Origin of the sequence: Cupriavidus pauculus, from assembly GCF_008693385.1 — a bacterium.
GTDB classification, from domain to species: Bacteria; Pseudomonadota; Gammaproteobacteria; order Burkholderiales; family Burkholderiaceae; genus Cupriavidus; species Cupriavidus pauculus_D.
On record NZ_CP044065.1, the window covers coordinates 1,082,245 to 1,196,804 of the forward strand.

The 114,560-nt window shown below is 66.6% G+C and carries 98 protein-coding genes, 2 pseudogenes and 1 riboswitch (2 of these 101 only partly in view); of the genes and pseudogenes, 57 read left to right on the forward strand and 43 right to left on the reverse strand.

Translation table 11 applies throughout. The features are described from left to right. The 3 genes from FOB72_RS04985 to FOB72_RS04995 form a co-directional block, all read right to left on the reverse strand. Window positions 1–853 carry the 5' portion of a TRAP transporter large permease gene (locus FOB72_RS04985; protein ID WP_109580896.1) on the reverse strand. 458 nt of this gene lie to the left of the window's left edge, so only the first 853 of its 1,311 coding nucleotides appear in the window; its start codon is at window positions 851–853; its stop codon lies off the left edge, out of view. Next, window positions 853–1,404, reverse strand: coding sequence for a TRAP transporter small permease subunit (locus tag FOB72_RS04990; RefSeq protein WP_150371521.1), 552 nt, complete (start codon window positions 1,402–1,404; stop codon window positions 853–855). The genes FOB72_RS04985 and FOB72_RS04990 overlap by 1 nt, the downstream gene beginning before the upstream one ends. Before the next feature lie 142 nt (window positions 1,405–1,546). Further along, complete coding sequence (locus FOB72_RS04995) at window positions 1,547–2,500, reverse strand: TRAP transporter substrate-binding protein (protein ID WP_411859824.1); 954 nt, start codon at window positions 2,498–2,500, stop codon at window positions 1,547–1,549. A gap of 255 nt (window positions 2,501–2,755) precedes the next feature. Between FOB72_RS04995 and FOB72_RS05000 the strand changes: the two genes are divergently transcribed. The 5 genes from FOB72_RS05000 to FOB72_RS05020 all read left to right on the forward strand — a co-directional run bounded on the left by FOB72_RS05000 (window position 2,756) and on the right by FOB72_RS05020 (window position 9,828). Next, window positions 2,756–3,343 (forward strand): winged helix DNA-binding protein, encoded by a 588-nt coding sequence (locus FOB72_RS05000; protein WP_150371523.1) that lies wholly within the window; start codon window positions 2,756–2,758, stop codon window positions 3,341–3,343. 197 nt (window positions 3,344–3,540) lie between these two features. Next, a complete protein-coding gene (gene purL / locus FOB72_RS05005) occupies window positions 3,541–7,599 on the forward strand; it encodes a phosphoribosylformylglycinamidine synthase (RefSeq protein WP_150371524.1) in 4,059 nt (1,352 codons plus the stop codon). 171 nt (window positions 7,600–7,770) lie between these two features. Then, a complete protein-coding gene (locus FOB72_RS05010; RefSeq protein ID WP_223851416.1) occupies window positions 7,771–8,880 on the forward strand; it encodes a dipeptidase in 1,110 nt (369 codons plus the stop codon). Window positions 8,881–8,914: 34 nt separating this feature from the next. Further along, on the forward strand, window positions 8,915–9,319 hold the full coding sequence (locus FOB72_RS05015; protein ID WP_150371526.1) for a GFA family protein: 405 nt from the start codon (window positions 8,915–8,917) through the stop codon (window positions 9,317–9,319). Window positions 9,320–9,321: 2 nt separating this feature from the next. Beyond that, a complete protein-coding gene (locus FOB72_RS05020; protein WP_150371527.1) occupies window positions 9,322–9,828 on the forward strand; it encodes a GNAT family N-acetyltransferase in 507 nt (168 codons plus the stop codon). Between the two features lie 34 nt (window positions 9,829–9,862). Here FOB72_RS05020 and FOB72_RS05025 read toward each other — a convergent pair whose 3' ends face one another. Further along, window positions 9,863–10,201: a DUF4148 domain-containing protein gene (locus tag FOB72_RS05025; protein WP_150371528.1), complete on the reverse strand. Its 339-nt coding sequence runs from the start codon at window positions 10,199–10,201 to the stop codon at window positions 9,863–9,865. A 305-nt stretch (window positions 10,202–10,506) separates the two neighbouring features. On the opposite strand from FOB72_RS05025, the gene FOB72_RS05030 reads away from it, so the two are divergent. Continuing rightward, window positions 10,507–12,036, forward strand: a complete 1,530-nt coding sequence (locus tag FOB72_RS05030) for a hypothetical protein (RefSeq protein WP_150371529.1) — start codon at window positions 10,507–10,509, stop codon at window positions 12,034–12,036. Between the two features lie 68 nt (window positions 12,037–12,104). Here FOB72_RS05030 and FOB72_RS05035 read toward each other — a convergent pair whose 3' ends face one another. Beyond that, window positions 12,105–13,214, reverse strand: a complete 1,110-nt coding sequence (locus FOB72_RS05035; RefSeq protein WP_150371530.1) for an NADH:flavin oxidoreductase/NADH oxidase — start codon at window positions 13,212–13,214, stop codon at window positions 12,105–12,107. A gap of 95 nt (window positions 13,215–13,309) precedes the next feature. Here FOB72_RS05035 and FOB72_RS05040 point away from each other — a divergent pair, with 95 nt between their 5' ends. Both FOB72_RS05040 and FOB72_RS05045 read left to right on the forward strand, forming a co-directional pair. Further along, complete coding sequence (locus tag FOB72_RS05040; protein ID WP_150371531.1) at window positions 13,310–14,185, forward strand: LysR family transcriptional regulator; 876 nt, start codon at window positions 13,310–13,312, stop codon at window positions 14,183–14,185. Between the two features lie 7 nt (window positions 14,186–14,192). Continuing rightward, window positions 14,193–15,140: an alpha/beta fold hydrolase gene (locus FOB72_RS05045; RefSeq protein WP_150371532.1), complete on the forward strand. Its 948-nt coding sequence runs from the start codon at window positions 14,193–14,195 to the stop codon at window positions 15,138–15,140. Here FOB72_RS05045 and pqqE read toward each other — a convergent pair. From pqqE to FOB72_RS05115, 14 genes are all read right to left on the reverse strand, one after another. Beyond that, complete coding sequence (pqqE, locus tag FOB72_RS05050) at window positions 15,137–16,300, reverse strand: pyrroloquinoline quinone biosynthesis protein PqqE (RefSeq protein WP_223851417.1); 1,164 nt, start codon at window positions 16,298–16,300, stop codon at window positions 15,137–15,139. The two genes, FOB72_RS05045 and pqqE, sit on opposite strands and share 4 nt — an antisense overlap. Continuing rightward, a complete protein-coding gene (gene pqqD, locus FOB72_RS05055; protein WP_223851418.1) occupies window positions 16,293–16,553 on the reverse strand; it encodes a pyrroloquinoline quinone biosynthesis peptide chaperone PqqD in 261 nt (86 codons plus the stop codon). Before pqqD ends, pqqE begins: the two co-directional genes overlap by 8 nt. Before the next feature lie 11 nt (window positions 16,554–16,564). Next, window positions 16,565–17,206, reverse strand: a complete 642-nt coding sequence (gene pqqC / locus FOB72_RS05060) for a pyrroloquinoline-quinone synthase PqqC (RefSeq protein WP_263364773.1) — start codon at window positions 17,204–17,206, stop codon at window positions 16,565–16,567. A gap of 56 nt (window positions 17,207–17,262) precedes the next feature. Then, window positions 17,263–18,180: a pyrroloquinoline quinone biosynthesis protein PqqB gene (gene pqqB / locus FOB72_RS05065; RefSeq protein ID WP_150371535.1), complete on the reverse strand. Its 918-nt coding sequence runs from the start codon at window positions 18,178–18,180 to the stop codon at window positions 17,263–17,265. 98 nt (window positions 18,181–18,278) lie between these two features. Further along, a complete protein-coding gene (gene pqqA, locus FOB72_RS05070; RefSeq protein ID WP_109582639.1) occupies window positions 18,279–18,353 on the reverse strand; it encodes a pyrroloquinoline quinone precursor peptide PqqA in 75 nt (24 codons plus the stop codon). Window positions 18,354–18,450: 97 nt separating this feature from the next. Further along, complete coding sequence (locus tag FOB72_RS05075) at window positions 18,451–19,152, reverse strand: GntR family transcriptional regulator (protein WP_223851419.1); 702 nt, start codon at window positions 19,150–19,152, stop codon at window positions 18,451–18,453. A gap of 95 nt (window positions 19,153–19,247) precedes the next feature. Next, entirely contained in the window at window positions 19,248–19,982 is a 735-nt protein-coding gene (locus tag FOB72_RS05080; RefSeq protein WP_150371536.1) for an aspartate/glutamate racemase family protein, read from the reverse strand. A 30-nt stretch (window positions 19,983–20,012) separates the two neighbouring features. Further along, complete coding sequence (locus FOB72_RS05085) at window positions 20,013–21,506, reverse strand: NCS1 family nucleobase:cation symporter-1 (RefSeq protein ID WP_223851420.1); 1,494 nt, start codon at window positions 21,504–21,506, stop codon at window positions 20,013–20,015. Window positions 21,507–21,697: 191 nt separating this feature from the next. Next, window positions 21,698–22,033, reverse strand: a complete 336-nt coding sequence (locus tag FOB72_RS05090) for a hypothetical protein (protein ID WP_191002194.1) — start codon at window positions 22,031–22,033, stop codon at window positions 21,698–21,700. A gap of 170 nt (window positions 22,034–22,203) precedes the next feature. Continuing rightward, complete coding sequence (locus FOB72_RS05095) at window positions 22,204–22,998, reverse strand: peptidylprolyl isomerase (protein ID WP_109580918.1); 795 nt, start codon at window positions 22,996–22,998, stop codon at window positions 22,204–22,206. A gap of 6 nt (window positions 22,999–23,004) precedes the next feature. After that, entirely contained in the window at window positions 23,005–23,283 is a 279-nt protein-coding gene (locus FOB72_RS05100) for a BolA family protein (protein ID WP_150371537.1), read from the reverse strand. Continuing rightward, window positions 23,283–23,849 carry a septation protein A gene (locus tag FOB72_RS05105; protein WP_150371538.1) on the reverse strand — a complete coding sequence of 189 codons (567 nt, stop codon included), beginning with the start codon at window positions 23,847–23,849 and terminating at the stop codon, window positions 23,283–23,285. The genes FOB72_RS05100 and FOB72_RS05105 overlap by 1 nt, the downstream gene beginning before the upstream one ends. After that, window positions 23,846–24,262: a peptide-methionine (R)-S-oxide reductase MsrB gene (gene msrB / locus FOB72_RS05110; RefSeq protein WP_150371539.1), complete on the reverse strand. Its 417-nt coding sequence runs from the start codon at window positions 24,260–24,262 to the stop codon at window positions 23,846–23,848. Before msrB ends, FOB72_RS05105 begins: the two co-directional genes overlap by 4 nt. Window positions 24,263–24,406: 144 nt before the next feature. Further along, entirely contained in the window at window positions 24,407–25,921 is a 1,515-nt protein-coding gene (locus tag FOB72_RS05115; RefSeq protein WP_223851421.1) for a protein adenylyltransferase SelO, read from the reverse strand. 225 nt (window positions 25,922–26,146) lie between these two features. On the opposite strand from FOB72_RS05115, the gene FOB72_RS05120 reads away from it, so the two are divergent. The 6 genes from FOB72_RS05120 to FOB72_RS05145 are packed head-to-tail and all read left to right on the forward strand — an operon-like array spanning window position 26,147 to window position 32,793. Then, a complete protein-coding gene (locus FOB72_RS05120; RefSeq protein WP_150371541.1) occupies window positions 26,147–27,772 on the forward strand; it encodes a 3-(methylthio)propionyl-CoA ligase in 1,626 nt (541 codons plus the stop codon). A 34-nt stretch (window positions 27,773–27,806) separates the two neighbouring features. Beyond that, window positions 27,807–29,054, forward strand: a complete 1,248-nt coding sequence (locus FOB72_RS05125) for a branched-chain amino acid ABC transporter substrate-binding protein (RefSeq protein ID WP_150371542.1) — start codon at window positions 27,807–27,809, stop codon at window positions 29,052–29,054. 18 nt (window positions 29,055–29,072) lie between these two features. Beyond that, complete coding sequence (locus FOB72_RS05130; RefSeq protein ID WP_150371543.1) at window positions 29,073–30,020, forward strand: branched-chain amino acid ABC transporter permease; 948 nt, start codon at window positions 29,073–29,075, stop codon at window positions 30,018–30,020. 3 nt (window positions 30,021–30,023) lie between these two features. After that, window positions 30,024–31,307, forward strand: a complete 1,284-nt coding sequence (locus FOB72_RS05135) for a branched-chain amino acid ABC transporter permease (RefSeq protein WP_150371544.1) — start codon at window positions 30,024–30,026, stop codon at window positions 31,305–31,307. Then, window positions 31,304–32,080 carry an ABC transporter ATP-binding protein gene (locus tag FOB72_RS05140; protein ID WP_150371545.1) on the forward strand — a complete coding sequence of 259 codons (777 nt, stop codon included), beginning with the start codon at window positions 31,304–31,306 and terminating at the stop codon, window positions 32,078–32,080. Before FOB72_RS05135 ends, FOB72_RS05140 begins: the two co-directional genes overlap by 4 nt. Continuing rightward, the gene (locus FOB72_RS05145) at window positions 32,080–32,793 is read left to right on the forward strand and encodes an ABC transporter ATP-binding protein (protein WP_150371546.1); all 714 of its coding nucleotides are present in this window, start codon (window positions 32,080–32,082) and stop codon (window positions 32,791–32,793) included. Before FOB72_RS05140 ends, FOB72_RS05145 begins: the two co-directional genes overlap by 1 nt. 30 nt (window positions 32,794–32,823) lie before the next feature. Here the strand turns inward: FOB72_RS05145 and FOB72_RS05150 are convergent, their stop codons facing one another. Both FOB72_RS05150 and FOB72_RS05155 read right to left on the reverse strand, forming a co-directional pair. Continuing rightward, window positions 32,824–33,351 (reverse strand): nucleoside deaminase, encoded by a 528-nt coding sequence (locus FOB72_RS05150; RefSeq protein ID WP_150371547.1) that lies wholly within the window; start codon window positions 33,349–33,351, stop codon window positions 32,824–32,826. Continuing rightward, on the reverse strand, window positions 33,332–34,696 hold the full coding sequence (locus FOB72_RS05155; RefSeq protein WP_150371548.1) for a nucleobase:cation symporter-2 family protein: 1,365 nt from the start codon (window positions 34,694–34,696) through the stop codon (window positions 33,332–33,334). The genes FOB72_RS05150 and FOB72_RS05155 overlap by 20 nt, the downstream gene beginning before the upstream one ends. Window positions 34,697–34,760: 64 nt before the next feature. Here FOB72_RS05155 and FOB72_RS05160 point away from each other — a divergent pair, with 64 nt between their 5' ends. Continuing rightward, window positions 34,761–35,807, forward strand: coding sequence for a LysR family transcriptional regulator (locus FOB72_RS05160; RefSeq protein WP_223851422.1), 1,047 nt, complete (start codon window positions 34,761–34,763; stop codon window positions 35,805–35,807). Here FOB72_RS05160 and FOB72_RS05165 read toward each other — a convergent pair. Next, window positions 35,797–36,708: a LysR family transcriptional regulator gene (locus tag FOB72_RS05165; protein WP_150371549.1), complete on the reverse strand. Its 912-nt coding sequence runs from the start codon at window positions 36,706–36,708 to the stop codon at window positions 35,797–35,799. The genes FOB72_RS05160 and FOB72_RS05165 overlap by 11 nt on opposite strands. 107 nt (window positions 36,709–36,815) lie before the next feature. Here FOB72_RS05165 and FOB72_RS05170 point away from each other — a divergent pair, with 107 nt between their 5' ends. Then, entirely contained in the window at window positions 36,816–37,688 is an 873-nt protein-coding gene (locus FOB72_RS05170) for an SDR family oxidoreductase (RefSeq protein ID WP_150371550.1), read from the forward strand. Between the two features lie 26 nt (window positions 37,689–37,714). Here FOB72_RS05170 and FOB72_RS05175 read toward each other — a convergent pair whose 3' ends face one another. After that, window positions 37,715–38,677 carry a LysR family transcriptional regulator gene (locus FOB72_RS05175; protein WP_150371551.1) on the reverse strand — a complete coding sequence of 321 codons (963 nt, stop codon included), beginning with the start codon at window positions 38,675–38,677 and terminating at the stop codon, window positions 37,715–37,717. 161 nt (window positions 38,678–38,838) lie between these two features. Here FOB72_RS05175 and FOB72_RS05180 point away from each other — a divergent pair, with 161 nt between their 5' ends. From FOB72_RS05180 to FOB72_RS05190, 3 genes are all read left to right on the forward strand, one after another. Next, window positions 38,839–40,158, forward strand: coding sequence for an MFS transporter (locus FOB72_RS05180; RefSeq protein WP_150371552.1), 1,320 nt, complete (start codon window positions 38,839–38,841; stop codon window positions 40,156–40,158). Window positions 40,159–40,183: 25 nt separating this feature from the next. Beyond that, on the forward strand, window positions 40,184–41,680 hold the full coding sequence (locus FOB72_RS05185) for a M81 family metallopeptidase (protein ID WP_150371553.1): 1,497 nt from the start codon (window positions 40,184–40,186) through the stop codon (window positions 41,678–41,680). A gap of 102 nt (window positions 41,681–41,782) precedes the next feature. Beyond that, window positions 41,783–42,838: an aldo/keto reductase gene (locus FOB72_RS05190; protein ID WP_150371554.1), complete on the forward strand. Its 1,056-nt coding sequence runs from the start codon at window positions 41,783–41,785 to the stop codon at window positions 42,836–42,838. A 9-nt stretch (window positions 42,839–42,847) separates the two neighbouring features. Here the strand turns inward: FOB72_RS05190 and FOB72_RS05195 are convergent, their stop codons facing one another. The 3 genes from FOB72_RS05195 to FOB72_RS05205 all read right to left on the reverse strand — a co-directional run bounded on the left by FOB72_RS05195 (window position 42,848) and on the right by FOB72_RS05205 (window position 46,756). Further along, the gene (locus FOB72_RS05195) at window positions 42,848–43,729 is read right to left on the reverse strand and encodes a LysR family transcriptional regulator (protein ID WP_150371555.1); all 882 of its coding nucleotides are present in this window, start codon (window positions 43,727–43,729) and stop codon (window positions 42,848–42,850) included. A 138-nt stretch (window positions 43,730–43,867) separates the two neighbouring features. Then, window positions 43,868–45,844, reverse strand: a complete 1,977-nt coding sequence (locus FOB72_RS05200) for a phosphatase PAP2 family protein (protein ID WP_223851423.1) — start codon at window positions 45,842–45,844, stop codon at window positions 43,868–43,870. A 177-nt stretch (window positions 45,845–46,021) separates the two neighbouring features. Then, window positions 46,022–46,756: a GntR family transcriptional regulator gene (locus FOB72_RS05205; RefSeq protein WP_150371556.1), complete on the reverse strand. Its 735-nt coding sequence runs from the start codon at window positions 46,754–46,756 to the stop codon at window positions 46,022–46,024. A 76-nt stretch (window positions 46,757–46,832) separates the two neighbouring features. Between FOB72_RS05205 and FOB72_RS05210 the strand changes: the two genes are divergently transcribed. The 6 genes from FOB72_RS05210 (at window position 46,833) to FOB72_RS05235 (ending at window position 55,575) form a co-directional block, all read left to right on the forward strand. Beyond that, window positions 46,833–47,570: an enoyl-CoA hydratase/isomerase family protein gene (locus FOB72_RS05210; RefSeq protein WP_150371557.1), complete on the forward strand. Its 738-nt coding sequence runs from the start codon at window positions 46,833–46,835 to the stop codon at window positions 47,568–47,570. 11 nt (window positions 47,571–47,581) lie between these two features. Continuing rightward, window positions 47,582–49,093 (forward strand): aldehyde dehydrogenase, encoded by a 1,512-nt coding sequence (locus FOB72_RS05215; protein WP_150371558.1) that lies wholly within the window; start codon window positions 47,582–47,584, stop codon window positions 49,091–49,093. A 121-nt stretch (window positions 49,094–49,214) separates the two neighbouring features. Beyond that, window positions 49,215–50,630, forward strand: a complete 1,416-nt coding sequence (locus FOB72_RS05220; RefSeq protein ID WP_150371559.1) for an efflux transporter outer membrane subunit — start codon at window positions 49,215–49,217, stop codon at window positions 50,628–50,630. Beyond that, window positions 50,627–51,760, forward strand: a complete 1,134-nt coding sequence (locus FOB72_RS05225; protein WP_150371560.1) for an efflux RND transporter periplasmic adaptor subunit — start codon at window positions 50,627–50,629, stop codon at window positions 51,758–51,760. Before FOB72_RS05220 ends, FOB72_RS05225 begins: the two co-directional genes overlap by 4 nt. 9 nt (window positions 51,761–51,769) lie before the next feature. Beyond that, window positions 51,770–54,964 (forward strand): efflux RND transporter permease subunit, encoded by a 3,195-nt coding sequence (locus FOB72_RS05230; RefSeq protein ID WP_150371561.1) that lies wholly within the window; start codon window positions 51,770–51,772, stop codon window positions 54,962–54,964. Beyond that, window positions 54,961–55,575 (forward strand): YceI family protein, encoded by a 615-nt coding sequence (locus FOB72_RS05235; RefSeq protein WP_223851424.1) that lies wholly within the window; start codon window positions 54,961–54,963, stop codon window positions 55,573–55,575. Before FOB72_RS05230 ends, FOB72_RS05235 begins: the two co-directional genes overlap by 4 nt. A gap of 16 nt (window positions 55,576–55,591) precedes the next feature. On the opposite strand, the gene FOB72_RS05240 is transcribed toward FOB72_RS05235, so the two are convergent. Continuing rightward, window positions 55,592–57,070, reverse strand: a complete 1,479-nt coding sequence (locus tag FOB72_RS05240) for an amino acid permease (protein WP_150371562.1) — start codon at window positions 57,068–57,070, stop codon at window positions 55,592–55,594. Window positions 57,071–57,503: 433 nt separating this feature from the next. On the opposite strand from FOB72_RS05240, the gene FOB72_RS05245 reads away from it, so the two are divergent. Genes FOB72_RS05245 through FOB72_RS05285 form a run of 9 tightly spaced genes read left to right on the forward strand, consistent with a single transcriptional unit; the run spans window position 57,504 to window position 67,615 of the window. Continuing rightward, a complete protein-coding gene (locus FOB72_RS05245; RefSeq protein ID WP_150371563.1) occupies window positions 57,504–59,585 on the forward strand; it encodes a 3-hydroxyacyl-CoA dehydrogenase NAD-binding domain-containing protein in 2,082 nt (693 codons plus the stop codon). A 29-nt stretch (window positions 59,586–59,614) separates the two neighbouring features. Next, the gene (pncA, locus tag FOB72_RS05250; protein ID WP_150371564.1) at window positions 59,615–60,256 is read left to right on the forward strand and encodes a bifunctional nicotinamidase/pyrazinamidase; all 642 of its coding nucleotides are present in this window, start codon (window positions 59,615–59,617) and stop codon (window positions 60,254–60,256) included. A gap of 37 nt (window positions 60,257–60,293) precedes the next feature. Continuing rightward, window positions 60,294–61,472, forward strand: a complete 1,179-nt coding sequence (locus FOB72_RS05255; RefSeq protein WP_150371565.1) for an acetyl-CoA C-acyltransferase — start codon at window positions 60,294–60,296, stop codon at window positions 61,470–61,472. 31 nt (window positions 61,473–61,503) lie between these two features. Beyond that, window positions 61,504–63,354: an acyl-CoA dehydrogenase gene (locus FOB72_RS05260; protein WP_150371566.1), complete on the forward strand. Its 1,851-nt coding sequence runs from the start codon at window positions 61,504–61,506 to the stop codon at window positions 63,352–63,354. A gap of 31 nt (window positions 63,355–63,385) precedes the next feature. Then, window positions 63,386–64,168: an SDR family oxidoreductase gene (locus FOB72_RS05265; protein ID WP_150371567.1), complete on the forward strand. Its 783-nt coding sequence runs from the start codon at window positions 63,386–63,388 to the stop codon at window positions 64,166–64,168. Window positions 64,169–64,223: 55 nt separating this feature from the next. After that, entirely contained in the window at window positions 64,224–64,667 is a 444-nt protein-coding gene (locus FOB72_RS05270) for a PaaI family thioesterase (protein ID WP_150371568.1), read from the forward strand. A gap of 48 nt (window positions 64,668–64,715) precedes the next feature. Continuing rightward, window positions 64,716–65,732: an NADP-dependent oxidoreductase gene (locus tag FOB72_RS05275; RefSeq protein WP_150371569.1), complete on the forward strand. Its 1,017-nt coding sequence runs from the start codon at window positions 64,716–64,718 to the stop codon at window positions 65,730–65,732. 14 nt (window positions 65,733–65,746) lie between these two features. Continuing rightward, window positions 65,747–66,649 (forward strand): SDR family oxidoreductase, encoded by a 903-nt coding sequence (locus tag FOB72_RS05280; RefSeq protein WP_150371570.1) that lies wholly within the window; start codon window positions 65,747–65,749, stop codon window positions 66,647–66,649. Window positions 66,650–66,682: 33 nt separating this feature from the next. Beyond that, window positions 66,683–67,615 (forward strand): alpha/beta fold hydrolase, encoded by a 933-nt coding sequence (locus FOB72_RS05285; protein ID WP_150371571.1) that lies wholly within the window; start codon window positions 66,683–66,685, stop codon window positions 67,613–67,615. An 8-nt stretch (window positions 67,616–67,623) separates the two neighbouring features. Here FOB72_RS05285 and FOB72_RS05290 read toward each other — a convergent pair whose 3' ends face one another. After that, entirely contained in the window at window positions 67,624–68,145 is a 522-nt protein-coding gene (locus FOB72_RS05290; protein ID WP_150371572.1) for an O-acetyl-ADP-ribose deacetylase, read from the reverse strand. 156 nt (window positions 68,146–68,301) lie between these two features. Between FOB72_RS05290 and FOB72_RS05295 the strand changes: the two genes are divergently transcribed. The 4 genes from FOB72_RS05295 (at window position 68,302) to FOB72_RS05310 (ending at window position 72,349) form a co-directional block, all read left to right on the forward strand. Beyond that, window positions 68,302–69,309, forward strand: coding sequence for an alpha/beta hydrolase (locus FOB72_RS05295; protein ID WP_150371573.1), 1,008 nt, complete (start codon window positions 68,302–68,304; stop codon window positions 69,307–69,309). An 85-nt stretch (window positions 69,310–69,394) separates the two neighbouring features. Then, the gene (locus FOB72_RS05300) at window positions 69,395–70,378 is read left to right on the forward strand and encodes a tripartite tricarboxylate transporter substrate-binding protein (RefSeq protein WP_150371574.1); all 984 of its coding nucleotides are present in this window, start codon (window positions 69,395–69,397) and stop codon (window positions 70,376–70,378) included. Window positions 70,379–70,389: 11 nt separating this feature from the next. Beyond that, window positions 70,390–70,827, forward strand: a complete 438-nt coding sequence (locus FOB72_RS05305; RefSeq protein ID WP_150371575.1) for a YbgC/FadM family acyl-CoA thioesterase — start codon at window positions 70,390–70,392, stop codon at window positions 70,825–70,827. A gap of 169 nt (window positions 70,828–70,996) precedes the next feature. After that, a complete protein-coding gene (locus FOB72_RS05310; RefSeq protein ID WP_150371576.1) occupies window positions 70,997–72,349 on the forward strand; it encodes an epoxide hydrolase family protein in 1,353 nt (450 codons plus the stop codon). Between the two features lie 11 nt (window positions 72,350–72,360). Here the strand turns inward: FOB72_RS05310 and FOB72_RS05315 are convergent, their stop codons facing one another. The 4 genes and pseudogenes from FOB72_RS05315 to FOB72_RS05330 form a co-directional block, all read right to left on the reverse strand. Next, entirely contained in the window at window positions 72,361–76,797 is a 4,437-nt protein-coding gene (locus FOB72_RS05315; RefSeq protein ID WP_150371577.1) for a DEAD/DEAH box helicase, read from the reverse strand. Between the two features lie 53 nt (window positions 76,798–76,850). Next, window positions 76,851–77,066 (reverse strand): annotated as a pseudogene (locus FOB72_RS05320) (IclR family transcriptional regulator); the annotation flags it as partial. A gap of 83 nt (window positions 77,067–77,149) precedes the next feature. Further along, complete coding sequence (locus tag FOB72_RS05325; RefSeq protein ID WP_150371578.1) at window positions 77,150–78,055, reverse strand: amidohydrolase family protein; 906 nt, start codon at window positions 78,053–78,055, stop codon at window positions 77,150–77,152. Window positions 78,056–78,076: 21 nt separating this feature from the next. Beyond that, window positions 78,077–79,330, reverse strand: coding sequence for an MFS transporter (locus FOB72_RS05330; RefSeq protein ID WP_150371579.1), 1,254 nt, complete (start codon window positions 79,328–79,330; stop codon window positions 78,077–78,079). 168 nt (window positions 79,331–79,498) lie between these two features. On the opposite strand from FOB72_RS05330, the gene FOB72_RS05335 reads away from it, so the two are divergent. Further along, entirely contained in the window at window positions 79,499–80,398 is a 900-nt protein-coding gene (locus FOB72_RS05335; RefSeq protein ID WP_150371580.1) for a LysR family transcriptional regulator, read from the forward strand. A 3-nt stretch (window positions 80,399–80,401) separates the two neighbouring features. Here FOB72_RS05335 and otnI read toward each other — a convergent pair whose 3' ends face one another. Then, complete coding sequence (gene otnI / locus FOB72_RS05340; protein WP_150371581.1) at window positions 80,402–81,190, reverse strand: 2-oxo-tetronate isomerase; 789 nt, start codon at window positions 81,188–81,190, stop codon at window positions 80,402–80,404. Between the two features lie 79 nt (window positions 81,191–81,269). On the opposite strand from otnI, the gene FOB72_RS05345 reads away from it, so the two are divergent. Next, window positions 81,270–81,695, forward strand: coding sequence for a GNAT family N-acetyltransferase (locus tag FOB72_RS05345; protein WP_150371582.1), 426 nt, complete (start codon window positions 81,270–81,272; stop codon window positions 81,693–81,695). A gap of 15 nt (window positions 81,696–81,710) precedes the next feature. Here the strand turns inward: FOB72_RS05345 and FOB72_RS05350 are convergent, their stop codons facing one another. The 3 genes from FOB72_RS05350 to FOB72_RS05360 are packed head-to-tail and all read right to left on the reverse strand — an operon-like array spanning window position 81,711 to window position 83,925. After that, window positions 81,711–82,583, reverse strand: coding sequence for an NRDE family protein (locus FOB72_RS05350; RefSeq protein WP_150371583.1), 873 nt, complete (start codon window positions 82,581–82,583; stop codon window positions 81,711–81,713). Between the two features lie 21 nt (window positions 82,584–82,604). After that, a complete protein-coding gene (locus tag FOB72_RS05355) occupies window positions 82,605–82,895 on the reverse strand; it encodes a DUF4936 family protein (protein ID WP_150371584.1) in 291 nt (96 codons plus the stop codon). Window positions 82,896–82,920: 25 nt separating this feature from the next. Beyond that, complete coding sequence (locus tag FOB72_RS05360; protein ID WP_150371585.1) at window positions 82,921–83,925, reverse strand: YgfZ/GcvT domain-containing protein; 1,005 nt, start codon at window positions 83,923–83,925, stop codon at window positions 82,921–82,923. A gap of 233 nt (window positions 83,926–84,158) precedes the next feature. Here FOB72_RS05360 and mltG point away from each other — a divergent pair, with 233 nt between their 5' ends. The 7 genes from mltG to FOB72_RS05395 all read left to right on the forward strand — a co-directional run bounded on the left by mltG (window position 84,159) and on the right by FOB72_RS05395 (window position 89,469). Further along, complete coding sequence (gene mltG / locus FOB72_RS05365) at window positions 84,159–85,154, forward strand: endolytic transglycosylase MltG (RefSeq protein ID WP_150371586.1); 996 nt, start codon at window positions 84,159–84,161, stop codon at window positions 85,152–85,154. Window positions 85,155–85,161: 7 nt separating this feature from the next. Continuing rightward, window positions 85,162–85,803: a dTMP kinase gene (gene tmk / locus FOB72_RS05370; protein ID WP_150371587.1), complete on the forward strand. Its 642-nt coding sequence runs from the start codon at window positions 85,162–85,164 to the stop codon at window positions 85,801–85,803. Window positions 85,804–85,889: 86 nt separating this feature from the next. Then, complete coding sequence (locus FOB72_RS05375; protein ID WP_150371588.1) at window positions 85,890–86,909, forward strand: DNA polymerase III subunit delta'; 1,020 nt, start codon at window positions 85,890–85,892, stop codon at window positions 86,907–86,909. 52 nt (window positions 86,910–86,961) lie between these two features. Further along, window positions 86,962–87,393 (forward strand): PilZ domain-containing protein, encoded by a 432-nt coding sequence (locus FOB72_RS05380; RefSeq protein WP_150371589.1) that lies wholly within the window; start codon window positions 86,962–86,964, stop codon window positions 87,391–87,393. A 49-nt stretch (window positions 87,394–87,442) separates the two neighbouring features. Further along, complete coding sequence (locus tag FOB72_RS05385) at window positions 87,443–87,961, forward strand: GNAT family N-acetyltransferase (RefSeq protein ID WP_150371590.1); 519 nt, start codon at window positions 87,443–87,445, stop codon at window positions 87,959–87,961. A gap of 10 nt (window positions 87,962–87,971) precedes the next feature. Then, complete coding sequence (locus FOB72_RS05390) at window positions 87,972–88,766, forward strand: TatD family hydrolase (protein WP_150371591.1); 795 nt, start codon at window positions 87,972–87,974, stop codon at window positions 88,764–88,766. Further along, window positions 88,759–89,469, forward strand: a complete 711-nt coding sequence (locus tag FOB72_RS05395; protein WP_150371592.1) for an ankyrin repeat domain-containing protein — start codon at window positions 88,759–88,761, stop codon at window positions 89,467–89,469. Before FOB72_RS05390 ends, FOB72_RS05395 begins: the two co-directional genes overlap by 8 nt. A gap of 9 nt (window positions 89,470–89,478) precedes the next feature. On the opposite strand, the gene egtB is transcribed toward FOB72_RS05395, so the two are convergent. Together egtB and FOB72_RS05405 are read right to left on the reverse strand one after the other, a co-directional pair. After that, window positions 89,479–90,792, reverse strand: coding sequence for an ergothioneine biosynthesis protein EgtB (egtB, locus tag FOB72_RS05400; protein ID WP_150371593.1), 1,314 nt, complete (start codon window positions 90,790–90,792; stop codon window positions 89,479–89,481). Between the two features lie 155 nt (window positions 90,793–90,947). Then, the gene (locus FOB72_RS05405; RefSeq protein WP_150373754.1) at window positions 90,948–91,568 is read right to left on the reverse strand and encodes an FMN-dependent NADH-azoreductase; all 621 of its coding nucleotides are present in this window, start codon (window positions 91,566–91,568) and stop codon (window positions 90,948–90,950) included. Between the two features lie 133 nt (window positions 91,569–91,701). On the opposite strand from FOB72_RS05405, the gene FOB72_RS05410 reads away from it, so the two are divergent. The 3 genes from FOB72_RS05410 (at window position 91,702) to FOB72_RS05420 (ending at window position 93,858) form a co-directional block, all read left to right on the forward strand. Then, window positions 91,702–92,688: a LysR substrate-binding domain-containing protein gene (locus FOB72_RS05410; protein ID WP_150371594.1), complete on the forward strand. Its 987-nt coding sequence runs from the start codon at window positions 91,702–91,704 to the stop codon at window positions 92,686–92,688. A 149-nt stretch (window positions 92,689–92,837) separates the two neighbouring features. Beyond that, window positions 92,838–93,251, forward strand: coding sequence for a DoxX family protein (locus tag FOB72_RS05415; RefSeq protein ID WP_150371595.1), 414 nt, complete (start codon window positions 92,838–92,840; stop codon window positions 93,249–93,251). 37 nt (window positions 93,252–93,288) lie between these two features. Continuing rightward, complete coding sequence (locus tag FOB72_RS05420; protein ID WP_150371596.1) at window positions 93,289–93,858, forward strand: DUF4136 domain-containing protein; 570 nt, start codon at window positions 93,289–93,291, stop codon at window positions 93,856–93,858. A 6-nt stretch (window positions 93,859–93,864) separates the two neighbouring features. Here the strand turns inward: FOB72_RS05420 and FOB72_RS05425 are convergent, their stop codons facing one another. Beyond that, on the reverse strand, window positions 93,865–95,112 hold the full coding sequence (locus FOB72_RS05425; protein WP_150371597.1) for an EAL domain-containing protein: 1,248 nt from the start codon (window positions 95,110–95,112) through the stop codon (window positions 93,865–93,867). A 4,413-nt stretch (window positions 95,113–99,525) separates the two neighbouring features. Between FOB72_RS05425 and FOB72_RS32925 the strand changes: the two are divergent. The 4 genes and pseudogenes from FOB72_RS32925 to FOB72_RS05445 all read left to right on the forward strand — a co-directional run. Next, window positions 99,526–101,031: pseudogene (locus FOB72_RS32925) on the forward strand (DNA translocase FtsK); the annotation flags it as partial. 40 nt (window positions 101,032–101,071) lie between these two features. After that, window positions 101,072–102,562 carry a glycine betaine ABC transporter substrate-binding protein gene (locus FOB72_RS05435; RefSeq protein ID WP_411859825.1) on the forward strand — a complete coding sequence of 497 codons (1,491 nt, stop codon included), beginning with the start codon at window positions 101,072–101,074 and terminating at the stop codon, window positions 102,560–102,562. A gap of 132 nt (window positions 102,563–102,694) precedes the next feature. Next, complete coding sequence (locus FOB72_RS05440; protein WP_150371600.1) at window positions 102,695–104,017, forward strand: cytochrome c; 1,323 nt, start codon at window positions 102,695–102,697, stop codon at window positions 104,015–104,017. A 44-nt stretch (window positions 104,018–104,061) separates the two neighbouring features. After that, window positions 104,062–105,930: an NAD(P)-binding protein gene (locus tag FOB72_RS05445; RefSeq protein ID WP_150371601.1), complete on the forward strand. Its 1,869-nt coding sequence runs from the start codon at window positions 104,062–104,064 to the stop codon at window positions 105,928–105,930. 4 nt (window positions 105,931–105,934) lie between these two features. Here FOB72_RS05445 and FOB72_RS05450 read toward each other — a convergent pair whose 3' ends face one another. From FOB72_RS05450 to FOB72_RS05465, 4 genes are all read right to left on the reverse strand, one after another. After that, window positions 105,935–107,407: a PepSY-associated TM helix domain-containing protein gene (locus FOB72_RS05450; protein WP_150371602.1), complete on the reverse strand. Its 1,473-nt coding sequence runs from the start codon at window positions 107,405–107,407 to the stop codon at window positions 105,935–105,937. Window positions 107,408–107,410: 3 nt separating this feature from the next. Continuing rightward, window positions 107,411–109,579 (reverse strand): TonB-dependent receptor, encoded by a 2,169-nt coding sequence (locus tag FOB72_RS05455; protein WP_191002195.1) that lies wholly within the window; start codon window positions 109,577–109,579, stop codon window positions 107,411–107,413. An 85-nt stretch (window positions 109,580–109,664) separates the two neighbouring features. After that, a riboswitch (cobalamin riboswitch) is annotated at window positions 109,665–109,933 on the reverse strand. A gap of 119 nt (window positions 109,934–110,052) precedes the next feature. Continuing rightward, a complete protein-coding gene (locus FOB72_RS05460) occupies window positions 110,053–110,496 on the reverse strand; it encodes a MarR family winged helix-turn-helix transcriptional regulator (protein WP_150371604.1) in 444 nt (147 codons plus the stop codon). Between the two features lie 397 nt (window positions 110,497–110,893). Beyond that, complete coding sequence (locus FOB72_RS05465) at window positions 110,894–111,436, reverse strand: carboxymuconolactone decarboxylase family protein (RefSeq protein WP_191002196.1); 543 nt, start codon at window positions 111,434–111,436, stop codon at window positions 110,894–110,896. Between the two features lie 143 nt (window positions 111,437–111,579). Here FOB72_RS05465 and FOB72_RS05470 point away from each other — a divergent pair, with 143 nt between their 5' ends. From FOB72_RS05470 to FOB72_RS05480, 3 genes are all read left to right on the forward strand, one after another. Beyond that, window positions 111,580–112,554 (forward strand): AraC family transcriptional regulator, encoded by a 975-nt coding sequence (locus FOB72_RS05470; protein ID WP_150371606.1) that lies wholly within the window; start codon window positions 111,580–111,582, stop codon window positions 112,552–112,554. 125 nt (window positions 112,555–112,679) lie between these two features. Further along, entirely contained in the window at window positions 112,680–113,612 is a 933-nt protein-coding gene (locus tag FOB72_RS05475; protein ID WP_150371607.1) for a Ku protein, read from the forward strand. Window positions 113,613–113,690: 78 nt separating this feature from the next. Next, window positions 113,691–114,560: the 5' portion of a tetratricopeptide repeat protein gene (locus FOB72_RS05480; protein WP_150371608.1), read on the forward strand. Its footprint extends 3 nt past the window's final position; 870 of the gene's 873 nt are visible here — the first part of the coding sequence; it begins with the start codon at window positions 113,691–113,693; the stop codon falls past the right edge of the window.

Below are 114,560 nucleotides of genomic sequence, written 5' to 3' on the forward strand. Positions count from 1 at the left end.
TGATCATCGCGGTCAGGCGCGTGGCGGACATCAGGCTGTCCCAGAACGCCCGGCGTGTCAGCGAGCCGCCGGCCCAGGCGAGCGCGAGCGACGCCACGACGCCGTACGCGGCCGCCTCGGTGGCCGTGGAGTAACCGGCGATCATGATCCACGTGATGAACGCGATCAGTACGATGCAGGGCAGCAGCTGGCGGATGGAGGCGAATCGCGCGCGCCAGCCGAACGTCTCGGCCGGTGGGGTCTTGCTCGGATTGAGCAGCGCCCATACGACGATATAGCCCGAGAACAGCAGCATCAGCAGCAGACCGGGCAGAAAGCCCGCGAGGAACACGCGGATGATCGATACGTCGGCGGAGACCGCGTAGACGACCATCGTGATCGACGGCGGAATCAGGATGCCGAGCGTGCCCGCGGTGGACAGCGAGCCGAGCGTGATGCGCTCGTCGTAGCCGCGCCGCGTGAGTTCGGGCAGCGCGGACTTGGCGATGGTCGCGCAGGTGGCGGCCGACGAGCCCGAGACCGAGCCGAAGATGCCGCAGCCGAGGATGTTCACGTGCATGAGCCGGCCGGGCAGCCAGTTGAGCCACGGCGAGAGGCCGTTGAACATCTGCTCCGACAGCTTGGTGCGGAACAGGATCTCGCCCATCCAGACGAAGAGGGGAAGAGACGCGAGGGTGTACGACGCGCTGGACGACCACCACGAGTTGGCGAGATTGATCAGCGCTTCGTGGTCGGAGAAGATGACCAGGCCGATCCACGAGGTGACCGCGATGGCGACGGGAATCCACGCGCCGAGCGCGAGGAACACGATCATCACCACGAGCAGGACGAGGGCAACGAGTACGGTGCTCATCAGATCGTCTCCCCGAAATCGCCGGCGGCGAGCTTCGCTTCCTGTGCCAGCTGGTAGCGCGGCTTCTGGCGGCGCACCACGCGCTGCCATTCGTCGGCCACCGCGAGCAGGAAGCCCGCGCAGCCAATGACCGCGAAGCTCTGCGGAATCCAGAGCGGAATCACGATCTGCCCCTGCGACACGTCGCCGATGTCCCAGCTTTGCCATGCGAACGTGCCGAGCGCATAGGTGGCATAGGCCGCGAACACGAGGCATACGGTCAGCGAGACGAGTTCCAGCAGCCACCGGCGGCGCGGGCCCACGGCCTCGAGCAGCATTTCCACGCGCACGATGCCGCCGTGCTGGAACGTCTGGCCGAGCACGAGGAACGCGGAGGCCGCGCACAGCCAGGCGACGATATCGTCGCCACCGCGGAACGCGATGGTGGTTTCACGCGAGAGCGACATCATGATCATCACGATGCAGACGCCGAGGATACAGAGCGCGCCGAGGACGGCGCAGTAATCGAGCAGCCGGTCCAGCCAGCGCTTGGGAGGGACGGGGACTTCCATGATGGGCAGGGCGTGAGGTTACGTGTCGGGGTGGCGCGAGGCGGCGCAGGGCGCGGGCGCGGCGTGACCTGCCGATGGCCGGGGCCATCGGCAGACAGAACACGTGCCTGGTGCGCGTGGTGCGGTTTGGCGAGTGGGCCGGTTACTTGCGGTAGGCTTCGAGAATGGCCTTGCCGTCGTCGCCGGCACTCTTCGCCCATTCATCGACCATGGTCTGGCCGACCTTCTGCATATCGCCCTTGAGCTGCGACGACGGCGGCTGCACGGTCATGCCGTTCTTCGACAGCACCGCGAGATATTCGCGCGTCTTCTGCTCGGAGACCTGCCAGCCGCGCTTCTCGGCGTCGGCCACGGCCTTCTCCAGCGCCTGCTGCGTGGGCTTGTCGAGCGCGGCGTAGGCCTTCTTGCTGACCACGAGCATGTTCTTGGGCAGCCAGGCGTCCACGGTGTAGAAGTACTTCACGCTCTCCCACACCTTGGTATCGACCCCGGTGGCGCCCGAGGACATGAACGAGTTGACGGTGCCCGTGGCCAGTGCTTGCGCGAGGTCGGCGGCCTGGATCGTGACCGGCTGCGCGCCGACGAGCTCGGCGATCTTCGAGGTGGCCGGGTTGTACGCCCGCCATTTGAGGCCCTTCATGTCGGCCGCGGAGCTCAGCGTCTTGTTCGCGTAGATGCCCTGCGGCGGCCATGCCACCGCGTACAGCAGCTTCATCCCCTGGCGATCGAGAATCTTCTCGGTCACGGGGCGCGAGGCCTGCCACAGCTTGTACGCGTCGCTGTAGCTCGTGGCGAGGAACGGCACGGCATCCACGCCGAACACGGGGTTTTCGTTCGCGAGCGTCGACATCAGGATCTCGCCCATCTGGACCTGCCCGGTCTGCACGCCGCGCTTGATCTCGTTGGCCTTCAGCAGGGAGCCATTGGGATGCAGCTGGATCTTGAGCTTGCCGCCCGTGGCCTGCGCCACGTCATCGGCGAGCTTCTGCAGGTTCTCGGTGTGGAGGTTGTTCACCGGATAGCCGGTGGGGAGGTCCCATTTGGTGTCCGCCCATGCCGCCGGCGCACTCCCGAGGCCAGCCATCAGGCCTGCCATGACTGCCCACGTGTTGACTCCCTTGACTCGCATCTCGATCTCTCCTGGTGTTGCATGCGCGTTGGCGCGCGGGTTTGACTACCGGGGCGCGCCGCTGGCTCGGCGGGCGCGCGATGAGCGAAAACGGATTTTTTGATGCAAGGGTCATGCCCAGAGTGGTGTTCATGCTGAGAATTTGCCAATAAACTGTCAAGCCATTATTGGCTCGATGCGCTTCGGGCTTTCACCTATCGCCACGGACAGGAGACTTTATCTATGGCACGCAAGCCTGCGACCACCCCGCCTGAACCGCCCGAGGAGACTGGCGCGGCGTCGCCCCGCACGTCGCTGTCCCGCGCGGCGGGCATGAACATCGTGTCGTCGTCGCACCTGGTGTCGGTTCGCAGCCCGGAGCTGTCCGAGTTCGAGTTCGGGCTCAACACGGCCTACAACGCCTATAGCCGCTGGGTGGTGCGCTGCATGGGCGCGGCCGGGGTGCGGGACCTGACGTTCCTCGATGTGCTGGTCCTGCACCATGTGAACCACCGCGGGCGGGCGAAGCGGCTGGCCGATATCTGCTTCGTGCTCAATGTCGAGGACACCCATCTGGTGACCTATGCGCTCAAGAAGCTCACGGGGCTGGGGCTGGTTTCCGGCGAGCGCGTCGGCAAGGAAGCGACCTACGCCACGACGCAGGCCGGTAGCGATGCCTGTGCGCGGTATCGCGAGATCCGCGAGCAATGCCTGACGAGCAATTTCACCGAGGGCAGCGACGAGAACGTGGAGATCGGCGAACTTGCGCGGCTGTTGCGGGTGCTGACGGGACTTTACGAGCAGGCGGCGCGGTCGGCGACCTCGCTTTGATGTGATGGATGGGGCGCAAGGGGCACCCGAACGGTGCGTCCGGGCGGCCCGGCCCGTTTTGTCCGTTCCCGTCGGATTGCGCAATGCAATAAGCGGTCCCGGGCAAGGTACAATAGCGGTTTTCCGCCAGCCGGCATCCCATCCAGCGGTGCCGGCGGCCGCAGCCCCCTACCTCCTGCCTCCCGACCGCAACGATCATGGCGCATTTCTCGTGCTTCCCCGGCCCATTGGCGCTTTCCGCCTTCCGCCAGCAACGCCTCCTCACCGCCCTCAAGCAGATCGACGCCGATATCGAATCGGTGCACGGCCAGTTCCTGCACTTCGTTGATGCCAATGCACCGCTCTCGGCCGACGACGAATCCCGGATCGCCGCGCTGCTGACCTATGGTGCACCGTTCGCCGAGCAGACCGAAGGCGACCGCTTCGTGGTGATTCCGCGTTTCGGCACGATTTCGCCGTGGGCGAGCAAGGCGACCGATATCGCCCATAACTGCGGCCTGACGCATGTGCACCGCATCGAGCGCGGGATCGAGATCACCGTGATCTGCAAGAAGGGCCTGCTGCGCGGCCGCAAGACGCTGGACGCCGATACGCGCGCCGCCGTCGCCGCGCATCTGTTCGACCGCATGACGGAGACCGTCGTGGCCACCCGCGCCGATGCCGCGGGCCTGTTCCAGGAACTGCCGGCCAAGCCGCTGCAGTTCATCGATATCGCCGCGGGCCGCAGCGCGCTCGTGGCCGCCAACACGGCCATGGGCCTGGCGCTGTCGGAAGACGAGATCGACTATCTGCTGGACGCGTACGCGAAGCTCGGCCGCAATCCGACCGACGTGGAACTGATGATGTTCGCGCAGGCCAACAGCGAGCACTGCCGCCACAAGATCTTCAACGCGACGTGGACCATCGACGGCGTGAGCCAGGACAAGTCGCTGTTCGCGATGATCCGCAATACGCACCAGCTGAACCCGCAGGGTTCGATCGTCGCGTATTCGGACAATTCGGCCGTGATGGAAGGGGCCGTGGCCGAGCGCTGGTACCCGCGCGGGGACGACCAGCGTTATGGCCGTCACGAGGCGCTGACCCATACGCTGATGAAGGTGGAGACGCACAACCACCCGACCGCGATTTCCCCGTTCCCGGGCGCCTCCACGGGCGCCGGCGGCGAGATTCGCGATGAAGGCGCAACGGGCCGCGGCGCGAAGCCGAAGGCCGGCCTGACGGGCTTCACGGTGTCCAACCTGATGCTGCCGGAAGCCGTGGAATCGTGGGAGAACGCGCGCGACGCCGCGCAGCCGGTCGCCCATCGCAACCCCGACGACAAGCCTGGCGTGACCGGCAAGCCGGACCGCATCGCGTCCGCGCTGCAGATCATGATCGAAGGCCCGCTCGGCGGCGCGGCGTTCAACAACGAATTCGGCCGCGCGAACCTCGGCGGCTACTTCCGCGTGTACGAACAGAACGTGGGCGGCACCGTGCGCGGCTATCACAAGCCGATCATGATCGCCGGCGGTATCGGCAATATCGACGCCAACCACACGCACAAGAACGATCTGCCGGCCGGCACGCTGCTGATCCAGCTGGGCGGCCCGGGCATGCGCATCGGCATGGGCGGCAGCGCCGCGAGCTCGATGGCGACCGGCACCAATACGGCCGATCTGGACTTCGATTCGGTGCAGCGTGGCAACCCCGAGATGGAGCGCCGCGCGCAGGAAGTCATCAACGCGTGCTGGCAGCTTGGCGATGCGAACCCGATCCTGTCGATCCACGACGTGGGCGCGGGCGGCCTGTCGAATGCGTTCCCCGAAGTCGTGGACGGTGCGAACCGTGGCGCGCGCTTCGACCTGCGCCAGATCCACCTCGAGGAATCGGGGATGTCGCCGGCGGAGATCTGGTGCAACGAATCGCAGGAACGCTATGTGCTGGCGATTGCGCCGGACAGCTTCCCGCGGTTCCAGGCGATGTGCGAACGCGAGCGTGCCTCGTTCGCGGTGGTCGGCGTGGCCACCGAGGAACAGCAGCTGCAGGTCGTCGATGCGGCGGTCGATGCCTCGCTGAAGGAACACTTCCCGGTGAACATGCCGATGGATGTGCTGCTCGGCAAGCCGCCGCGCATGCATCGCGACGTCAAGCGCGTGGCGCGCGAACTGCCGGCCGTGGACGTGACCGGTATCTCGCTCGAACAGGCCGTCCATGACGTGCTGCGTCATCCGACCGTGGCGAGCAAGTCGTTCCTGATCACGATCGGCGACCGGACCGTGGGCGGCATGAACGCGCGCGACCAGATGGTCGGCCCGTGGCAGGTGCCCGTGGCCGACGTGGCCGTGACCACGCTCGACTACAAGGGCCTGGCCGGCGAGGCGATGACGATGGGCGAGCGCACGCCGCTGGCCGTGATCGACGCGCCCGCATCGGGCCGCATGGCGATTGGCGAGGCGCTGACGAACCTCGCGGCCGCGCCCGTGATCGATCTCGGCAAGGTCAAGCTGTCGGCCAACTGGATGGCGGCCTGCGGCGTGGAAGGCGAAGACGCCAAGCTGTACGACACCGTGCATGCGGTGGGCATGGAACTGTGCCCGGCGCTCGGTATCAGCATTCCGGTGGGCAAGGACTCGTTGTCGATGCGCACCAAGTGGTCGGACGAGGAAGGCGGCAAGACCGTCGCCAAGGAAGTGGTCGCACCGGTATCGCTGATCATCTCCGCGTTCGCGGCGGTCGATAACGTCAATCGCACGCTGACGCCGCAACTGCGTACGGATCTGGGCGACACGGTGCTGATCGCGATCGACCTCGGCCGCGGCAAGAACCGTCTGGGTGGCTCGATCCTCGCGCAGGTGACGCAGCAGGTGGGCGACACGGTGCCCGACGTCGATAACGCCGACGATCTCAAGAACTTCTTCAACGTGATTCAGCGCCTGAACCGCGAGGACAAGCTGCTGGCCTATCACGATCGTTCGGATGGTGGCTTTATGGCCGCCGTGGCCGAAATGGCCTTCGCGGGCCACTGCGGCGTGTCGCTGAACGTGGACATGATCGCGCTCGATCCGACGCAGGAACAGGACTATGGCGACGCCAAGAACTGGACCCAGCAGATCGCGGAACGCCGGAACGAGCAGACGCTGCGCGCGCTGTTCTCGGAAGAACTCGGCGCCGTGATCCAGGTTCGTGCCGAAGATCGCGACGCGGTGTTCGGCGTGCTGCGCGAGTCGAACCTCTCGGCCTGCAGCCATGTGCTGGGCAAGCCCAACACGAGCGACCAGATCGAGATCTATCGCGATGCGAAGAAGGTCTATGGCGCCGCGCGTGGCGAGCTGCAGCGCAACTGGTCGGAAGTGAGCTGGCGTATCGCGCGTCTGCGCGACAACCCGGCCTGCGCCGATAGCGAATACGATCGCGTGCTCGACGCGGCGGACCCTGGCATCAGCCCCGTGCTGACGTTCGATCCCGCCGCCGATATTGCTGCGCCGTTCGTGGCCACCGGCAAGCGTCCGCGTGTGGCGATCCTGCGCGAGCAGGGCGTGAACTCGCAGATCGAAATGGCCTACAGCATGGATCGCGCGGGCTTCGATGCGCACGACGTGCATATGAGCGACCTGATCGCGGGCCGTGCGAACCTGGCCGATTTCACGGGCTTTGTGGCGTGCGGCGGCTTCAGCTACGGCGACGTGCTGGGCGCGGGCGAGGGCTGGGCCAAGACGATCCTGTTCAACGCACAGATGGCCGAGCAGTTCGCGGCGTTCTTCAACCGTCAGGACACGTTTGCGCTGGGCGTGTGCAATGGCTGCCAGATGCTGAGCAACCTTGCGCCGATCATTCCGGGCGCGAACGCCTGGCCGAAGTTCACGCGCAACCAGTCGGAACAGTACGAAGCGCGCTTTGTGACCGTGCAGGTGGAGCAGTCGCCGTCGATCTTCTTCGCGGGCATGGAAGGCAGCCGCATCCCGATCGTGGTCGCGCACGGCGAAGGCTTCGCGGACTTCTCGCAGCAGGGCGACATCGGTGCCGCGAAGGTTGCGCTGCGATTCGTGGACAATGCGGGCAATGTCACGCAGACGTACCCGCTGAACCCGAACGGCTCGCCGCAGGGCATCACGTCGGTCACGACCGTCGATGGCCGCTTTACGGCCCTGATGCCGCACCCGGAACGCGTGTTCCGCGCGGCGACGATGAGCTGGGCGCCCGATGCATGGAAGGCGATTCCCGACGGTGGGAGCCCGTGGATGCGGATGTTCCGCAATGCGCGGAAGTGGGTGGGGTGATACCTGCTGTGCCGTGTTGAAAAAAGCCCGCCGGCTCTGTGCCTGGCGGGCTTTTTTTTGATCGTGAAGAACGGGCAGAATAGTGGCCTGCGGCGGTCCAACAATTCCGAAAGCGATATGACATCTGCGCGCTCGCAAGCAAGGTCCCCCACAGGCGGTGACACCGTGGCCATGTCCGCGTTCAGGCCGCGCAGGCGCGCGTTTCTGGCGCTCGGGGCCGCGCTGGGCGTGGTGGCCTGCACGCCGGGGCGTTCCGGTGGTGGGGCCGAGGGTGACGCGCCTCCATGGCGTGCGTCGCCCGGTGCCGTGACCATCGATATGCATAGCCATGCGGGGCGCGTCACGCTGTCGCGCGATCCGGCGACGGGGTTGCATCGTCCGTTCACGTCGCTGCGCGGGCCGATGGTCGAGGGTGGGATGAACGTGATCTGCCTCGCCATCGTGGCGGATACGGCCGCTACGCGTGTGTCCGCGGATCGGCGCAGGTTCGAAGCCTGGCGCAAGCCCGAGCCGGGCGAGCTTTATCGGCTGTCGCAGCTGTCGTTCGAGCGCGCGAAGGCGCTTTGCGCGCAGGAAGGGTTGAGCATCGTCACCGATGCGGGCGCGCTGCGGTCGGGTGGGGATGGGCCGCGCGTGATCGTCACGGCCGAGGGCGCGGATTTTCTCGAAGGGCAGGTGGATCGCGTCGATGAAGCGTTTGAACTGCACAAGCTGCGGCAATTGCAGCTGACGCACTATCGCGTGAACGAGCTCGGCGATATCCAGACGGAGGCGCCGGCGCAGGGCGGGCTCACCGATTTCGGCGCCGATGTCGTGCGGCGCTGCAATGCGCTGGGCATCGTCGTCGATGTCGCGCATGGTACGTACGACCTGGTGAAGCGCGCGGCGTCCGTCTCGACGAAGCCGCTCGTGCTGTCGCATACCGCGCTGGTGACGCGCCCCTCCGCACGCGGCCGCTCGATCTCCGCCGACCATGCGCGCGCGATCGCGGAGACGGGCGGCGTCATCGGCGTCTGGCCAAGCGCGGGCTCGTTCCACGATCTGCGGGAGATGGCGCATGGGTTCCGGCGCATGGCGGATGTGGTGGGCGTCGCGCACGTCGGGCTCGGGACGGACATGCTCGGCTTTATCTCGCCACCGGTGTTCACGAGCTATGCGCAGCTGCCGCTGTTGGGGAGTGCGTTGCTGGCGGAGGGGTTCTCTCAGGCGGAGACGGAGCAGGTGTTGGGGGGGAATTACCGAAGGGTGTTCGAGGCTTCGGTGGCGAACAGGGCTGGGTAGGTGTCAGCCTTTGCTTTTCAAGGCGTTCATGACCATGAAAAAACCAATCCTTGCCGGTGGGTGTCTTTGCGGTGCGATTCGATACGCCGTGGAGGACGACTTCGCCTACGCGTTGAACTGCCACTGTTCGAATTGCCGCCGCGCCACGGGCTCCGCGTTCAAGCCGTTTGCGGGGATTGCGCGAGACAAGTTGCGGATCACGCAGGGGGAGGGCGATGTGTCGATCTTTGGCGATACACAGTCGGCGCACGACGTGCGTTGCAGGATCTGCGGCAGTCTGATGTTCTCGGTAGTGCGGGATGGCGCATATGTGCACGTCACGCTGGGGACGCTTGCCGATGCGCCGAGCATTCGGCCGGCCGCGCATATCTTTGTGGGATCGAAGGCGCCGTGGTACACGATTACGGATGCGCTGCCACAGCATGACGAGTTCGGTTGACCATGCGTGTGCGCAAGTTTCGCGTCGGCGATGAGGCGGCGCTATTCCGGGTGTTCTTCTCCGCGATCCATCGGATCGCGAGTCGGGACTATGACGCGGCGCAGATCGCGGCGTGGGCGCCTGCGGATCTGGATCCTGGCGTCTGGGAGGCGCGGATCAGGACTATCGATCCGTTCGTGATCGAGGCAGATGGCGTGCTTGTCGCCTACGCGGATCTGCAGCCGAACGGGTATATCGATCATTTCTTTGTCGCGGGCGACTACGCGCGCAAAGGGGCGGGGCGTTTGCTCATGGAGACGATTCATGACCATGCCGGACGACAACGCCTGCCGTGGCTGACTTCGGACGTGAGCCGTACCGCGCAACCGTTTTTTGCACACTTCGGGTTCGAAGTGGTGGAACAGCGATTGCCGGTAGTCCGGGGTGTCGTGGTGCCAAACGCGTCGATGCGGAAGATGCTTCCGGCGTTCGCCACCGCGGTCACGCACGCCGCGCGCAATACGACCTAACCGCGCGCGGCGTGGGTGATGGCGCTGCCCTGCATCAGGCGCCGTCCGTGTAGACGCTGCGCGAATCGTCGATGCGATAGTGCTGGTGCGACGTATTCGCGGCGACGAGCTTGACGCTCGGCGTCAGCGACGGGGTGGTGGCGGTCGCGACCTGATCCTGCGCATTGATCTTGGCTTCGGCACGCTGGATGGCGGCCGGGTACGTGTAGTTGTCACCACGGAACGGCGTGAAGCCGGCCTTTTCCACACGGACCAGATCCGCGCGGACTTCGGCGCGGGTGACCGGGCCATTCTGATCGACGGTCTGGGCGAACGAGAGGGCCGGGACGGCCAGGGTGCAGGCGACGAGCAGGGTGCGTGCAAGGGTTTTCATGATAGGTACCTCCTGGGTTGGTTTGCCTTGTTGGCGGAAGTCATCGTGCGATGAACTTGTACCCAGTATTGGCGCCAGGCACTGACCCGAGACTGACCGAATCATTACAAGATTGTCAGCGTCTGAGAATGAAGTGGGGTGTTGGTGCTGCACGACAGAGTTTGCAAGCCACCCCACGACCCCCCTTCAGGTTGGATGCCGTCCGCGCATGGCTTTGATAGGCTGGCACGCTTCCGCGCGATGCGCATCCAGATATCGAACAGTCCAATATGAATGGGTCAGCCGTGAAAGTGTCTCGGTCCATCGTGCTGGCTACGCTGGCCCTCCTGATCTGGATCGCCTCGTTGGTCGCCATTGGCATGACTTTCCATAACGGCTTTCGCTTGCATGGATACAAAATTCTGGCGATTGGCTGGCAAGGTCCGCTTCAGGGTGCCTTTGCGTGGTTTGCGAACCCGCTATTCCTGTTTTCGATGCTGTGGCTTTATGTCAGGGAGCGCGCCTGGGTCGCGGTGATCGGATCGTTGCTGGCGTTTGCGGTCGCGCTCGATACCTTTCGGTTCGACGCGCTCCGGCTGAATGCCAACGCGAACGAGACTTCGGTCTATGGCTTCGGGCTCGGCGCGGTCCTGTGGTTTGTCGCAATGGCGGTAGCGATCGTCGCGGCGGGCACCTATCTGAAGGAAGAGCGCATTCGGCGTCGGCAAACCGCGTGGACCGCGGACGGCCTGCGTTGTCTGGGCGTTGCGCTGGCGGTCATCGTTGCGATGACGTCGCTAAGGCTCTATCTGCTCGATCGCCGGCATCCGAATGACGCCGAGCGCGAATACCTGAAGGATGTCGTGTTTCGCATGGGGCAGGTCTGTACCGCCGAGCCAGAGGGCATTGCCGAGCCGCTGCGGGCGTTGCAGGGACCATTGGAAGTCGTCGTCGGCCTGTCTTCCGGACTCGGGCACGGATGGGCCGACACTCTGCTGAAATGGGGTGCGCCGGCGATTCGCGTCGAGGGTCGCGATTATTGGGCGGAAACGCGGGACGGAGAGCGCGTCGTCGTCTCGGTTCCCAGCGAGGGGCGTGGCGATAGCGGCGCCACCTTGCTCGTCGAAGGCAGGCACAAGGACGGCAGGGCGGGCTACCAGTTGACCCTGCGCGAGGGCCATGCGGGCCGCGTGATCTTCAGCCGCGCGTGGCGGCAGGAAACGTCCAATGGCCGGTTTTGTCCGGCCTTCGATCCGTACGGCGTGCGCGGCGGACAGCCTCGCCAGTTGGTGCAAACGGCCCTCGGATTACCCGATAAGGCTCCGGCGCCGATCCTGCCCCGCGTGGCGCTCGTGCGGCCAGTCCATCGCGCCGTCGTCGTACCACAGGGGGAGGGGCCGTTGCCGGGCAATGCAGACCCGGAGGCGCCGGACACGGGCACAAAGACCGATCGTACAGCCGTGCGCAATTGCCCCACCGACATCCGATGGGCGAACCGCGGCGACAATGACGGCAGCCTGCTCCGGCTTGGCGAGGATGCGGCGCTGAGAATCGGCAATGCGGTGTATTTCACGGCCGAGCAAGGAGGCTGGATCGAGGCGATCTGCGAGAACCGGCGTCTCTACATGTTCAAGGCCATGGCTGGCTCGGGCAAGCTCGAAATCTGGCTCACCGAGCGCGGCCTGCAGGACTTCAGACGCCTGCGGCAAGTGAACATGTGGGCCGAGCACCCGGCTTTCACAGGAGATGGCTGGAAGATCCTCGATCTGCGCGACGACGGTCGCGAGCTGACACTGGTGCTCTACAGCTATCGCACGAAATCGCGCTATATCGTTCGGACGGCGGTCACCGAGTAGGTGGCGCTTCGCCACACAACCGCCGGCCGGATGCGCGGGGCCCGGCCGGGATCGTGTTCAGGCAGGCTTTACGCCGACTGCACGCGATAGCGTTCCAGCCAGTGCGCGTACGGCGCGGGCAGGACCCACGACGGGCGTTCCACGCCGAGCTTCATGGCGGTCTGGTACGGCCAGTGCGGGTTCGACAGCATGGCGCGGCCGACCATCACGAGGTCCATCTGGCCTTGTTCGACCACGCGGTTGGCGATCTCGGGGTCGTCGATGCCCCACGACGAGGCGACCGGGATGCCGGCCTCGCGGTGGACGCGTTCGGCGATCGGGGCCAGGAACGCGGGGCCCCACGGGATTTGCGCGTCGGGCGTGGAAAAGCCCACGCTGACGTTCAGCATATCGAGGCCGCCCTCGCGCATCGCGCGGACCAGTTCGATCGATTCCTTGAGCGTCTGCTCGTCGTTGCCGTCGTACTCGATGACACCGAAGCGCGCGGTCAGCGGCAGGTTCTGCGGCCAGACTTCGCGAACGGCGGCCAGCGTTTCCAGCAGGAAACGGCCGCGGCCGATGGCGTCGTTGCCATAGCCGTCCGTGCGCGCGTTGCCATGCACGGAGAAGAAGCTCTGCGCCAGATAGCCGTGCGCGAAATGCAGCTCGAGCCATTGAAAACCGGCATCGCGCGCGCGAATCGCGGCGGCGACGAAATCGGCCTTCACGCGGGCGATATCGTCCTCGGTCATCGCTTCCGGCACCTTCGGCAGATGCGCGCCGAATGCCTTGGCCGACGGGCCGATGATCTTCCACCCGCGCGCATCGGCTTCGGCGATATGGTCGTCGCCTTCCCACGGGCGATTCGCGCTCGCCTTGCGGCCCGCGTGCGCGATCTGGATACCCGGCACCGCGCCGCCAGCCTGGATGGCCTCGGCAATCCGCTTCATGCCCACTGCCTGCTCGTCGTTCCACAGACCCGTGCATCCCGGCGTGATACGGCCTTCGGGCGAGACCGCCGTGGCCTCGACGATAACGAGGCCCGCGCCGCCGCGCGCCAGCCCCGCGTAGTGCGACAGGTGCCAGTCGTTGGTGAAACCATCGACGGCGCTGTACTGGCACATCGGGGGGACCGCAATACGATTGCGGAGCGTGACGTCTTTCAGCGTGAACGGGGTGAAAAGTGCGGGCGTAGTCATGTGGAAATTCCGTGCGTATTGCGACGCAGCAATATTAGCGAGGCTTCTCTATAATGAAAACCATCCGCGCGTTATCGCTTCAATAAGAGTTTGTTATGTTCAACCCGCAATGGCTACGATCGTTCGCCCTCGTGGCGCAGACCGGCAGCTTTACCCAGTCGGCGGACCAGCTCGGCCTCACGCAGGCCGCCGTCAGCCAGCATGTTCGCCACCTCGAGGAGGCGCTGGGCCCGTTGTTGATCCGGCGCCCGCGTGCCGTGGAGCTGACGCCGGCCGGCAAGGTCCTGCTCGAATACTGCGCCGACATGGAGGCCGCCAACGACCGCCTGCGCGCGCAGCTGAGCGCCCATGCCGATAGCGGCGTGGTCGGCCTGATCACGCCCGGCAGCATCGGCCTGTTCCTCTATCCGCGCCTGCTGGACCTGCAGGGAAGGACGCCTGGCCTGATCATTCGCCATCGCTTCGCGCCCGATGCCGAAACCCTCGACGCGGTACTGCAGAACCGCTTCGACGTGGGCCTCGTCTCGCTGCGTCCCGACGACACGCGCCTGACCGCGAGTCCGTTCAGCGAGGAACCGCTCGAGCTCGTCTATCCGGCGAGCGAACGCGTGCGCGGCTGGGACGATCTGCAGCGCATCGGCTTCTGCGACCATCCGGACGGCAAGGCGATGGCCAATCGCCTCTTGAGCCGGCACTACCCGGGCAATCCGGGCGTCAGCACGCTGCCATGCCGCGGGTTCAGCAATCAGATCAGCCTGATGCTCGAGCCCGTCGCGCGCGGGTTTGGCTTTACCGTGATTCCACGTTATGCGCGGCAGGCATTCGCGCATCAGGACCAGATTCGCGTGCTCGACTGCGACGCGCCCGTGATCGACAAACTCTGGCTGATTCATCGTTCCGAATGGGCACTGTCGCCACGCGTCGCGCGCGTGGTGGACTATCTGCGGACGCAGGTGCCCGCGGCCGTGTGAGACCTCAATGCGACCTTCCAATTCCGTTTCCTCGTTCTATCTCCGCCGTCCCGATGGCCATCGGCTGCATGTATCGGTGGCAGGGCCCGCCGATGGCGAGCCATGGGTCGTCGTGCATGGCGGGCCCGGCGGGCGCTGCTATCCCGCGATGACCGCATGGTTCGACCTCGCGCGGCACCGCGTCGTGATGCCCGACCAGCGCGGGGCGGGCGCGTCGAGGCCCTCGGGCTCGCTGCGGCGCAATTCGGTGACATCGCTGATTGCGGATCTGGAGGCGCTGCGCGCGCATCTGGGCATCGCGCGATGGGGCGTGGTGGGCGGATCGTGGGGCGCGGCGCTGGCGCTCGCCTATGCGGCGCGGCATCCGGCGTCGGTGGCGCGCATCGTGTTGCGGGGCAGTTTCCTGACCGGGTGGGATGACATCTTGCGGCTGTTCTCGCCGCGGCAGCGGGGGCTGTCGATGTTGCACGATGTGCGGCCTGCCGGAGTGCGTGTGCCCGACGCGCGGGGGGCGTTCGGCGCGGCGGTCAATCGGCTGCTGCATGGCGCGCGCGGGGCGCAGCATCGTCTGGCCGAGGGTTACGAGCGTGTGGAGCGGAGCGCGTTGCGGTTGCGGCCGGTGCGCAAGGTGCGCGCGGCGGGCACGGCGGGGCGGCAACGGGCGTTGCGGCGGCATCGGTATCGGATTCAGGCGCATTACCTGCGGCATCGTGCGTGGCTGGGCAAGCCGGCTGTGCTGCGGGCCGCGCGCGACGCTGGTCTGCAAGGCATCCCCGTGACGATTCTTCATGGCCGGCGCGATCGGGTCTGCGATCCACGCAATGCGCGGCGGCTCCGGGAGGTGTTGCCTGCGGCGACGTTGCAGTGGGTCGACGCGGGCCATCTGCCCGTTGGGAAGATGGCTGCCGCGCTGAAGGCTGCGATTGCGGCGTTGCCGTTGGACGCCGACCGCTAGCGCGGCTTGGCGCCCGACGCAAACGCGCGCGACGCGGCGTCGCCGCGAAAGACGAGTGGATACTCGCCGGCGGCAATGCCATGGCCCGCCGTGGCGTCATGGCGTGCGGCTGCGCCGTGCAGCACGACCTCGCGCACGCGCGCGTGATCCGGCGACTTGTCGCAGACGGGATCGGTGCGCGTGGGATCTCCCGTCAGCAGAAACGCCTGACACCGGCACCCGCCAAGATCGTTCTCGCGCTCGTCGCAGCTGCGGCACGGCTCGGGCATCCACGCGGTGCCGCGAAACCGCTGGAACGCATCGCTGCGATACCAGATATCCTCGAGCGAATGCGCGGTGACATTGGGCAGCGCAAGACCCGGCAATCCGCGCGCCGCATGGCAGGGCAGCGCGGCACCGTCGGGCGCCACGCCAAGAAACACCGAGCCCCAGCCGTTCATGCACTTCTTGGGCCGCGTCTCGTAGTAGTCGGGCACCACGAACAGGATGCGGCAACGCTTGCCGATCTTCGCGCGGTACTCGGCCACCACGGCCTCCGCTTCGCGCAACTGTTCCTCGGTCGGCATCAGCGCCAGACGGTTCTCCCACGCCCAGCCGTAATACTGCGTGTTCGCGAGTTCCAGATACTCGGCGCCCATCTCGAGCGCCATCTCGATGATGGCCCCCACGTGCGGCAGGTTGTAGCGATGGAGCACGCAGTTGAGCACCATCGGGTAACCATGCGCCTTGATCAGCGACGCCACACGCTGCTTGAGCGCAAACGTGCGCGTGCTGGAGAGGAAGTCGTTCATCTCGCGTGTGGAGTCCTGGAACGACAGCTGGATATGGTCGAGACCGGCCTCGCGCAGCGCGCCGAGGCGCGCATCGGTCAGGCCCACGCCCGACGTGATGAGGTTGGTGTAGAAGCCTAGCCCGCGCGCATGCGCGACAAGCGCTTCGAGGTCATCGCGCAGCAGCGGCTCGCCGCCCGAGAACCCGAGTTGGGCGGCGCCGAGCGCGCGCGCTTCGGTCAGCACGCGCTGCCACTGCAAGGTATCGAGCTCGCGATCGTGGCGTGCATAGTCGAGCGGGTTGTAGCAGAACGCGCAATGCAGCGGGCACCGATACGTGAGCTCGGCAAGCAGCCATAACGGCGGAGCGATCGTGGCGGGCTCAGACAAGCCAGCCACGCTCGATGGCGTGTTGGACAAAAGTCTCCACCTCCGGGGCGATGCCTTCGATACCGAAGGCCTGTTGCAGTTCGTCGACCATCATCGCAACGGTATGGGCGCCGTCGCAGCGCTGCAGGATGGCGCCGGCGCTGTCGTTGAGCTTGACCATGCCTTCCGGATACAGCAGGACCCAGGCCTTCTGGGCCTCTTCGTATTGCAGCCGGTAGAGCTTGTCCAGCCGGGGCATCGTGATGTCGTTCATGGAGCCGTCCTTCAGTCAGGATACGCTTTTTCGATCGCGTCGAGCATCGACCACAGGATGTCGAGCTTGAACTGCAGGATCTCCACCGCGCGCGTCTGTTGCTCGGGCGTGCGGAAGTAATCGAGCGTCACGCGCAGCCCATGATCGACATCGCGCTGCGCGAGCGGAATGCGCGATCGGAAGTAGGCCAGTCCTTCGGGCTGGATCCATGGATATTGATCGGGCCAGCCCGCCAGACGTTCCTTGTGGATGGCGGGCGCGAACATTTCCGTCAGCGACGAGCACACGGCCTCCTGCCATGGCGCGCGCCGCGCGAAGTTCACATAGGCATCGACGGCAAAGCGCACGCCGGGCAGGACCAGGGCCTGAGACCACAGTTGCTCGCGCGTCAGGCCCACGGCTTCGCCCAGGCGCGTCCATGCCTCGATGCCGCCGGGCTCGGTGTCGGTGCCGTCGTGATCGAGAATGCGGATGACCCATTCGCGGCGCGTGGCGCGATCGGGGCAATTCGACAGGATCGCGGCGTCCTTGAGCGGGATATTGAGCTGGTAGTAGAAGCGGTTGGCGACCCATCCGCGGATCTGTTCGGGCGAGCACTGGCCGCTGGCCATGCGCCGGTTGAACGGATGGTGGATGTGGTAGCGCGATTCCATGCCGCGCAGGCGCGCTTCGAACGCGGCCAGTGCGTCGGGCGAGATAGCGGGAGCGGTCACAGTGCGATCTCCATGCCGTCGTGGGCAACCTCGATACCATGCGCGACGAGCTCGCGCCGCTCGGGCGAGTTTTCCACGAGGATCGGGTTCGTGTTGTTGATATGAATAAGGATCTTGCGTGTCGCGCGCGAGGCATCGAGCGCCGCGATCATGCCGCCGGGCCCCGATTGCGCGAGGTGCCCCATATCGCGCGCATGCTTTGCCGAGAGCCCGAGCCGCGGCATCTCGTCGTCGGTCCAGAATGTGCCATCGACGAGCACCACGTCCGCGCGATCGAGCTCCTCGCGCACCTCGGGCGATATGGCGCCCAGCCCCGGCGCATAGAACGCGCGACGGCCGGTCGCGCGATCGACGATGCGCAGGCCGATATTGTCGCCGGGCTGCGGCGTGGCGCGATTGGGCGAATAGGGCGGCGGCTTGCTGTCGAGCGGCACCGCGTGCAGATCGATATCGGGCAACGGCGGCACGCGGAAGGCGCCGTTGTCGAGCGCGAGTTCGTGCGTGTCCACGCCGCAGTAATGCGACAGGATGCCGCGCAGCGGAAAGCCGCGGTCGAGATCGCGGAGCACCGACGGCGTGGCGTACAGCGGCAACGGCTGACGATGCTCGCGCAACATCAGCAGGCCCGTCACGTGGTCGATCTGCGCATCCATCAGCAGCACCGCGCCGATGCCCGTATCGCGCGCGGCGCGTGCCGGCTGCAACGCGGGCGTGGCGCGGATCTGCGCGAGGATATCGGGCGAGGCGTTGACCAGCAGCCAGTCCTGGCCGTTCTGCGTCAGCGCGATGGACGACTGCGTGCGCGGCTTCGCATCGATCGTGCCGCGCCGCACGCCGTCGCAGTTGGCGCAATTGCAGTTCCATTGCGGGAAGCCGCCGCCGGCGGCCGACCCCAGTACGCGAATCGTCGTCATTGGTCCCCGTGCCGCAACAAACAGACAAACAACAAAAAGCCCGCCGGAGAGGCGGGCTCATGCCAGACCGATGGCGATGGCCCAAGGGCGCATCGTCATCAGCGGTTGGCGATATACATCGTGATTTCGAAGCCGAAACGCAGATCGGTATATGCAGGGGTGGTCCAGGTCATCCTTCAACTCCTTCGATAAAAGAGATAGCAGGAACGTTAAGCATAGAACACCCGAGCGCAGGATGCATTGCTGCAGTGCAAGAATTCGTCTTTCCGGTTATTCGCGATGAAAAATGCTGTGGAAGTCGGGTACACCCGTCTCCCGGACGGACAGGTCGAGCGAGCCTTCGATATGCCGCAGATGATCGACCATCAGCGCTTCCGCCCGCGCGGCGTCGCGCCGTTCGATGGCATCGACGAGGTCGCGATGCTCGTGCTCGGGGCAGGCCGGCGCGCCCGGCCGGTCGTACAGCGTGATGATGAGGCATGTCAGCGACACCATCTCGCGCACGAGTTTTTCCAGAATCGCATTGCCCGCGAGTTCGGCCAGCACGATATGGAAGCCGCCCGACAAGCGGATGACGGCCGCGCGGTCGCCGCGTGCCCGCGCCGCGTCTTCCTCGCCGATATGGTGGCGCATGGCCCGGATCTGCGCGGGTTTGGCTTCCGATGCCAGCAGCGCGGCGAGCTCGCGCTCGACCATGCGGCGAGCCTGGAACACCTGCCGCGCTTCCTCGATGGTCGGGCTCGAGATAAATGCGCCGCGGTTCGGAATCAGCGTCACGAGCTTTTCATGGGCAAGCCGCGCAAAGACCTGGCGGATTCGCGCGCGGCTCGCGCCAGTGACCTCGCATAAGCGCTCCTCGACGAGCTTGGTGCCGGCGAGCAGCCGGTGCTCCATGATGGCGTTATGGAGGTCGCGGTAAATGGATTCGTTGAGGGACTGCTCGGCGTCGGCGGGGCTTTCCGTGGTGGCCATGTGTGAAACGATATGCCCGGCGTCTGCACCGGAGTGGGGACAATTGATGCGCATATCGTACACAAGAATTCTCGGTTCCGTTTACATGCGGTGCATCATTTCAGTGCGTAATCGGCCAGCAACCCCGAATAGGCCTTCGGCAACGGCCGCGCGAAATCGCCGCGCTTGCTCGTGGCGAGCCGCAGCGAAACCAGCGCCTCGGCCATCTTGACCGCGCTGGCCACGCCGTCGATCACGGGCACGTCGAGCGCGTCGCCGATCTCCTCGCAGAGGTCGGTCATGCCCGCGCAGCCGAGCACGATGCAATCGCTGCGATCCTCGGCCAGCGCGCGCCGGCACTCGTCGGCGATGATGCGGCGCGCGTCGGAGCCCGGTTTCTCGAGGTCCAGCACGGGCAGGTCGCTTGCGCGCACGTTGCGGCAGAAGCGTTCCATGCCGTAGCGCTCCGCCAGATGCCACGCGATATTGCAGGTACGCGCGAGCGTCGTCACCACGCTGAAGCCCGTGCCCAGCATGCTGGCCGCGTGCATGGCGGCCTCGGCGATGCCGATGATCGGCCCGCGCGCAAGCTCGCGTGCGGCGTACAGGCCCGGGTCGCCGAAGCAGGCGATGACATAGCCATCGACATGATCCTGCTCGCCGAGGCTGACCTCCTCGAGAATGCCGGGCACGCTGAGCGCCTCGTCGTAATGGCTCTCGATGGAGGCCGGGCCCATGCGCGGGCTCACGGCCACGATGCGCGTGTCGCTGCCCGCCACCGCGCGGGCGCATGCGCCGATCTTGTCGGTCATGCTCTGCGTGGTATTGGGGTTGATGATCTTGAGCTTCATGGCAGTGTCAGTTGACGGGGAAGAAGAGGGTCATGCGATATGCGCGCGCATCATGCGCGGCGCCAGCGCGCGGTAGAGCACCAGTGCAATACCCATGCCGACGAACCAGCTGTAGTTGGCCAGCCCCTGCCAGGCCGGCACGATCACGCACAGGATCGGGACGATCGCGGCGGGGATCATCGTGGCGACGGCGGCGGGATTGTAGCCCTTGCTGTACCAGTACTTGCCCGTGGGGCGCAGCGTATAGAGATCGTCCACCTTCACATGCTGCCGGCGCACGAGGTAGTAGTCGGCGATGAGAATGCCGAACAGCGGGCCGATAAAGGCACCGAGCACGTCCAGCGTGTAGTGGATCATCGTCGGGTGGTTGTACAGGTTCCACGGCGTGATGAAGATCGAGGCCACCGCGGCGATCATGCCGCCCGTGCGCCAGCTGATGTGCTTGGGGGAGACATTCGAGAAGTCGAAGGCCGGCGACACGAAGTTGGCGACGATATTGATGCCGATGGTGGCCGTCATGAACGTGAACGCGCCGAGCAGCATCGCGAACGTGCTGTCGATATGGCTCACGGTTTCCACCGGATCGGTAATCAGCTTGCCGAACACGGGCAGCGTGGCGGACGTCGTGATCACGGTCAGCAGCGAGAAACCGAGGAAGTTGACGGGCAGGCCCCAGAAGTTGCCGCGGCGCACCGAGCGAAAGTCCTTCGCATAGCGCGAGAAGTCGCCGAAATTGAGCATCGGGCCCGAGAAATACGACACCACGAGCGCAATGGCCGAGAGCATCACGGGCACGGCGTCCCAGCCCTGATACTTGAGGAAGCTCAGCGTGAAGTTGACGTTCTCCCAGCCGGCTTTGGACACGAGCCAGATCGCGAGCGCGATCATCACGACGTACACGGCGGGCCCTGCCCAGTCGATGAACTTGCGGATGGTCTCCATGCCCGTCCAGAACACGAGGGCCTGCAGGACCCACAGCGTCATGAACGCGCACCAGCCGAGCGTGGACAGGCCGGCAAAGCCATGCAGCTTCACGTCGGCGTACGGGGCCAGCGACGGCATGAAATGCAGCGCGAGAATCAGGAACGCGCTCGACGCGAGGTAGGTCTGGATGCCGTACCACGCCACGGCGATCAGGCCGCGGATGATCGCGGGGATATTGGCGCCGAGCACGCCGAACGACGCGCGGCAGATTACGGGATAGGGCACGCCCGTGACCTGGCTCGGCTTGGCCACGAGGTTGCAGAAGAACTGCACGATCAGGATGCCGACGAGCAGCGAGACCAGTACCTGCCAGCTGGAGAGGCCCAGCGCGAACAGGCTGCCGGCCGTGATATAGCCCCCGACGCTGTGCACGTCGGACATCCAGAACGCGAAGATGTTGTAGGTGCCCCAGGTCTGCTTGCGCAGCGGCGCCAGATCTTCGTTGGTGAGCCGTTCGTCATAGCCTGGCTTGATCAACGCGTTGCTCTCCGGATGCACTCCGGCGAGGGTATCGACGGCCGTCGGCGCTGTCACTTGCATGATGTCTGTCTCCTGTGGCCCTGTGGTCATGTGATTGAAAACAGGATTGTCTACAAAATAGTTCTTATATGTGAACGAAGTTGTAGATCACGGGATCTGGATTGTCAACATCAGAAAAGCCGCATCAGGGCAACCCCTGATGCGGCAGAGCGGGTACGGCGGGGAGAGGTGTTGCAGGCGCCCGATGCGTCTCAGGCGGCCTGGTCGATTGCGGGCGGGAGCGCGGGCGAAAGCGCGGACGGGAGGGCCGTCGGCTGGAACTGGGCGCTCCACGGCAGGAATTTGGAGTACAGCAGGCGCATTCGGTCCGCATTGGGCGGGACGCCGATCTCGCCGCGGATTTCCATGAACGCGATCGTGGCCTGCAGCATCTTGGTCTGCGCGTAGCGGTCGCGGACGGGCAGGTAGGCCTGCAGATCGCGCCAGCGCATGCCGGTGCATTCGACGTTGGGCATACCGAGCGCGCAGTAGATGACGCCGCGCGAGTAGAGGTGCCACATGTGCCAGTAGTCGCTTGCCGCCGCCATCGTGTCTCGTCCCGCTCGTGGTGGATTGCCGGACGATCTTACCGTTGCACCGCAGCGGACGGAATGCGGCTGTGTGCGGTGGGCCGCATGGCGACGAAAAAAAACAAGGCACCCGAAGGTGCCTTGTTGTCTTGCCGTCTCGCCGTCTTGCCGGCGCAGGGGCGTGTGGCTTACTGAATCTTCGCCTTGTCCTTCAGCGATTTCATCATGGCCTGGAACTGCTCGCGCTGCCAGGCCTGATCGCCCATCAGCATCTGTTGCAGTTGCGGCTTCACTTCCTCGAACGACGGAATCTTCTGGTCGCGCACATCGACGAGCTCGATGATGTGCCAGCCGAATTGCGTCTTCACGGGCGTGTCCGTCATCTGGCCCTTCTTCAGGCCCGTCATGGCCGCCGAGAATTCGGGCACGTAGCTACCGCTGTTGGCCCAGTCCAGATCGCCGCCGTTGGCCGCCGAGCCAGTGTCCTTCGACGAGGCCTTGGCCATGTCCTCGAACTTGGCGCCGCCCTTGATCTTGGCGATGATCGCCTTTGCGTCGGCTTCCTTCTCCACGAGGATGTGGCGGGCGTGGTATTCCTTGCCGTTGCCGAACTGCGCCTTGATCTTGTCGTACTGCTTGCGCAGTTCGTCGTCGTTGGCGCCGTGGGTCTTGACGTAGTCTTCGAACACCGCGCCGGCCAGCACGTTCAGGCGGGCCTGTTCCAGCTGTTCCTGCACGTCGTCGCGTTGCGTAATGCCACGCTTGTTGGCTTCCTGCAGCAGCAGCTCGCGGTCGATCAGCATCGTGCGGGCGCGGTCGCGCAGCTCGGGACTGGCAGGCTGGCCGGTTCCGGCGATCAGCTTGTCCAGCTTGGCCGAGGGGATGGGCTTGCCATTCACGACGGCGGCATTCTGGGCGAAAGCGGGCAGGCAGCCAGCAGCGAGCACAGCGGCCAGGCTGAACGAAAGGACGGTGATCTTCATGGAAATCTAGCGGGATTGATATTCTTCGTCGGTGTATGCACTGACCGCCAGAGCGTGAATCTGGGCGGGGAACAAGCTGCGCAGCGCATCATACACCATGCGGTGTCGGGTCACGCGCGTCTTGCCGGCGAATTGATCGCTGACAATTGTCACGTCATAGTGACCGCCACCCGACGCCGCGCCCGCATGGCCGGCATGGGCCGCGCTGTCGTCGCGGACGGTCAGGTGGGTGGGCGCGAGCGCCGCGCGCAGCAGCGCGTCGATGTGAGCGGGATCGGCTGCCATCAGTCGGGCCTCTTTTCGGCCGTGCCTTCCGCCGCGGGGGCCTCGTGCATATGGCGCGACAGCCAGATGCTCTGCACCACGATGAAGACCACCATCAGCCCCATGCTGCCGAACAGCTTGAAGTTGACCCAGGTGTCGGTGTCGAACGAGTAGGCCACATACAGGTTGAGCACGCCCATCGCCGCGAAGAAGCCGGCCCAGGCGAGGTTCAGGCGGCTCCAGACCGGGTCCGGCAGGGTGACCTGCTTCTCCATCATCGCGCGGATGAGGTTCTTGCGCCAGCCGATGGCCGAGGCCACCAGCGTGACCGCGAACAGCCAGTACAGCACGGTCGGCTTCCACTTGATGAAGGTCTCGTTGTGCAGCAGGATCGTCGCCCCGCCGAACACGACGATGATCAGCAGGCTGATCCATTGCATCGGCTCCACCTTGCCGTGGCGCACGCGCACCCATGCGATCTGCCCGATCGTCGCGGCAATCGCCACGCCGGTGGCCGGATAGATGCCGAACAGCTTGAAGGCGACGAAGAAGAGGATGACCGGGAACAGGTCGAACAGGAATTTCATGCTTCAGGGGGCCGGTCGGCCGGATCGAGATCGTCGAATTTTAGCGCAGCCGAGTTGATGCAATAGCGCAGGCCGGTCGGCGCGGGGCCATCCTCGAACACATGGCCCAGATGGCTGCCGCATTCCTTGCAGCGAACCTCGACGCGCGTCATGCCGTGGCTATGGTCAGTATGCTCCTCGATGACCTCGCCGTTGATCGGGCGGAAATAGCTCGGCCAGCCGCAGCCCGCGTCGAACTTCGTGCCCGACTCGAACAGCGGGGTGCCGCAGCCGACGCAGTGATAGATACCCTGGTCCCAGTGGTCCCAGTAGCGGCCCGTGAACGGGCGCTCGGTGGCCGATTCGCGCGCCACGCGGTATTCGATGTCGGAGAGTTGCTCGCGCCACTCGGCGTCGGTTTTCTTCGTGGTCATTCCAGTTTCCCTTTCAATCGTTATACCGCCTTGGCGACGGTATCAAAATGAAGCGAAGCGGTCCTGGCTAGGCGCGCGGCCGCAGACAGTACAAGTGGTACGGCAAGGCCGCGCAACGACGCCAGGATCATTTTGATAGCGTCGCTACGAGGAGCAGCTGACTTCTAATCCGGAAGCCCAGTCCGGGGGCAGCGCGGCATAGTGTTCCGCTTCCGGCTGCTCGTCGAACGGATGTGACAGCACGGCCAGCAGACGGTTCACTTCTCCGAAATCCTTGTCGCGCGCCGCGCGGATGGCGGTTTCCGCCAGGTGGTTGCGCAGCACGTACTTCGGATTCACCGCATTCATCGCCACCGCGCGGGCCGCATCGTCGGACGACTCCTTTTGCAGCCGTGCGCGGTACTCGGCGCCCCATGCATCCCAGGCGGCGCGATCGAGGAACAGGTCGCGCACCGGCGCGTCGGCAGCCCCATCCTTGCCCGATATGCGGGCGAGGTTGCGCCAGAACAAGGTGTAATCCACACGCTGGGCGTGCAGCAGCTGGAACAGCCCGGTCAGCAGCGCCTCGTCGCCGTCGTCCGCCGATTGCAGGCCCAGCTTCCCGCGATAGTGCCGGAAAAACGCCGAAGCATAGCGGTCGCGGTACGGGTCGAGCGCCTCGCGCGCGAACTCGGCCGCCGCGTCGCTGTCCGCGAAGTCTTCGCGCCACAGCGGCAGCAGCGCCTGCGCGAGGCAATGCAGGTTCCAGAAGCCGATCTGCGGCTGCTGGCTGTACGCATAGCGGCCCTGCTGATCGGAATGGTTGCAGATATGGTTGGCGTCGAACCCATCGAGAAAGCCGAACGGGCCGTAGTCGATGGTCAGCCCGAGGATCGACAGATTGTCGGTATTCATCACGCCGTGACAGAAACCGACCGCCTGCCAGTGGGCCATCAGGTCCGCCGTGCGCAGCGACACCTCGCGCAGCAGCGCGTGATACGGGTTGCCGCCCGCATCGCGGCATTCGGGATAGAAACGGTCGATCACGAAGTCCGCGAGGCGGCGCAGCGAGTCGTGGTCCTCGCGCGCGGCAAAGTGTTCGAAATGGCCGAAGCGGATAAACGACGGTGCCAGCCGCGTGACCACGGCCGCGGTTTCCATGGTCTCGCGGCGCACGGGAGCATCCGAGCCGACGATGGACAGCGCGCGCGTGGTCGGCACGCCCAGCGCGGCCATCGCTTCCGAGCACAGGAATTCGCGGATGGACGAGCGCAGTACCGCGCGGCCGTCGGCCATGCGCGAATACGGCGTCAGTCCGCCACCCTTGAGCTGGATCTCCCACGGGCCCGCTGCCGTTTGCGCTTCCGCGAGGCGGATCGCGCGGCCGTCGCCGAGCTGACCGGCCCAGACGCCGAACTGGTGGCCCGAGTACACGGTTGCGAGCGGGTCCGCCCAGTCGGGTACCGCGCAGCCGCCGAACGTGTCGATGAATGCCGGTTGCCGCGCTTCCGCGCCGATGGTATCGCCGCGCCAGCCGAGCAGTTCCGCGGCGGCCGGCGCCACGCTCACGAGGTAGGGCGAGGGCAGCGGTGTCGGCGACAGGCGCGTGAAGAACCGTTCGCCGAGTTCCGCGAAGCCGGGCGCCGTGGTGAAGGGCACGGCAAACGGGATGCGTGCCATGGCGGAAGCGCCGGGGGTTGCGCTGTGGTCGGAATCTGGGGGCATCGGGAGGACTTGTGTTGGACGTATGTGCGGTCTCGGGCTAGGGAAAACGACATGTTGAGACGGCATATGACAACCAGTATTGTACGTGCACCGGTTTTGCGAGACTCGGCCCAAAATTAGCACGATTGTTCGTTTTTGAGGCCGTGCCAGAAAAACGCTGGAGACCATGGAGACGACCATATGGCATTGATGGGTCAAATGATGGGCGCGCCATTGCTCATTTCTTCGATCATCAAGCACGCCGCGCGCTACTACGGCACGACTGAAATCGTTTCACGACGGACCGAGGGCGATCTCCACCGCTATACCTACCGCGACTGCGAACTACGCGCGCGCAAGCTGGCCCAGGCGCTGGCCGCGCTCGGCGTGCAGCAGGGCGAGCGCGTCGGCACGCTGGCCTGGAACGGCTACCGCCACCTCGAGCTGTACTACGGCGTGTCCGGCATGGGCGCCGTCTGCCATATGATCAATCCGCGCCTGTTCGCGGAGCAGATCGCCTATATCGTCAATCACGCCGAGGACCAGTACGTGTGCTTCGATGCCACGTTCCTGCCCCTCGTCGAAGGCGTGGCCCCGCATTGCCCGAAGGTCAGGGGCTGGATCATGCTGGCGGACCGCGCGCATATGCCGGCGGACGCCAAGGTGCCGCTGCTGTGCTACGAGGATCTGCTGGACGCGCAGGACGGCGACTACACGTGGCCCGAGCTCGACGAGAACCAGGCCTCGAGCCTTTGCTATACGTCCGGCACCACGGGCAATCCGAAGGGCGCGCTCTATTCGCATCGCTCCACGGTGCTGCACGCCTACGCGGCGGCGCTGCCCGATGCGCTGGGCTGCTCGGCCCGCGACGTGATCCTGCCCGTCGTGCCGATGTTCCACGTCAATGCATGGGGCCTGCCCTATGCGGTGCCGCTGGTCGGCGCCAAGCTCGTGCTGCCGGGGCCGAAGCTCGACGGTGCCTCGCTGTACGACCTGTTCGAGCGCGAGGGGGTGACGTTCTCCGCGGGCGTGCCGACGGTATGGCTCGGCCTGCTGCAGCACGTGCAGGCCAACGACCTGAAATTCTCGACCTTCCGCCGCACCGTGATCGGCGGCTCGGCCGTGCCGCCCGCGATGATTCGCGCGCTGGAGGCGCTCGGTGTCGAGGTGATCCACGCCTGGGGCATGACCGAGATGTCGCCGCTGGGCACCGTGTGCAAGCTGCTCGCGCGCCATGCGGACCTGCCCGAGGACGAGCAGCACCGGATCCTGGAAACGCAGGGCCGTGTGATCTATGGCGTGGACATGAAGATCGTCGATGGCGAGGGGCGCGAGTTGCCGTGGGACGGCAAGGCGTTTGGAGACCTGCTCGTGCGCGGGCCCTGGGTGATCGACCGCTATTTCCGGGCGGAGACGAGCGCGCACGAGGATGGGTGGTTTCCCACGGGCGACGTCGCGACGATCGACCCGGACGGGTATATGCAGATTACCGACCGCAGCAAGGACGTGATCAAGTCCGGCGGCGAATGGATTTCTTCGATCGACATCGAGAACGTGGCCGCCGCGCATCCCGCGGTGCATATGGCTGCATGCATCTCTGTGCGGCATCCCAAATGGGACGAGCGGCCGTTGCTCGTGGTGGTGAAGCGCGCGGGCATGGACGTGTCGCGCGAGGCGCTGCTGCAGTTTTTCGAGGGCAAGGTCGCCAAATGGTGGATCCCCGACGACGTGGCGTTCGTCACCGAAATCCCGCTGACCGCGACGGGCAAGATGCAAAAGCTCAGGCTGCGCGAGCAATTCGCGGACTACAGGCTGCCGACCGCATAGCAGCTCCCTATAAGAAAGAGTGAAGGAGACAGGCATGACCAAGATGCGTCCGTTGGCGGCAGCCACGGCTGTAGTGGCGGCGTTCGGTTCCTCGCTGGCTTTCCCGGCCTTTGCCGATACCGTCAAGATCGCGTTTATCGATCCGCTCTCGGGCCTGATGGCCCCGGTGGGTCAGAACCAGCTCAAGAGCTGGCAGTACGTGGCCGAGGTGGCGAACCAGAAAGGGTGGGGCGGTCCGCACAAGTTCGAGGTGGTGGGCTTCGACAACAAGCTGTCGCCGCAGGAAAGCCTGACCATCCTCAAGCAGGTGGCCGACCAGAACATCCGCTATATCGTGCAGGGCAACGGCTCGTCGGTGGGGCTCGCGCTCGAGGACGCCGTGGCCAAGCATAACGAGCGCAATCCGGGCAAGGAGATCGTCTACCTGAACTACGCGGCGGTGGACCCGGACATGACCAACAGCAAATGCAGCTACTGGCATTTCCGGCTCGATGCGAACTCCGACATGAAGATGGAGGCGCTGACCACCTATCTGGCCAAGGATCCCGCGGTCAAGAAGGTGTACCTGATCAACCAGAACTACTCGTTCGGGCATCAGGTGACGCGCGCGGCGAAGGAATACCTCAAGCGCAAGCGGCCCGATATCCAGATCGTCGGCGAAGATCTGCACCCGCTCGCGCAGGTCAAGGACTTTGCGCCGTACGCGGCCAAGATCAAGGCGTCCGGCGCCGATACGGTGATCACGGGCAACTGGGGCAGCGACCTCGCGCTGCTGGTCAAGGCCGCCAAGGACGCCAGCCTCACCACCAACTTCTATACGTACTACGCGACGACCACGGGCGTGCCCACCGCGATGGGCGCGGCGGGGGCCGAACGCGTGCGCTACGTCGGGTACTACAACCCGAACAACGACGGGTTCCGCGGCGCCGAGGTGATCGACGGCTTCAAGAAGAAGTACAACGACGACTTCTACGTGGTGGCCTCGTACACGGGGGTCGCGATGCTCGCCAAAGCGATCAAGGACTCGGGGTCGACCGATCCGGTCAAGGTGGCCAAGGCGCTCGGCGGCATCAAGGTGGACAGCATGAACGGTACCGTCGAGATGCGCGCGAGCGATCATCAGGCCCAGCAGCCGCTCGTGGTGGCCACGTGGACCAAGGTCAACGGCAAGGATGTCAAATACGACCAGGAGAACACGGGATACGGCTGGAAGACCAATGCGGTGCTCGACCAGTACGTGGCCGCGCAGCCGACGTCGTGCCAGATGAAGCGTCCGGGCTGATTCTCCGGAACGCGCCCCGTGGAATTCTTCATCATCTCTCTGCTGAACGGCATCAGCTACGGGCTGCTGCTGTTCATGCTGTCATCGGGCCTGACGCTGATCTTCAGCATGATGGGCGTGCTCAACTTCGCGCATGCGAGCTTCTATATGCTCGGCGCGTATCTGGCGTACACGATCTCGCAGGCCATCGGCTTCTGGCCCGCGCTGATCGTGGCGCCGCTGCTGGTGGCGGGCGCGGGCGCGCTGGTGGAGCGCTTTGGGCTGCGGACCGTGCACAAGTACGGGCACGTGGCCGAGCTGCTGTTCACGTTCGGGCTCGCGTACCTGATCGAAGAGGGCGTCAAGCTCGTGTGGGGACTTGCCGCGGTGCCGTACCGCGTGCCGCCCGAGCTCGACGGCCCGCTGTTCACGGTGTTCACGTCCTCGTTCCCGAAGTACCGCGCGTTCATGATGCTCGTGTCGCTGGCGATGCTGCTGGGCATCTACCTCGTGCTGACGCGCACACGCATCGGCCTCGTGATTCAGGCCGCGCTCACGCATCCGGAGATGGTGGAGGCGCTCGGCCATAACGTGCCGCGCGTGTTCATGATGGTGTTCGGCGGCGGCGCGGCGCTCGCGGGGCTGGCCGGTGTGATCGGCGGCAATGCGTTCGTCACCGAGCCGTCGATGGCGGCGGCGGTGGGATCGATCGTCTTCGTGGTGGCGGTGGTCGGCGGCATGGGCTCGCTGGTGGGCGCGTTTATCGCGTCGATCCTGATCGGTGTGCTGCAGACGTTCGCGGTGACGATCGATGCGTCGGTGGCCAGCGTGGTGGCCGGCATCGGACTGGACATCACCGACGCCACGCCGCTGAGTTCGCTGTGGAAGCTCACGGTGGCGCAGGTGGCGCCCGTGCTGCCGTATCTGCTGCTGGTGGTCATGCTGATCGTGCGCCCGCGCGGGCTCATGGGCACGCGGGAGGGGTAAGGGATGGCATCCATGACCGGTACGACCATGCATTACCGTCCGCTGAACCTCGCGCGCTGGCTGATCTGGGGCCTCACCGCCCTGGTCATGCTGGTGCTGCCGCTGCTGTTTCCGGGCGGGTTCGCGGTGACGCTGCTCTCGCAGATGGGCGTGATGATCATCTTTGCGCTGTCGTACAACATGCTGCTCGGGCAGACCGGCATGCTGTCGTTCGGCCACGCGGTGTATTCGGGGCTCGGCGCGTTTATCGCGGTGCATGTGCTCAATATGATCGGCGCGGGCAAGCTATGGTTTCCCGTATCGATGCTGCCGCTCGTGGGAGGATTGGCAGGCGCGTTCTTCGGCGTGCTGTTCGGCTATGTGACCACACGGCGGTCGGGCACGACGTTCGCGATGATCACGCTGGGCATCGGCGAGATGGTGTTCGCGAGCTCGCTGATGTTTCCGGACTTCTTTGGCGGGGAAGGCGGTATCTCGACCAATCGCGTCGTGGGCGATCCGTTCCTCGGCATCACGTTCGGGCCCGGCCGGCAGGTCTATTACCTGATTGCCGCATGGTGCCTCGTGTCGATGATCGGCATGTATGCGTGGACGCAGACGCCGCTCGGGCGCATTGCCAATGCGGTGCGCGACAACCCCGAGCGCGTGGAGTTCATCGGCTACAACACGCAGCGCGTGCGCTACCTCGTGCTGATTCTCTCCGCGTTCTTCGCGGGTATCGCGGGGGCATTGTCGGCCATCAACTTCGAGATCGTCTCGGCGGAGAACGTCAGCGCGGTGCGTTCCGGCGGCGTGTTGCTGGCGACGTTCATCGGCGGCGCGGGGGTGTTCTTCGGGCCGGTGATCGGGGCCATCGTGTTCATTCTGTTCGCGGTGGCGCTGTCGGACCTGACCAAGGCGTGGCTGCTGTATCTGGGGCTGTTCTTCGTGCTGATGGTGATGTTCGTGCCGGGCGGCATTGCCAGCCTGCTGCTGCGTCAGCTGCCGCTGATCGCGGCGCGCCGCTTCGGGCAGATGCTGCCCGCCTACGGACGGGGCGCGGTGGCCGCGCTCCTGCTGCTGGCCGCGGCGATCCTGACCATCGAGATGATCTACAAGGTGCAGGTGGATAGCGCCGGCGGGACGGCCATGTCGTTGCTGGGCATACCGTTCGACGCCGGCACGCCCGTGCCATGGATCGTCGCGGCGGTGCTGTGGGCCGTGGGCGCGCTGGCGTGGCGGCATGCGGCCGCGCGCGTGCGGGCCACGCTTGAGCGCATCCAGTTCGAGACCGGAGGTGTGGCATGACGGCAGGAGTGCCCGCGCTGGAACTTACCGACGTGCGCAAGCGCTTCGGGCAGACCGAGATCATTCGCGGCGTGACGTTGTCCGTGCCGCGTGGCGAGCGGCACGCGATGATCGGACCGAACGGCGCCGGCAAATCGACGACATTCAATCTGATGTCGGGACGTTTTGCGCCGAGTTCGGGGTCGGTGAAGCTCAATGGCGAGGAGATCGGGGGCAAGCGGCCGTTCGAGATCAATCGGATGGGGCTGTCGCGCAGCTTTCAGATCACGAATATCTTCCATCGGCTGTCGGTGTTCGAGAACCTGCGCTGCGCGGTGCTCTGGGCGCTCGGGTATCGCTATTCGTTCTGGCACCGGTTGTCGGCCCTGCACGATGCGCGGCTGCGCGCGGAAGAGGTGCTCGAGCTGATCGGCATGACGCATCGGCGCCAGACGCAGGCCGGGCTGCTGACCTATGCGGAGCAGCGCGCGCTCGAGATCGGCATCACGATCGCGGGCGGCGCCGATGTGATCCTGCTCGACGAGCCGACGGCGGGGATGAGCCGGTCCGAGTCCGACCATGCGGTGGAGCTGATTCGCAGGGTGACGGCGGGCAAGACGCTGATCATGGTGGAGCACGATATGAGCGTGGTGTTCGGGCTCGCGGACAAGATCTCGGTGCTCGTCTATGGGGAAGTGATCGCCAGCGACACGCCCGAGGCAATCCGCGCGAATCCGAAGGTCCGGGAGGCGTATCTCGGCACCACGCTCGACGACCATGCGGAGGTGGCGTGATGGCAGGGCCGATGCTCGATGTAGCCAGACTGCATGCGTACTACGGCAAGAGCCATATCCTGCATGGCGTGGACCTGCAGATCGGCGAGGGGGAGATCGTCGCGCTGCTTGGCCGCAATGGCGTGGGCCGCTCGACGCTCGCGAAGGCGATTCTCGGGATGGTACGCGCGGAGGGGGCGGTAAAGCTGCGTGGCACCGATGTGCTGGGGCATCGCACGTTCGAGATCGCCCACCTCGGTATCGGCTACGTCCCCGAGAACCGCGATATTTTCCCGACGCTGACGGTGCGGCAGAACCTGCAGCTCGGCGAAAAACGCAACCCGCGCCAACCGAAGCCGCGCTGGTGCCTCGACGACATGTACCGGATGTTCCCGCGCCTGCGCGAACGCGAACACACGCCCGCCGGCGTACTCTCCGGCGGCGAGCAGCAAATGCTCACGCTGTGCCGCACGCTGATGGGCGACCCGGACCTCGTGCTGATCGACGAACCCACGGAGGGACTCGCTCCGCTGATCGTGGCCCAGGTCGCCGAATCCCTCCGCGCGCTCCGCGAACGCGGCATCTCGGTCCTGCTGATCGAACAGAAACTCGCCATCGCGCTCGATATTTCCCAACGCGTGTACGTGATGGGGCATGGACAGATCGTGTTCGAGGGGACGCCCGCGGAGCTCAAGGGGAATGCGGTCGTGCGGAAGGAGTGGCTGGAGGTTTGAAACAAGTCGCGCTCCACCATGTCCGGCCCGTCACTTCCAGAAGCCCTCGTGCGCGCGGGCGGCTTCCTCTTCGAGCATCGGACCCGCGACCTCCACGCGCCGCTGGCCGCGCGCGAAGACCTCGCGGCACGGCAACGAGAACGTCGGGTTCTCGGGATGATCGCCGGTGAGACCGAGGAGCGTGTGCTCGGACAGCGCATAGACGACGCGGCCGATGCCCGTCCAGTAGATCGCGCCCGCGCACATGCAGCACGGTTCCGCGCTCGTGTAGAGCGTGCATCGCGCCAGCGCTTCGGGCGTCAGCACGCGCGCGGCCGCCGCCGCGGCCGCGAGTTCGGCGTGCTGGGTCGGATCGCCTTCGGGAGGCATCGAGTTGTTGCCTGCAGCCGATACGATGTTTCCTGCTTCGTCGGCCACGAGGGCCGCGAACGGATGGCGGCCGCGTTCCCTCGATCGGTACGACTCGGCAATCGACTTCCGAAGCAAATCGAGATCGCGTGCGCGGACGGCGTCGGGCGTTTCGGCTTCGGACGTTCTTTCAAGGGGCGGGATACTCATCGGGTTCTTCCAGAGGGTTGGTGTTCGGATGCAAGGCCGTGCCTTGCAGTGACTTGCCATTCAGCAGTACGTTGAGGAGGATCGCGGTCATGCCGCCGAGGAAGATGCCGCTCTCCAGCACCAGCTTCAACGTGCCGCTGACGTGCGCGAACAACGCGGGAAACGACATGGGCAGCACGCCGACGCTGATCGAGACCGCGACAACGATCGCATTGCGCGTGCCATCGAACTTCACGCGCGACAGCTCCTGGATGCCCGCGACGGTCGTCATGCCGAACATCACGATGGCACAGCCACCCAGAACGGGGCGCGGGACCGAGGCAATCAATGCCCCGAGCTTGGGGAACAGGCCCATCAACACCATGATGACGCCGGCCGTCGCCACGACATAGCGGCTCTTGACGCCGGACAGCGCGATGAGGCCGGTGTTCTGCGTGAAGGCGTTGTACGGAAAGCTGTTGAAGATGCCGCCAAGCATCGTGGAGAGGCCATCGGCGCGAAACGCGTTACCGAGCGTTTGCTGATCCGCCGGCTTGCCGACGATCTTGCCGATGGCCAGGCAGTTGCCCGTGGTCTCCGCCATGATGATCAGCATCGCCAGCACCATGATGAGCGCGGGCGCCAGGCGGAACTCCGGCATGCCGAAAGCGAACGGCGCGCTGATCTCGAACCAGGCGGCGCTGCCGACATGAGAGAAGTCGGTCAGCCCGAACGCGGTGGCGATGATCGTTCCCGCCACCAGCCCCAGCAACACCGACAGATTCCCCACGATGCCGCGGAAGCGCGCGTTGATCACGAGCGTGACCACAATCGTGGCGGCACCCAGCAGGAGGTTCGGTACGCTGCCAAATCCGGGCGCGCCAGGGTCGCCGCCGCCGAGCCAGATGGCGGCCGCAGGCATCAGCGATACACCGATGATCGTGATCAGGCTGCCGATGACCACCGGCGGAAAAAAGCGGAGCAGCCGGCTGAACACCGGCGCCAGCGCAATCGTGGCCGCGCCCGCCGCGATGACCGAGCCGAACACGACGGTCAGCCCGTACTGCTGTCCGATCATGATCATCGGCGCCAACGCGATAAAGGAGCAGCCCTGGATCAGCGGCAGGCGCGCGCCGAACTTCCATATGCCGAGGCACTGGAGGATCGTCGCGATGCCCGACGTCAGCAGATTCGCATTGATCAGGGTGACGACCTGCGCCGAGGACAGGCCGAGCGCACTGCCAAGGATCAGCGGCACCGCGACAGCGCCCGCATACATCACCAGTACATGCTGCAAGCCGTAACTTGCCAGCTGCCTCGCCGGCAGCACCTCGTCCACCGGGTCCACCGCGGTGCTCTTGCTCATTCGCCCTCTCCCTCGCTGATGATGGGGGCAGCGGAATTCCCGCTGCCCCAGATATGTGCGCGACATGCACGAAGACAGGGCGCCACATCACGCGAACCTCGCGTTGTTGCCCGCACCGGCGTCGCTAGGGCATGATCCATCGGAGACGTCATCCAACCAAATCAACAGCCATCGATTTTCTCGATGGAAAAGGGCTATGCGGTTTTCGCTGGAGCAGGTGCAGGTGTTCGTCGTCGTGGTGGAAACGGGGTCGTTTTCCGCGGCGGCGCGACGGCTGGGAAAGACACAATCGACGATCAGCAGCGCCATCTCCAACCTGGAGATCGACCTCGGCGTCACGTTGTTCGATCGAACTCACAAGATCCCCACCGTCACGGAGGCGGGCCGCACGCTGCTGGGGGAGGCCACCGCCGTCCTCGAGCGCTGCCGGTCGCTCGAAGCGCATGCCGCGAGCCTGGCGGGTGCGAATCCCGCCGAGCTCACGCTTGCGATCGAGATCCCCTACAACACCGTCATGCCGGTCCTGATGGATTTCGAACGCGAGTTCCCCTATGTCGACCTGACCATTCGCAATCCGATGTCGGGTGACGTGAGTGAACTGGTGTTGAAAGGAGACGCCGCGGTTGGCATTGCGTTCGCGCAGCCCGGTTATTCGCCCGAGCTCGACTTCGTGCAGCTCGGCAAGCTGATCATGGTCCACGTTACGCATCCCGAGCACCCGCTGGCCTCTCTCGATCGCGTGTCGTTCGAGGATCTGCATGCCTATCGTCGCCTTGCCTTCACCGCGCACGCAAACAAGCTGCCGACGACGGAGTACCTTCGCGCGGCGCGCACCTGGCAGGCGGAAAGCTATCTCGCGCTGATGGAGATGGTCAGCAACGGTCTCGGCTGGGCGACGCTGCCGCGGCAGCTGATTCGCGATGAACTGGCGCGAGGCGATCTCGTCGAGCTGCAGCTGGCGGCGTATCCGCATACGGACTGGCTCGTCGGCGTCGACCTCGTATGGCGCAGGTCAGCGAACCGCGGCCGCGCCCACAGATGGCTCCACCAACGGCTGCAACGGCACATGGTTTTCGAAGTCGGCGCGGGCGGGCAACGCACTACGCGATAGGGCGGATATACGCCGCCAGCTCCTCGGGCGTGCCTGACGGGAAGGCCTCCTTCAGGTGGTCGAGGAATGCGGTGACGCGGATGCTGAGATGCCGCCGCGACGGATAGAGCGCCCATAACGCGACCTCCGTGCCCGCGATATCGCCCCAGCGCGACAGCGCGCCCGACGCGAGGTCCGCGCTCACCATCGACAACGGCAGGCAGGCGGCGCCCATCCCGAGCCGGACCGCATCGCGTATCAGGAACAGGGACGAGAGCACTGCCACGGGCGTGATGGGAAGCCGGACCTGACCCGCGCGCGTGGTGACCTCCCAGGACGAACGCTGCTCGCTTTCCTGTCGGACGATGGCCGGGACGGGGCGATCGGCCTTGCGCGGGCGGCGCAGATCCTGCGCCGCGACGACCACCAACCGGTCGCGAACGAAGATGCGGCCGATGAGGTCTTCATCGCGGTCCGGGTTGACGCGGATCGCGAGGTCGTAGCCCTCCGCAAGCATGTCCACGCTGCGGTCCTCCGTCGTGACTTCCAGCCGTACCTCGGGATACTTCCGCGCGAATGTCGCGATGAGCTTCCCCATCGCGATCTGGGAGAACAGCGCCGGCGCGGTGATGCGCAGACGCCCGCGAGGCCGTTCGCTCCCGGAAGCGATCGCCGACGCGCTCTCCGCGATCTCGGCGAGCAGCGCCCCCGTCCGCGCATATAGCGCGTGTCCTTCCTGCGTGAGCGCGAGACCCCGGGGCCCGCGTTCGAAGAGCCGCAGCGAGAGGCTGTCCTCCAGCTCGGCGATCTTGCGCGATAGCGTGGCCTTGGGCCGCCCGGTCGCGCGTGCCGCGGCGCCCAGGCTTTCGTGGCGGGCGACGAGGTTGAAATCGGCCAGCGCGAGGAGATCGAGGTGTTCCATATTTGGGACGACGCGTTCAATTTTGACGGCTACCGGAGCGAATATGGATCGATTACTGTTTCCTGGCAAGTGCAATTTTCTTAGCCAACTTTCGTCAGGAGAACAGCATGACCATCCTTATCACCGGTGCAACAGGGCGCGTCGGGCGCCAAGTCGTGGGCCAACTCGTGCAGCGCGGTGCCAATGTCCGCGCGCTCGTCCGGGATCCATCCAAGGGAGAGCTCCCGCCAGAGGTGGATATCGTTCAAGGCGATATGCTCGACATTGCCGCGTTGCGGAAAGCCTTCGTCGGCGTGCGGACGCTGTTCCTGCTCAATGCCGTGGCGGGAGACGAATTCACCCAGGCGTTCACCGTCCTCAATATCGCCCGCGAGTCGGGGGTGCGGCGCATCGTCTATCTGTCGGTCATGCACGCGGAGCGCTTCGCGAACGTGCCGCACTTCGCCGTGAAGCTGGCGGTTGAGCGGTTGATCGAACACGCCGGCTTCAGCGCGACCGTGCTGCGGCCGGCTTATTTCATGGATAACGAGCACATGGTGAAGGACGTCATCCTTAGACACGGCGTGTACCCCATGCCCATCGGCGGCAGGGGCGTCGCGATGGTCGATACCGGCGACATCGCCGAGGTGGCGGCGCTCGAACTGATCCGCCGCCATGACGGGCCGGAAGACCTGCCCAGCGAAGCCTTCAATCTGGTGGGTCCCGACACGCTGACCGGCAGCGGGCTGGCCGCGATATGGTCGGACATCACCGGCCGCACGATCGCTTACGGCGGGGATGATCCAACGGCTTTCGAGGCCAACCTCGCCAACTTCCTGCCTGCGTGGATGGCTTACGAAATGCGCTTGATGGCGGAGCGATACGTGAGCGACGGCATGATTCCGGAAGCGGGGGATGTCGAGCGGTTGACGCGTATCCTTGGCCGGCCCCTGCGTGCATACGGGCAGTTTGCGGCGGCGCTCGCCCGCGCGGCTGCCTAGCTGCGCGCATGCCTACGCGCGCATCCCTACGCGCGAGGCGGCTTGCGCCCGGGGGGCTTTGCCCGCCGGCGGGGCGCCGGCGCAGCGAACATCGGCATGTCGCGCCGGATACGTTCGAGCAGGGCGTTGGCCGCCACGCCCAGCGGCCTTCCGTTCTTGACGAGCAACTGCGCCTTGGCCGATTCGAACAGCGGATGCGCGATGGGCAGGGTGACCAGTTCACCCGAACCCAGCTCGTGATAGGCGGCAAACGCGCCCATCAGCGTGATGCCGTGATGGCGTTTGACGAAGTGCCGCAACACGGCGAGCGAATTGGTCGTCAGCGTCGGGCGGATCTGGATGTTCTCGGCGTATGACAGCATCTGCACGATCTGTCCGAGCCCGAATGCGGGCGGCATCATCGCCAGCGGAAAGTCGTTCAGCTCATGGACATCGACTTTCGTGCCGCGCAACGCGAGCGGGTGGTTGGCATGGACGAGCAGCACCACCGGCTGCGATGACGTGGCCACCCAGCGCACGTCCGCATGCGAGGGCGGGTTGTACGCCAGGCCGATATGCGCCCGGCTGTCCGCCACCTCCTGTAGCACGTTGTTGACGGGCAGCGTATCCACGGTGACATCGAGTCGCGGGTACCGCGCGCAGAAATCGGTGAGCACTTCATCCATCAGGCTATCGACGTAGCCTTCGCTGGTCGCAATGCGCACCTGGCCATGCTGCAGGCCGCGCAATGCCTGCAGGCGGTCTTCGAACAGTTCGTGTTGGGCACGACAGCCTTGCCAGTATTCCAGCAGATGCTGCGCGACTTCGGTGGGCTGCACGCCGCGCGCGTGGCGGTCGAACAGGGACGCGCCCACTTCCTCCTCCAGCAGGCGTATCTGTCGGGCAATGACGGAAGGCGACGTGTTGATGCTGTCCGCCGCGCCGCGGATCGATCCGTGCGTCAGCACCTCGTGGAAATAGCGCAGCCTGCGCTGGTTCAGTTCTCGCATATCGACTTCCGCGTGAAGATGAGTGTTGCCGGATGAGCAACGATAGCCGACTTCGGTTGCTCTTGCCATGCCATTTCAACTGCCGCACGATGCTCGAAAACTAAAAGAGCGCACCAGCACAACGTTCATCGCATCCACGAACGACCAAGGGAGTAACCTGCATGACCCCCACACTGCCTCCGCGTAGCATGCCGGCGCACGATAGCGCCGCGCAACAGGCCCTGTACCGGAAACTGAACTGGCGCCTGCTGCCGTTCCTGCTGCTCTGCTACACGTTTGCCTACCTCGACCGCGTCAACATCGGTTTCGCCAAGCTGCAGATGCAGAGCGACCTGGGCCTGTCCGATGCGGTGTACGGCCTCGGCGCCGGCATCTTTTTCTTCGGTTACGTGCTGTTCGAGATCCCCAGTAACCTGCTGCTTCCCCGGATCGGCGCGCGCAAGACGATCAGCCGTATTCTGGTGCTCTGGGGCCTGACCTCGGCCTGCATGATGTTCGTGCGCGACGAGACCACGTTCTACGTGATGCGCTTTCTGCTGGGCGTGTTCGAGGCCGGCTTTGCTCCCGGCATGATCTTCTACCTCACGTACTGGTACGGGCAGCAGCGCATGGCGCGCGTGATGGCCGTCGTGATGCTGGCGGGTCCGCTCGGCGGCATCTTCGGCTCGCCCCTGTCGACGTGGCTGATGACGGCGCTCTCGGGCGCGCACGGCCTCGCCGGCTGGCAATGGATGTTCCTCGTCGAGGGCCTGCCTTGCGTCCTGCTGGGCGCCCTGGCGCTGCGCGTGCTGGCGGACCGGCCTGCCGATGCCAGGTGGCTCACCGACGAAGAAAAGCGCATGATCGCCCACGCGTTGCGCTCGCCCGCCGGCGGCCACCATTCGTTCGGCCAGGTCGCGCGCGACCCGCGTGTCTACCTGCTGGCCTTCGCCTACTTCACGATGATCTGCGGCATCTACGCGGTGAGCTTCTGGCTCCCCAGCATCCTCAAGGCGGATGGCGTCACCGACACCATGCAGATCGGCCTCTATTCGATGATCCCGTATATCGCGGCCGCCATTGCGATGATCATCATCGGCAGGCGTTCGGACCGGCGCGGTGAACGCCGGCTGCATAGCGCGGTGCCCGCCTTTATCGGCGCCGCCGCGCTGGCGGTGGCCACGCTCTTCAGCGGCAACCTCGCGGTGTCGCTGCTCTGCATGACGATTGCCACGGCGATGATGTGGACCGCCTACACGGTGTTCTGGGCCATTCCTTCGCAATACCTGAAGGGCGACGCCGCGGCAGGCGGCATCGCGCTGATCAATACCATTGGCCTCATCGGCGGCTTCCTGAGTCCGACGATCATCGGCTGGGTGCGCACGACCACAGGCAGCATGCAGGCTGGCCTGCTCGTGATGGTGGCCCTGCTGGTGGCCGGTGCCGTGACGCTCGTCGCCAGCCGCATGCCCGCGCCCCAGGCCAGTCCGGCCGCGATCTAAGATGACATTGAACATGGAGAGCCCCGTGGCACCCCGAATCCTGATTGCCGGTTTCCAGCACGAGACCAATACGTTTGCGCCGTCCAAGGCCACCTATGCGAGCTTCGAGCGGGGAGAGGGCTTTCCCGCGATGGTGCGCGGCGGCGATGTGCTGGCACTGCGCGATGTGAACATTCCCGCCGGCGGTTTCATCCAGGCCGCGGAACGCAACGGCTGGTCGCTGAGCCCCGTGATCTGGGCCGGCGCGAGCCCGTCGGCGCACGTTACCGAGGACGCCTTCGAGCGCATCGCCGGCGAGATCGTCGAAGCGGCCCGCGACGGCGGTTTCGATGCGGTGTATCTCGACCTGCATGGCGCGATGGTCGCCGAGCATGCCGACGATGGCGAAGGCGAATTGCTGGCGCGCGTGCGCGGCGCGATCGGCCCCGATGTGCCGCTGGTGGCTTCGCTCGACCTCCATGCCAATGTCACGCAACGCATGCTCGATGCCGCCGACGCGCTGGTGGCGTACCGCACGTATCCGCATGTCGATATGGCGGAAACCGGGGTGCGCGCGGCAGAGCTGTTGCAGGCGCTCTTGAAGAGCCCGCGACGCTGGCGGGCTGCCGCGCGCCGGTTGCCATTCCTCATTCCGATCAACGGCATGTGCACGATGCTGGAACCGGCGCGTGGGTTGTATGCGGCGCTGGCCGAGCTGGAGTCCGATGGCGTCGTCTCGCTGTCGTTCGCCCCGGGTTTCCCGGCCGCCGACTTCCCCGAGTGCGGGCCCGTGATCTGGGGGTACGCCGAGGATGCAGCGGTCGCCGATGCCGCGGTGCAGGTGCTTTACGACAAGATGCTGGCCGAGGAGTCCGCGTGGGAGGTGCCGTTCCTCTCGCCGGACGAGGCCGTCCGCGAGGCCATGCGCATGGCGGAGGGCGCCACGCGCCCGGTGGTCATCGCCGATACGCAGGACAACCCCGGCGCCGGCGGCGACTCCAATACGATGGGCATGCTGCGTGCGCTATTGCGCAACGGCGCGCAGGGCGCGGCCATCGGGTTGATATGGGACCCGGCGGCCGCGGCGGCGGCGCATCGCGCGGGCGTTGGCGCCACGATCGACGTGGCGCTCGGTGGCGTGTCCGGGGTGCCCGGCGACGCGCCATTGCAGGCGCGCTTCGAGGTGCTGAAGCTGTCGGACGGCGTTTGCCGGTTCGGCGGCCCGATGATGCACGGCATGCTCGCCGATGTGGGACCGGTGGCGCTGCTGGGTATCGATGGTGTGCAGGTCGTTGTCAGCGGCGGCAAGGCGCAGATGCTCGATCGCAATCTCTATCGCGTTGGCGGCGTCGAGCCGGAGGCGATGAAGATCCTCGTGAACAAGAGCTCGGTCCATTTCCGGGCGGACTTCCAGGGCACAGCGCATGCGGTGCTCGTGGCAAAGGCCCCCGGCCCGATGACGGCCGATCCCGCGGATCTGCCGTGGACGCGGCTGGCGCCCGGCATTCGGCTCAAGCCCATGGGGAAGCCCTTCGCGCCCTGACATTGTCAATCGAGACTTGAATATCCTTTAACCTGCCAACGCTGTTTCTCCTTCTGCAGGCGCACTACATTGCGCTGGTCGCTTCAATCAGAGGGAGAACCCATGCAATACAAGCAGCTTGGCAATACCGGACTTCTTGTGTCCCAGCTCTGCCTGGGGACGATGACGTTCAGCAGCGGACAAGGCATTTACAAGCATATCGGCAACGTCGGTCAGGAACTGGCGGACACGCTCGTCAAGGCGAGTCTCGATGCGGGGATCAATTTCTTTGATACGGCGGATGTCTATTCCGGCGGCGAAAGCGAGTCGATCCTTGGGCAGGCGTTCAAGAACCTGGATGTGCCGCGCACGGCGTACGTGCTCGCTACCAAGGGTTACAGCCGCATGGGGCCGGGGCGCAACGATGTTGGCGCGTCGCGCGGACATCTGATGGATGCCGTGCACGCGAGCCTCCGGCGCCTGGGCACCGATCATATCGATCTGTATCAGATTCATGCCACCGACACGGTCACGCCGATCGAGGAAACCCTGCGCGCGCTCGACGATCTGGTCACGCAAGGCAAGGTGCGGTACATCGGCGTCTCCAACTGGGCCGCGTGGCGAATCGCCACGGCGCTTGGCATCTCGAACGCGAAAAACTATGCACGGTTTGCGACCGTACAGGCGTACTACTCCGTGGCCGGGCGGGATCTGGAGCGGGAACTGGTTCCGCTGATGCAGCACGAGAAGCTCGGTTTGATGGTGTGGAGTCCACTGGCCGGCGGCCTGCTTTCAGGACGGTTCAGCCGCAACAATCAGAACCCGGAAGGCTCTCGCCGCTCCGAATTCGACTTCCCGATCGTCGACAAGGCGCGCGCGTGGGACGTGCTCGACGTGCTGGCGCCCATCGCCCGCGCGCATGAATGTAGCGTCGCGCGTATTGCGCTGGCATGGCTGCTATCGCGCGATGTGGTGACCAGCGTCATCGTCGGTGCCAAACGGATCGACCAGCTGACCGATAACCTGGAAGCCACCGGGATCGAACTGTCGCGCGACGAGATCGCCGCGATCGACGCCGTCAGCGCGCTGCCGCCCGAGTATCCAGGCTGGATGCTCGATACGCAGGGCGCGGACCGCCTCGGGCCCGTCGATTTGTGGGGCGGCGTGACCGCGTCCTGACCGGGACGGCTATTTCGGGAAATGGGCGACGAGGAAATCGATCAGGCTGGATAGTTTGCGGGTCATCAGCCGGTCCGGCATATAGACGATATGCAGCGGCCGACCGGGCGAGCCGAACGATTCCAGCAATGGTCTCAGGCGTCCTTCGCGGATATCGGCGTTCGCCAGATCGCGGGGCAGCATGGCAATGCCGAGTCCCTCGAGCGCGGCCGTTCGCAGGGCCGGCATATTGTTGGTGCTGAACCGGCCGCTTGTTGCGATGGCGGTGGATTCGCCGCTGCCGAACTTCCAATGCCATTGCGCGACGGTGTTATGGAAGGCCAGGCACGTATGTCTTCGCAGGTCGTCAAGGGATTCCGGCGCGCCATGCCGCTCGAGATAGGCGGGTGAAGCGCAGGCAACGAGCCGGGTCTTGCCCAGTTCGCGCGCGACGAGCCCGCTGTCGGGCAAATCACCGTAGCGGATGCCCGCATCGAATCCACCTTCGATCAGGTCCACGACCTCGTCGCTGAAGATCAGTTCGACCTCCACTTCCGGATAGGTCTCGATGTATTGCGCCATCAGCGGCACGAGCGTGTGGGCGCTCAGACTCACCACGGCGCTGATCCGGAGCAGGCCTTTGGGATTGGCCCGTTGTTCGCGCACGCTCGTCTCGGCGAGCTCGATCCGCGACAGGATATCGACGCATTGCTCGTAATAGGCTCGCCCGATGTCGGTCAGGCTCTGCTTGCGCGTGGTCCGGTGCAGCAGCTTGGCCCCGAGCCGCGATTCCAGTCCACGGATATGGTTGCTGACCATCGTGGTGGAAATGCCCAGTTGGTCCGCGGCCGTAGTGAAGCTCTCGCAGCCGACCACGCGGACAAATACCGTCATGCTGTTCATCAGATCCATGGCGAAGGCTTGTGTTGAGTCCCATAAGTCGAATGTCCACGCGAATGATAATGGAAGCAGGTCCACGTCACGTCGCCGCGTTTTGACGCGGGCCTGCGACCTTCTTGATGTCGTCCTCTGGACGTTCGTGCGAGGGCTTTAACCGTCGATACGGATCTGCACACCATTGGCGGTGTAGACGGGTGTTGCCTTGTAGCCATCGACCGCGACCGTGGTGAACTGGCCCTTGACGCTGCTACCGGTGATCACGGCGATGGTATCGCCGGCCCGTGGCTTGTAGCCGTCGGCAAACGCGACGTGCAGCGTGCCGCCGGCGATCGTGGTGATGCCCGCCACGGTCATGCGGCCCTGGCCGTTGGGGCCGACGCGCAGTTCCAGCGTCGTGTTGGCCAGCATCGTGTACTTGCCGGCAATCGCCACGCTCTCTGGCGCGTCGATCACGACCGAGCCCGCGCCCAGGTAGACGTCGCCGGTACCGAAGGCTTTGGCCGACGCCGCCCCCAGCACGCCGCCCGCCACCTGCGTACCGCCCGAATACGTGTTCGTGCCAGCAAGCTTCAGCGTACCGGTGCCGCTCAGCGTGAACCGTCCCGCGCCCGCGATATCGTTGCGCCAGATATCGCTCGCGTTGAAGCCGCCCTTGCTCGCATCCATCGAGACGGCCACATTGCCGTTGAAGGCGCCATACCCGTCGCCGGCGGCGAACAGGTTCAGGCGTCCCCAGCCTTCGGCATCGTCCATGACCGGATAGCCCGAAGCGACCTCGGTGGTCTTCAGGACCACGCGGCGCTGGTCGGCGCTGAGGTACGGGAAGCGGGTCTCCAGCATGACCTCGGCACCCTTCGGCACGACCGGGTCCGCCGTCGTCGAGCCGATCTGCGGGAGCCCGAACGTCATGCGGCGCAGGAAGTTGGCCTTGCTGGCCGCGTAGTCGGCAAACCGGTCATTGCCGGCGTTGCCCGATTGCGCGAACGCGCGGAACGTCGCCGCTGTCGTGCCGGTGGCGGCCATCAGCGCGGTATGGGCCTGATTGTAGGCTGCCGCCTTGAGCGTGGCATTGGCTGGTGCATTGAGGTTGGCGGCCGCCGAGGCAATGCCGAGCATGCGGCCGCCGATGACGTCCATGGGGGAATGCATGCCCGCGAGGATGCGGTTCTCGCCGAGTTCCATGCCACGGCTGAGCATTTCCTGGAAGCGTTCGGGCACGAGGTAGGCCATCACCACGGCATTGCGCAGGGCCTCGGCCGTGTGGCCGCTGATAAAGCCGCCATCGGTGGTGGGATCGGCGCTGATGGCCGGCACCAGCGTCGGTGCCACGATCACGCTGGTGCTCCAGCGATACGGCCGCGCGTACTTGTAGAAGCGCTTGGCCGGTTCGGTCGACGCGTTGTCGCCGACCTTGTTGACCATCGTGATGACGTCGCCGAACGTGGTGTTGGTTGCGCCCGCCACGCCGCTATTGTTGCCGCCGTCGTCGTACTTGACCGTGGTGGCGTCGGCCGGAATGCTCGTGATCGTCGTGGTCTGACGCGCGGCGGCACGCCATGCTTCGGTCAGCGGACCCATGCCGTCCGTCACGCTGTAGTTCTTGCCGCGGCGATCGTCAAAATAGGCGGCTTCCGCCTGCGCGGCGGTGCGCCGGGTGGTGGCGTCGATCACGTACTGGATGTTCGCGTTGTGCGCGACGGTATTGGTCACGGATCCGCCCGCGGTGCCGTCATTCGGCAGGCCGGTCCACGTGGACGCCGCGACGGCAGGGAACGATCCATTGGCCGCGGCCGGCGAGCCCGCATCGACCAGCCGCGTCAGCGGCTCCCAGACATCGAGAAAGCCCCGAACGAGCCGGACCCCGGCATTGGTGTCGACGGTCGCATAACGTGCATCGCCACGCTGATTGGTCGCGATCGTGTCGACGAGCGGTACCGCCGACGCCGCCACGGGCGCGCTATCCACGAAGCCGGCATCCGCGGGCGCGGGCGGCACCTGCAGCGGCGTGGTCGCGGGCGTCCCCGCATTGGTGCCGCTATTGTCATCGCCGCCACCGCACGCGCCGAGCAGGAACATCGCGCTGGCCATCGCGCTGGCCATCGCAATGGCACGCATCTGGAAAGACATATTCGATCCTCGAGAAAAGAACCGAATGTAGGGCGGCAGTGTTGCGTGCGCGTGAAAAGCGGCGATGGTCTGGCGGTTCGGAAAAGTCAGTGCATCTACCCCATGAAGGACAGGGCCGGCGCGAAGAAGAGGAGGGCGAACGTCCCCCAGTCGCCGCCGAACCGTCCCGTCCCGAATTCATTCAGCCGCCCGCTCCAGGACATCGAGCGCCGCAGCGCAGGCCCCGCGTAGCTGTTCGCGCATCAGGTCCTGAACGTCCGCGGACTGCTGGACGATCGCGTCGCGAATGCGGAGGGACTGGTCGAACGAGGCGCGCATGCGGCCCCCGCGCACCATCGCGATGCGGCGTAGCCGCCTGACCGGTCCCATCAGGCTCCGATGGGTCTCCTGCAGCGTTCGGTTGTCCGCGATCGCCATGATGATGGTGTAGAAACGGTCGAGCGCGTCGACGTAGCTTGTCGCATCGCCCGCATCCACCGCCACGCGCATGGCGGTCAGGACATCGTCGAGCTGGGCCGCGCCCAGCGGCGTGATGCGCGCAGCGGCTTCCTGTACCGCCAGGCATTCCAGCGCCGCCCGTACTGTATAGATCTCCTCCACATCCCGGCGCGTGACGGTTCGCACATGCGCGCCCACGCGCGCCAGGATCGTCACGAGGCCTTCGCGCTCCAGCTGGACGAACGCTTCCCGCATGGGCGTGCGGCTCACATTGAGTTGTTTGGCGATCTGGACCTCCGACAGCCGGCTGCCCGGCGGCAGGACCCCCTCGACGATTGCCTCGCGCAACGCAGGCACGACCAGCGCTTCACTCAACGAGTCGCTGAACCCCGCCGGCGTCCGCAGACGCTCGTGATACTTGCTCGCAATGGCTTCCAGCGTCAGCGCCTTCCCTTCGGTTCTCGATGCGGACATTGACTTCTCCCGAGTCTGTGCATACCCTGTATACAGGGTATCCGAAGTATACACCATCGCGTCTTTGGGAGCCAATATGGCACCAGCATCGTATTCACCGCCCGTGCTGATCGAGCGCGCCGGCGGCGTCCTGACCTTCGTCCTCAATCGTCCAGAGGCGGGAAACGAAGTGACGGGGCCCATGTTCGAGGCGATGGTGGCCGCGTTGCGCGCGGAAGTCGAACGACCGACCGCGCGTGTGTTGCGCCTCCGCGCGGCAGGCGACGTCTTCTGTGCCGGGCGCGAGCGAGCAGGGCGCGACGCGGAGACGCTGCACGCCGAAGTCAGCCGCCTGATCGAACTGAAACGCCTGCTGCGCTCCACCTCGCTCATCTCCGTCGCGCAGGTCCAGGGCGACGCGCTGGGATTCGGGTTCGGCATCGCGATTCTCTGCGACTTCACGCTGGTGTCGTCGCGCGCGTCCCTCGGCTTTCCCGAAATGCGCAAAGGCCTGCCGCCGGCCGCCATCATGGCCTACCTCGGCAACTACGGCCGCCCCAAGCAACTGTTTCCCATGCTGCTGTTCGGCGACGCCATGACGCCCGCCGACGCGCTGCAGGCGGGCCTGATCACGCAGATCGTGGCGCCGGCACGCCTGCAGGCAGAGACCGACGCGCTGATCGCGCGCGTGGTCGGCATCGACGACGCCGGTGCACGCCAGTGCAAGGCATTTTTCCAGGCCGCGCAAGAAGGCTCGGTCGAGCAGAACTTCCGTTGTGCGACGGAACTGCTTACCGCGACGAGCCTCCGCATCATGCAGCGTGCCGGTCATTGAAGGATATTTCCATGGACTCCGATACACCACTGCGCCACGAGGCGCTGCTCTTCATCGATGGCGAGTGGGGGCAGGCCCCCGACGGACGTACGCTGGAAATCGTCGACCCGGCCACGGGCGATGCCATCGGCACGCTCGCCGTGGCATCTGCACACGATGTGGACCGCGCGGTCCGCGCGGGGCATGCGGCGTTCGAGAGCGGGGTGTGGCGCGATATGCCGGTTCCGCAGCGGGCGCGCGTGCTCGATCGCTTCGCGGACCTGTTCGAGGCAGACCTCGAACACCTGTACCGACTCGAAACGCTCAACAACGGCAGGCCGATCAACGAAACGCGCGCGCAGATCGCGCGCCTGCCGCAGTTCTACCGGTATTTCGCCGCGCTCGCGCTCACGCGCCGCAGCGACGTCATTCCGGTGGAAAGTCCATATTTCTGCTACACAGAGCGCGTACCGCTCGGCGTGGTCGCCCTGATGACATCGTTCAACCACCCGCTGATGATCCTGTCCAAGAGTCTCGCGCCCGCGCTGGCCACGGGCAACAGCGTGGTGATCAAGGCGTCCGAGCAGACGCCGCTCACCACCGTGCGGCTCGTGCGTCTGTTGAGCGAGGCTGGCGTGCCGGACGGTGTGGTGAACGTGGTGAACGGTGTCGGCAGTGAAACCGGCGCGGCGCTGGCCAGCCATCCGCTGGTGCGAAAAATCGTCTTTACAGGCGGCACGGAAGTCGGGCGCGCCATCGGCGAAGCGGCGGCGCGCAACTTCGCCATGACGACGCTCGAGCTGGGCGGCAAGGGTGCCGCTATCGTGTTCGACGACTTCGATCTCTCGCGCGCGGTCAACGGTGCGGCGTTCGCCGCCTTTATCGGCGCCGGACAGACCTGCGTCTGCGGCGCGCGCATTCTCGTGCAGCGATCGATCTACCGCGCATTTCTCGAGCGCTTTCAGGCAAAAGTGGCCGCCATTCGTATCGGCGACCCTTCGGATGCCCGGACACAGCTCGGCCCGGTGATATCCGAACGGTCACGCCGGCGCATCCTTGCGATGCTCGAGCGCGCGGAAGCCGACGGCGCGAAGGTGCTGACGGGCGGCCGCGCACCGGCCGCTTTCGCGCGAGGCTTCTATCTTGAACCGACGGTTCTCTACGACGCCGACCCCCGATCCGAGATTTGCCAGGAAGAGGTATTCGGGCCCGTGACCGTGGTCATGCCGTTCGAGGACGAGGCCGACGCACTGCGCATCGCCAATGGCACGCGGTTCGGACTCGCGGCATCGGTGTGGACGCAGGACGTCGCGCGCGCGCATCGTATCGCGGGCAAGCTCGAGTTCGGCCTGGTGTGGATCAACGACCATCACCGGCTCGACGCGGCCTCGCCGTGGGGCGGTTTCAAGCAGAGCGGCGTGGGTCGCGAGACGGGCGTCGAGTCGTTCGACCAGTTCAGCGAGCCGCGCGCGGTCACGATCAATACCTCCGGGAAGACGCCGGACTGGTATGCCGAGGATGGCGAACCGAAGCGTCTGAACTGACCGGACGGCGACGGATATGTTACCGCTGGACGCAACCCCGGAGGAACGCCGCCAGGCAAGCACGGCATGCCGGCGGCCCGCGCGCGGCGGCGCGTCGCTCGCGCTGGCCCGGTTTTTGGCGATGTCTCTGGCCCTGTTACTCGGCGCGTGCGCCGTTGGCCCGGACTATCGCAGGCCCGCGGTGGAAATCCCGCAGGGCTTCAAGGAAGGCGTCAGCTGGCAGCGCGCGCGCGCGAATCCGGAGGCGTCGATATCGAGTACGTGGTGGCGCCAGTATCGGGACAAGACGCTCGATGGACTCGTCGAGCGCGCGCTGGATGCCAACCAGTCCATCGCGGCCGCCGAGGCCGCGTATCGCGTGGCATTGGCGACCGTGCAGGTGAACACCGCCGCGCTGTTTCCAATCGTGACGGCGGGCGCTTCCGGCACGCGCACGGGCATCGGTACGGGCGTGACCCAGGCCGGCGCGGGAACCTCGTCGATCGGCAGGACGGCAAGCACCGGCGTCTTCAATAGCTTGAGCGCGAGCGCCGCGGTCTCGTGGGAACTCGATCTGTGGGGCGCGATCCGGCGCCAGATCGAATCGGCCAAGGCCAGCGCGCAGGCCAGCGATGCCGAGCGTGCCGGTGCGCGGCTGTCGATCGCAGCCAGCGTCGTGATCGACTATCTGGCTCTTCGGCAGGCCGACTACGACATCCATTCGCTGGAGCGGCAGCAGGATATCGACCGCGGCCTGCTCGAGATCACACAGGCATCCTTCCGCGAGGGCGCGTCATCGAGCAATGACGTGCTGGTCGCGCAGGACGTGCTCGATGCGGTGGTCGAGAACCTGCAGGCGGCAAGGATCGCGCGCGAACAGGACGAGCATGCCATCGCCGTGCTGACGGGCGTACCGCCGGCCGCATTGTCGATCGCACCGGACACCGCATATGCGTTCCGCGCCCCCGATGTGCCGCTGGAACTGCCCTCGCAGTTGCTGGAGCGGCGGTACGACGTGGTCAACGCCGAACGCCTGGCCGCCGCGGCCAATGCAAAGATCGGCGCGGCGATCGCGGCATTTTTTCCGACGCTGACGCTGTCCGCGCAGGGCGGCTTCCAGAGCAATACGTTCGCGCGGCTGTTCTCGCTGCCGAGCCGCTTCTGGACACTCGGTCCCGATGTCGCGGCCACGATCTTCGATGCGGGAGAGCGCAGTGCCGAGGTGAGCGTGGCGCGCGCGAGCTACGACCAGCAGGTGGCCACGTATCGCAACACGGTGCTGACCGCCTTCCAGAGCGTCGAAGACAGCCTGTCGTCGCTGAACCATCTTCGCGCGCAGGCGGCATCCTCGGCGGACATCCTGGCGCGCAACCGCCAGTTATTCGCCAGCGTGCAGGCGCAGCGCCGCATCGGCACCGCGAGTGTCGAGGATCTGCTCGATCAGCAGCTCGTGCTGGTCGAGGCGGAACAGAGCCTGCGCGATACCCAGTCCGCGCTCGCGCAGAGCGACGTCACCCTTATCAAGAACCTCGGCGGCGGTTGGGAGGCCTTGCCATGAAGTCCTCTCCATGTCGGGCGCTTGTTTCCATTCTTGCCGCCGCCACGCTTGCCGCCTGTTCCCATGGCGCGCCCCCGGCGCCGCCGCCTCCGGCGGTGGACGTCCTGACCGCGCACGCGCAAAGCATCCCGCTGACCCGTCAGTTCGTCGGCCGGCTGTCCCCGCTCTACAGCGCCAACGTCACGGCGCGCGTCTCGGGCGTGCTGGACAAGCGCGTCTATGCCGAGGGCACGGCAGTGCGGGAAGGGCAGGTGCTCTTCGAGATCGACCCGTCGTTCTACAGGACGCAGCTCGACAGCGCCGTGGCGCAACTCGCGCAGGACCAGGCGACCTATGTCGACGATCGCGTCACCGCCGAGCGAAACCGGGCATTGCTGCCGGTGGGATCGGTATCGCAGCAGACCGTCGATAACTCGGACGCGGCCGAGCGCAGTGCCGCCGCGCGCGTCCAGGCGGATCGCGCCTCAGTGGAGAGCGCGCGCATCAGTCTGGGCTACACGCGCGTGACATCGCCGATTGCCGGCATCGCCGGGCAGCAGCTGGTGACGGCGGGCGCGGTCGTCGGCAACGGCACCAACGATGCCGGTACGGCGGGCACGTTACTGACGACCGTCCAGCAGATCGACTCGGTCTATGTGAACTTCACCATGAGTTCCGCCGACCTGACGTCGCTGCGCCAGTCCGCGGACCATGGCGGGGTCGATCTGGCCAGCCAGAACGCGACGACGGTGCAGGTGAGCCTGCCCAACGGTGCGCCCTACGACCACACCGGTACGCTCGACTTCTCGGACGTCGCCGTGAACGCGACCACGGGCGCGGTCAACCTGCGGGCGCTGGTCTCCAATCCGCGGCACCTGCTGCTGCCGGGGATGTACGTCACGCTCACGGCGGACTTCGGCCGCCGGAACGGTGTCTTCCTGGTTCCCCAGCCCGCGCTGCTGCGCGATACCCGCGGCGCCTACGTGCTGGCGGTGGGCGCCGATAACAACGCCGTGCGCAAGGATGTCGAGACCGACGGCAGTCAGGGTACCGACTGGATCGTCACCCAAGGCCTCGCTCAGGGCGATCGGGTCATCGTCACAGGCCTGCAGGCCGTACGCGAAGGCGGCCCGGTCTCGGTGCGCAAGTAGGAGGTATGCATGGCTGGCTTCTTTATCGACCGACCCGTATTCGCGTGGGTCGTCGCCATCCTCATCTCGCTGTTCGGTGCCATCGCCATGCGCAGCATGGGCATCGACTCGTATCCGGAGATCGCGCCGCCGCAGGTGACCGTCACGGCCAATTATCCCGGCGCCAGCGCGGCGACGATGGAATCGACGGTGACGCAGGTCATCGAGCAGCAGCTCACCGGCATCGACAACCTGCTGTACTTCAGCTCGAACTCGAGCGCCAACGGCCAGACCGTCATCACGCTGACGTTCGCTACCGGCACCAACCCGGATATCGCGCAGGTGCAGGTGCAGAACAAGGTGACGCTGGCCACGCCGCTGTTGCCCGCGCAGGTGACCCAGCAGGGCGTCGTCGTGGCCAAGGCCAGTCCGGATATCCTGATGTTCATCGCCTTGCGCTCGAACAGTCCCGCCGTGGACGCGCCGCGGCTGAGCGACATCCTCGCGTCGCAGATCCAGCCGGTGATCGGGCGGGTCAGCGGGGTGGGCAACACCACGCTGCTCGGCTCGGAATATGCGGCGCGCATCTGGATCGATCCCGACAAGCTGCAGGGCTATGGGCTGTCGACGACGCAGGTGCTGAACGCCGTCAACGCCCAGAACGCGCAGTTTGCGGCGGGGTCGCTCGGCGCGGACCCGGCCGTGAAGGGGCAGGTCTTCACGGCAACGGTATCGGGCGACAGCCTGTTCTCGTCGCTGCAACAGTTCCGCGACATCATCCTGCTGTCGAGAAGCGACGGCACGACGGTGCGGCTCTCCGATGTGGCGCGGGTCAGCTTCGGCGCGCAGACGTACGGGATCGCGCCGGTCTATGACGGCAAGCCCGCCGGCGGAATGGCCGTGTTTCTGCTGCCCGGCGCCAACGCATTGTCGGTCGCCAATGCGGTCAAGGCACAGATGGCGTCGCTCGCCCGCGATCTGCCCGCCGGGGTGACATGGAGCGTGCCCTACGACACGACGCCATTCATCACGGCCTCGATCACCGATGTGGTTCACACGCTGATCGAAGCGATCGCGCTCGTGTTCGTCGTGATGCTGGTGTTCCTGCAGAACCTTCGCGCCACCATCATTCCCACGCTCGTCATTCCCGTGGCGCTATTGGGCACGTTTATCGGCCTCTCGCTGCTGCACTACACGCTCAATCAACTGACACTGTTCGGCATGGTACTGGCGATCGGCATCGTGGTCGACGACGCGATCGTGGTGATAGAGAACGTCGAGCGCATCATGAGCGAGGAGGGCACCGAGCCCAAAGCCGCCACGCACAAGGCCATGCGGCAGATCACGGGCGCCATCGTCGCGATCACGGTGGTGCTGTCGGCCGTGTTCGTACCGTCCGCGCTGCAGCCGGGCGCCACGGGCATCATCTACGCCCAGTTTGCATTGACCATCGCCGTGTCGATGATCTTCTCCGCGTTCCTGGCCATGTCGTTCACGCCGTCGCTGTGCGCCGCCATCCTGCGGCCGGTCCACCCCGACAAGAAGGGTCCGTTCTTCCGCTGGTTCGATCGCGGTTTCGGGTGGATGTCGCGCACCTACCTTGGCCACGTCACTCGCGCCGTCCGTCATGCGCCGCGATGGATGGTGGGCTTCGTGCTGTTCGTCGTGCTGGCGGGCTTCCTGTACACAAAGCTGCCGACGGGCTTCGTGCCGGACGAGGATCAGGGCTTTATCCTCGTGCTCGTGAACCTGCCGTCGGGGTCGACGCTGGCCAGTACGCGGCGCGTCATGGGCGAAGTCCGCGACAAGCTTCTGCACAGCCCGATCGGGAAGGACATCAGCGCCATGTTCCAGCCGGTGGGTTTCAGCTTCGTCGGCACGAGCGAGAACGTCGGCATGACGTTCATCAAGCTGACCGACTGGAGCCAGCGATCGCAAAGCGCGATGGCGCTGATTCCGCAGGTCAACCAGATCCTGCATGGCGTCACCGACGCGCAGATCTTCGCGACCGATCTGCCGACGATTCGCGGGTTGAGCCAGTTTGGCGGCATCGACATGTACCTGCAGGCGAGGAGCGGGCAGTCGCGCGACCAACTGGAGGCCGCCGAGAAAACGCTGCTCGAAGAAGCCGGCAAGAGCCCCGACCTCTACGGCATCCGCGCCAACTCGCTGCCGAGCGCGCAGCAACTGCGCATCGCGGTGGACCGCACGCAGGCGGAGTCGATGGGACTGTCGCTGACGGACGTCTACAACACGATTCAGATGGAACTGGCGCCGTTCTTCGTGAACCAGTTCACGTATGGAGGCCGGGTCAAGCGCGTGTACATCCAGGCGGACGCGCCATTCCGCATGGGCATCGATGCATTCCGGCATCTGTTTACGCCCGCGCCCGCGCCCGCGTCCACCACGGCGCCGACGCCCGCACCGGTGAACCCATCGGCGGCCAACACGCTGGTCAGCCCCTACAACAGTGTCCCGCTATCGAGCGTGGTCAGCACCCACTGGGCCGTCGCGCCCACCGTGCAACCGCGCTATGACGGCTATTCCGCGATCGAGATCGTGGGCAATCCGGCATCGGGCTATTCGACGGGGCAGGCCATGCAGGTGCTCCAGAACATCATCGACCAGAAGCTGCCGCCAGGCTTCGCCGCGGACTGGACGGGGCAGTCCTATCAGGAACTGCTGGCCGGATCCTCCGCGACCACGCTGATGGCGCTTTCCATCGTCGTGGTGTTCCTGTGCCTGGCCGCGCTCTACGAGAGCTGGTCGATTCCTGCCTCGGTACTGCTGGTCGCGCCCATCGGGATGCTCGGCATGCTGGTCTTCTGCCTGTGGCAAAACGTGCCGAACGACATCTACTTCAAGATCGGCCTCGTCACCGTCATCGGCCTGGCCGCGAAGAATGCGATCCTGATCGTCGAGTTCGCCGTCGAAGGACAGGCGCGCGGACTGAGCCTTTTCGACGCGGTCGTGGCCGCGGCAAGACTGCGCCTGCGCCCGATCCTGATGACCTCGATGGCGTTTATCCTCGGTGTGTTCCCGCTCGTGGTATCGACGGGCGCCGGCGCGGCGTCCCGCCATGAGCTCGGCATCGGCGTCATCGGCGGCATGCTTGCGGCGACGGTGCTTGGCCTGCTGTTTATTCCCGTGTTCTATGTCTCGGTCAGGCGCGTGCTCGGAGACAAGCTCGGCACGCACGCAGGCCCGCGCGAGGACGCATCGTGAGCCTGCATGTCCGTGCGCGCGCCATGGCGGGTATCGCGGGGATCGTCCTTGCCTCGCTCCCGTTGCTGGCCGGAGCGGTTGGTCAGGCGCGACCGGCCGACGCGGGTTTGCTGCCGGCCCATTATGTCCTGCAGCGCGCGAACGTCTTCTTCGTGGTGGACGTGTCCCATCAACCGCTCCGGATGCGCTTTACGCGCGTGGACGCGCAACTGGAGCAGGGCGTCGGCGGTGACGCCGATCAGGTGGCGGTCACGATCGACGTCGCGAGCGTGGAGACCCGCCCGCGCTTTCTGTCACCGATCGTACGGGGCAGTGGCATGCTCGACGAGGCGCACTACCCCGAGATCCGCTTCGTCAGCACCCGGTTTGTGCGAGATCGGGCGGGCAGTGGCTGGCTTCACGGCGACCTGACGATGCATGGTGTCGTGTGCCCGGTGGATTTTCTGGTGACGCAGGTGCCCGGCGCCATCGAGTCACCGAACGACGGCCGGCTGGAATTCGCGGCGGCCGGGGACATCAGCCTGCGGAAGTTTGGGCTGTCGACCTGGTTCCCTGGCGTCGGCGACGCCGTGCATGTGACGATCGACGCGGCGTTCGCGCAGGTGCCATGAGTGGCCCCAAGGCGTTTCAGGGCACGTCGCGCCGCGGCAGTTCGAACGGCATGTCCTCGTACGCAATCAGGCGCGTCTTCCTGACCAGCCGGTAGCCGAGCCATAGCGCCGCGAACATCGGAACGCCGATATAGGTCGCCACGATGTCGTGCCAGCGGTTGGGGATGTCGGTAAACGCCTGATAGTTCTGCCCCGCGACAATCACGAGGCACAGGATGCCCGCGAAGATCGGCCCAAACGGGTAGAGCGGAGAGCGGTACGCGAGGTCGGAGACCTTGTAGCCCTGCGCGATCAGGCCGCGGCGGAAGCGGTAGTGGCTGATGGCGATGCCGAACCACGCGAAGAAGCCCGTCATCGCCGAGGTGTTCAGCAGCCACAGGTAGACGGTCTTGTCGCCGAACAGCGAGCTGAAGAAGCATAGCGCGCCGATGGCCGTGGTGACGAACAGCGCGTTCAGCGGGACGCCCGCGCGCGTCAGCCGTCCCAGCGCCCGGGGCGCGCGGCCGCTGACGGCCAGGCCGTAGAGGATGCGGGTGGATACGTACATGCTCGAGGTGCCCGCGGACAGCAGCGCGGTGAGCACCACGGCGTTCATCAGGCCGGCCGCGAACGCGAGGCCCGCGTGCCGGAACACCAGCGCGAACGGGCTCACGCCGATATCGGTCACGTCGTTGCGCAGCAGATTCGGATCGGTATAGGGAATCAGCACGCCGATGATCAGGATCGCGATCACATAGAACAGCAGGATGCGCCAGAACGTCTGGCGGATCGCGCGTGGAATCGTGCGGGCGGGGTCGGTGGCCTCGCCGGCGGCCACGCCGACGGTCTCCGTGCCCTGGAACGAGAATCCCGCAATCATGGCTACCGCGAACATCGCCGGTATGCCCCCGACGAACGGCGCGTCGCCGATCGTAAAGTTCTGCCAGCCCGATTGCGGTCCGCCGCGCAGGATGCCGAAGATCATCAGCACGCCCACGATCAGGAAGATCACGACCGTCACGACCTTGATCAGCGCAAACCAGTATTCGGCCTCGCCGAACCCGCGCACCGAGAACGCGTTGAGCCCGAACATCAGCAGCAGGAACCCCGCGCTCCAGACCACGCCCGGTATCTCCGGATACCAGTACTGCATGACGAGCTGCGCGGCCGTGAGTTCCACGGCGATGGTCACGGCCAGGCTGAACCAGTAGTTCCAGCCCAGCGCGAAGCCGAAGCCTTCCTCGACGTACAGCGCGCTATAGGTGACGAACGACCCGGCCACGGGCATATGCACGGCCAGTTCGCCGAGGCTCGTCATCAGGCAATAGACCATGAGGCCGATGACGCAGTAGGCGAGCAGCGCGCCGCCGGGGCCCGACTGGGCGATGGATGCGCCGGATGCGACGAAGAGGCCGGTGCCGACCGCGCCGCCTATCGCGATCATCGTGAGGTGGCGGGCACCGAGCTTGCGCTGGAGGTCGTCGTGCTCGACGGTGGGATGCTGGTGAGCTGTCATCAGGGTCGCTGTGATGGCTGTCGTCGGGATCGCGGCACCTTGTGGGTGCCTTCGGGCGATCCGAAAACGAAAAGCCGCGAGTCTAGCGCGACCCGTCCGGCAAGATTAGACGGTGGCGTCAAATTTTCGCGAGATTGCGCGTCCGAGTGACGCGAGGGCCATGAAGCGCCGCGTTTGCTCAGGGTTCTCCCGTAGTGGCGACGCCGCCGGCGCGGCTCACCATGAACGCCGCCAACGGGCGTCATGCAGCGCCCGCATGCTGGCGGTGCCAACCCGCCAACGGCGACCGCACGCGCGAATCGGGAACGATGCGGGAAATTGAACGACCGTGCTTTTCTGTGTATGCTTGTCCCCGCTCGCAGTACAGAACCATGCAGAACGATTCACGATGCGCGCCTTCGCATCCGAGACAACCCAGACCAAAGGAACCAGCATGACAGCGCAGTATCAGGTTCAGGACGGCGTGGCCGTCATCACGCTCGACAATCCGCCCGTCAACGGCCTCGGCCACAGCACGCGGCTCGGCATCGTGGAAGGCCTGACGCGCGCGCTGGACGATGGCGCCGTGAAGGCCGTCGTGATCACGGGCGCCGGCAAGGCGTTCTCCGGCGGCGCCGATATTCGCGAATTCAATACCCCCAAGGCCACGCAGGAACCGACGCTGGGTTCGGTCATCCGCGCGCTGGAAGCGTCCACGAAGCCCGTGGTCGCGGCGATTCATACGGTGGCCATGGGCGGCGGACTGGAGCTCGCGCTCGGCTGCCACTATCGCGTGGCCGCGAAGGGCGCGCAGATCGCGCTGCCCGAGGTCAAGCTCGGCCTGCTGCCCGGCGCGGGCGGCACGCAGCGCCTGCCGCGCCTGATCGGCCTCGAGCAGGCCCTCAATATGATCGTGTCGGGTACGCCGGTGCTGTCGGAAAAGTTCGCGGGCTCGAAGCTGTTCGACGAAATCGTCGATGGCGACGTCCTGCCGGCTGCCGTGAAGTTCGCGCAGAACGTTGCCGCGGCGCCCGGCCCGTATCCGAAGGTGCGCGACCTCAAGGTCTGGCACGAGAATCCGGAAGGCTTCCTGAAGTTCGCGCGTAATACCGTGGAAGCGGTGGCCAGGAATTTTCCGGCGCCCGCGCGCTGCGTGGATGCCGTGGCCGCTTCGCTGAAGCCGTTCGAAGCCGGCCTGAAGGCCGAACGTGAAGGCTTTATGTACCTCGTGGGTACGCCCGAGTCGCGCGCGCTGCGCCACGCGTTCTTCGGCGAGCGTGCCGCAAGCAAGATTCCGGACGTGCCCTCGGACACGCCCGTGCGCAAGGTCGAAAAGGTGGCCGTGATCGGCGCCGGCACGATGGGTGGCGGCATCACGATGAACTTCCTGAACGCGGGCATTCCCGTGACGATGCTCGAGACGAAGCAGGAAGCGCTCGACCGCGGCGTGGCCACGATCCGCAAGAACTACGACAACAGCGCGAAGAAGGGCAAGCTGACGCCGGAAAAGGTGGAAGCGCGCATGGCGCTGCTGACGACCACGCTGTCCTATGACGCCATCAAGGATGCGGACCTCGTGATCGAGGCCGTGTTCGAAGAGCTGGGCGTCAAGGAGGCCGTGTTCAAGACGCTGGACGAGGTGATGAAGCCCGGCGCGATCCTGGCCTCCAACACCTCGACGCTCGACGTGGACAAGATTGCCGCCTTCACGAAGCGTCCGCAGGACGTGGTCGGCATGCACTTCTTCAGCCCGGCCAACGTGATGAAGCTGCTGGAAGTGGTGCGCGGCAAGGCCACCGGCAAGGATGTGCTGGCCACGGTCATGCAGGTCGCCAAGAAGATCAAGAAGACCGCCGTCGTGTCCGGCGTCTGCGACGGCTTTATCGGCAATCGCATGATCGAACAGTACAGCCGCCAGGCGGGCTATCTGCTCGACGAAGGCGCGCTGCCGGAACAGGTGGACAAGGCCATCGAGAAGTTCGGTTTCGCGATGGGACCGTTCCGCATGGGCGACCTGGCCGGCAACGATATCGGCTGGGCCATCCGCAAGCGCCGCGCGGTGGAGCGTCCCGACTTCAAGTACTCGAAGACCGCCGACAAGCTCTGCGAACTGGGCCGCTTTGGCCAGAAGACCGGCGCGGGCTGGTACGACTACAAGGCGGGCGACCGCAAGCCGTATCCGAACCAGCAGGTCAACGACATGATCGTCGCGAACTCGAAGGAGGCCGGCGTCGAACGCCGCAAGATCTCCGACGAGGAGATCGTCGAGCGCCTCGTGTTCGCGCTCGTGAACGAAGGCGCCAAGATTCTCGAAGAGGGTATCGCGTCGAAGGCTTCGGACATCGACATGGTGTACCTGACCGGCTACGGCTTCCCGCTGTTCCGCGGCGGCCCGATGCTGTACGCGGATCAGGTCGGCCTGTTCAACGTCGTGCAGGCGATGCACCGTTACGCGCGCGGCTATCACGGCGAAGCGTGGGAGCCCGCGGGTCTGCTCAAGACGCTGGCCGCCGAGGGCAAGGGTTTCAACGGCTGAGGCCGAAACGTCATTATCGAGGAACGGAAATGCACGATTGCCTGCTGGTGATCGACGTCCAGTACGACTTCATGCCCGAGGGCGCGCTAGCCGTGCCGCGCGGGCACGAGGTCGTGCCCGTGATCAACGGGCTCGCGCCGGCGTTCGAGCACGTGGTGCTGACGCAGGACTGGCATCCGGCCGGACACGCGTCGTTCGCGTCGAGCCATGCGGGCATGCAGCCATTCGGCATGACGCGGCTGGCCTATGGGGACCAGGTCATGTGGCCCGACCACTGCGTGCAGGGCACGCATGGCGCGGCGCTGCATGCGGACCTGCATGTGCCGCACGCGCGCATGGTGCTGCGCAAGGGCCATCACGCGGGCGTCGATAGCTATTCGGCGTTCATGGAGGCGGACCGCGCCACGCGCACGGGCCTCGCGGGCTATCTGCGCGAGCACGGCGTGCATCGCGTGTTCTGCGTTGGGCTGGCGACCGATTTCTGCGTGGCATGGAGCGCGCTGGATGCGCGCGAAGCGGGCTTCGAAGTCGTGGTGGTCGAGGACGCTTGCCGCGCGATCGACCTCGACGGCTCGCTCGCCATGGCATGGCGCGACATGTCGGCAGCCGGCGTGGTGCGCATGACATCGGCGGAGGTGCTCGCGGAGCGCCACGCTTTCATCCGTTCCTGATTCATATAGCGATTCAAAAAATTCCGAGGAGCAACACATGAACGAGGCAGTCATCGTATCCACGGCCCGCACCGGGCTGGCCAAGAGCTGGAAGGGCGCGTTCAACATGACCCATGGCGCCACGCTGGGCGGCCATGCGGTGCAGCACGCGATCGCGCGCGCGAAGATCGAGCCGGGCGAGGTGGAAGACGTGCTGATGGGCTGCGCGAATCCCGAAGGCGCCACGGGTGCGAACATCGCGCGCCAGATCGCGCTGCGCGCGGGGTGCCCGGTGACGGTGCCCGGCGCGACCGTGAATCGCTTCTGCTCGTCGGGCCTGCAGACCATCGCGATGGCCGCGCAGCGCGTGATCGCCGATGAAGGCGATATCTTCGTGGCCGGCGGCGTCGAGTCCATCTCGTGCGTGCAGCAGGAAATGAACCGCCACATGATCCAGGAGAGCTGGCTGAGCCAGAACAAGCCCGAGATCTACTGGAGCATGCTGCAGACCGCCGAGAACGTGGCCAAGCGCTACAACATCTCCAAGGAGCGCCAGGACGAGTACGGCGTGCAGAGCCAGCTGCGCGCGGCCGCCGCGCAGGAAGCCGGCAAGTTCAAGGACGAGATCGTGCCGATGACGGTGCTGGCCGGCGTCGCGGACAAGGCCACGGGCCAGCTGTTCACGAAGGAGGTCACGATCTCCGCCGACGAGGGCATCCGCGCCGACACCACGCTCGAAGGCGTGTCGAAGATCCGCACGGCCACGCCGGGCGGCGTGATCACCGCCGGGAATGCCTCGCAATTTTCGGACGGCGCGTCGGCCGCCGTCGTGATGAGCGCGAAGGTCGCCGCCGCGCGCGGCCTGCAGCCGCTGGGCGTATTCCGCGGTTTCGCGGTGGCCGGCTGCGAGCCCGACGAGATGGGCATCGGCCCCGTGTTCGCGGTGCCCAGGCTGCTGAAGAAGACGGGCCTCAAGGTCGAGGACATTGGCCTCTGGGAGCTCAACGAGGCGTTCGCGGTACAGGTGCTGTACTGCGCGGACAAGCTCGGCATTCCGATGGATCGCCTGAACGTCAATGGCGGCGCGATCGCCGTGGGCCATCCCTATGGCGTGTCCGGCGCGCGTCTGGTCGGCCATGCGCTGATCGAGGGCAAGCGCCGTGGCGTGAAGTACGTCGTGGTGACGATGTGCATCGGTGGCGGGCAGGGCGCGGCAGGGCTGTTCGAAGTGCTGTAAGACCTGACTCCCGACCCCAGCCACCGCTGCCATGTCATTGATCCTCTCGCGTCGCGATCTCAATTTCATCCTTTACGAGTGGCTCGGGGTCGAGGCACTCACGCGCATTCCGCGCTACGCGGACCACTCGCGCGAAACCTTCGATGCGGCGCTCGACACGTGCGAGCGCATCGCCACGGACCTGTTCGCGCCGCATAACAAGCGCAGCGACCAGCACGAGCCCGAGTTCGATGGCGAAGCCGTGCGCATGATTCCCGAGGTCGGCGCGGCATTGAAGGCGTTCTGCGAAGCCGGCCTGATGGCCGCCGGGCAGGACTATGAGTATGGCGGCATGCAGTTGCCGGTCGTGCTCGAGAAGGCCGCGTTCGCGTACTTCAAGGCCGCGAACGTCGGCACGAGTTCGTATCCGTTCCTGACCATCGGCAACGCCAATCTGCTGCTGGCGCACGGCACGCCGGCGCAGATCGACACGTTCGTGCGGCCGGAACTCGAAGGCCGGTATTTCGGCACGATGTGCCTCTCCGAGCCGCAGGCGGGGTCCTCGCTCTCGGACATCGGCACGCGGGCCGAGCCCGATGGAGACTCCCCGCTCGGCGCGCGCTATCGCCTGCGCGGCAACAAGATGTGGATCTCGGCGGGCGAACACGAACTGTCCGAGAACATCGTGCACCTCGTGCTGGCCAAGATTCCGGGCCCCGATGGCAAGCTGATTCCGGGCGTCAAGGGTATTTCGCTGTTTATCGTCCCGAAGTATCTCGTCAACGCGGACGGCACGCGTGGCGAGCACAACGACGTGGCGCTGGCTGGCCTCAATCACAAGATGGGCTACCGCGGCACGACCAACTGCCTGCTGAATTTCGGCGAGGGCACGACGTACCGGCCCGAGGGCCAGGGCGGGGCCATCGGTTACCTCGTGGGCGAGCCGCACAAGGGGCTGGCCTGCATGTTCCATATGATGAACGAGGCGCGCATCGGCGTTGGCCTCGGTGCGGTGGCGCTCGGCTATACCGGCTATCTGCACGCGCTCGACTACGCGCGCAATCGGCCGCAGGGCCGGCCCGTGGGCGCGGGCGGCAAGGATCCGTCCACGCCGCAGGTGAAGCTCGTCGAGCATGCCGACGTGCGCCGCATGCTGCTGGCGCAGAAGAGCTATGTCGAAGGCGGGCTCGCGCTGAACCTGTACTGCGCGCGGCTCGTCGATGAGGAGCATGCGGCGAAGGCCGCGGGCGACGATGCGAAGCCGCTGTCGCTGCTGCTCGATATCCTGACGCCGATCGCCAAGAGCTGGCCGTCGCAGTGGTGCCTGGAGGCCAACAGTCTCGCCATTCAGGTGCATGGCGGCTACGGCTATACGCGCGAGTACAACGTCGAGCAGTTCTATCGCGACAACCGGCTCAATCCGATCCACGAAGGCACCCATGGGATTCAGGGGCTCGATCTGCTGGGCCGCAAGGTCGTGATGCAGGACGGCGCCGCGTTCCGGCTGCTGGGCGATCGCGTGGGCGAGACCGCGCAGCGGGCCATTGCCACCGGCGATGTCTCGCTCGGCGAGCAGGCGCGGGCGCTGGGCGCGGCCGCGCGGCGGCTGGCGGCGGTGACCACCACGTTGTGGTCGGCAGGCAGCCCCGACGTCACGCTGGCCAACGCGAGTATCTACCTCGAGGCGTTCGGGCACGTGGTGGTCGCGTGGATCTGGCTCGAGCAGGCCATCGTCGCGCAGGCGGCACTGGCGACGGGCGGCGCCGATGACGATTTCTATCGCGGCAAGCTCGCCGCGGCCGCGTATTTCTATCGCTACGAATTGCCGAAGACCGGGCCGCAGTTCGATCTGCTCGCCTCGCTCGATCGCACCACACTTACGATGCAAGACGCATGGTTCTAGACCGGCGCTCATCACAAAGAAGGAGACACCGATGCATACGATGCGTGAGTTGTTCGACCTCCATGGCCGCACGGCGCTGATCACCGGCGGCTCCCGCGGGCTCGGCCTGCAGATCGCCGAAGCCCTCGGCGAGCAGGGCGCGCGGCTGGTGCTGTCGGCGCGCAAGGCCGGCGAACTCGAGCAGGCGCAGGCGCATCTGCGCGCGCGCGGCATCGAGTGCGACTGGATCGCCGCGGACGGCGCGCGCGACGACGAGATCGATCGGCTGGCCAGCGGCGCGCTGGCGAAGCTCGGCCACGTCGATATCCTCGTCAACAATGCGGGCGCGACCTGGGGCGCGCCGGCCGAGGACCATCCCGTCGAAGCATGGGACAAGGTGATGAACCTCAATATCCGCGGCCTGTTCCTGCTCACGCAGCGCATCGGCCGGGACTCGATGATCCCGCGCCGTCATGGCCGCATCATCAACGTCGCGTCCATCGCGGGGCTGGCCGGCAATCCGCCCGGCACGATGGAAACGATTGCGTACAACACGTCCAAGGGCGCCGTCGTCAACTTCACGCGCGCGCTCGCGGCCGAATGGGGCGAGCACAACATCACGGTCAACGCGCTTGCCCCCGGTTTCTTCCCGTCGAAGATGACGCAGGGATCGCTCGACCGCCTGGGCGTGGACGCCATGTGCGCGGGCGTGCCGCTGCGCCGGCTCGGCGACGACGAGGACCTGAAAGGCGCCGCGCTGCTGTTCGCGAGCGCGGCGGGCAAACATATCACCGGGCAGATTCTGGCCGTGGACGGTGGCGTCAGCGCGATATGAATCCATAATGGCGGGCGCGCACGTGCGCGCCCAATGACGCAGACGCTTTCGGATCATGACGGAACACAACGGCTTTCTTCACAGGATTCCCTTTCTTCTCGACCTCGGCGTGCGATGCAATCGCATGGAGGCGGGGCAGAGCGAGATCGAGCTCGATCTGCTCGAACGCCACCAGAACAGCTGGGACATGGCGCACGGTGGCGTGCTGATGACGATGCTCGACGTCGCGATGGCCATCGCGGGCCGCTCGACGGACCCGGAAGGCCGCGGCGTCGTGACGATCGAGATGAAATCGAGTTTCATGGCCCCCGGGCGTGGCGACAAGATCGTCGCGCGCGGCAAATGCGTGCACCGTACGAGCACGATGGCTTTCTGCGAGGCGGAGATCGTCGATCCGCAAGGCAAGACCGTCGCGCGGGGCTCGGGCACGTTCAAGTTCATCAAACGCTCGCCGCCGCGGCGCACGCCCGGCGCGGCAGACACCGGCGCGGACGGCTGACACCGGTCGCCGCGCATAACGAGACCCATCACCTTGAGGGGACACATCATGTCGGATCAGCAAACCTATCGGCGCATCGTTCTGGCCTCTCGACCGGCCGATGCCGTGACGCCGGACAACTTCCGGCTGGAGACCGTGCCCGTGCCCACGCTGGCAGACGGGCAGGTGCTCGTGCGCAATCATTTCCTGTCGCTCGACCCGTATATGCGCGGCCGCATGAGCGAGAGCAAGTCCTATGCGAATCCGCAGCCGCTCGGCGAGGTCATGATCGGCGGCACCGTCGGCGAAGTGGTCGAGAGCCGCAACCCGAAGTTCAAGGCCGGCGACAGCGTCGTGGCGATGTTCGGCTGGCAGGAAATGGGCGTCAGCGACGGTAGCGGCATGCAGAAGGTCGACACCACGCATATCCCGCTGTCGGCCTACCTGGGCTCGGTGGGCATGCCCGGCGTGACCGCATGGTACGGGTTGAATCGCATCATCGAACCGAAGGCGGGCGAGACCATCGTGGTCAGCGCCGCGTCGGGTGCGGTGGGCAGCGTGGTGGGCCAGCTGGCGAAGAAGGCCGGCTGCCGCGTCGTTGGCGTGGCGGGCGGCAAGGACAAGTGCGATTACGTGGTCAACGAGCTGGGCTTCGACGCCTGCGTGGACTACAAGGCCGCGGCCGATGCCAAGGCGCTCTACGCGGCGGTCAAGGCCGTGACGCCCGATGGCATCGACGGCTATTTCGAAAATGTTGGCGGCGATATTCTCGACGTGGTGCTGGCGCGCCTCAATGCATTCGGCCGCATCGCGCTGTGCGGACTGATCGCGGGCTATGACGGTCAGGACCTGCCGCTGAAGAACCCGCGCGCGATCCTGGTTTCGCGCGCGAAGATCCAGGGCTTTATCGTCTCCGAGCATATGGACGTATGGCCGCAGGCGCTCAAGGAACTCGGCGGCATGGTCGCACAGCGCCAGCTCAAGTTCCGCGAGAGCGTGGCCGAGGGGCTGGCCAGCGCGCCCGAGGCATTCATGGGCCTGCTCAAGGGCAAGAATTTCGGCAAGCAGCTCGTCAAGCTCGTCTGACCGGGAGCCCGCCGATGGACCATTTCGAGGGCAAGGTCGCCGTCATCACGGGCGGCGCGTCGGGGTTCGGCAAGGCGTTCGCGCGCATCGGCGCGTCGCTGGGCATGCGGCTGGTGCTGGCGGACGTCCAGCAGGACGTGCTCGACGCCACGGTCGGCGAGTTCCGGGCGCAGGGCGCGCAGGTCATCGGCGTGCGCACCGACGTCTCGCGCGCGGCCGACATGCAGGCACTGGCAGATTCGACGCTGTCCGCATTTGGGCAGGTCAACCTTCTGTTCAATAATGCGGGCGTCGGGTCGGGCGGGCTGATCTGGGAGAACTCGGAACGCGACTGGGACTGGGTGCTCGGCGTGAACCTGCACGGCGTGATCCACGGCGTGCGCATCTTCACGCCACTGATGCTGGCCGCCGCGGAGAAGGATCCGGCCTACCGCGGGCATATCGTGAATACGGCATCGATGGCGGGGCTCGTCAATGCGCCGACCATGGGCATCTACAACGTGTCCAAGCACGCGGTGGTGTCGCTCAGCGAGACGCTGTACCAGGACCTGAGCCTCGTCACCGATCAGGTGCACTGCTCGGTACTGTGCCCCTTCTTCGTGCCGACGGGCATCGCCCAGTCCCAGCGCAACCGGCCGAAGGATGCCGCCGGGGAGGCGCCGCTGACGCGTTCGCAGTTGGTGGCGCGGGCGCAGGGGGAGAAGGCCGTGTCATCGGGAAAGGTCACCGCGGAGGAGGTCGCGCAGCGAACTTTCGCCGCGATTCGCGAGGAAAACTTCTATATTTACTCGCACCCCCAGGCGCTCGACAGTGTGCGGCAACGCATGGAGGCGATCGTCGGCGCGCGGAATCCCGCGGACCCGTTTGCCGAGAAGCCCGACGTGCGTGCTGCCCTGGTACGGGCCTTGCGCGGTTGAGTCGTCAGTCACCCACCAGAGAGGAGACTGTCGATGGAGACACTCATGACCGCACCCGCCGTGATTCACCATTTGCAGTTCGCGAGCCTGCCGAACGGCATGCGGCTGCATTATGCGAGCGCGGGCGAGCCGGGAAAGCCGCTGATCCTGTTCGTGCACGGGTTTCCGGAATTCTGGTATGCGTGGGAGCGCCAGCTGGCCGAGTTCGGGCAGACCCACTTCGCGGTGGCGCCGGACCTGCGCGGCTTCAACCTGTCGGGCAAGCCGGCCGAAGTGGAAGCGTACCGCCCGAAGCATGTGGCCGAAGACCTCGTGCAGCTGATTCGCACGCTCGGGTATTCGCGATGCGTGATCGTGGCCCATGACTGGGGTGGGGCGGTCTGCTGGAATCTTGCGATGCAGCATCCGGAGCTCGTCGAACGGCTGGTCATCGTCAACGCGCCGCATCCCTACCTGTTTGCGCGCGCGCTGACGGCCGATCCCGCGCAGCAGGCCGCGTCGGCGTATATGAACTGGCTGCGCAAGCCGGGCTCGGAGCAGGCACTGGCGGCCAACGATTTCGCGCTGATCGAGAAAATGCTGAGCGGCGGCGACGGTCCACGGCCCGCGTGGTTCACGGATGGGGTCCGCTCCCGCTATCACGCTGCCTGGTCCGCGCCGGGCGAGGACGGCAGCCATTCGCTGACGGGCAGCGTCAATTACTACCGCGCCACGCCGATGCGGCCGCCGACCGACAGCGAACCGGCCGCGGATCTGTCGCGGTTCAACCCCGCCGACGCCGTGGTCCGCGTGCCGACGCTCGTGATCTGGGGCGAGCAGGACCGCGCGCTACCGAAGACGCTCGTCGAGGGCCTGAGCGACTTCGTGCCGGACCTGCGTGTCGAGCGCATCCCAGAGGGCACGCACTGGGTCATCCATGAACAACCCGAGCGCGTGAACCTCCTGATCCGCAGCGCGCTGCCGTAGCCAGACGGTCAGGCGAGCCGGTCGCGGTACAGCCGATAGTTCTCTTCGTCGAAGCACACGAACGTGACCTGCTCGATCGACGGCGCGCGCGCCAGGGCCTCGCGCACGGCGGCAATCGCGATATCGGCCGCGCGCTCGCGCGGAAAGCCGTAGATGCCGGTGCTGATATTGGGGAACGCGACCGTGCGCAGGTCGTGCTCGCCCGCGAGCCGGATGCTGTTGCGATAGGCGTTGGCGAGCAGGGCGTCTTCGTCCTGGCTGCCGCCTTTCCAGACCGGCCCCACGGCGTGGATGACATAGGGCGCGGGGAGCAATCCGCCTGTGGTGATCACCGCTTCGCCGGTCTTGCAGCCGCCCTGCGTATCGGCAATCGCGCGGCAGGCATTGCCGATCGCGGGGCCGCCCGCGCCATGGATCGCGCCATCCACGCCGCCGCCGCCCACTAGCCCGCTGTTGGCGGCATTGACGATCGCATCGACTTCCATGCGCGTAATGTCGCCGTGCACCACCTGCAGATGTTCGCCTGTCATGTCGTCTCCCGCGCCGGTTGGCGTATCTATGTTTTCAGCATAGTCGCGGATTCCGGCGGCATCGAGGGGATATGTGCGCGATGAGGGTAATTTCGTAAGCCGTCCCGGCGCAATCGATGGCAGAATGACGAAATCGAACGACCGTTCACAATTGTGATGTCCGCCAGTCTGTCCACGCATCCTCCCGGCATGTCCGCGCAACTGCTCGATCCGCAGGTCGCCCAGCTGCTCGACCTGATCGCGCGCGCAAAGCGTCCGCCGATCCACGCGCTTGCCGTGGCCGATGCCAAGCTCGCCTACGAGAAAAGCGCGCCGATCCTCGATATCTCGCCGCCGCCCGTGCATACGGTCGAGAACCTGACGGTCACCGCGCGCGATGGGTATGCGATTCCCGTGCGGCTCTATGCGCCGCGCGAACCGAGCTGGACCGACCCGCAGCCGCTGCTCGTGTACTTTCACGGCGGCGGATTCACGGTTGGCAGTATCAATACCCACGATGCGCTGTGCCGCCGGCTGGCCCTCGATGGCGAATGCCTGGTTTTGTCGGTCGATTACCGGCTGGGTCCGGAATGGAAATTCCCGACCGCGGCCAACGATGCGTTCGACGCCATGCAGTGGGCCTTCGACGAGGCCGCGCGGCTCGGTGCGGATGCGTCGCGCATCGCCGTGGGCGGCGATAGCGCGGGCGGCACGCTGGCCGCGGCCTGCGCGATCGAGGCGCGAGACCGCGGATACCAGCTTGCGCTGCAAATGCTGATCTACGCGGGGTTCTGCGCGCGGCAGGACACGCCGTCGCATCGCGCGCTCGCGGATGGGTATCTGCTGACGGCCGATATGATCCAGTGGTTCTTCTCGCAATATCTGGGCAAGCCCGAAGACCGCGACGACTGGCGCTTTGCGCCGCTCGATGGCGGCGGGGCCGGTGCCGATGTGCACGGCTGCTGTCCCGCATGGATCGCGGTGGCCGGCTACGACCCGCTGCATGACGAGGGCGTGGCCTACGCGCGCAAGCTGGAGGCGGCCGGTGTCGCCACCGCGCTGGCCGACTATCCGACCATGATCCACGACTTTTTCAAGATGGGCCGCTTTGTCGGCGCCGTGGCCGGCGCGCATGCCGATGCGGCGTCCGCGCTGCGCCGGGCCTTCGGGAGTGCCCAGGAATAAGGGAACGGATAGGGAACGGATTACCAAACCTAGGATCGATATCAGCGATATCCGAGTATTCGCATACAACAAGGAGACAACCACCATGCAACGTCGCAATTTCCTCGCCCAGCTGGGCATGCTGGCCGCGGCCGGCGCCACCGGCCTGGCCGCCATGCCCGCCCACGCGCAGGCCGACAAGTTTCCGCAGCGCCCCATCCGCCTGGTCATCGGCTACACCGCCGGCGGCTCCACCGACGTGCCGTTCCGCGTGCTCGCCGACAATGCCTCGAAGATCCTCGGCCAGCCCGTGATCGTCGAGAACAAGCCCGGTGCCGGCGGCGTGCTGCCCGCGCAGATGATGCAGACCACCGCGCCCGACGGCTATACGCTCGCGCAGGTGCCGCTGCCCGTGTTCCGGCTGCCGTACACGACCAAGATCAACTGGGATCCGGTCAAGGACCTCCAGTACGTGATCAACCTCGCCGGCTACTCGTTCGGCCTCGTCGTGCCGGCCGACTCGCCGATCAAGACGATGCAGGAGTACGTGGCCTACGCCAAGGCGAACCCGGGCAAGCTTACGTACGGCACGCCGGGCGCGCTGACGACGTTGCACATCACGATGGAAGAACTCGCGCTGAACGAGCACGTGCAGTTCTCGCATATTCCGTACAAGGGCAATTCGGAATCGATGCAGGCGCTGCTCGGCGGCCACGTGATGTCGGTGGCGGACACGCCGGCCTGGGCGCCTTACGTCGAGTCTGGCCGTCTGCGTCTGCTGTCGACGTGGGGGGACAAGCGTTCGGCGCGCTTCCCGAACGTGCCGACGCTGAAGGAGCTCGGTATCAATATCGTGCAGACCTCGCCGTTCGGGCTCGTCGTGCCCAAGGGCACCGATCCGAAGATCGTGCAGAAGCTGCATGACGCGTTCAAGCAGGCGATGGAGATGCCGAACTACCGCGAGTCGCTCGCCAAGTTCGACATGGAGCCGTACTACATGAGCAGCACCGAGTATGCGAAGTTCGCGGCCGATACGGTCAAGAAGGAGAAGGCGATCATCGACAAGCTCGGACTGGCAAAGGCACAGTAACCGTCACCATCATGGCAAAGTCCGATTTCCGGCATAGCATGCCCTTGCGCGTGCGCTGGGCCGAAGTCGATCCGCAATCGATCGTCTTCAACGCGCATTACCTGACGTACTGCGATATCTGCGTCACCGAGTACTGGCGCGCGCTGGGCATCCGCTATCCGGAGGACGTGCTTGGCGCGCACGGCGTGGATATCTTCGTCGTCAAGTCGACGCTCGAATATCACGCGTCGGCGCGCTTCGACGACCAGCTCGATATCCGCGGCCGCATGGCGCGGCTCGGCCGTTCCAGCATGCTCTTTCGCGTGGAGATGTATCGCGGGGAAGAACATCTGATCACGGGCGAGATCGTCTACGTGTGCGCGGATCCGGCGACGCAGACATCGGCCCCGATTCCGGGGCCGGTGCGCGAGATCATCGAGGGCTACGAGGTGGTCGCGCCCGCGCGTTGAGCGCCGGCTTGCGTATCGCTTTGTATCCGGCCGAAGCCACGACACAGCCACATACAAAAACGCGTTTTCCAGACACCTGGGGCATGAACGGCCTCCCTAGACTGCGTTCCATGCCGTGCCAGCCATGGGCTGGCCGGATCCGATCCAGTCGAAACCGAGGAGAACGTTCATGTCGTATCGCACCCGTGTCACCGCGCAGCAACCGGCAATCCGAGTTCCGAAATTCCATGTCCTGGCCATCGCCAGCGCGCTGGCATCGCTCGCGCTGATCGGGCACGTGCCGTCGGCCCATGCCGCCGACGCGGCGAAGTCATCCGCGACCGCCAGGGCCGCGCAGGCCGACGAGAGCATCCGTCCGTTCCGCGTCCACGTACCGCAGGCCCAGCTGGACGACCTGCGCAAGCGCATCGCCGCCACGCGCTGGCCGGACAAGGAAACCGTGGCCGACGATTCGCAGGGCATCCAGCTTGCACGCGTGCAGGAACTCGTGCGCTACTGGGGCACGGGCTACGACTGGCGCAAGGCCGAGGCCCAGCTCAATGCGCTGCCGCAGTTCGTCACGAAGATCGATGGCGTGGATATCCACTTTATCCACGTGAAATCGAAGAACCCCAATGCGCTGCCGCTGGTGCTCACGCATGGCTGGCCGGGCTCGATCTTCGAGTTCATCAACACGATCGGCCCGCTGACCAATCCCACGGCCTACGGCGGCCGCGCGGAAGATGCGTTCGACGTCGTCATCCCGTCGATTCCGGGCTATGGCTTCTCGGGCCGGCCGACGGAACTGGGCTGGGGTCCGGATCGCACGGCGCGCGCATGGGACACGCTGATGAAGCGGCTCGGCTACACGCAATACGTGTCGCAGGGTGGCGACCACGGCTCGGTGATCTCCGACGCGCTGGCGCGCCAGGCCCCGCCGGGACTGAAGGCGATTCACCTGAACATGCCGGCCACGGTGCCGGGTGGCCTGATGAAGTCGCTGTTGAGCGGCGACGCGGCCCCGTCGGAGCTCACGTCGTCCGAGCGGGACGCGTACGAGTCGCTGCGCACGTTCTTCGGCCGCAACGCCGCATACGGCGCGATGATGGTCACGCGCCCGCAGACCATCGGCTACTCGCTGACGGACTCGCCCTCGGCGCTTGCGGCGTTCACGTACGAGAAGATCGCCGCATGGAGCGACAGCGACGGCAAGCCCGAACGCGTGCTGACGCGCGACGCGATCCTCAACGACATCACGCTGTACTGGCTCACGAACACGGGCGCGTCGTCGTCGCGGTTCTACTGGGAAAACAACAACAACAACTTCAGCGCGGACGCGCAGAAGACGCGCGACATCAAGGTGCCGGTGGCCATCACCGTGTTCCCGCACGAGATCTACCGCGCGCCCGAGAGCTGGAGCAAGCAGGCGTATCCGTCGCTGATGTACTACAACCAGGTATCGAAGGGCGGCCACTTCGCGGCATGGGAGCAACCACAGTTGTTTGCCGAGGAACTGCGCGCGGCGTTCAAGTCGGTGCGCTAGGGTCTGTACCGCTAACGCTGCGCGACGAGGCGCGCCTGCAGCATGTCGCGCTCCGCGGGGGCCGGCGTCTGCAGGTAGTGGAACTTGCCGGAGACCTGTGTGGCGATGGCAATGCCGTCGCGGAACAGGATGCGGTTGCCGGTGAGGGCGGGGACCTTGTCGCCGGGGAGGATCGTGCCGCAGAGGTTGAGCGGGTCGATGGCCGAGATGGCGATCAGTTCGCCGTCGTGCGGGCGGCGGCGCATGTCGCGTAGCAGCGGGATGGCTTCGGGCAGCGCGAACTGTTCGCCCGACAGGCCGGCGACGAAGCGGCCGCCGCGGACTTCGCCGCGGGCTTCCAGGCGATGGTAGACGGGCAGCAGTTCGCGCCACGACGGCAGCCATGCGGCTTCGCGTTCCAGCAGGCTCCAGAACATGACGCCGTAGCGGCGCAGCAGCGTCATGGCGATGTGTTCGAGCGTTTCCGGGTCCGTGCGGCGGAGGCCCGCTGCGCGCGGGGCGGGCGAGGGAGGGCTGGCGGCGGCATCGGTGACGACGGTGTCCGCCACGATCTCGCTCGCGCGCGTGGTGACCGTCACCGCGTCGGGCCGGCGGACCAGTGCCCAGCGGCCCGCTTCCTCCATCGTCGGTCCCGCGCCACGCCGTCGCCGGCGGTCCATCGTATTGCGCTTGCTCGCGGGCACGAGCATCGCGCGCAGGCCCGCATAGCTGTCGGCGTTCACGAGTCCCGTGGCGACCAGTTCCCCGAGCGCGTTCTCCAGTTCGGCGGGCAGCAGCCGCGCATCGTGGGCGAGTTCGTCGTAGAACATCGCGCCGTGTTGCCGCAGCGCTTCCAGCACGCGCGCGGCGCGCGGGGAGACTTCGATATCGGTGGCATTGGCCGGCATCGCATGCCAGGTCGCGAGCTGCCGGCGCGGCAGCAGCACCAGCGGTGTGGCACGCACGGGACCGCCGCTCGCGCTGGCCGGCGCGCCCAGCCGCGTCCACACGATGCGGCCCGCGCGGCAAAGGTCGTCGAGCCAGAGGCCCGCGTACTCCTTCACGCGCGGCGCCAGCAGTTCGGACTCCCATGCGCCGGCCGGCGCTTCGAAGCCTTCCAGCTGGGCCAGTGCCTGTGGCAGGGCGTCGCTGCCCTGGAGGCGTGTGTCCTCCGACAGGTGTTGCCATGCGAACAGAAACCGCATGAAGTCCTGCCGCTCGACGGGCTCGATCTCGCGGCGCAGTTTGCGGATGGTGTATCGGTGGATGCGCGCGAGCAGATGACGCTCGCACCATTGCTCCGCCGTCGCGCCGGCCGGCCGCCCCGGCGTAAAGCGGCCACGCATCACGTACCCTTCGCGCTCGAGTTGCGCCAGCGCGATGGCGACCGTGCCCTCGGGCAGCGCCAGCGGCGCGGCGATCTCGGCGAGGGTTTGCGGGCCGAAGCCCGACAGCCGCGCGCGCAGCAGCTCCACCAGCGCGTCGTCGCGCGTCCATGGGCCATCTCCCTGCGCTGCTGCGACATCGATGCCAACATTGATGCCGACGTTGACGCCATAAGCCGCCCGCACACACGCCAGCCGCTCCCGTGCCACCCACAGGCTCGTCTCCCCATTCACATCGTGGAGCATCGCGCGCCCACCCGCGGCCAGCGCCGCGAGCCATTCGGGCCAGCCCGCGTTGGCCGACGCCTCGGCCTCCGTGATGCAGGCCAGCGACATCAGCGCCTCCTGCATTTCATCGGCATTGCGCGCGGTCGGCCACGCCTCGTCGGCCACGGCGGCGATGGCACCGGCGTCGAGCGCGCCCATATCGTCGGTCGACGCCGGATCGGTCCAGCGCCGGTTGAGCACCGCCTGCGTGCGGCGCTCCTCGATGGGCGCGTCGTCGAGGTAGGCATAGGGCCGTGCGCCCAGCACCTCCATCGCCAGCGGCGAGGGCGCCGGCAGATCGCGCGCGATCAGGCGCAGTTCGCCCGCTTCCATGCGGCGCAGCAGCGCAATCCATCCTTCGCTGTCCATCGCCTCGTGCAGGCAGTCGTCGAGCGTCTGTTCGACCAGCGGATGATCGGGCAGCTCGCGTTCGCCGACGATATTCTCGAGGCAGGCCGCCTGATCGGGAAACACGGCGGCCAGCAGATCGTCGCTCTTCATGCGCTGTAATTGCGGCGCCACCTTGCGGCCGCCGAGAAAGCGCGGCAACGCCAGCGCGGTCGTTGCATTCCAGCGCCAGCGCACATTGAACAGCGGCGCATCGAGCAGCGCCTGCACCAGCACGTGCTCGGCGCTGGACGACTTCAGGTAATGCCATACCTCGTCGAGCGCAAAGCTGTGGCTCTCCGACAGCGACAGCACGATCGCATCCTCGGTGGCCGCCGCCTGCAATTCGAAGTTGAACGTGCGGCAGAAGCGCTTGCGCAGCGCCAGTCCCCACGCGCGATTGATGCGGCTGCCATAGGGCGCATGGACGACCAGCTGCATGCCGCCGGACTCGTCGAAGAAGCGCTCCATCACGAGCGTATCGTGCGTGGGCAGCGCGGTAAGGGCCGCGCGCGCACGGGCCAGATACTCGACGATCTGCCGCGCGGCATCCTCGTGCAGTCCGATATGCGTCTGCAACCAGCCGACCGCATGATCGATCGCCGCCGCGCCATCGCCGATGTCGTCAACGCTGCCCGGCAGCCGATCGCCCAACAGTCGATCGATCTCCGCGCGCAGGCGTGCCACGCCCAGTGACAGGGCATCGCTGCGTCCCGGCGCCTCGCCGATCCAGAACGGAATATTCGGCGCGGCGCCATGCGCGTCCACCACGCGCACCTTGCCCGCTTCGATCCGCTGAATGCGATACGACGTATTGCCAAGCTGGAAGACATCGCCGGCCAGGCTCTCCACCGCGAAGTCTTCATGCACGGTGCCGACGTTCTGTCCGCTGGGCTCGAGCACCACCGTGAAGTCGGCGTTGTCGGGAATCGTCCCGCCGGACGTGACGGCCGTCATCCTGGCGCCGCGCCGCGCGCGCACGGTGCCGCTGACCGTATCGCGATGCAGGTAGGCGCCGCGCACGCCCTGGCGTCCCGTATAGCCTTCGGCCAGCGTGCGCAGCACCGCGTCGAAATGCGCGCGGTCGAGCGTGGCGTACGGTGTCGCGCTGCGGATCAGCGCGAACAGCGCGTCTTCTTCCCATTCGCGCAGGCCTACCTCGGCGACAATCTGCTGCGCCATGACGTCGAGCGGCGCCACCGGAATACGCAGTACATCGAGCTCGTCGCGGCGCACGCAGTCGAGCAGCGCCGCGCATTCGATCAGGTCGTCGCGCGAAGTGGGAAACAGCCGGCCCTTGGGCAGGCCGCCGACATGGTGGCCCGAGCGGCCCACGCGCTGGAGAAACGACGCGATGCTGCGCGGCGAACCGATCTGGCAGACCAGATCGACATCGCCGATATCGATGCCGAGCTCGAGCGATGCCGTGGCAATGAGCACGCGCAATGCGCCGCGCTTGAGGCGCTGCTCGGCATCGAGCCGGTATTCCTTTGCCAGGCTGCCGTGATGCGCGGCCACATGTTCGCCGCCGATACGGTCGGCGAGGTGCCGCGCCATGCGCTCGGCCATGCGGCGCGTGTTGACGAAGATCAGCGTGGTGCGATGCTGCGCGGAGAGCTCGGCAAGCCGGTCGTAGACGCGCTCCCAGACCTCGTTGGCGATCACGGCCTCGAGCGGCACCGGTGGCAGCTCGAGCGCGAGGTCGCGCTTGCGCACGTGGCCGACATCGACGATCTCGCAGGTCTTGCCGGTACCGCTCAGGAAATCCGCAACGGCCGACAGGGGCTTCTGGGTCGCCGACAACCCGACGCGCACGGGCGGGCGCTCGCACAATGCATCGAGCCGCGCGAGGCTCAGCGCGAGATGGCTGCCGCGCTTGTTGCCCGCGACCGCGTGAATTTCATCGACGATCACGGTGCGCACGCCGGCCAGCATCGCGCGGCCCGAGTCCGAGGCCAGCAGCACGTAGAGCGATTCCGGGGTGGAGACGAGGATATGGGGCGGCCGCCGGCGCATGGCGTTGCGTTCGGCCTGTGGCGTGTCGCCCGTGCGCACGGCGGTGCGAATGCCATGCGCGGGCAGGCCCATGGCCTCGAGCTCGGCGCCGATGCCCGCGAGCGGCGCCAGCAGGTTGACGCGGATGTCGTTGGAGAGGGCCTTCAGCGGGGAGACGTAGAGGACGCGCGTCTCATCGGGCAGGGGCGTTTCCACGCTCTCCCGCACGAGTGCGTCGATCGCGGCCAGGAACGCGGTCAGCGTCTTGCCGGAGCCCGTGGGCGCCGCGATCAGCGTCGGCTGCCCGCGCTGGATCAGCGGCCACGCGCGCGCCTGCGCTTCCGTGGCGCGCGGAAAGGTCGCGGCAAACCATGCCGCCACCGCGGGATGGAAATCCTGCAAGGCGTCCAAGTCGGCGTGGGGGGTGCGCATCATCGTGATATTGGGATGATAGCGCCGAATGGAAGGGCTTCTGTCGCGGTCCGTTCTCAGTGGGGCGTCGCGCCCCCGGCGTCATAGATCTTCTCGCACCACGCCGCGCTCGCGCCGAGCAGCTTCGACAGCTTCTTCGCCGCAACGCGCTGCACGCGCGCGATCTCCGCCTCCAGCCGCGAAGCGGGTCCGGAGAGCGTCAGCGCGGCCATGAACTTGTCGCCCGCGCCGAACAGCGGCGTGGCAAACGCGGCCGTATAGACATCGCGCGCGCAGCCGTCGCCGGCCTTTCAACTGGTCGTGCGCGCGCTGCAGATGGCCCGCTGATCCGGCGCCGCGCGATGAAGGCTGCGCGTCAGCCGAAGCGGAACAGCGCGCGCGCCGAATCGCGCAGCACGATCTGGCGCGTGAAGGCGTCCGGGATCCAGCGATTCAGGGCCGCGCGCGAGGCGTCGTAGTCGATGACCTCGCGGTGCTGCGTATGCGGCCAGTCGCTGCCCCAGACGAGCCGCGTGGGGCCGAACGCGTCGAGCATGCGCGCGGTGAGTGCCTCGCCTACCGCCAGGCCGGAGTCGCCGGCGATATTGCGATAAGCGGCCGACAGCTTGACCCACACCTGTCCCGTCGATGCCACCGCGCACAGATCGTCGAGCCCGGGGTCCGCGGCGCCGAGCGTCGGATCGGGCCGGCCGAAATGATCGATCACGACCGTGCACTGCTGCGCAATCAGCGCGGGGAGCAGCGCACCGAGATCGCCGGCGCCGCGATGGATTTCCACATGCCACCCCAGCGCATTGACGCGCGCGAGCAGCGCGGGCCAGCGGCCATCGCGCAGGTCCGGCAGCGGCCGGCCGATCAGGTTCAGCCGTATGCCGACCACGCCGGCCTCGTGCATCGATGCGAGTTCACGGTCGCACACGCTTTCGCACATTTCCGGCTCGATGACCGCCACGCCGCGGAACCGCCGCGGATAGCGTTTCAGCACATCGAGAAAGAACCCGTTGTCGGTGCCGAGAAAGCTCGGCTGCACGAGCACGGCATGCGAGAGGCCGTTGGCGCGCAGGTGCGAGACATAGTCGTCGAGCGTGGCATCGTAGTCGGGCGCGTGGCGCCGCTCGGCCGCGAGCGGCAGCCCGCGCACGAACACATGCGCATGGGCATCCACGGCTTCGACGGGTTGCGCATTGGCGGCCAGCCAGCGCGCATTGTCGGGCGAGAGGGCATCGCTGCCCGTGGCGATCGAGGAAGGAAGACGATCCATCGTACGGCGCTCCGGTAACACTCAGGCCTGCTGCGGCGCGGCACCGGTGGCCGGCTGCGTCCGCGGACGCGGCAGGAACAGCGCGGCGACCACGACGAGGCCGTACGCGATGCCCGCATCGATACCGAGCGCGGTACCTAGCGGCATCGAGTTGCCCATATGGCCGACGAGGAACGGAAACACCGCCGATACGATGCGCCCGAAGTTGTAGCAGAAGCCCACACCCGTGCCGCGCACGCCCTGCGGATAGAGCTCGTTGAACAGCGCGCCCATCGTCGCGGGAATGCCGGCCGAGAACAGGCCGAGCGGAAAGCTCAGGAACAGCATCGCGGTATCGCTGATCGGCAGGAACGCATAGAGGTTCACCGTGATGGCACTGGCCAGCGCGAAGAAGATCACGTTCCAGCGGCGGCCGATGCGATCCTGCAGCCAGGCGCTGACAAAGCAGCCGATGATGAACGAGACGATCACGACCGACAGATAGCCGCCGGTCCCGAGCACCGACAGATGGCGCTCGGTCTTCAGATACGTGGGCAGCCACGTGGTCACCGCGTGATAGCCGCCGTGCGCGCCGAGCCCGATCAACCCGCCGACGATGGTCTGGCGCAGCACGGACGGGTGAAAGATGCCCGCGAGAATCGACAGTGCGCCGCCGCTCTGGGCAGGGCCCTCGGCCGGCCGTGCCTCGCGCTTCGGCTCCTCGATGCCGCGGCGCAGATAGAGCACGAGGCCCGCCGGCACGATGCCGATCGCGAACAGCACGCGCCACGCCCACTCGGGCGAGACATACGAGAACACCACCGTATAGAGCAGCACGGCAGCGCCCCAGCCAAAGCCCCACGCACTCTGCACGATGCCCATCGCCTTGCCGCGATGGCGCGCGCGCATGGTCTCGGCCAGCAACACGGAACCCGCGGTCCATTCGCCGCCGAAGCCGAGCCCCTGCAGCGCCTTGAGCACGAGCAACTGCTCATAGTTCTGCGCAAACGCGCACAGGAACGTGAACAGCGAGAACCAGATGACGGTGACCTGCAGCGCGCGCACGCGGCCGATACGGTCCGAAAGCACGCCCGCCAGCAAACCGCCGACCGCGCCGCCGACGAGCGTGACCGCGCCGATCAGGCCGGCCTGGCCCTTGGCGATGCCCCATGTGGCGATCAGGGTCGGAATGACGAGACTGAACAGCTGCGCATCGATGGCATCGAGCGCCCAACCGGCAAAGCAACCCCAGAGCGTGCGTTTCTCGGTGGGCGAGATCTCGCGGTACCAGTTCATGGCAATCTCCTGCGCCGCGGGAGATGTCGTCCCCTTCACGCGGCAGCTTGTAGTTGTACGTGCGCACCGGCCAGGCCGGGCGCTGCTGCGGAGCATTCTATGCAGCCTGAAATCGCCCGCATACTATGGATATGATCGTTTTTCATATCATTCTGATATGCTCGTCCGATGGACACACGCAATCTGAAGTACTTTCTGGCCGTTGTGGATGCCGGCAGCGTCACGCGGGCCGCCGAAGTGCTCGATATCGCCCAGCCGGCACTGAGCCAGGCCCTCACGCGCATGGAGCGCGATCTCGGGGTCAAGCTGTTTGAACGCACGCGGCGCGGTGCCGCGTTGACAGCGGCCGGGGAGGCCATCGTCGAGGACGTGCGGCTGAGCGTGGCGCGTATCGACGCAGCCTCCCACCGCGCAAGGGAAATCGGCGCGCAGCGTGGCGGTCGGCTGACCATCGGTTTTGTGTCCGCCGCGCTGTTCAGCCTGCTGCCGCGCGCCATCGCGTCGCTGCGGCGCGAAGTCCCCAATATCGAGCTCGTGCTGCGCGAGATGAGCAACGCGGAGCAGGCCAGTGCGCTGGAGAAAGGGCTCATCGATATCGGCCTGCTGCACACGCCGGTGGCGGTGGGTGGGCGCATGCGCGAGAAGCTGATCGTGCGCGAGCAGCTGCTGGCCGTGGTGCCGAGCGGCTATCGCGTGGCCGACGATGGCAAGGTCGGACTCAGGGAGTTATCGGATGCGGGACTGGTCTGGTTTCCGAGCGAGCAACTGCCCGTGATCCGGGCCGGCATCCTGAGCGCGTTCCGCAAGGCCGGCTGCGAGGCCAATGTCGTGCAGGATGCCAACCGTTCGCTGACGGTGCTCGCATGCGTGGCGGCCGGATGCGGCGCATCGCTGCTGCCGCGTTCGGTGCTGGCGCTACAGTTCGCGGGCGTGAGCTTTCACGATGTGCGCGATGGCGACAACCTGCCGCCGTTCGAACTGAGCGCTATCTGGCCCACGCGCTCGCGGCCGACGCTCGCCGACCGCTTTGCCGCGTTGCTGACAGACGATAGCCCTATAGCCCTATAGCTCTTACACGCGCGTGACGAGATACGGCTTGAGCCAGCCCAGACCCGCCGACGTGCCCGCGCGCGGACGGTATTCGCAGCCAATCCAGCCGGTATAGCCAAGCCCATCGATGACGTCGAACAGATACGGATAGTTGAGCTCGCCCGTATCGGGCTCGTGCCGCTCCGGCACACCCGCGATCTGGATATGGCCGATGCCCGCGAAGTCGCGCCTGAGCTTGACCGCGAGGTCGCCCTCCATGATCTGGCAGTGATAGCAGTCGAACTGCACGCGCAGGTTGGCCGCGCCGACCTGCTCGCGAATCGTGTGCGCGTCGTCCTGACGGCTCAGGAAGTAACCCGGCATGTCGCGCGTGTTGATGGGCTCCATCAGCACCGTCATGCCATGCGCGGCCGCGGAGGCCGCGGCGTAGGCGAGGTTCTCGAGGTAGACCGCGCGGCAGCGCGCGTGGTCCGCATCGGCGGGGACGATGCCGGCCATCACATGCACGCGATCGTTGCCGAGCACGGCCGCGTACTCGAGGGCTTGCGCGAAGCCTTCGCGGAACTCCGCCTCGCGGCCGGGCAGTGCCGCGGTACCGCGCTCGCCCGCTGCCCAGTTGCCGGGCGGCGCGTTGAACAGTGCCTGCGCGAGGCCGTTGTCGTCGAGCCGCTTGCGAATCTCGCTGGCGGGATGCTCGAACGGGAACAGGTACTCGACGGCCTGGAACCCATCCGCGGCAGCAGCGGCAAAGCGGTCCAGGAAACCGTGCTCGTTGTACATCATCGAGAGGTTCGCGGCAAAGCGCGGCATGTCAGTCTCCTTGTGTCACGAGCGGTCGATTCTACTATCATGACGCCTCGATTCGTTTCCACCGCTGTCGCGCTCCGTCATGTCCATCACCGTCGTCGTCTGTCCCTGGTCCGAAGCCCAGGCGCGCGCAAGCGCCATCCGTTTCACGGTATTCGTGGAGGAGCAACGCGTGCCGCAGGAACTCGAACTCGACGAGTGGGATGCGCAGTGCTGGCACGCGCTGGCGCTGCAGCCCGACGGTACCGCCGTGGCCACGGGCCGCCTGCTGCCCGACGGCCATATCGGCCGCATGGCCGTGCTGGCCACCGCGCGTGGCACGGGGGTCGGTTTCAAGGTGCTGGAGGCGCTGATGGCCAAGGCCCAGGCGCTTGGCTACAGGGAACTGGCGCTCAATGCGCAGACCCACGCGGCGCCGTTCTACGCGCGCGCGGGTTTCGAGCAGGTGGGGGAAGAATTCGAAGAGGCCGGCATCCCGCACGTGGAGATGCGCAAGACGCTCGCCTGAAGAAACGGCCGCGTATCAGCGCGACGCAGGCACGTCGGTGTCGCGCGCCACGCCTAGCTGGCCACGATAGCTGACCTCGCCGACCTGGCCCTCGGCGCCGAAGCTGCGTTCGCTGAAATCGAAGCGGCCATCGTGCCGCACGCGCAGCACCGTGCTGGCGCGCGTGCCATAGCTCGGCGAGCGGATAAACGCGGACGACAGCACCTTTTCCCATTCGAACGACACACCGGTCGAAGGGAGCTCCGAATCGAGCGCGCGATGGTCGTCGGCCAGCATCTGCAGATAGGGGTCCGCGCTCGCGCTCGCATCGCCGCGATCGGCCGCGAGCACTTCGCACATTGCGCCCACGCGGCTACGTACCTTGGGCCACGGCGTATCGAGCAGCGCGTTGGAAAGGCCATAGAGGCCCGGATCCAGCCGCTGCGGCTGGCGCGACGGCGAGCGGTTGCTGTACCACCAGAGCTCTTCCATATCGCTGGCCAGCAGGTTGAACCCGTTGTACATGCCGTGCGCCTGCGACAGGGCGTCCAGATAATCCTCGGGCGTCTGCTGGCCGCGCAGGAAGCGCGCCACGAGCTCGCCGCGCGAGCGCGCGTCCACGCGCTTTTCCGACGGCGCGCGATAGTTGGTCAGCGCCGCGAAGCGCGCGCCGCCATGGCGCCTGTCGCGCGACATGCGCGAGCGCACGGATCCATCGCCACTGGCAATGCCCATCCACGTCCCCGCGTCGCCGATCACCTCGGCCATGTCGCGTCCCGCCAGCACCTGCGGGGCATCCTGCCACCAGTGCGCGGGTGCGGCGGGGCGCGCATAGAACTCGTCGCGGTTGCCGGCAACCACCAGGGCATAGTCCGGGTGCGATTGCCATGCGACCAGAATCAGGCACATATTGCTTCCTTTGCTTCGCTGCTACAGGATGTCCAGATCGATAAAACGCTCGGCGCGACGCTCGCCCTGAATACAGCCGTCGAGTCCGCTTTGACGCCAGAGTCCGTCGAGCGTTGCATCGAATGCGGGCGGGACATCCGCATAACACTCCATCCACGTCTGCAGGCCATCCCGCGTCTCGGGCCTGCGCATGAGCGTACCACCAATCCCCGTCGCCTCGGCCACGGTCTCCATCCAGCGATGCCAGCGCGGCAACGCATCGGCCGCGTAGTCGTCCGCCACGCGGAAGTAAACGAACAGATGATCGCTCATGCCCTGGCTCCCGTGTGGCGCAGCCTTACGATTGGGCGTCGTTTGGCAGCGGGACTTCGTACGGCAACGCACGCGTGACCACCGGGCTGCCGCCGACCGCGCCGAGCCGCATCTCGCCAGCCGCCGCGTCGATCTTGAGTTCGGCCAGCCCATCCCATCCGCCCTCGGGCGAAGCGGTCGCGTTGACGATCATGCCGCACGGCTGCTCGGCGTCCTCGGGACGGTAGATCTCGGTGGCCGGCGCTGGCGCGGCGCCTTCGCCATGCACGCGCCACATGCGGCGCTTGAGCGTGCCGCGATACTGGCTGCGCGCCACGACTTCCTGCCCCGGATAGCAGCCCTTGCGGAAATTCACGCCGCCGATCAATTCGAAGTTGATCATCTGCGGTACGAATTGTTCCTGCGTGGCCGTGACGATGCGCGGGATACCGGCTGCGATATCGAGCCAGTCCCAGACTTCGGCATCGGCCGGCGCGAGCGTGGCCGCCAGCGTGGCAAGTACCGCGTCCGCGCGTTCGGCCGGCACCGCGAGCTGCCAGCGCGGCTGCGCGGCGCCGTCGGGCAGGCGGATCACGGTCGTGCCATCGGCCGCGGCCGCGGCCAGCGGGGCCAGCGGTGCGGGCAGCCCGGCGGCGGCCAGCGCCTCGGCGGCCTTCGGGCCGGCCACGCCGAGCAGGCGATAGGCGGCCGATGCGTCGGCAAGCTTCGCCTTCGCGCGCAGCACGAACATCGTCAGGCGCTTCTGGATCGCGGGCTGGATATCGGCCGACAGTTGCAGCACGATGCCTTCCGCATCGCGCCACGTGAGAAAGCTGGCCTGCAGCCGGCCCTTGGGCGAGCAGTAACCGGCCAGCCGCGCATCGGCGGCGGACAGGTCTTCCGTGGCGTTGGTCAGCTGGGCGTGCAGGAACGTGCCGGCATCGTCGCCGGTCACGCGGATCAGGCCGATGCCGGCGATGGGTGCGACGATACCGGTGGTGCGCAGGGCGTCCACGCTGGACGAGAGAGACGGGTTGGCGTTGGCTGTCATGCGATAGGAGTGAATATCTTTGGCGCCCTCGGCATATGGGGACGGCGATGCTTCGCGGCAAGCCACGGGTCATCCGGCGGCATGGACGGGCGGCACGGGCGATGGATGTGGCGTGATGGGCTCGTGAGGGCTCAAGGCTCCCGGTATTATATGGGCCTTGCGCCATGTCGGCCGGCCGCGCGCGAACCCGACCCGCCGGTAGGGACATGACGGAACCATCGCCCCACGCATCAATGAAACGCTTCTTTTTACGCCTCGTCGGGCTCCTTGTCATCGTGGCGCTCGCCGCCGCGGGCGGCTTCGCCTGGTGGGCACACCAGCCCCTGACGCTCGCCACCTCGCCGGTCGAGGTCGTCATCAAGCCCAATTCCAGCGTCGTCAGCGTCGGCCGCCAGGTCCAGCGCGGCGGCGTGCCGATCGATGCGCGCCTGTTCATCCTGCTGGCCCGGATCACGGGGCAGGGCGCGAGCCTCAAGGCGGGCGGCTACCAGTTCGAGTCCGGCGTGACGCCGCTCGACGTGCTCGACAAGCTCGCGCGCGGCGAGGTCACGCACTATGTGGTCACGGTCATCGAGGGCTGGGAGTTCCGCAAGATGCGCGCGGCCGTCGACGCCAACCCGGCCCTGCGCCACGACACCACGGGCATGTCCGACGCGGACCTGATGAAAGCCATCGGCGCCGAGGAAACGTCGCCGGAGGGCATGTTCTTCCCCGATACCTACCTGTTCGCGCGCGGCAGCAGCGACGTGGAACTGTATCGGCACGCCTATCGCGCGATGCAGAAGCGCCTGGCCGATGCGTGGAATGCCCGCGCGCCGGACCTGCCGTACAAGACGCCCTACGAGGCGCTGATCATGGCCTCCATCGTCGAGAAGGAGACCGGGCAGGCCGTCGAGCGGCCGATGATCGCGGCGGTGTTCGTCAACCGGCTGCGCAAGAACATGATGCTGCAGACCGACCCGACCGTGATCTACGGCGTGGGCGAGAAGTTCGACGGCAACCTCCGCAAGCGGGACCTGCAGACCGACACCCCTTACAATACGTACACGCGCGCCGGCCTGCCGCCGACGCCGATCGCGCTGCCGGGTCTGGCCTCGCTGGCCGCGGCCACCGCGCCGGCCCCGTCGGATGCGCTGTATTTCGTGGCGCGCGGCGACGGCAGCAGCCATTTCTCCAATTCGCTACCCGAACACAATCGCGCGGTCGACAAGTACCAGCGCGGCAAATAACACGTCCATGCGCGACACCCATCCACCACGCGGAAAATTCATCACCTTCGAGGGCATCGACGGCGCGGGCAAGAGCACCCATATCGACTGGGTGGCGCAGCGCCTGCGCGCGCGGCCCGGCGCGACGCCCGTGGTGACCACGCGCGAGCCGGGCGGCACCCCCCTCGGCGAAGACCTGCGCGCGCTGCTGCTGCATCGGAAGATGGACCTCGAGACCGAGGCGCTGCTGATGTTCGCGTCGCGCCGCGAGCATATCGCCGAGGTCATCGCGCCCGCGCTCGCGCGCGGGGACTGGGTCATCTCGGACCGCTTCACCGACGCCACGTTCGCCTATCAGGGCGGCGGCCGGGGCCTGCCCACGGCACGGCTCGAGGTGCTGGAGCAGTGGGTGCAGGGCGACCTGCAGCCCGATCTGACGCTGCTGTTCGACGTGCCGCTGGAAACCGCCAGCGAGCGTCTGGCCGGCGCGCGGGCCCCCGACAAGTTCGAGGCCGAGTCGCGCGCGTTCTTCGAGCGGACCCGCGCGGAGTATCTGCGCCGCGCCGCGCAGTCGCCCGGGCGGTTCCGCGTGATCGACGCCACGCGGACCATCGAGGCCATTCGTGACGAGCTTGAGAACATTGTTGCGGAATTTATTGCAACGCCTTGATTTGGAACGCGTATATTGCTGTTGTGATATTGACCTCATGCCGTGGCAAGACACATGAGGAAACCTCGCTAACCCACTGAACCGCAATGCTTTATCCCTGGCAACGAGAAGACTGGCAACGGCTTGCCGCGTTACGCGACAGGCTGCCCCATGCGTTGCTGCTGCACGGCCAGCAAGGCATCGGCAAGCGTGACCTCGCGCTGCATTTCGCGCAGGGGCTGCTCTGCGAGACGCCGCGGGCCGACGGCCAGCCGTGCGGGACCTGCGGCGCGTGCCACTGGTTCAGCCAGGGCAATCACCCCGATTTCTCGGTGGTCCGGCCGGAGGCCCTCGAAGGCGGCGCCGAGGGCGACGGCGACGCCGAGGGCGGCGGCAAGAAGAAGGCGCCGAGCAAGATCATCCGCATGGAGCAGGTGCGCGCGCTGATCGAGGCCGTGGGCGTCGGTACGCACCGCGCGGGCCTGCGCGTGGTCGTGGTCTATCCGCTCGATGCCTTGCAGACCGAAGGCGCCAACGCGCTGCTGAAGACGCTCGAGGAACCGCCGCCATCGACGGTGTTCCTGCTGGTGACGGACCGGCTGGACCGCGTGCTGCCGACGATCCTGTCGCGCTGCCGCCAGTTCGGCGTGACGCGGCCCACGCACGAGCAGGCGCTGGCCTGGCTCGGCAGCCAGGGCGTGGCCGATGCCGAGGCGCAACTTGCGCTGGCCGGCGGCTCCCCGCTGACCGCGCTGCACGCCGCCGAGGCCGAGGAACAGCCGCTGCAGCGCTGGCTGGTCGGGCAGCTTGCGGCCGGCGCCGCGTTCGATGCGCTGTCTGCGGCAGATCAACTGCAGAAGCTTCCGGTGCCCGCCGTGCTTGGCATCCTGCAGCGCTGGACGTACGATCTGCTGGCATCGCAGCTGGATGTCGCCGGCAAGCCGGGCGCGCGGTACTTTCCGAAGGAGCGCGCCGCGCTGGCGCGCTGCGCGCAGGCGACGGACGCGTATCGCCTGCAGGGGTTTGCGGCGCGGCTCGTGAGCCATCGCCGCAACGAAAATCACCCGCTGGCAGCGAGGCTGGTGATGGAATCGGTGTTTCTCGACTACCGGCAGCTGTTCCGGTAGGCGTCTATCCATATAGGCCGCACAAAGCGGCCAGCCATAACCTGGGGTCAAGATGAATACAGCAGTCACGGGGGCGCAGCCACGCCCGACGGCGGCACCGGCAACGCCCGCGGCATCCGCCGCAGGGCCGGCCACCACGCCCGGCAGCGCATCGCGGCCGAACGTGCTGTCGCTGTCGATCAAGGATCAGGCGGGCCTGTACGCCGCGTATATGCCGTTCCTGTCGCGCGGCGGCATCTTCGTGCCGTCGAACCGGCCGTTCCGGCTCGGCGAGCAGGTGTTCCTCGTGCTGTCGCTGCTGGATCGCCAGAAATTCCAGGTGGCCGGTGAGGTGGCGTGGATCACGCCGGCCGGCACGCCGTTGAAGACGCCGGGGGTCGGCGTGCATCTGCCCGACGACGACAATGGCCGCAACCTCAAGCGCGCGGTCGAGGAGATCCTCGGCAAGGCCATCGAGTCCGGGCGACCGACGCAGACCTTGTGAAGCGTGCTGAGACGTAACATCAAGTTCGATCGATAGGTTTCTGTTTTTTATGAGCATTCCAGGATTTACGCTGCGACTCGCGCAGCGCGGGGATCTGCCCGGCATCGTTGCCATCTACAACAGCACGGTGCCGTCGCGCATGGTGACCGCCGATACCGAACCGGTGTCGGTGGCTTCGCGCGAGGCGTGGTTCGACGCCCATCTGCCCGAACGCCGCCCGCTATGGGTGTGCGAGGACGCCGAGGGCCGCATGGCCGGCTGGATCAGCTTCTCCGACTTCTATGGGCGCCCCGCGTACGGCGGCACCGCGGAAGTCTCGATCTACCTCGATGAGACGCAGCGCGGGCACGGGCTGGGCCGCTATCTGCTCGAGGCCGCGATTGCCCATGCGCCGCAGCTCGGCGTCAGCACGCTGCTGGGGTTTATCTTCGGCCACAACGAACCGAGCCTGCGGCTGTTCGCGCGCTACGGCTTCGAGCGCTGGGGCGCGCTGCCGCGCGTGGCCGTGCTCGATGGGGTCGATCGCGATCTGATCATCGTGGGCCGCCGGCTCAACGAACAGGGCTGAGGACAATTCCATGTTCGTCGATTCCCACTGCCATATCGATTTTCCCGACTTCGCCGACCGGCTGCCGCAGCTGCTCGAGAACATGCGCGCCAATCAGGTCACGCATGCGCTGTGCATCTCGGTGACGCTGGAAGACTTTCCGCGCGTGCTCGCGCTCGCGGAGCAGCATCCGAACCTGTATGCATCGGTCGGCGTCCATCCCGATCACGAGGAGGGCGAGGATCCGACGCTGGAGCGCCTGGTCACGCTGTCGAACCATCCGCGCGTGGTCGGTACCGGCGAGACCGGGCTCGACTACTACCGCCTGAATGGCCGGACGATCGCGGACATGGAATGGCAGCGGGAGCGGTTTCGCACCCATATCCGCGCCGCGCGCCAGACGCGCAAGCCGCTGATCATCCATACGCGTTCCTCGGCCGACGACACGCTGCGCGTGATGCGCGAAGAGAATGCCGGCGAGGTCGGCGGCGTGATGCACTGCTTTACCGAGACCTGGGAGATCGCGCGCCAGTCGCTCGATGAAGGATTCCATATCTCGTTCTCGGGCATCGTCACGTTCAAGAGCGCGGCCGATCTGCAGGAAACCGCGCGCAAGGTGCCGCTCGAACGCATGCTGATCGAGACCGATTCGCCGTATCTGGCGCCCGTGCCGTACCGCGGCAAGACCAACGAGCCCGCCTGGGTACGCCACGTGGGCGAATTTATCGCCAAACTGCGCGGCATTCCCGTCGAGCAGGTGGCTGAACAGACGACGGAGAATTTCTTCAATCTGTTCAAGCATATAGACAGGAAAGCTCATGTTTGATGTGAAGTTTATTCGCCATGCCGCCGGTGCCAGTGTGGCCGTCGCCGCGCTGACGCTGGCCGGCTGCGCCGTGGCCACGCCCGCGTCCGACATGCGCAAGGCCGTGGAATTCGACGACGCGAACACCGTGCAAAAGCTGATTTCGCGCGGCGTGGATCCGAACCTCGTCGACGATCGCGGCAATCCGATGCTCGTGGTGGCGCTGCGGGAGAAGTCGAAGAAGGCGGCCGCGGCGCTGATCAAGGCGAAGAACATCGATTTCGACAAGACCAATCCGGCTGGCGAGAACGCGCTGATGATGGCCGCGCTGCAGGGGGACCTCGACTCGATCAAGCTGATGGTCGATGGGCAGGAAGCCGAGATCAACAAGAAGGGCTGGGCGCCGCTGCACTATGCGGCGACGAACGGCCATAACGACGTGGTGAAATACCTCGTCGACCATGCGGCCTATATCGATGCGGAGAGCCCGAACGGGTCCACGCCGCTGATGATGGCGGCGCGCGGCGGCCATATCGAGACGGTCAAACTGCTGCTGGACGAGGGCGCGGACATGCGCCTCAAGAACCAGCAGGGGATGAACGTGATCGACTTCGCGCTGCTGTACAACCAGAAGGAAATCGCGGACGGCCTGCGGTCGCGGTGGGTCAAGCTCTACAACACCGAGCCTCCGGCGCCGGTCAAGCCCGCGCCGCCCAGGCAGTAAGCCTGCGGCTCAGATATCGTCCGCCAGCCGGACACCGGTAAATTGCCAGCGCTGGTGGGGGTAGAAAAAGTTGCGATAGGTCGCGCGGATATGGGACTCGGGCGTGACGCACGACCCGCCGCGCAGCACCATCTGGCTGCTCATGAACTTGCCGTTGTACTCGCCGACCGCGCCAGCGCTCGGACGGAAGCCCGGATACGGCAGGTAGGCGCTGGCCGTCCATTCCCATACGTCGCCGAACATCTGGCGCAGCACGCCCGACGTGTTCTGGCGGTCCGGCAGCGGCCGCAGCGCGTGGCCTTCGACGAAATTGCCGGTCGGCGGCAGGTTGCGTACCGCGTGCTCCCATTCGGCCTCGGTCGGCAGGCGGCGTTCCGCCCAGCGCGCGAACGCATCGGCCTCGAAGAAGCTCACATGCGTGACGGGGCTGTCGGGATCGACGGGCTGCATCCCATGCAGCGTCATCTGCCACCACGTGCCTTCCCGTTCTTCCCAGTACGCGGGCCCCTGGATGCCGTGGTCGCAGACCCAGCGCCAGCCATCGGACAGCCATAGCCCGGCGCTCTGGTAGCCGCCGTCCTCGATAAACTCGAACCACTGGCGGTTGCTGACCGGATGCGAGCTCAGCTGGTACGGCTGCAGCAGCACGTTGTGGCGCGGGCCTTCACAATCGAACGCAAAGCCGTCGCCGCCATGGCCGATGGCCACCACGCCGCCCGTAAAGCGGATCCACTCGGGGGCGGGACGCGGGTCGGCGATGACCGGGGCCGGTACGGCCGCCGCGTACGCGGGACGCAGGGGGTTCTGCGCGAACAGATGGAGGATGTCCGTCAGCAGCAATTCCTGATGCTGCTGCTCGTGATGGAGCCCGAGCGTGACGAGCGCGGCTTCCTCGTCGGTCTGGGCGTCGGCGAGCAGCGCCAGCATGGCCTCATCGACGGCCTCGCGGTAGGCGAGGATCTCGTCGAGCGACGGCCGCGTCAGCAGGCCGCGCTTCGGGCGCGGGTGGCGCGCGCCCACGGCCTCGTAATACGAATTGAATAGAAAGCGGTACTGCGGATCGACGGGTTCATAGTCCGGGATGCGCGCGGCCAGCACGAATTCCTCGAAGAACCAGGTCGTATGGGCCAGATGCCATTTGGCGGGGCTGGCGTCGTCCATGGACTGCACCGTGGCATCGGCATCCGACAGATCGGCGACGAGGGCCTCCGTGGCGGCGCGCACATTGCGATACTGCGCGGGCAGCGCGGGTTCCTGAGGCGGGTGGTGCAGGGGATTGCGATGAGGGTGTTCGGCCGCGGCAGGCAGCAGGGCTGAGGTCATGCAGGCTCCCGGGTTTCGGACTGGATTCCGAACCATCATAGTCTCGAACGCGCGCTGCGGCGAGCGGCGGGGATCCGGCTATGGCTGTAGGAGGATGCTGACGCGGAGGGGATGGGTCTCGGCCCCCTCGCGAGGGAGAGGGCCGGGGGCGCGGATCAGGCCGCGGCGCGGGTGGCGTCGTTGAGTGCGGCGATCGCGGTGCGGGCGGCATTCAGGCCGGCCTCGCGGGCTTCGTTACCCATGGCCAGGCCGTGGGCGCGCACGACGGTCACTTCGGGCACGCCGAGGAAGCGCAGCACCGTATCCAACGTGATTTCGTGCAGGTCGAGCGCGTTCGGGTCCTGACGCACACCGCCGCGCGACGACACGACGATCGCGCGCTTGGCCTTGGCCAGGCCCACGGGACCGGTTTCAGTGTAGCGGAACGTGCGGCCAGCCTGCGCCACGCGGTCGATCCAGGCCTTCAGCTGGCTCGGGATGCCGAAGTTGTATTGCGGCGCGCCGATCACGATCACGTCGGCGGCCAGGAATTCGGCCAGCCACGCTTCCGTGCGTTCGAGTTCGGCTTGCTGGGCGTCGGTCAGGCCATCCTTCGGGCCGCCGAGCACGGGCAGCAGATGGTGCGTCAGGTGGGCCGGGGCGTCCTGGTCCAGGTCACGCACGGTCACGGTCGCGCCGGGGTTCTTGGCCACGAGGTCGGCCACCACGCTGGCGGTCAGGCCACGGGAAACGGAATTGTCGCCAAGGACGCTCGAATCGATTTGCAGGATATTCAGCGGGGTGGTCATTTTGCGGCTCCACATCAATAGGTTGGATGCACGAAAGATAGCCATTGCCCATTGGTAGCGGTAGTGAGGCAAAATGGAAATTATCGTTCCACCAGTGCAACAGCCATTCCGATCCGCCCCCATGCAAGATCTTAACGACCTCTACCTGTTTGCCCAGGTGGTGCAGCACGGCAGCTTTTCCGGCGCAAGCCGGGCCACCGGGGTGCCAAAGTCGCGCCTGAGCCGGCGCATCGCGCAGCTGGAGAAGGACCTCGGCGTCCAGTTATTGCGCCGGACCACGCGTCAGGTGCGCGTGACGCCACTCGGCGAAGCGTTCTTCGAACGCTGCCGCGCCATGCTCGCCGAAGCCGAGGCGGCGCGCGAGATCGTGGCGCTGGCCCGGGAGCAGCCCTGCGGCCGGCTGCATGTGACCTGCCCCGTGGTGATCGCGCAGGTGATCCTTGCCCCGGCCATCGGCGGCTTTATGCAGGCGAACCCCGGCATTACGCTCGAGATCGAGGCGACCAACCGGCGCGTGGACGTGATCGGCGAGAACATCGACCTCGCGCTGCGCGTGCGCGACGTGCTCGAGGACTCGAGCCTGGCCGTGCGCACGTTCGGCAAGAGCCAGCTGATGCTCGTGGCCGCGCCGGCGTTGCTCGACAGCATCGGGCGGCCACGCACGCCGCAGGCGCTGGAGGGCATGCCGGGCATCGGGCAGAAGCCCCACGAGGGGCGGCACGAGTGGACGCTGTTCGGCAAGGGCGGGCAGTCGGTGCACGTGGCCTACGAACCGAAGCTGATCAGCGACGAGTTCGCGCTGCTGCGGGAGGCTTGCCTGGCCGGCATGGGCGTGGCGATGCTGCCGCGCATGTACTGCCGGGACGAGATCGCGCGCGGAGATCTCGAGGTGCTGCTGCCCGAATACGATCTGCCGATGGGGGTCCTGCACGCGGTGTTTCCGTCGCGCAAGGGGGTCACGCATGCGCTGCGGCTGTTCCTCGACTTTCTCGGAGAGATCCTGCCCGAGAACGCCGAGCGGTTCGGCATGTTCAGCGTGCCGCCGCCGCCGGGCATGCATCGCGCCGTGACCGCCGGGCCCGCGGAATGGAACGCACCGCCAGATTGAGCCTTTACCTTCACGCTGCCGCGCACTAAGGTACTTGTGCGAGGCGTCCAAGTGGGCGATGGCGCACCGGCAGTCTTCTCGCACCGGCAGTCTTCTCGCACCGGGAGTCTTCTTTCACGCGGCACGACATGCACAAGAGGGGAATGACGATGGCTCGTACGCAAGGCAGTCAGGATCTGGGCAAGTTCATCCTGCGCGTCGTGCTTGGCATTTTGATCCTGCTGCACGGGATCTCCAAGCTGATGGCGGGACCGGGATTCGTGGTGCAGGTGGTCACGCAGGCAGGCTTGCCGGAGTTCGTGGCCTATCTGGTCTACATTGGCGAAGTCCTCGCGCCGTTGCTGCTGATCGTCGGACTGTGGACGCGGCTGGCGGGGCTGATCGTCGCGGTCAACATGCTGTTCGCGCTCGCGCTCGTGCATGCGAAGCAGCTTGGCCAGATGGCCGATACGGGCGGTTGGGCGCTCGAGCTGCAGGGCATGTACCTGGCGGCCGCTCTCGCGGTGGCGTTGCTCGGCGCAGGGCGTTTCAGCATCGGCGGCATCGACGGCAAATGGAATTGAAGGTTTCCCATCCACCTGCGCTGACTGGAGTGCCATCATGCTTGCGCGACTGCTCGCCTGCCTCACCTTGTCCCTGATGCTGGGGGCCTGTGCCACCGGGCCCGATATCCGCACGGACTTCAATCCCGCCACCAACTTCTCCGCGTATCGCACGTTCGGGTTTGTCGCGCACCCGGGCACCGACCGGCAGGGCTACGAGAGCCTGACCACGCAATACCTGAAGGCGGCGGTGCAGCGCCAGATGACCGAGCGCGGGTATCAGTACACGCAGCAGTCGCCCGATCTGCTCGTCAACTTCAATGCGCGGCTGCGCCAGCGCATCGTGAGCGATCCGGCGCCGCCGCCGCCGCCGGGGTATATCGGCTATTACGGATATCGGGGCGGGTTGTACGGGCCGTGGCCGGGGTATGGCTTCTATAGCGATACCTACACGTATACCGAGGGTACGCTGAATATCGACCTCGTCGATGCGCGGAAGAACCAGCTCGTCTGGGAGGGCATCGCGCGGGGCGCGGCGGAAGAGGCCGATCCGCAGGCCAATCCGCAGGGGATCGACAAGGTGGTGGCGCAGATCTTTGCGAAATACCCGTTCCGCGCGGGGCAATAACCGCGGCTACGCGAGCGCGCTTGCCACGAAGGCCTCGAGCGGGAGCGGGCGCGACCACAGGTAGCCCTGGCCGAGATGGCAGCCGAGCGCCTGCAGCGCGGCGCGCTGGTCTTCCGTCTCGATGCCCTCGGCGATGCATTCGAGACCGAGGTCCAGCGCGAGCCGGATGATATTGCGGCAGATCACGGCGCGCTGGCTGCCCCCATTCACGCTCGAGACGAACGAGCGGTCCAGCTTGATCTGCGTAAAGGGCAGGTCCGCCAGCAGCTTGAGCGTGGCGATGCCCACGCCGAAATCGTCGATGGCCACCCCATATCCCATCACGCGCAGGCGGTTCAGCGCGACGGATAGCGCGACCGTGTCCGCGACCGGGAATCCCTCCGTCAGTTCCACGGTCAGCAGTCGGCGCGGCAGGCCCGCGGTGGCGACCATCCGTTCGAAGCGGTCGAGCACGCCGGGCCGGCATAGCGTCTGGGCGGAGGCATTCACGCCCAGCGGAATCTCCATGCCTGCCGCCAGGAGCCGATGCTGCACGGCGAGGCAGCGTTCGGTGGCGAGGAACAGGATGGGGTCGGCGGCGTCCAGCGCTTCGAGCCGGGGGATAAACAGGTCCGGCGCGATCCGGCCGAGCGTTGGATGGTGCCAGCGGCAGAGTGCTTCGGCGCCCGCGATGCGGTTCGTTGCGATGTCGAACTGCGGCTGCCACTCGATGTCGAAATGGCCGGCACTGGGGTTGGCGGGCTGGCTGTCCGCCACGCGCAGGGACAGCACGGCGGCGAGGATCGCGGCATCGTCGGGTGCGGCGGGTTTGGGCGGTGCGCCCGCGGCGGGCGGATCCTGATGGCGGACCAGGGCGTCGTCGATGACGGCAACGAGGGCCTCGCGTTGCAGCGGCTTGTGCAATGCGTGCACGCGGGAAAAGCCGATGGCGTGCACGAGGTCGCGATGCGAATCGAGAATATCGTCGGCGAGCGCCGTGAGCCATGCCCAGACGGGCGGCGGGCCGGCCAGTGCGCCGGTGCCGCGGCGGCCCAGTTCGGCGATGAGCTCGGGGCCGTTGGCCACGGGCATCTCGATATCGCAGAGCACCGCGTCGAAGGCCGTCGCGGCAAGGCGTTCGGCGGCCTCGAGGCCGTTGCCGGCGAAATGCAGATGCACGATGCCGAGTCCGCGCAGCAGGTCGGCGGCGACCGTTCGCTGGAACGGATCGTCATCGACCACGAGGATGCGCAGTTCGGCGGCGACAGGTGGCATGGGCGGCAGGGGAGGGGGGCTGCTTTCGATAGTACTCCATGGATTTACGCCCATCGGTCAGAGGCCGCAGATAGTGGTCTCTGCGATGTGCCGGTGCATTTTGGTTGCAAACTCATCGCAATCAACGCGGGCTTGCGGGGCACTTAACCGCTACAATCGCTGCCCGTAGTTTTAACGTAAATGGCGAACATGGGTTTGGGCTGGTTCGGATTGTCGACCTTGTGGATCGCGCCGCTTGTCTGGCGACTGGCGTTGCGCGTGATTGCGCGCGAGCGTCCGTTTTTTCGCGCGCCTTTCGGTCGCGGCATGCTGCGTGTCTGGCTTGGTACGGTGCTCGTGCTGGGCGTCAGCAGCGCGCTGGAAGCGCTGACCGGGGGCGATGGTGAAGGTGCGCTTGCGGGTGGCAGCTTCGGTCATGCGGCGGCGGGGCTGGCGACGAACCTCCTTGGATGGACGGCATCGCTGCTGATGATGCTGGCGGTGCTGGTGCTGGCGGCGCCGATGGTGTTTGGCGAGACCTGGGGCAGCCTGCTGCTGTTGCGCAAGCCGCGTGTGGCGGGCGATGACGATGCCGATGCTGGCGAGCGGACCGATATGTATCGCAGCGCGCGGCATGAGGCGCGGGAGAAGGCGGGGCGGAAGGTGCGTCCGGACGGGCGGGACACGCAGACGGCTGCGCAGACGGTTGCGCAGGCGGTTGCCCGGGCTGTGGCGAAATCGTCGGGGACTTCCGGTTCGCATGCGGCGGAGGGGGGCGCGTCTTCGCACACGGTAGGCGGCGCGCTGTCGTCGCTGTCGGGGTGGACGCCGGATGTGGCCGGCGGGGCCACGCGGCACAAAGGTATCGAGGCGATCTCGGCGCGCAAGCAGCCGGCATGGCAGCCACCGCCGCGTACGCGGCAGTCGCCGCCGCAGCCGGGCGAGATATGGATTCAGCATGCGGGGCCGGCGGAGGCCGTGCGGGCGAAAGCTTCGGCGCAGCCGGTGGCGGCGGCTGTTGGGGCGGGGGCGCCTGCGACGCGCGCGGCGTCGTCTCGTACGAGTGGCGTTGGTGTGCCGGTAGCACGGGGCGGCGCTGCCGCGCCGGCTGGCGCCACGACGTCGGCTGGCGCAGCGGCATCGGCTGCCGCTGCGGCGGCGCGCGGTACGGTGATCAGCAGCCCGTTCCGGAATCCGCAGGTCGGGATGCCGGCGCGCATCACGACGCTGCCGGGGGCACAGGCACGCGTGACGACACCGCCGGGGGCACGGCCAGGCGCTATGACGCCGCCTGCGATGCCGGCCGAGGCTGGCGGCTCTGGGGCTGCCGACGCCGCTATTGCCGCGCGGGCTGATGGCGCGGTTGCGACCTGGGCCGACGGAGCGGATGCGAAGGCAAATGAGATTGCCGCTCAGGCAGGCGCGATGGGCGAGGCCGGCGGCATGGCCGTTGCTGACGTCGCCGTCGCGGCGCGGGCCGATGGCGCGGTTGCCGCTCGGGCAGATGGCGCGGTTGCCACGGCAAATGAGATTGCCGCACCGGCAGGCGCGATGCGCGAGGCCGGTGGCTCGGCCGTTGCCGACGTCGCCATTGCGGCGCGAGCCGATGGCGCGGTTGCCACGACAAACGAGATTGCCGCACTGGCAGGCGCGATGCGCGAGGCCGGTGGCTCGGCCGTTGCCGACGTCGCCGTCGCGGCGCGGGCCGATGGCGCGGTTGCCGCTCGGGCCGATGGCGCGGTTGCCACGACAAATGAGATTGCCGCACGGGCCGGCGCGATGCGCGAGGCCGGTGGCTCGGCCGTTGCTGCCGTCGCTGCTGCGGCGCGAGCCGACGGCGCGGTTGCCGCTCGGGCCGATGGCGCGGTTGCCACGGCAAATGAGATTGCCGCACCGGCAGGCGCGATGCGCGAGGCCGGTGGCTCGGCCGTTGCCGACGTCGCCGTCGCGGCGCGGGCCGACGGCGCGGTTGCCGGTCGGGCCGATGGCGCGGCTGCCCCGACAAACGAGATTGCCGCACCGGCAGGCGCGACGGGCGAGGCCGGCGGCATGGCCGTTGCTGACGCCGCCATTGCGGCGCGAGCCGATGGCGCGGTTGCCGCTCGGGCCGATGGCGCGGTTGCCACGACAAATGAGATTGCCCCACCGGCAGGCGCGACGGGCGAGGCCCGTGGCTCGGCCGTTGCTGACGTCGCTGTTGCCGCACGGGCCGAGGGCGGGGTTGCCGTTCGGGCCGACGGCGCGTATGCCGGGACGAATGAAATTGCCGCACCGGCGGGCACGATGGCCGGTGGCTCGGCCATTGCTGACGCTGATCTTGCGGCGCGGGCAGAGTCCGCATCGGCGGACGCCGCGCGCGGCGAGGACGCCATGGCGCTCGAGGCAATTCGTCGGGAGGCGCTCGAGTTGCTGAGCGAGTTGCAAGAACTCGCGGCTCGCGCTGGCGCGCGGCAGATTGCGATGCCCGCAGTGGCCGCATCGGTTGCGGCAGAGCAGCCTGTGGCCGAGCCGGGCACGGCCCAGCCTGCCGTGGCCGTGACGGCCTCGGTCGAGTCGAATACGGTCGAGCCGGTTGTCGCTCAGGCGGGCCTGGCCGAGACGGCGTGGGTCGAGTCGAACGCGATCAAGTGGCCTGTAGCTGAGGCCGCCTTGGCCGAGGCGCCCATGGTGCCGCCGGCCATCGCTGCGACGGCCTTGGCCGAGGCAGGCGCGGTCGAGCCGGTCGTCGCCGAGACGGGCCTAGTCGCGTCGAGCGGGGTCGGGCCGGTTGTCGCTGAGACAGGCTTGGCCGAGGCGGGTGCGGTTGAGAGGGCTGTAGCCGAGTCGGCATTGGTCGAGCAGAGTGCGGTCGAGGCGGTTGTTGCCGAGGTGGGCTTGGTCCAGCCGGGCGCGGTCGGGCCGGTTGTCGCTGAGACAGGCTTGGCCGAGCCGGGTGCGGTTGAGAGGGCTGTAGCCGAGGCAGCATTGGTCGAGCGGAGCGCGGGCGAGGCGGTTGTTGCTGAGGCGGCCTTGGTCCAGCCGGGCGCGGTCGGGCCGGTTGTCGCTGAGACAGGTTTGGCCGAGCCGGGTGCGGTTGAGAGGGCTGTAGCCGAGGCGGCCTTGGCCGAGCGGAGTGCGGGCGAGGCGGTTGTTGCTGAGGCGGGCTTGGTCCAGCCGGGCGCGGTCGGGCCGGTTGTCGCTGAGACAGGTTTGGCCGAGCCGGGTGCGGTTGAGAGGGCTGTAGCCGAGGCGGCCTTGGTCGAGCGGAGTGCGGTCGAGGCGGTTGTTGCCGAGGCGGGCTTGGTCCAGCCGGGCGCGGTTGAGAGGGCTGTAGCCGAGGCGGCCTTGGTCGAGGCGAGTGCGGTCGCGCCGGTTGTTGCTGAAACAGGCTCGGTCGAGCCGGGTGCGGTCGAGCGGGCTGTCGCTGAGGCGGGCTTGGTTCAGCCGGATGCGGTTGAGAGGGCTGTAGCCGAGGCAGCCTTGGTCGAGGCGAGTGAGGTCGCGCCGGTTGTTGCTGAAACAGGCTCGGTCGAGCCGGGTGCGGTTGAGCGGGCTGTCGCCGAGGCGGGCCTGGTCGAGCCCGGTGCGGTTGCGCTGGACGTTGCCGCGCCGCGCGCGGGCCAGTCTGTTGGCGTGGCGCCGACTGCGGTTGGGCTGGCTGTTGCCGGGACGGCTGCGGCCGAGTCTGGTGTGGCGGGTGGCCTTGGCGGCAGGTCGGCTGTGGTGGAGTCCGTCGGCGCTGACGATGGCGCGCCGTTGGATGCCAATGCGCTCGTCGAGGCAGCGGCCGTGGCTGCCAAGCCGCGGATCGTGCTGCCGGCCGTGGTTGGCAAGACCGTGTCGCTGGCGCCGCCGGGGCAGCCCGGCTGGCAGGCTGCCTATCGGCCGCAGCCGTCCGAGCAAGGGCAATCCCAGCCAGGGCTATCCCAGCCGGGGCAATCCCAGCAAGGGCTATCCCAGCAAGGGCTATCCCAGCAAGGGCTATCCCAGCAAGGGCTATCCCAGCAAGGGCTATCCCAGCAGGGGCTGTCCCAGCAGGGGCTATCCCAGCAAGGGCAATCCCAGCAGGGGCTATCCCAGCAGGGGCTATCCCGGCAGGGGCTATCCCAGCAGGGGCTATCCCAGCAGGGGCTATCGCAGCAGGGGCTATCCCAGCAGGGGCTATCCCAGCAGGGGCTATCGCAGCAGGGACTATCCCAACAGGGACTATCCCAACAGGGACTATCCCAGCAGGGACTATCCCAGCAGGGACTATCCCAGCAGGGACTATCCCAGCAGGGACTATCCCAGCAGGGACTATCCCAGCAGGGACTGCGATCCGAGCAGCAAGTGCAAGGCGTGCAAGGGCTGCAAGGGCTGCAAGGGCTGCAAGGGCTGCAAGGCGTGCAAGGCGTGCAAGGCGTGCAAGGCGTGCAAGGGCTGGAAGGGCTGGAAGGGCTGCAATCATCGAGTCCCCCTCCTGCCCCCCGCCCCCCCGTTGACTACCGCCTCCCCGGCGACGGCATCCTCGAACCCGCGAGCGAAGATACGCAGCAAGTCTCCGATGCCGATCTTCAGCAGACCAGCGAGCTCATCGCCCAGCGCCTCTCCGAATTCAAGGTACCCGTGTCCGTCGTGGGCGCCAGCGCCGGCCCCGTCATCACGCGTTTTGAAGTGGACCCCGCCGTCGGCGTCCGCGGCGCCCAGGTCGTCGGCCTCATGAAGGACCTCGCCCGTGCCCTCGGCGTGACTTCGATCCGTGTCGTCGAGACCATCCCCGGCAAGACCTGCATGGGCCTCGAGCTGCCGAACGCCAAACGCCAGATGATCCGCATCTCCGAGATCGTCAACGGCGACGCCTTCCGCGAGCACCCCTCGCATCTCGTGCTCGCGATGGGCAAGGACATCACCGGCAACCCGGTGGTCACCGACCTCGCCCGGGCCCCCCACCTGCTGGTGGCCGGCACCACCGGCTCGGGCAAATCCGTGGCGGTGAACGCCATGATCCTGTCGATGCTGTACAAGGCCACGCCCGAAGACGTGCGCCTGATCATGATCGACCCGAAGATGCTCGAACTGTCGGTCTACGAAGGCATTCCGCATCTGCTCGCCCCCGTGGTCACCGACATGAAGCAGGCCGCCCACGCGCTCAACTGGTGCGTCGGCGAAATGGAAAAGCGCTACCGCCTGATGTCCGCGCTCGGCGTCCGCAACCTCGCCGGCTACAACCAGAAGATCCGCGCCGCGCACGCCGCCGGCCGCAAGGTACCGAATCCGTTCTCGCTGACGCCGGACGCCCCGGAACCGCTATCCACGCTGCCATTGATCGTGGTGGTCATCGACGAACTGGCCGACCTGATGATGGTCGCCGGCAAGAAGATCGAAGAACTGATCGCGCGCCTCGCGCAGAAGGCGCGCGCGGCCGGCATCCACCTGATTCTCGCCACGCAACGCCCATCGGTCGATGTGATCACGGGCCTGATCAAGGCCAACATCCCGACGCGCGTCGCCTTCCAGGTCTCGTCGAAGATCGACTCGCGCACCATCCTCGACCAGATGGGCGCGGAAAGCCTGCTGGGGCAGGGCGACATGCTGTTCCTGCCGCCGGGCACCGGCTATCCCCAACGCGTGCACGGCGCGTTCGTCGCGGACGAGGAAGTGCACCGCGTGGTCGAGCACTGGAAGCAGTTCGGCGAGCCCGATTACGACGAGGCGATCCTCGCGGGCGACACCCCCGAGGGCAGCGCCGCGGATATGTTCGGCGATGGCGGCGGCGATACCGAATCCGATCCGCTCTACGACGAAGCCGTATCGTTCGTCGTGACTTCGCGCCGCGCGTCCATCTCGGCGGTGCAGCGCCAGCTGCGCATCGGCTACAACCGCTCGGCCCGCCTGCTCGAGCAGATGGAGGTGGCGGGACTGGTCTCGCCGATGGGCCGCAACGGCGCGCGCGAGGTCCTCGCGCCAGGCGGGGGAGACTAGGATCGTGCGACGCCTGGCGCTGCTGCTCGTGATTGCCGTGATTGGCCTGACCGTGCGTGGCGCCTGGGCACAGCCCACCGACGCCGGCACGCTACGCGTCGGATCGAAGCGGTTCACGGAGTCCTATATCCTCGGCGAGGTCCTGACGCAGACCGCGCGCACGCAGGGCGAGGCGCGGCACCTGCCGGGCCTCGGCAACACCGCCATCGTGTTCGAGGCGCTCAAGGCCGGCAGCATCGACCTGTATCCCGACTACACGGGCACGCTCGCCAACGAACTGCTGCGATTACCGCCGGGCGCGGATCTCGATGCGATCAACGCCGCGCTGGCGCCCACGGGCCTCGGCGCGGCCATTCTCTTCGGTTTCCAGAACACCTACGCGATCGCGGTCTCGGACAAGACGAACGCCCGCGTGCGCACGCTATCCGACATCGCCCGCGAGCCCGGCCTGCGCCTCGGCCTCTCGCACGAATTCCTCGGCCGCGCCGACGGCTGGCCCGGCCTCGCGCGCCGCTACGATCTGCCGCAAAGGCCGATCGGCCTCGATCACGGCGTCGCGTACGAAGCGCTGGCGCAGGGGCAGGTCGATGCCATCGACATTTACTCGACCGACGCCAAGATCCACAAGTACCACCTGCGCGTGCTCACGGATCCGCTGCATTTCTTTCCGCCGTACGACGCGCTCGTCGTGTACCGGCTAGACGTGCCGCGCCGCTATCCGGCGATGTGGCGCGCGCTCGAAGGGCTGGCCGGCAAGATCCATGTCGACCAGATGATCGACATGAACGCGGCGGCCGAGATCGAGGGCGAATCGTTTGCCGCGGTGGCGCGCGAATTTCTCGCGAGCCGCATCGGCAATACGCTCGCCACGCCGGCCCCGCGCGCCGGCGACATGCGCGGCGACCTCGCGCGCACGCTGTTCGGCGCCGACACGTGGCGGCTGACGCAGCGCCATCTGGCGCTCGTGTTCGGCGCCGTGGGCGCGGCCATCGCCATCGGCGTACCGCTGGGCATCGTGGCCGACCGCCGGCGCCATATCGGCAAGGGCGTGCTGGCGCTCGTCAGCGTGCTGCAGACCATTCCCTCGCTGGCGCTGCTTGCGATATTGATTCCGCTGCTGGGCCGCATCGGCGTCTGGCCCGCCATGGTCGCGCTGTTCCTCTACGCGCTGCTGCCGATCGTGCGCAATACCTGCACGGGCCTCGAGCAGGTATCGCCGGGCATGCGCGCGGCCGCCAGCGCGCTGGGCTTTCGCCCGTTGCAGACGCTGCGGTATGTGGAGCTGCCACTGGCGATGCCCGTCATTCTCGCGGGTGTGAAGACCGCCGCGGTCATCAGCGTGGGCACCGCGACCATCGCGGCCTTCGTTGGCGCGGGCGGTTACGGCGAACGCATCGCCACGGGGCTCGCGCTCAACGACCACGTGCAGCTGCTGGCCGGCGCCATTCCGGCGGCGGTCATGGCGCTCGTCATCGAATGGGGATTCAGCGTGGTCGAGTATCGACGGCTGCGGCGAATGGTGCGTCGATAGCCGCGCATCATGGTGGCGAAATTCCTCGTCCCGGGATAAGCTCGCGAACTATGCGCGATCGAAGTGCGATAAAGGCGCGATAAAAGCAATACCGAGACGTTATCCGCAGGTTGGCTACATATTCGTCCATACATGATCCATACAACGCTCTTGGGCGCTGCCGCCCGATGGCTGTTCTCCACCATCCTCGCCCTGCTGATCGTGCTCGCCTTTGCCGAACTGGCGCGGGCTGCCACGCCCGCCGACCAGATCGAACGCGGCCGGTATCTCGCGCGGATCGCCAATTGCGCGGCGTGCCATACCGGTAACGGTGGCGCACCGCTGGCCGGTGGTTTGCCGCTGCGCACGGGGGCGGGCACCGTCTATTCCACGAACATCACGCCGGACGCCGAGACCGGCATCGGTCGATATTCGCTGCAGGAGTTCGACCGCGCCGTGCGGCATGGTGTCGCGCGTGACGGCAAGCGGCTGTACCCGGCCATGCCCTACACGTCGTACGCGCGCATGACGCAGGACGATGTGGCCGCGCTGTATGCGTACCTGCGCGCGGAGGTCAAGCCGGTGCGACAGGCCGATACGCCTGCGCAGATGCGCTTTCCGTATAGCCAGCGGTGGCTGATGGTCGTATGGAACTGGCTGTATCTCGACGACAAGCCCGTGCGCGAGGATGCTGCGAAGGGCGTGGCATGGAATCGCGGCGCGTATCTCGTGCGCGCGGTGGCCCATTGCAGCGCGTGCCACACGCCGCGCGGCATGCTCTATGGCGAGAAGGGCGACGACGAGCGCAGCCGGCATTTTCTGTCGGGCGCGATCGTCGAGGGCTGGTCCGCCACGAACCTGACCGGGGACCAGCTGACCGGACTCGGCGCATGGTCGAAGGCCGAGCTGGCCGAGTATCTGCGAACCGGCCGCAATGCGCACGCCACGTCGTTCGGGCCGATGTCGACGGTCATCGCGACCTCCACGCAGTACATGGCCGATGCCGATCTCGATGCGGTGGCCACCTACCTCAAGTCGCTGCCCGGCGTGCGCGGCGAGAAGACGCCGTTCCGCTATGACCCCGCGGTGGCTGCCGAACTGGAACAGGGGCGCTTCGACCGGACCGGCGCGCGGCAGTATGCGCAGTTCTGCATGCCTTGCCATGGCGCGGGCGGCAAGGGCTTTGCGCGGGTGTTTCCGCCCCTGGCCGGCAATCCGACCGTGGTAGATCCCGATCCGTCTTCGCTGGTGAACCTGTTGCTCGATGGCGCGGTGACCGCGCGCGTCAGCACGGCGCCGACCGACTATCACATGCCTGGCTATGGCTGGACCATGGATGACCAGGAACTGGCCAATGTGCTGACCTTTATCCGCGGCAGCTGGGGCAATGCCGCCGCGCCGGTGCCGGAGGCCGCGGTGGCGGCGCGACGGTCCGCGATGGGGATGCGGGCGGCCACGGCGGCGCACGCGCGATAACCACACCGAGAGACACACCGCGACAACGAGAGACACACCGCGTCATGACCATCACCCGCAGGGATTTTCTCAATGGCACCGCGCTGACGATCGCGGCCGGCCTCGCGCCGTCCGCGCTGCTGCGCGCGGCCGAAGCCGGCGCGGCCCAGGCGTCGTATCCGCCGGCGCTGACCGGCCTGCGCGGCAATCATGCGGGCACGTTCACGCTCGCCCATAGCCTCGCGCGCGAAGGCGCGACCTATCCCACCGTGCTGGCGCAGGAAGCGTATGACCTCGTGGTCGTGGGCGGCGGGCTCAGCGGGCTCGCGGCGGCCTGGTTCTATCGCCGCAAGTTCGGCCCGAAGGCGCGCATCCTGATTCTCGACAATCACGACGATTTCGGCGGCCATGCCAAGCGAAACGAATTCACGGTGCGCGGACGCAAGCTCGTGACGTATGGCGGCAGCGCCGACATGCCGGCGAGCGCGGCGGGCAATGCCGCGGTGCGCGCGCTGCTGGCCGGGGTCGGGCTCGATGCCGCGCGCGCGCCGGCGCAGCCGCAAACGCCGTTCGGTGCGCTCGGCATGGGCCGCGCGGTGTATTTCGATGCCGACCATTTCGGGCAGGACCGCCTTGTCGCGGGCGATCCGTTTGCGGACCTGATCGGCGCGCGTGCGGGTGGAGGGCAGCCGCCCATGCCCGATGCATGGCAGAAGCATCTGGATGCCGCCCCGTTGAGCGCGCAGGATCGCGCCGCGTTGCGCAGGCTGGCGGACGGCGGTGTCGATTATCTGCCCGGTATGGCAGCCGGCGACCGTACGGCCTATCTCGCGCAAACGCGGTATGCGACGTTCCTGCGCGAACGGGCGGGCCTCGGTCTTGGCGGCCTGCGTTTTCTGCGCAGCCGCAGCAACGATGCCTATGCGCTCGACGCCGACGGTATCTCGGTTGGCGAGGCGATTTCGATCGGTCTGCCGGCCGGGGCCGGCATGCCCGCGCCGGCGCTGGACCCGCGTCTTGGCAAGTCGCCGGCGTCGCGGCTGTGGTTTCCCGACGGCAATGCGTCGCTCGCGCGGCTGCTCGTGCGCGATCTCGTGCCCGGCGTGGCGTCTGCTGGCAAGGCCGAGGACATCGGACGCGCGGCGTTCGACTATGGCCGCCTCGATCGCGAGGGCAACGCGGTGCGCGTGCGGCTGGAGGCCACGGCGATCGCCGTGGAGCCCGATACGCGCATCACACGGGTCACCTATGGCTGGCGCGGCAATCTGCATCGCGTGGAAGCGCAGCATGTGGTGCTCGCGGGCTACAACATGATGATTCCATTCATCCTGCCGACACTGCCGGCGGCGCAGAAGGATGCGTTGCGCGCGGAGGTCAAGGCGCCGTTGATCTATACGAAGGTGGCGCTCGACCACTGGCGTGCGTTTGCCGCGCTCAAGGCGTGGCGGATTCATGCGCCGGCGATGGCGTACACGGACCTGTGGCTGGAACCGCCGGTGGCTGCCAGCGCGTCGGCGGTCGCGACGCCCGACGATCCGGCGGTGCTGCATATGCTCTATGTGCCGACCGTGCCCGACAGCGGCATGAGCGCGCGCGAGCGGTTCCGCGCGGGCCGCGCGTTGCTGCTCGGCACGCCATACGACGAACTCGAGCGCGGCATCCGCGCGCAACTCGACCGCATGCTCGGCGCGGGCGGCTTTGCGTCGCGCGATGTGGTGCGGGGGATCACGGTCAATCGGTGGGCACATGGCTACAGCTATATGCCGGGCGCGCTGTCGCCCGACGATGCCGCGCTGCAGACCGCGTTGGCGCAGGCGGGCAAGGGCATCGGCAACGTGCGGATTGCCAATAGCGACAGCGCGGGGAGCCCATCGCTGACCGCGGCCGCGGAGCAGGGGTGGCGCGCGGTAGACGGCCTGGTCCCGGTCGGCTGACGGCTCAGGCGATCTTCCGCTTCAGCCGTCGGTAGCCGACCACGATGCCGCTGACCGACATCGCCGCGCCGATCAGCGACAAGCTCCACATCACCACGTCCCACGCGGGCCGGTAGCGCAATAGCGCATTGAAATCCCAGCTGTGCGCCGCATGAAACAGCCATCGGTAGAGCCGCCGGTTGTCGTCCGAGCGGCCGGCCACGAGGCCCGTGGACGGGTCGATATAGGCCCATGTGCGCGCCGCATCGTGGAACCGTACGCGCAGTACCGGCAGCGCGCGCGGCGCGTGGTGGCGGTACCAGTACAGATCGTCCTCGTGCTGGAGCGTGCCGTCCACGACGTGAGCGTCGGGCACCAGCATTGCCGCCGCGCGTACCAGTTCGCCCAGCGGCCACGTCACGGGCGCGCCCGTGGTCGCGTCCAGCGTATGCGTGCGGCCAAGGCTGTCGCCGGCCAGTACCTGCGCACGTCCGGCGACCCATATCATACGGAGCTCGCGCGCATCGGGCACGCGGGCCGCGATCTCGCGCCATGCGGGTTCCGGAAAGCTCGCCGCGCCATGGCCCGCATAGCGCTGCTGCGCGGCCTCGTCGAACGCCCGCGCGTTGAACCACTGGTTCGGATTGACCGACAGCCAGCCGCTCACGAGCCAGAACACGAGGAACAGCGCACCGGCCAGTCCGGCCACGTGGTGCCACGCCATCCATCCGTGATAGGGCGACACGCCGCCCACGCTCCCATGCGCAAAGCGGCGCCGCACGCGCAGCCGCAGAATGCCGATCCAGATTCCCGTCAGCGCTACCACCACGCACGGCCCCGAGGTCCACAGCACGACCTGCCGCCACAGCGGCGGATCCTTGCGGATGGGCGTGAAGTACAGCCAATGCGGCACGGACCCGAGCCAGTTCCAGAAGCGCTCGGGGCGATGCGTATCGCGCATGACCTCGCCGGTCCGCGCGGAAACATAGAGTTCGGTACCGAGGCCATCGTCGATGGCGATGCGATGCAGCGGCCGCCATGCGTTGAGGCCGTTCGGCACGGTCCACTGGTCGCGCTCGGCGGTCTCTATCCACCGCGACGAAGCATCGGGCGCATCGGCAAATCGCGCCGCGATCGCGCGCGCGGTTTCCGCATCGACGCGCTCGATCCGCGTGCCATCCGTCGCGTCGACCGTATGCGGCCGCCCCTGGCGGTCCACGATGCGATAGACCGCGCGGTCGCCAGCCATCTCGAGGCGCAGGCTGCGGGGAAACGTGCCGATGCCGGCCGTCTGCAATGCGGCGTTCGGCGTAACGGAGGGCGGCGCGGCCATGCCGAGCGGCGGCAACCCGGCCATGCGTTCACCGTCCGTCAGCGACGGAAACGCGACGTACATCATGACGACGCCCGACACGAACCACATCGCGATCAGCACGCAGCCGGCAATGCCCATCCACCGATGGATCAGATAGAGCCAGCGGCGCAAGGTATGCCACATGCGTCAGAAGTAGAAGTTGGCCGACAACTCCGCCGAGCGCGGCCGGCCAAGCAGCCATTGCTGGCCCCCGTTGGCCACCGCCTCGGCATAGTCGCGATTGAACAGGTTGTACACGCGCAGCGAGAGCGCGGCCTGCTTCGTCACGCGCCACGACAGCACCGAATCCACGACGGTATAGCTCGGCACGCGCACCGTGTTCGCGTTGTCCGCATACCGCCCGCCGACATAACGCAACCCCGCGCCAAACTGCCACTGCGGCAGAAACGCCCACGTCAGCCACGCATTGGCCGCCTGCTGGGGGACGCTCGTGGGTACATTGCCCGCGCGCGAGACCAGCCGGCCGCCGACCGATTCGTTGAAGTCCTCGTACCGCGCGCGCAGCACCGTGCCGTTGACGTCGAGCCGCAGTCCACGCACCACCTCGATGCTCGCCGACGCTTCCAGCCCGCGCGACGACTGCTCGCCGACCTGCTGCACGATCGTGGGGTTCAGCGGATCGCGCGAGAGCAGGTCGTTCTTGCGGATCTCGTACGCCGCGAACGTCCATTCGCCGCGCTTGTTCCAGAACGACTGCTTGACGCCCACCTCGGCCTGCCTGCCCGTGGCGAGATTGAAATTGCGCTGCGCATCGGACGTGGTGACCAGCGCGCCGAGCGGATCGGTTGCCGTCGCGTACTGCGCGTACACGGCAAGATCCGGCGTGAACTGGTACACCGTGCCCGCGCGCCATGTGGTGTTGGCGAAGGTCTTGTCCCAGCCCGTGCCGGCGATCAGATCGTTACGCGTGAAGTCGGCATGGTCGAAGCGCACGCCGCCGATGATCGACCATTGCTTCGTCAGCGCAATGCGATGCTCGCCGAACAGCGCGTACTGCGTGGTGTGCGTGCGGTAACGCGGCGTGGTGAACACGCCCGGCGGGCTGAAGAATATGCCGGGGTTGAAGTTGTACGCATCGACGACCGACGACCCGCCATACGGCGAGTTGTTCGTGTGCGTGAAGTTGATGCGGTTGACGTCGAAGCCGACCGTCGTCGTATTGTCGAGACCGAACAGCCGGCTCTTTATGGTCAGGTCCGCGCGGTCGCCCACCTGTTCCTGGTCGTGCAGGATCTCGAGGTAGTCGGTGCGGCGCACCTGTCCCGTCGCGGGCAGATAGGTGTAGGTCTCGCTGTCGCGCCAGTGACGCTGGCTCGTCAGGTAGTAGAACTGGTTGCGCACCGTGACACGCTCGTTGGGCGTCCATTCGGCGGCCAGCCGCGTCCAGCGGTCGCGGTACGTGATATCGGCATCGGCGACGTTGTAGTTCTTCTTGCGCAGCGAGCGATCGAGGCTGCCATTGACGAGCGGCGTACCGAGGTACTCCATCGGATGCTGGCTGCCATCGTCGTACGAGAGCGTCAGGTTGAAATCGCGCGAGACGTCCAGGCGGACAGCCGCGGAGACCATGAGGTTGCGCGAGTCGCCGCGATCGACCCAGCCGGCCGAGCGGTTATACGCGGTGGCAAAGCGGTAGGACAGGTTCTCGTTGACCGTGCCGCCGCTGTCGAAGGCCACGCGCGCGGTCTTCTGCGAGCCGCCGGTAATCTGGAGCTCGTTCTGGATGGGACCCGAGAACGGCTTCTTGGGTACGACGTTGATCACGCCGCCGATCGCGCCTTCGCCGTACATCACGGAGGCCGGGCCGCGCAGGATCTCGATACGCTCGGCCGACCAGGTGTCGAACGGGAACGTGACCGTGCCCGCGCCCACATAGAGCCGTGTGCCGTCGTAGAGCTGCATGACCGAGCCCTGGCCGGCAAAGCCGCGCGCGGCGAGGGCGGTGCCGCCGTTGCCCGGCGCCGGGTTGGCCGTAATGCCGGTGGCGCGCGTCACGGCCTCGCGCACGGTCTGGTCGCCGCGCTCGCGAATGGTTTCGCCGGACAGTACTTCGACGCTGGCGGGCGTTTCCATCGGTGTGAGGCCCAGGCGGCTGCCGGTGGTTTCCGGCGTCGTCAGCGCCAGGCCGGGATAGGCGGACTCGCTGACCACGACCGGGGGCAACGCCGCATCCTGCGCCGCGGCGTTCTGCGGAAGCTGCAGCGCGGCAATGACGCCCAGCGACAGCGTGGAGACGGCGAGCCCGCGTGGCTGCGCGGCGAATGGGTACCTGCGGGGATCCCGGCAGATGGGCATGGCCGCGCGCGGGCGGCCTATTGCCTGAACGGCGTGAATGGCGTGGCGTTTCATCGAATGCCGGGCGACCCCGCCCGTGCTGTCTGGAACGATGATGACCACAGGCCGGTATCCGGGCTTGCAGGCTGGGTCCCATGTGGGTCCCGGGATAATCGCCGCCTTCCCGCGCGGTGATTTGCCGTACAGTGACTGCCGTCCGCGATCGACGCGGCCAGCGTGGCGATATCCTGATCCTGCTTACCGTTGCGGGGGCAGCACAGGCATTACCGTTTGGCCTGAGGGCAAAGACGGTTCACCTGTTTCCCGTTTAACCCATGCAAAAACGGCATGGGCACCTGCAATCGCTGATCGCGTGCGGTGCATTAGCGCGCGATTGGCGCGCATTGTACTGGGATGCAGACGTTTTGCGTGGGAATTGTTGAGGCGCCGCGCCGTGGGGGCAAAAGAGCAGGCGGGCGCCGGGTCCTACGAGGTCATTGATGCCGCGTCGCGAATTTCTGCAGCAGGCGCCCGAATTCCGCGAATTCGGTATCGGAGAACGCCTTTAACCGTTCATTGAGCACTTCCGGCGCAATCTCGGGAATCTGCTCGGCCACGGCTCTTCCCTTGTCGGTCAGTTCCAGATTGACCACACGGCGATCGTCGATACTGCGGCTGCGGGCGAGGAGACCTTTCTCTTCGAGCTTGTCCAGCATCCGCGTCATCAGGCCGCTGTCGATGCCGATCATCTTGCTGATTTCGAACGGGGTGGAGGCGGCCCCCCGCATCAGCGTCATGAGAATGCCCATTTGCTGGCCATTGATGTCGAGCGGACGCAATGCGCAGTCCATTTCCATCAGCAGGCAATTTCGGGCCTTGTTTAAGTGAAAGCCAATGCTCTGTGTGAGCAGAAAGTTATCCCTGTTGTAGTGTTTCACGGCGTCATCCCCTGAGGTCAAAGGCGGATTTTCTTCTGATCGACCTCGAATTGATGAACCGGGCCGCTATATCAGATTGTGACCAAACGGTTTGGACGGCGGACCGCCAGACGTTGTCACGCTTGACGATGGCATCCGCGACAGCATCGTCACGACTATTTTGATCGTGACTTTAAGAAAAGTGAATTAAATTTTATTGTGATACGTATTAGATACAATTTAACTGGCGATTTTGTTGACTTAAGTGCATTCCCCCCGAATGGGTGAATAATCGAAATTTAATGTTTGGACATAATGAGAATATCTTATCTGTGCCGTTTGCCAGATGATTCGGGAAAACCCGCGCCCGCCATTCCGGGGTACGAAATATGCGGGGCGCGGGTCGCTCACACCTGGATCAAATCGCCGGCGCGGCCGGGAAGTCCAGCGTGGTGTCGTTGACGCGATTGATCATATTCGTGAACAGGATCGCGCTGATGGCCTGAATCGCTTCCACAATCTGGCGGTCATCGTAACCGGCCGCCTTGACGCGCTCGACCGTTGCCGCCGGCACCGTGCCACGCGTGCTGACGATTTCCACCGCGAAATGCACCAATGCGTCGATCCTGGCGTCGTCCGGGAAGCTGCCCCGGCGCAGTTGCTGGGTCTGCTCGACCGTATAGCCGGACATCTTGCCGGTCAGCGTATGGGCGGCCAGGCAATAATCACATTCGCTGACTTCGCTGACGGACAGGTTGATGGCCTCGAGTTCACGGGCGGACAGCGTGCCTTGCTTGAGCACCTGGCCGGTGCCCAGCGCATTGGCCAGTACGGCGGGAGCATTGGTGCCGATGGTGGCATAGGCGTTCGGCACCTTGCCGACGGCCTTCTTGATGGCGGTGAACAGTTCGGCGGTCTGGCCGGTGGCTTCGGTAACGGCGATCGTTTGAAGACGGGACATGATGAATTCTCCTGGTTGCGTTGGGTTGCGCGCTTGGTTGGTGTGCGGCGCTTCCTTGGACTCAATAGTAGGCCCCCAGTCGAAGCGAATGAGTTAGAATCGGCGCAACTTTTTGCTCGATCGTCTCACCGACGCCTTGTCTCATGGATTCGCTCAGCGACTTCGTTCGTTTGTTGTCCCCATCCGGCACGGTCGATCTGCAGTGCCGCGTGGCCGGTGCCTGGTCCGCGCACAACGAGCAGGCGGCGCCGGGGCACGTGCCTTATCACGTGATTCTCGATGGCAATGCCGAACTCGCGGTGGGCCGGCAGGTCGTGCGGCTCGTGGCCGGCGACGTATTGCTGTTTCCGCACGGCGCCGCGCATACGTTGCGCGCGATGCACCGTGGCGCGCGGCAGGCGCCGACGCTGAGCTTCAATGGAGTGGTGACGGAGGTTCTGGTAGAGGGCGCCGCGGAACCGCTCAACATCCTGTGCGGCACGTTTATCCTCAGTCCGTCGTCCACGCTGCTGCTGCGCACGTTGCCCGAGTACCTGCATGTGCCGACCGCGTCGGCCAATGGAGGCAATGGGGGTGCCAGTGCGGGTGCCAATGCGGGGGATAGTGGCTGGCTCCGCGGGCTGATCGGCATGATGCATGCCGAAGCCAGCATGCCGCGCCCCGGCAGCGCCGCGATCGTGGCCGATCTCTCGACGGCGCTGTTCACGGTACTCATGCGCACGATCATGTCGCGCGGTAGCGTGGCCCACACGCTGTTTGCGCTGCTGGCCGATGCGCGGCTCGCGCCCGCCATCGAGGCGATCGTGCGCGCGCCGGAGCAGGCGTGGACGCTCGAGGGTATCGCCGCCGTCTGCAATATGTCGCGTGCCACGCTCGCGCGCCATTTCACGCAGGTGGGGGGCGTGACCCCGCTCGAACTCGTGACGACGCTGCGCATGGACCGCGCGGCGCGGCTGTTGCGCGAGGGCAACCTGTCGGCGGCCGCGGTCGCGGAGCAGTGCGGCTATGCCTCGCAGGCCGCGTTCGGCAGGCTGTTCGCGCAGCACTTCGGGGTGGCGCCGGGCGCGTTCCGGCGTGCCGAACGCGATCGCCGCGCGGTGGCGGCAGCGGGGGGCTGAACGCAGGCAGGCGGTGCCGGCGGCACTTGCCTTGTCAGCGTACGTCCGCTGGCGGGCTCGCGTGGCGCGGACTAACCTTCAGGAACATGTCGTTTCGTGGTCTTGCGTCATTGGAGGAGATACCCATGGCGGCCCGTTCCATTGCATCGCTGTCCATCAGCTTCGGTCTCGTGTCGATTCCGGTGAAGGTCTATTCGGCCACGGAAAGCAAGTCGGCCATCGGCTTCAATCTGCTGCACAAGGGCTGCGGCTCGCGGCTGCGGCAGCAGTACATCTGCCTGAAGGAAGGCGTGGTCGTCGACCGCGCGGACATGGTCAAGGGGTACGAGTTCGAGAAAGACCGCTATGTCACGTTTACGCCCGAGGAGCTCGACGCGCTCGAAGAGGCGGCCCAGCAGACCATCGACATCGTCGCATTCATGCCGATCGATGCGATCGACCCGATCTACTTCGACAAGGCCTACTACCTCGGCCCCGACAAGCGCGGCGCCAAACCGTACAACCTGCTGGCGGAGGCCATGCGCGAGAGCGGCACCTGCGCACTGGCCAAGTGGTCGTGGAAGGGCAAGCAGTACATGGTGCAGATTCGCGTGGGCGAGGACGGCCTGATCCTGCAGCAGTTGCTCTATGCGGACGAGGTGCGGTCCATGGCGGACCTGCATGTCGAGCGCACCGATGTGCAACCCGCCGAGCTCGCGCTCGCGCAGCAGCTGATCGAACAGAACTCGGTCGAGGGCTACGATGCGTCGGCCTATGTCGACGAGGAGAAGCAGCGCATCCTGGAACAGATCGACAAGAAGATCGCGGGCAAGAAGATTACCGTGGCGGCCGAGGCGCCTCCCGCGGCCGGTGGCGAGGTGATCGACCTGATGGAGGCGCTGCGCAAGAGTATCGGCGCCAACAAGCGGCAGCCCGCGGCGAGTCTGGGCGGCAAGGCGGCGGGCGGCAAGGCGGAGAAGGGCGATGCCGCGGAGAAGACCGCGGCGCCGCGCAAGACCGCGAAGCGCGCGGTGGCGCCGGCACCGGCGGCCGCGCCGAAGCGCGCCGCGCGCAAGTAGGCGAACGTCGAATGCCCACGCCAACGCGCCCACGCACCAACGCGCAAACGCCAACGATGAGGGAGAACTGACCCGGCAATGGATGCCTACACGATGCGCGACGTCCAGGCGCTGCTCGGCATTTCGCGCACGGTCGTCACGGCGTTGATCGCGGCTGGCGTGGTGGCCCCGCGGCGCGGGCCGCGGCGCGAGTATCGCTTTACGTTCCAGGACGTGGTGCTGTTGCGCACCGCGCAGTCGCTGCGCGCGTCGCATGTGCCCACGCGCCATATCACGCGTTCGCTGCGCCGCCTGCAGGAGTTCGGGCAGCAGGGGCGTCCGCCAACGGGCCTGCGCGTGGCGGCCGCGGGGCGGGACGTGACCGTGCGCGACCGGCAGGGCCAGTGGCAGGTGGACACCGGGCAGTTTGTGCTCGACTTCGATGCGCGGCAGGAGCGGGCGGCGGCGGGCGAGGGCAAGGTGCTGGTGATGCAGCGCTCGGCCGGGCCGGGCGCCTGCGCACCGACGGACGCAGTGGATCTCGAGGGCGCGGACGGGCTCGACGCCGCGACCGAATTCGCACGTGGCGTCGATCTCGAGGCCCACGCGCCCGATGCGGCGCGCGTGGCGTATGCCCGCGCGATCGCCGCGGATCCGGCGTTCCTCGACGCCTACCTCAACCTCGGTTGCCTGCTCTGCGACGGCGGCTGCTTCGAAGAAGCAATCCTGCTCTATCGCGCCGCGCTGCAGCGGCTGCCCGATCATCCCGTGCTGCACTTCAACCTCGGCGTGGCCCTCGAGGACGCCGGCGCGCAGCGCGAGGCACTTGCGAGCTATCACGCCTGCATCGACCTCGCGCCGGACTTTGCCGATGCCCATTACAACGCGGCTCGCCTGCATGAGGCGCTAGGCGATCCCCACCGCGCGATTCGCCACTACAACCAGTACCGCAAGCTCGAACCTACCGCG

What these genes read in the sequence shown, in the direction of transcription:
- FOB72_RS05000 (WP_150371523.1), top strand. Translation starts at nt 2,756, where the DNA reads ATGGCACGCAAGCCTGCGACCACCCCGCCTGAACCGCCCGAGGAGACT.
- FOB72_RS05390 (WP_150371591.1), top strand. Translation starts at nt 87,972, where the DNA reads ATGTTCGTCGATTCCCACTGCCATATCGATTTTCCCGACTTCGCCGAC.
- FOB72_RS05350 (WP_150371583.1), bottom strand. Translation starts at nt 82,583, where the DNA reads ATGTGCCTGATTCTGGTCGCATGGCAATCGCACCCGGACTATGCCCTG.
- FOB72_RS05375 (WP_150371588.1), top strand. Translation starts at nt 85,890, where the DNA reads ATGCTTTATCCCTGGCAACGAGAAGACTGGCAACGGCTTGCCGCGTTA.
- FOB72_RS05255 (WP_150371565.1), top strand. Translation starts at nt 60,294, where the DNA reads ATGAACGAGGCAGTCATCGTATCCACGGCCCGCACCGGGCTGGCCAAG.
- FOB72_RS05395 (WP_150371592.1), top strand. Translation starts at nt 88,759, where the DNA reads ATGTTTGATGTGAAGTTTATTCGCCATGCCGCCGGTGCCAGTGTGGCC.
- pncA (WP_150371564.1), top strand. Translation starts at nt 59,615, where the DNA reads ATGCACGATTGCCTGCTGGTGATCGACGTCCAGTACGACTTCATGCCC.
- FOB72_RS05010 (WP_223851416.1), top strand. Translation starts at nt 7,771, where the DNA reads ATGTCCGCGTTCAGGCCGCGCAGGCGCGCGTTTCTGGCGCTCGGGGCC.
- FOB72_RS05080 (WP_150371536.1), bottom strand. Translation starts at nt 19,982, where the DNA reads ATGAAGCTCAAGATCATCAACCCCAATACCACGCAGAGCATGACCGAC.
- FOB72_RS05295 (WP_150371573.1), top strand. Translation starts at nt 68,302, where the DNA reads ATGTCCGCCAGTCTGTCCACGCATCCTCCCGGCATGTCCGCGCAACTG.
- FOB72_RS05300 (WP_150371574.1), top strand. Translation starts at nt 69,395, where the DNA reads ATGCAACGTCGCAATTTCCTCGCCCAGCTGGGCATGCTGGCCGCGGCC.
- FOB72_RS05210 (WP_150371557.1), top strand. Translation starts at nt 46,833, where the DNA reads ATGGCACCAGCATCGTATTCACCGCCCGTGCTGATCGAGCGCGCCGGC.
- FOB72_RS05450 (WP_150371602.1), bottom strand. Translation starts at nt 107,407, where the DNA reads ATGTGGCATACCTTGCGCCGCTGGCTCTATCTGATCCATCGGTGGATG.
- FOB72_RS05380 (WP_150371589.1), top strand. Translation starts at nt 86,962, where the DNA reads ATGAATACAGCAGTCACGGGGGCGCAGCCACGCCCGACGGCGGCACCG.
- FOB72_RS05425 (WP_150371597.1), bottom strand. Translation starts at nt 95,112, where the DNA reads ATGCCACCTGTCGCCGCCGAACTGCGCATCCTCGTGGTCGATGACGAT.
- pqqC (WP_263364773.1), bottom strand. Translation starts at nt 17,206, where the DNA reads ATGGAATCGCGCTACCACATCCACCATCCGTTCAACCGGCGCATGGCC.
- FOB72_RS05150 (WP_150371547.1), bottom strand. Translation starts at nt 33,351, where the DNA reads ATGAGTATCCCGCCCCTTGAAAGAACGTCCGAAGCCGAAACGCCCGAC.
- FOB72_RS05305 (WP_150371575.1), top strand. Translation starts at nt 70,390, where the DNA reads ATGGCAAAGTCCGATTTCCGGCATAGCATGCCCTTGCGCGTGCGCTGG.
- FOB72_RS05105 (WP_150371538.1), bottom strand. Translation starts at nt 23,849, where the DNA reads ATGAAATTCCTGTTCGACCTGTTCCCGGTCATCCTCTTCTTCGTCGCC.
- FOB72_RS05420 (WP_150371596.1), top strand. Translation starts at nt 93,289, where the DNA reads ATGCTTGCGCGACTGCTCGCCTGCCTCACCTTGTCCCTGATGCTGGGG.
- FOB72_RS05140 (WP_150371545.1), top strand. Translation starts at nt 31,304, where the DNA reads ATGACGGCAGGAGTGCCCGCGCTGGAACTTACCGACGTGCGCAAGCGC.
- FOB72_RS05115 (WP_223851421.1), bottom strand. Translation starts at nt 25,921, where the DNA reads ATGGCACGCATCCCGTTTGCCGTGCCCTTCACCACGGCGCCCGGCTTC.
- FOB72_RS05165 (WP_150371549.1), bottom strand. Translation starts at nt 36,708, where the DNA reads ATGGAACACCTCGATCTCCTCGCGCTGGCCGATTTCAACCTCGTCGCC.
- FOB72_RS05385 (WP_150371590.1), top strand. Translation starts at nt 87,443, where the DNA reads ATGAGCATTCCAGGATTTACGCTGCGACTCGCGCAGCGCGGGGATCTG.
- FOB72_RS05415 (WP_150371595.1), top strand. Translation starts at nt 92,838, where the DNA reads ATGGCTCGTACGCAAGGCAGTCAGGATCTGGGCAAGTTCATCCTGCGC.
- FOB72_RS05275 (WP_150371569.1), top strand. Translation starts at nt 64,716, where the DNA reads ATGTCGGATCAGCAAACCTATCGGCGCATCGTTCTGGCCTCTCGACCG.
- FOB72_RS05015 (WP_150371526.1), top strand. Translation starts at nt 8,915, where the DNA reads ATGAAAAAACCAATCCTTGCCGGTGGGTGTCTTTGCGGTGCGATTCGA.
- FOB72_RS05040 (WP_150371531.1), top strand. Translation starts at nt 13,310, where the DNA reads ATGTTCAACCCGCAATGGCTACGATCGTTCGCCCTCGTGGCGCAGACC.
- FOB72_RS05045 (WP_150371532.1), top strand. Translation starts at nt 14,193, where the DNA reads ATGCGACCTTCCAATTCCGTTTCCTCGTTCTATCTCCGCCGTCCCGAT.
- FOB72_RS05360 (WP_150371585.1), bottom strand. Translation starts at nt 83,925, where the DNA reads ATGACAGCCAACGCCAACCCGTCTCTCTCGTCCAGCGTGGACGCCCTG.
- FOB72_RS05135 (WP_150371544.1), top strand. Translation starts at nt 30,024, where the DNA reads ATGGCATCCATGACCGGTACGACCATGCATTACCGTCCGCTGAACCTC.
- FOB72_RS05025 (WP_150371528.1), bottom strand. Translation starts at nt 10,201, where the DNA reads ATGAAAACCCTTGCACGCACCCTGCTCGTCGCCTGCACCCTGGCCGTC.
- FOB72_RS05245 (WP_150371563.1), top strand. Translation starts at nt 57,504, where the DNA reads ATGACAGCGCAGTATCAGGTTCAGGACGGCGTGGCCGTCATCACGCTC.
- FOB72_RS05475 (WP_150371607.1), top strand. Translation starts at nt 112,680, where the DNA reads ATGGCGGCCCGTTCCATTGCATCGCTGTCCATCAGCTTCGGTCTCGTG.
- purL (WP_150371524.1), top strand. Translation starts at nt 3,541, where the DNA reads ATGGCGCATTTCTCGTGCTTCCCCGGCCCATTGGCGCTTTCCGCCTTC.
- FOB72_RS05455 (WP_191002195.1), bottom strand. Translation starts at nt 109,579, where the DNA reads ATGCCCATCTGCCGGGATCCCCGCAGGTACCCATTCGCCGCGCAGCCA.
- FOB72_RS05125 (WP_150371542.1), top strand. Translation starts at nt 27,807, where the DNA reads ATGACCAAGATGCGTCCGTTGGCGGCAGCCACGGCTGTAGTGGCGGCG.
- FOB72_RS04990 (WP_150371521.1), bottom strand. Translation starts at nt 1,404, where the DNA reads ATGGAAGTCCCCGTCCCTCCCAAGCGCTGGCTGGACCGGCTGCTCGAT.
- FOB72_RS05180 (WP_150371552.1), top strand. Translation starts at nt 38,839, where the DNA reads ATGACCCCCACACTGCCTCCGCGTAGCATGCCGGCGCACGATAGCGCC.
- FOB72_RS05440 (WP_150371600.1), top strand. Translation starts at nt 102,695, where the DNA reads ATGATCCATACAACGCTCTTGGGCGCTGCCGCCCGATGGCTGTTCTCC.
- otnI (WP_150371581.1), bottom strand. Translation starts at nt 81,190, where the DNA reads ATGCCGCGCTTTGCCGCGAACCTCTCGATGATGTACAACGAGCACGGT.
- FOB72_RS05290 (WP_150371572.1), bottom strand. Translation starts at nt 68,145, where the DNA reads ATGACAGGCGAACATCTGCAGGTGGTGCACGGCGACATTACGCGCATG.
- FOB72_RS05265 (WP_150371567.1), top strand. Translation starts at nt 63,386, where the DNA reads ATGCATACGATGCGTGAGTTGTTCGACCTCCATGGCCGCACGGCGCTG.
- FOB72_RS05310 (WP_150371576.1), top strand. Translation starts at nt 70,997, where the DNA reads ATGTCGTATCGCACCCGTGTCACCGCGCAGCAACCGGCAATCCGAGTT.
- FOB72_RS05270 (WP_150371568.1), top strand. Translation starts at nt 64,224, where the DNA reads ATGACGGAACACAACGGCTTTCTTCACAGGATTCCCTTTCTTCTCGAC.
- FOB72_RS05410 (WP_150371594.1), top strand. Translation starts at nt 91,702, where the DNA reads ATGCAAGATCTTAACGACCTCTACCTGTTTGCCCAGGTGGTGCAGCAC.
- FOB72_RS05345 (WP_150371582.1), top strand. Translation starts at nt 81,270, where the DNA reads ATGTCCATCACCGTCGTCGTCTGTCCCTGGTCCGAAGCCCAGGCGCGC.
- FOB72_RS05325 (WP_150371578.1), bottom strand. Translation starts at nt 78,055, where the DNA reads ATGGATCGTCTTCCTTCCTCGATCGCCACGGGCAGCGATGCCCTCTCG.
- FOB72_RS05260 (WP_150371566.1), top strand. Translation starts at nt 61,504, where the DNA reads ATGTCATTGATCCTCTCGCGTCGCGATCTCAATTTCATCCTTTACGAG.
- FOB72_RS05465 (WP_191002196.1), bottom strand. Translation starts at nt 111,436, where the DNA reads ATGTCCCGTCTTCAAACGATCGCCGTTACCGAAGCCACCGGCCAGACC.
- FOB72_RS05190 (WP_150371554.1), top strand. Translation starts at nt 41,783, where the DNA reads ATGCAATACAAGCAGCTTGGCAATACCGGACTTCTTGTGTCCCAGCTC.
- FOB72_RS05170 (WP_150371550.1), top strand. Translation starts at nt 36,816, where the DNA reads ATGACCATCCTTATCACCGGTGCAACAGGGCGCGTCGGGCGCCAAGTC.
- pqqB (WP_150371535.1), bottom strand. Translation starts at nt 18,180, where the DNA reads ATGACGACGATTCGCGTACTGGGGTCGGCCGCCGGCGGCGGCTTCCCG.
- FOB72_RS05285 (WP_150371571.1), top strand. Translation starts at nt 66,683, where the DNA reads ATGGAGACACTCATGACCGCACCCGCCGTGATTCACCATTTGCAGTTC.
- FOB72_RS05330 (WP_150371579.1), bottom strand. Translation starts at nt 79,330, where the DNA reads ATGAACTGGTACCGCGAGATCTCGCCCACCGAGAAACGCACGCTCTGG.
- mltG (WP_150371586.1), top strand. Translation starts at nt 84,159, where the DNA reads ATGAAACGCTTCTTTTTACGCCTCGTCGGGCTCCTTGTCATCGTGGCG.
- FOB72_RS05315 (WP_150371577.1), bottom strand. Translation starts at nt 76,797, where the DNA reads ATGATGCGCACCCCCCACGCCGACTTGGACGCCTTGCAGGATTTCCAT.
- FOB72_RS05160 (WP_223851422.1), top strand. Translation starts at nt 34,761, where the DNA reads ATGCACGAAGACAGGGCGCCACATCACGCGAACCTCGCGTTGTTGCCC.
- pqqD (WP_223851418.1), bottom strand. Translation starts at nt 16,553, where the DNA reads ATGAACGACATCACGATGCCCCGGCTGGACAAGCTCTACCGGCTGCAA.
- FOB72_RS05075 (WP_223851419.1), bottom strand. Translation starts at nt 19,152, where the DNA reads ATGGCCACCACGGAAAGCCCCGCCGACGCCGAGCAGTCCCTCAACGAA.
- egtB (WP_150371593.1), bottom strand. Translation starts at nt 90,792, where the DNA reads ATGACCTCAGCCCTGCTGCCTGCCGCGGCCGAACACCCTCATCGCAAT.
- FOB72_RS05240 (WP_150371562.1), bottom strand. Translation starts at nt 57,070, where the DNA reads ATGACAGCTCACCAGCATCCCACCGTCGAGCACGACGACCTCCAGCGC.
- FOB72_RS05230 (WP_150371561.1), top strand. Translation starts at nt 51,770, where the DNA reads ATGGCTGGCTTCTTTATCGACCGACCCGTATTCGCGTGGGTCGTCGCC.
- FOB72_RS05205 (WP_150371556.1), bottom strand. Translation starts at nt 46,756, where the DNA reads ATGTCCGCATCGAGAACCGAAGGGAAGGCGCTGACGCTGGAAGCCATT.
- FOB72_RS05100 (WP_150371537.1), bottom strand. Translation starts at nt 23,283, where the DNA reads ATGGCAGCCGATCCCGCTCACATCGACGCGCTGCTGCGCGCGGCGCTC.
- FOB72_RS05090 (WP_191002194.1), bottom strand. Translation starts at nt 22,033, where the DNA reads ATGGCGGCGGCAAGCGACTACTGGCACATGTGGCACCTCTACTCGCGC.
- FOB72_RS05195 (WP_150371555.1), bottom strand. Translation starts at nt 43,729, where the DNA reads ATGGATCTGATGAACAGCATGACGGTATTTGTCCGCGTGGTCGGCTGC.
- FOB72_RS05175 (WP_150371551.1), bottom strand. Translation starts at nt 38,677, where the DNA reads ATGCGAGAACTGAACCAGCGCAGGCTGCGCTATTTCCACGAGGTGCTG.
- FOB72_RS05200 (WP_223851423.1), bottom strand. Translation starts at nt 45,844, where the DNA reads ATGTCTTTCCAGATGCGTGCCATTGCGATGGCCAGCGCGATGGCCAGC.
- FOB72_RS05280 (WP_150371570.1), top strand. Translation starts at nt 65,747, where the DNA reads ATGGACCATTTCGAGGGCAAGGTCGCCGTCATCACGGGCGGCGCGTCG.
- FOB72_RS05445 (WP_150371601.1), top strand. Translation starts at nt 104,062, where the DNA reads ATGACCATCACCCGCAGGGATTTTCTCAATGGCACCGCGCTGACGATC.
- FOB72_RS05215 (WP_150371558.1), top strand. Translation starts at nt 47,582, where the DNA reads ATGGACTCCGATACACCACTGCGCCACGAGGCGCTGCTCTTCATCGAT.
- FOB72_RS05220 (WP_150371559.1), top strand. Translation starts at nt 49,215, where the DNA reads ATGTCTCTGGCCCTGTTACTCGGCGCGTGCGCCGTTGGCCCGGACTAT.
- FOB72_RS05335 (WP_150371580.1), top strand. Translation starts at nt 79,499, where the DNA reads ATGGACACACGCAATCTGAAGTACTTTCTGGCCGTTGTGGATGCCGGC.
- FOB72_RS05020 (WP_150371527.1), top strand. Translation starts at nt 9,322, where the DNA reads ATGCGTGTGCGCAAGTTTCGCGTCGGCGATGAGGCGGCGCTATTCCGG.
- FOB72_RS05225 (WP_150371560.1), top strand. Translation starts at nt 50,627, where the DNA reads ATGAAGTCCTCTCCATGTCGGGCGCTTGTTTCCATTCTTGCCGCCGCC.
- FOB72_RS05145 (WP_150371546.1), top strand. Translation starts at nt 32,080, where the DNA reads ATGGCAGGGCCGATGCTCGATGTAGCCAGACTGCATGCGTACTACGGC.
- FOB72_RS05355 (WP_150371584.1), bottom strand. Translation starts at nt 82,895, where the DNA reads ATGAGCGATCATCTGTTCGTTTACTTCCGCGTGGCGGACGACTACGCG.
- FOB72_RS05035 (WP_150371530.1), bottom strand. Translation starts at nt 13,214, where the DNA reads ATGACTACGCCCGCACTTTTCACCCCGTTCACGCTGAAAGACGTCACG.
- FOB72_RS05095 (WP_109580918.1), bottom strand. Translation starts at nt 22,998, where the DNA reads ATGAAGATCACCGTCCTTTCGTTCAGCCTGGCCGCTGTGCTCGCTGCT.
- FOB72_RS05155 (WP_150371548.1), bottom strand. Translation starts at nt 34,696, where the DNA reads ATGAGCAAGAGCACCGCGGTGGACCCGGTGGACGAGGTGCTGCCGGCG.
- tmk (WP_150371587.1), top strand. Translation starts at nt 85,162, where the DNA reads ATGCGCGACACCCATCCACCACGCGGAAAATTCATCACCTTCGAGGGC.
- FOB72_RS04995 (WP_411859824.1), bottom strand. Translation starts at nt 2,500, where the DNA reads ATGGCAGGCCTGATGGCTGGCCTCGGGAGTGCGCCGGCGGCATGGGCG.
- FOB72_RS05470 (WP_150371606.1), top strand. Translation starts at nt 111,580, where the DNA reads ATGGATTCGCTCAGCGACTTCGTTCGTTTGTTGTCCCCATCCGGCACG.
- FOB72_RS05085 (WP_223851420.1), bottom strand. Translation starts at nt 21,506, where the DNA reads ATGCAAGTGACAGCGCCGACGGCCGTCGATACCCTCGCCGGAGTGCAT.
- FOB72_RS05120 (WP_150371541.1), top strand. Translation starts at nt 26,147, where the DNA reads ATGGCATTGATGGGTCAAATGATGGGCGCGCCATTGCTCATTTCTTCG.
- msrB (WP_150371539.1), bottom strand. Translation starts at nt 24,262, where the DNA reads ATGACCACGAAGAAAACCGACGCCGAGTGGCGCGAGCAACTCTCCGAC.